We start from the raw sequence: 115343 nt of genomic DNA on the forward strand, positions 1-115343 counted from the left end.
TGGTTTAAACCATAAGATTGAGTCTAAAAAGACTCAATCTTATCCGCCAACAATAATAAGGATGTCCATAATTAGCGCGAAAATAAGAGATTTACTTATTTTTCCCATGGTGTTTCCCCTTTCTGATTTAATAGTTTATACTAATATTATATAATAGTCCTATTAATTTTTATTTTTTGTTGTGAAAGTGGGAAAAATGGAAACTGAACTTGGAAAAACATTACGAGAATTGCGAAAGGGAAGGCAGATTAGCATTAGTGCTTTGGCTGATGAGCACTTATCCAAATCTCAAATTTCTAGATTTGAGCGAGGGGAATCTGAGATTTCCTGTAATCGACTCTTAAATTTGTTAGACAAGCTTAATATTACCATAGATGAATTTCTATCCATACGTTCGGCCAAGCATACGCATTTCTTTACGCTATTAAATCAGCTCCGAAAATATTATGCTGAGCAGAATCTAGAAGAATTATTTAACTTGTTGGAAGACTATGGTCAAAAGCCCTATGAGGCGACCATGATTAAAGCGGTTATTTTTTCGATTGATCAGTATACCAAACCAAGTGAATCGGAAATTAATCAATTAACCGATTATTTATTTAGAGTAGAACATTGGGGATGTTATGAGATTATATTATTAGGGAATTGTTCTCGTTTAATCAATTATAATACTCTTTTTTTGTTGACAAAAGAAATGGTAAATTCTTTTGCTTACTCGGAACAAAACAAAACCAATAAAATATTGGTAACGCAACTGTATATTAATTGTTTAATCATTAGTATTGACCATGATTTTTTTGAAAACAGTCGCTATTTAATCACTAAGATACAAGCGCTTTTGAATGATGAAATTCATTTTTATGAAAAAACCATCTTTTTATATGTTCACGGTTACTATAAGTTGAAACAAGGTGATTTGGTTGGAAGAAAAGAAATGCAAGATGCGCTAACCATCTTTAAATTGCTAAAAGAAGATGCTTTTTACTATGCTTATCAAGAACATTATCAAGCACAAGTTCCTGATGAGACAAAAGAAGAGTAGGTTTTGGCTTTTAAAGTTGTCTTCTTCTTAGATTATTCGTAAAATAGATAAGAAAGATGTGCTGGCTGTCTGATTCAGCTTTGACAAGACAAATAGAGAGAAAAAGTTTCTTTCTTAACAAAACATTAAGAGTGGGGGGAATAAAACTCATATGCCTGAATTACCTGAAGTGGAAACGGTCCGATCCGGTTTAGAACAATTAGTCTTACATAAGGTCATCAGCAGCATGACCATAAAGGTTCCAAAGATGGTAAAGACAGATTTGGAAGCCTTTTGTCTCACGATACCGGGACAAAAAATTCAAGCTATTGGGAGACGTGGCAAATATTTGCTTTTTGATTTTGGTCAGTGGGTTATGATTTCTCATTTACGAATGGAAGGCAAGTATCTGCTTTTTGAGGATCAAGTGCCTGACAACAAGCATTTTCATGTTTTTTTGCACCTAAATGATGGGAGCACATTGGTTTATCAAGATGTGCGTAAGTTTGGTACCTTTGACTTAATCGCAAAAGAAGAGCTGGATTATTTTTTTAAGCACCGCAGTATTGGGCCAGAGCCAACTGCTGAAGCCTTTGATCAATCCCTTTTTGAAAAAAGACTCTTAAGCTCTCGAAAACCGATCAAACCCTATTTGCTTGATCAGAGTTTGGTTGCGGGCTTGGGGAATATCTATGTTGATGAAGTCTTGTGGGCAGCTCAAATTCATCCGGAACGTCGTTCGGATAGTTTAGAAGTTTCCGAAATAAAAAGGCTTCACCGTGAGATTATCCGAATCTTACAATTAGCAGTACAAAAGGGAGGCTCTACCATCAGGACCTATCGCAATGCCTTAGGAATGGATGGAACGATGCAAAATTACCTGATGGTTTATGGCCAAAAAGACAACCCCTGTCCACGTTGTGGACATCCTATTACTAAAATCAAAGTCGGAGGGAGAGGAACCCATTTATGTCCAAATTGTCAAAGGAAGTAGCCACAGTTATCGGGATTACAGGAGGCATTGCCTCAGGAAAATCAACGGCTGTAGCCATCATTAGAAAGGCAGGCTATCAGGTCATTGATGCTGATGCGCTAGTTCATAAGCTCCAAAAAAAGGGAGGGAAGCTATATGAGGTTTTGCTGTCTGCCTTTGGAGAGAGTATACTTGGAGCTAATGGAGAGTTAGATAGACAAAAACTATCTCAGCTTATCTTTTCTAACCCTGACAAAAGAGTAGAGTCTGCAAATATCCAAAATGAGATGATTAGAGCAGCCTTAGCAGAAAAAAGAGATCAATTAGCTAAAAGCGAATCTCTCTTCTTCATGGATATTCCTTTACTTTTTGAACTAGGTTATCAAGATTGGTTTGACGCCATTTGGCTTGTGGATATTGATGAAGAAACCCAGCTCAATCGCTTGATGGCACGTAATCAGTTGACTCTGGAGCAAGTTAAAGAGCGAACGGCTTCTCAGATGTCTTTATCTCAAAAAAGAGCTATGGCAGACCTCATCATTGATAATCGAGGAGACTTGAAAGACCTTGAACAAGAAGTTGCTAGAGCACTAAAAACATTAGAAAAGTAAACAAAATTAAAGCATCACAACAGTTAGAGTTTGACTCTAGCTGTTTTTTTAATTAGTTGAGGGAAAATTTTTATCATTTTTAATTCAGATTATCTTGAGATTAAAAGAAGAATAAGCTACAATGATGTCAAGATAAGACAAAAGGAGCAGAGATGGAACTAGTCATTGAAGGAATTGCAAAAACATTTCAGGAAAAAGAAGTCCTAAAAGGAGCCAGTGCTCACTTTAAAAAGGGAGAAATTACGGGTCTCTTGGGGCGAAAAGGTTATCTTATTGGATGAGCCACTTACTGCGGTAGATTTGGTATAAAGCATAGCCATTAAGCGTTTCTTATTAAGCTTGAGAGATGATCATATTCTGATTTTATCCACTCATATAATGTCTTTGGCAGAAGACCTTTGTGACCGCGTCCTTATCCTGGATAAGGGAGAGCTACAAGAAATGGACAGTTCAGCCAAGGGGCAAGATTTTGAAGCTAACCTTCTAGAAATATAGCAAGGAGAAGGCCATGAGCATTGCTAAGTTAATAACACTCTTGTGGAAAATTGAAGGTGTAACCTTTTACAATCAACGGATTTATCGTTTGCAAAAGCTGCCTTTAATTGGTAAAAGGATTCCTAACCGTTTTTATCACGCTGCTACTGTCAAAGGGCTGTTATTACTGATTCATATCTTTTCAAGCCCCTTGAAAATACTGACCTTGAGGCTTTGCTATGTTGTCCTGTGTTTAGGCTTGGGACAATTGACCACAGTCATACTTGCAGAATATCGTTGGTATCAGAAACCAGACAGCTTGTCTCAAACGCTAACTTACTTTATTATTTTTTCCCTACTGTTATCACCAGCTCTTTCAATTAAGCTCTTTTCGGTGGATGATGTGAAGCAAATAAAAGCTATTCGCCAGTTTCATATTCTACCGAGAGACTATTTTCAAGCTAATCAATTGCTAAGTTTTGGGCAAGCGTTTCTCTTTCATAGTTTTACCTTAGGTCTTTTTTTAGCCTATTTCGGTTTTGCTTTTTGGCATGGCATAAGCTTTACACTATTAGTTTTGGGCTTGAACTTAGGCCTTAAATGTCTTTTCTTACCGCTTTATCAAGTCAAAAAAAGTAAGAAAGAAGACCTCCTAAACAAAGCTATACTTGTTACCCATGGTGCTAGTTAATTTCAAAATATCTCAAATTGTAAGCTAGTATGATTTGTTCAATCCTCAATTGCAGCCCTGTCATGCCCCTAGCCAGTGTTCGTTCCATATCAAAAAGGGAACAAAGTTCTGAAAATCTAGTCTCAATGGTTCGTCTCATAGCCATTAGTTTCCAATGATTATGCTGTTTAGCCCCTTCCATATTTTGACGCAAGGGAGTCCAGAGGTGATAGCCATTTTGCTTCAACTCATCTTTCAGCTCACGGTTAAGGTAACCTAAATCTGCTAAAATGACGGATTGTTCACACCTTTCTAGCAACTCGTAAACTGCCTTAATATCATGAACAGAGGCTGGGCTGACAACATAATTCAGAATGTAGCCTGATAAGGTCACTAGCATGTGAACCTTAAAACCGTAAAACCACATATGTTTAGAGGCGGTGTAACCAATATTAGCTATCCCATTGAAAAGTCTGACCCTGTGGTTACGAATAGATTGACAAAGTGGCAAAGGAAAGCTGTCTATAATAACAATGGTATTGGGAGAAATTTGAGTGTTCATTGCCTGACGAATCACTTGAACCAGCCAAATCAACTGTCTTGCACGCCTATTAAAGCGACTTCTTTCTAGTAATGTACCGCAGGGAAATAGCTGACAAATCCTATAAAAGTGACGTTGTGATTTAATACCTAGTTCAGCTTGTAATAGCAGTAAAACTAGAAGAGATTGGTCTGAAACTTTGGACAGACAGACGTTACGACGGTGTTTGAAGTCTTCCGGACAATAATCTTGATAAAACTGAGAACAAATTTTTGATAATTGACGCATATTCATTGTAAGTGATGGGATTTAGCTGTATACTGTAAGTGGCTCATTTGGACTAACCTCCTGTTTGTGTAGGCACTTACAGTATAGTCCTTTTGGGCTTTTTATTGTATTTTGAGATTAACTAGCACCACGGGTACTTGTTATCTTTTCAGCCGTCTTTTTGTTAAGTTTCTATCTGGTCTATTTAGGTAGTCGCTTTAATCCTTATCCTTTCTTTTCATTCTATGCTGGGCTTATTGGTTTTGTCTTATGGGGAGTAGCTTTTCAAACAATAAAAACCTATCCCAACTTGAATCAATTAGCTCGTAACGTTTTAAGACACGAGACCATGAAAGAAAGAACAGCTAATGTTGAAGACATCAATATCACAGCAGTCAGGGTCGATGATAAGGAAATAGCGTTAGCAAAAGAGCTTCCCTTAACCTACCAATCGTTAAAAGGAATTGCATACTTGAACGCTATTTTCTTTTATCGAATGGGAAAACAGCTAAGAAAACATATTCGAAGACGTCTAGCAATCATTGCACTCATAACAGTTATCCTATGGTTTATCTGGCATTGGGATGGACAGGTTGATAAAGTCAATCACTCCTATTATGTGCCTGTTCTTTATGCCTGCCTAATTTCAGGCTATCTCTTTTATGTGGGTGAGCCCTTTATTAAATTTACTTTTTACCATTTAGACCGACCGTTACTGAAATACAAAGAGTACCGAGAGAGGCAACTTATCCTTGAAAGTTTGAAAAAACGCTTTTGGTCTTTGATTAAGTATAATCTGCCTATTTTTTTAGTGCTGACCTTTTTTAGTTGTTCTCTTTATTACAATCTTTTTGAGTGGGTTTGGTATGAAGTCCTCATTTTAGTATTAGTGCAATTGGTTTCTTTAGCTTTTTTCACACTCTATTTTTTGTATTTATATTATCTTTTGTAACCTTTTACAGAAGGGTTAGCTTCTAAGAGTTGGCTCTACAATCTCTTGACAGGGGTTATGACTATTTTTGGTTACCAACTTTTTAGATTTACAGAACATATGACGCTCCCTTATTTTGCTTTGCTCATTTCAGGGATGTTGGCCTTTTTGATTTTTGGTTTTGTTTTGGTTTATTGTTTGGCTTCAAAGACTTTCCGATTAAAATAAAGCTTCTCTTTATGATATAATGACAGTAAGTAATAGCATTGAAGTCTAAGAAATGATAGACTTTTACAATCTTTTTTGACAATGACGTCTCATAGAAAAGAGGGAAGACATGGCAACCATAACAATCGCTAAAGGTAATGAGCCTATTGAGATGCAACTCGCAATGCTTAACCGTCATGGGCTAATTGCAGGAGCTACCGGAACAGGAAAAACGGTGACCTTGAAAGTTTTGACCGAACAGCTCAGTCTAGCTGGAGTGCCTGTCTTTTTAGCCGACATTAAAGGAGATCTTTCTAATTTAGCTAAAGAAGGACAAGTGACTGAAAAATTATCAGCTCGCTTGCAAAAAATGGCTATCACAGATTATAAACCACAAGCTTTTCCCGTCAGATTATGGGATATTTTTGCCAAAGAAGGTCAACCATTAAGAACGACTATCTCTGAGTTAGGACCGATGATTTTATCGCGCTTGTTGGGCTTAAATGATACGCAAACAGGTGTTTTGACCATTGTCTTTAAGATTGCGGATGAAAAAGGATGGCTGTTGATAGACTTAAAAGATTTACAAGCCATCTTGAAAGAAGTTTCCCAACATGCATCAGACTATTCTGAACAATATGGGAACATTGCGAAACAATCAATAGGTGCTATCCAAAGAAGTCTTCTTACCTTAGAACAAGAGGGAGCTGAACAATTTTTTGGAGAACCAGCTCTTGATATAGCTGATTTTATTAGTCTTGACCCTGCTAGTGGTCAAGGGGTAGTTAATATCTTATCAGCGACTCAGCTTTTCCAATCTCCAACCCTATATACGACCTTTCTTTTATGGCTTTTATCAGAATTATATGAATACTTGCCTGAAGTAGGTGATCTGGATAAACCCAAGTTAGTTTTCTTTTTTGATGAAGCTCACTTGCTATTTAAGGATGCTCCAAAAGTGTTTGTGGAAAAAGTGGAGCAAATGGTTCGTTTGATTCGTTCAAAAGGTGTGGGAATCTTCTTTGTAACACAAAATCCTCTGGACTTACCAGAAAGCATCTTAGCGCAATTAGGGAACCGTATCCAGCATGCTTTACGGGCTTATACACCTAAAGAACAAAAAGCTGTTCGTGTAGCTGCGGATACTTTCCGTCAAAATCCAGGTTTGGATGTAGCCACACTTATTACAGAATTAGAAGTTGGAGAGGCTTTAATTTCAGTCCTTAATGATAAAGGTCAGCCAAGTGTGGTTGAGCGCGCTATGATTATGCCTCCAAAGAGTACTTTTAGCCTATTATCAGAAGAAGAGGTGCAAGGGCTTGTTCAGCAGTCTCCTTTAGCGGCAAAATATGGTTATAGCATAGACAGCGAATCTGCTTATGAATTATTAGCCTTAAAAGTTTTGGAAGAAAATAAAGCGAAAGAAGAAGCTCTCTTAGCTGATCAGCAAGAAAAAGCTGCTAAGGAATTGGCCAAACAATCAGCTCAAGCACAAAAAGCTTCAAGAAGGCCTGTGGGAAGGCCACGTAAAACAGTCGTCGAAAAGGCTACCGATGCCTTTATCAGCACAACAGTCAGAACCATTGGACGAGAATTGGTAAGGGGATTACTGGGAAGTCTCAAAAAACGTTAGTCAAACCCCTTTTGCAATAAGTGTCTACTCACTCTTTCTCTAAAGTATGGTATAATAATCTAAGGTATTCTGTGGAAAAGTCAATGACTTTTACCAAATCAGATAGCAAGGTTAAAAGGTCAACTGAAAACAAGATTTGAAAGTAGCTTGGCTCGGTAATTTCGTCACTGAGGCAAGCTTTTCACTTCCTCTACCTATTAGACGGTGAGATGAAAGGGATGTTTTTCCTTCCATTTGTCTGGATGAGCAGTTCGTGTCCTTGGGTCATGTCATTTGGGGCTAGAGCCTTTTTGAAAAATTGTAATATTAAGGAAATGGTGTGAGAGTAAAAATTAATTTAGAATGCAGTGAGTGTGGCAGTAAAAATTACTTAACAAGTAAGAATAAAAGCACTCATCCTGAAAAAATCAAAGTTCCCAAATACTGCCCTAAAGAGAGAAAAGTAACCCTACATGTTGAATCTTAATAAGATTTATGTTAGAATAATCAAGACTATAATGGAGGAAACAACATGTACAACTTACTACTTATCATGTTGCTAGTGTTATCAGTATTACTTGTGATTGCGATTTTCTTACAACCACAAAAAAATCCTAGCAGCAATGTTTTTGATAGCAGCGGTTCAGAAGCCTTGTTTGAACGTACTAAAGCTCGTGGTTTCGAAGCTTTTATGCAACGTTTTACAGCAATTCTAGTATTTTTCTGGCTAGCGATTGCGCTTGTGCTTGCCATTTTATCAAGTAAATAAGGAGTGAGCTTGACGGAGTTAGTCTAGCTCATTTTTTTATCAATGAGTCGCTAATAGAGAAACAGAAATAGAAATCAGGTTTTATGAAAGAAAATATTATGACTTATTTAAAGGAGCATGGCAAATCAAATGTTAATGATTTGGCAGCTGCTTTAGATATGGCTGGGGCAAAAAAATTCCCAAGTTTAATTAAAGAAATTTCTAAAATGGAGAGTCAAAGGCTCTTGCGTTTTTCAAATGATGGGAGTTTGTCGCTAAGAAAGCCAAAAGAAAGTAAAAAAGAAATCACCATACAAGGGACATTTCGTGCTAATAAGGCAGGTTTTGGATTCTTACATGTGGATGATAACGAAGACGATATGTTTATTGGTCGCAATGATGTGGGCTATGCCATTGATGGAGACCTAGTAGAAGTCGTTGTGAAAAAACCAGCTGACCGCCTTAAAGGAAGTGCAGCTGAGGCTCGCGTGACAGGGATTGTAGAGCGTTCCTTGAAGACTGTTGTCGGAAAATTTGTCTTAGATGACGAAAAACCTAAATATGCTGGCTATATTAAGTCAAAAAATCAAAAAGTTCAGCAAAAAATTTACATCAAAAAAGAGCCAGTTGTCTTGGATGGTACCGAAATCATTAAGGTAACTATCGATAAATACCCTACTCGTGGGCATGATTATTTTGTGGCCCATGTTCGTGATATTGTAGGGCACCAAGGTGATGTTGGTATTGATGTCTTGGAAGTTTTAGAATCCATGGATATTCATTCAGCTTTTCCAGATGAGGTGATAGCAGAAGCTGAAGCAATCGCTGATGCACCCAGTGCTAAGGACTTGATTGGACGCGTGGATCTTCGTCAAGAGACCACCTTTACCATTGATGGCGCTGATGCTAAAGACTTAGATGATGCCATTCACATTAAGAGATTAGACAATGGGCATTTTGAGTTAGGTGTTCATATCGCAGATGTTTCTTATTATGTGAAAGAAGGGTCAGCTCTGGATCGTGAAGCAGTGGCGAGAGGAACCTCTGTTTATGTGACGGATCGGGTTGTGCCTATGTTACCAGAACGTTTATCGAATGGCATTTGTTCGCTTAATCCTAACGTGGACCGTTTGACCCAATCTGCGATTATGGAAATCGATGGCAAGGGACATGTGGTGGCCTATCAGATTTGTCAATCTGTGATCAAGACCCGTTTTAGGATGACATATAGTGCTGTCAATGACATGATTGCTGGCGATGAGGAAGCTTTAGAAAGCTATGCTCCCATTTTAGAATCCGTTCAACTAATGACAGCCCTTCATAAGATTTTAGAGAAAATGCGTCTTAGACGTGGTGCCCTTAACTTTGAGACCCAAGAAGCTAAAATTATCGTCAACGATAAAGGCATGCCAGTTGATATTGTTCTTCGTCAGCGAGGGATCGCTGAGCGAATGATTGAATCCTTTATGTTGGCAGCCAATGAATGTGTTGCTGAGCATTTTGCTAAGGCTAAATTACCCTTTATTTATCGTATTCATGAAGAGCCTAAGGCTGAAAAAGTTCAAAAGTTTATAGATTATGCTAGTATCTTTGGGATTAAAATCCAAGGAACAGCTAATAAGGTCTCTCAAGAAGCCTTACAAGAAGTTATGGCAAAAATAGCAGACCAGCCAGGTTCTGAGGTTTTAAGCATGATGCTTTTACGCTCCATGCAGCAAGCTAGATATTCAGAGCATAATCATGGCCATTATGGATTGGCTGCTGATTATTATACGCACTTTACCAGTCCGATTCGTCGTTACCCTGATTTATTGGTGCATCGTATGATTCGTGATTATCAGCAAGTGACCCAAGAAAAAATGGATCACTATGCCAGTCGTATTCCTGAATTAGCGTCATCTTCTTCTCAATTAGAACGCCGAGCTATTGATGCTGAGCGTATGGTCGAAGCCATGAAGAAAGCTGAATATATGGAAGAATATGTTGGTGACGAATTTGAAGGCATTGTCTCTAGTGTGGTGAAATTTGGTCTCTTTGTCGAGTTACCAAATACCATTGAGGGATTGGTTCACGTGACCAGTCTACCAGAATATTTCCATTACAATGAGCGCACCATGACTTTACAAGGCGAAAAATCAGGGATAGTCTTTAAGGTCGGTCAGGCCATTCGAGTCAAATTGATTAAGTCGGATAAAGAAACTGGGGCAATTGATTTTGAATTTTTACCAAGTGATCTTGACAGAAAAGAAAAACTTGCTAAATCAGAAAAACCAAGTCGCAGATCAAATCGTTCGTCTGGAGTAGATAACAGCAAATCATCAGGAGATAAAAAAGCAAGCTCTAAGGGTAAGGATAAGGCAAAACGGAAAGGGAAAAAACCTTTTTATAAAGAAGCTGCTAAAAAGAAAAGTCGTAAAAGGAGTTAAGTATGGCGAAAGGTGAAGGGAATTTACTAGCCCAAAACAAAAAAGCAAGACATGATTATCATATTGTTGATACTGTTGAAGCGGGTATTGTCTTGACCGGGACTGAAATCAAAAGTGTTAGAGCTGCACGCATTCAGCTCAAAGACGGCTTTGCTCAAATCAAAAATAATGAAGCTTGGTTAGTCAATGTCCATATTGCTCCTTTTGAACAAGGCAATATTTGGAATCAAGACCCTGAGCGTACTCGTAAATTATTACTAAAAAAACGAGAGATTCAACATCTGGCAAATGAGCTAAAGGGCAGTGGGATGACGCTTGTTCCTCTAAAGGTTTATTTAAAAGATGGTTTTGCTAAAGTTTTAATCGGTTTAGCTAAAGGGAAACATGATTATGACAAGCGTGAAACGATTAAACGTCGAGAGCAAGAGCGCGACCTTAAAAAACAAATCAAACAATATAATGCGAGGTGAGTTGGCACAATGATCAAAAAAGGTCAGGTGAGTCTAGTACGAACCTATGCCTATGATAGAGACTTATATACCCAGGGCTTAGAAGTATTCAGTCCAAATGAGGTCTTAATTAGCGCGGGACGTTATGGTGCTTCCAAGCTAGGTCTTTATCAACTCGATGAGGAAAGATTCGACATCAAAAAGCAGTTTCCAGAAACCATCTTTGCAGAAGGCTTGACTTTGGTGACAGATTTTTTCTGGCTACTTACCTATAAAGAGGGTCTAGCCTACGATAACAATGAGAATTGTTTGTGGATGACTAGTTGCAATGCTTATCTGCAAAAACGTGATCCACAAGACTTCAGCCTTTTAGAGACGGTTTTAGTAGCTATTGATGGAGTCCCCATCTCTATGCTTAATGAGTTAGAGTATGTGGATGGTTATCTCTATGCTAATATTTGGCAGACGACTACCATTGTCAAGCTTTTACCTGCTAGTGGTCAAGTTGTGGCCACTTATGATCTGGGCTTCTTACTAGACCAATTGAAGCTCAATAAGGAAAACTATCCCGATTTAGATGTCTTGAATGGGATTACACACCTTTCAGACAATCGCTTTTTAGTCTCGGGGAAATTATACCCATTGATGTTAGAAGTTGTTTTGGAAGACTAAAAGGACTAAATCATTACTAAGGACAGCAAAAAAACCAATAGACTGCAAAACAGTCTATTGGTTTTTTATGTTTAGTGAGTTTCGCCACCGATTGCTTTTAGGTCTGAGCGGTCATTGTAATCAACGATAGCTCCGATTGCAGCTTCGATACCTCGTGTAATGTCATCCAGATTCATTGCAGCAGTATTAGGTTTGTCAACCACTTGTGCCATCATAAATGGGATATGCATGAAGCCAGCTTTGGCATTTGGCAAATGTTTATCAACCAAGTAAAGGGCTTGATACATCAAATGGTTACAGACAAAAGTGCCGGCAGTATTTGAAACAGAGGCTGGTAAGCCCGCTTTTTGAATAGCTGCTACCATAGCTTTGATTGGCAATGTGGAGAAGTAGGCAGCTTTGCCATCTTCACGAATTGGGGTATCAATGGGTTGATTCCCTTCATTATCTGGAATGCGCGCATCATCTTGATTGATGGCAACACGTTCTGGAGTCAGTCCTGTTCGGCCACCCGCTTGTCCAATACAAAGAACGACGTCAGGTTTGAAATCTAGTAGTTGTTTTTCAAGCACATCAGCAGACTTTTGAAAGACAGTGGGAACTTCTACCCATTTTACTTGAGCGCCATGGATAGTAGCTGGTAATTGTTTAATGGATTCTAAGGCAGGATTGATGGCTTCGCCTCCAAATGGGTCAAAACCAGTAACTAAAATTTTCATAGTTCTTATCCTTTCCATAGTTTTATAAGAACTAAGTCTATTGTTTTAACTTATCAAAAAACTTAATTGAAGGCAAGTAAATACATTAAAGCAATGTGAATGATGATTAAGACAAAGGCAACAGGAGCTTGTTTTTTAATGACAGCATTTTGGTCTTGAATTTCCATCAAAGCAACTGGCAAAGCATTGAAGTTAGCTGCCATTGGAGTCAGAAGAGTTCCACAAAATCCAGCAGTCATGGCAAGGGCACTGGCTACAATAGGATCAGCTCCCAAGGCAAAGACGAAAGGCACCCCGATACCAGAAGTGATAACGGTGAAGGCTGCAAAGGCATTTCCCATAATCATTGTAAAGATAACCATACCAAGCACGTAAGCGACAACACCAAAGAACCGACTATCAGCAGGAACAATGCTACCAATCATAGAAGCGATGACATCGCCGACACCAGCTGTAGTAAAGATAGCACCTAAGGCACCTAAAAGCTGAGGTAAAATACCGCTAGTGGAGACTTGTTGGTTCATGCGATTATTTTCAGCCAGTAATGCAGAAGCTTTTTGTCTTGTGATTACTAAACAAACAAGAGTAGCTATGATGGCAGCAATTCCGATAGCACTCTTGCTGAAGTCTGGGAAGTAGAAGGCTAATAGTAAGGCAATTGTTGCCATTAACATAACAGGAAAGAAAATCCAGCTTCCAATACGACGGGCACTTTCTTCAGCTTTTTGCTCATCAAAAGTCGGTAGCTTACCAATACGAACTTGTTTAAATAGGGTGAGCATAGCCACAACCATCACAATAAGTCCTGTGACGATATTAGGAAGAAAAGCACCACCAACAAAGGTAACCCCAAGCAGTCCCCAAAAAAGAGCTGTTCCAAGGTAGACAGGATTACTTTTGTCTTTAAAAGCACAATAAGCCGTGTGGAAGAGTTGTAATCCGATAATAACAAAAATAATTTCTAAAACAATTGATGCCAGATTAGTCATTACTTGTCTCCTTTCTTATGCTGACGTTCCATTTTCTTCTCAAAGAGATGATTGTAGATGGCTACTACAAAAATCGTGATAATAGCAATAGCAAGAGAAGCAAAGGCGATAGCCCCTGGATTACTTTTATAGCCAAGTTGATCTAAGGTTCCGGCAATCAGCAAGACGCCACCCGCACCAACAAAGGTATTTTGAGCAAAGAAGTTACCAAAGTTTTCATTAGCAGCTGCCATGGCTTTGATATCATCTTTTTCTTTATCAGATAAATCATCACCAACTTTGGCTTTAGCTGCAGCTTCACCCATAGGTTGAATGAGGGGGCGCACAAATTGAGGGTGCCCTCCAAGTCTGATGGAGAAAAGTCCTGCAATTTCACGAATAATAAGGTAGAGGGTGAATAAGCGTCCAACTGTAAGAGCTTGTACTCGCTGAATCAATTGGGTAGCTCGGTGTTTAAGGCCGTAAGTTTCTGACAAGCCGATAAGAGGTAAGGTGATAAAGAAAATAGTCAGCAAACGCTGATTCGTAAATTCTCTTCCTAAAATTTCTAGAAAGTCAATAAATGAGATTCCTGAAACTAATGCAGTCACAAGTCCTGCAATGACGACGGTAGCGATTGCGTCAAATTTAAAAATAAAGCCTAAGACAATAATCACAATACCGATTAATTTAATCCATTCCATGATAAACTCCTTTTTTAATAATAAGAAAATTATAACATTCGAAGCTAACAATTGAAAGCTGCTTAAAAAGTAAAAAGACTAGCTATACTAATCTCTTTCTTTGATAATATAGACAGGTCTTTTTTTGGTTTCTAAGAAAATTTTGGAAAGGTACTTGCCAATGATACCAAGACAAAGGAGCTGTAGTCCCCCCATAAATAAAATGATCGAGACGGTACTGGCCCAGCCAGAAACGGGATCTCCAAATAGTAATTTACGAATCACAATAAAGCTAATGGCTAATATTGCTAGTAAAAAACTAATGGTTCCTGTCCAGGTTGCTAGTGTTAGAGGGACTTCGGAAAAATTGATAAAAGCATCTAAAGAATAGTTAAAAAGGTCCCAAAAGCGCCAGCTGCTTTTCCCATGTTGGCGTTCTCTATTTTCAAAGCTAATATAGGTAACCTTATAGCCTACCCAAGAAAAAATCCCTTTTGAAAAACGATTGACCTCTCCCAACTCTAAAATGCTATCAAGGACTTGGCGGGTCATTAGACGATAATCACGGACACCATCAACAATGTCAGTGTCTGATAACTTATTGACCAAACGGTAGAAGGACTTGGAGAAAAAAGAACGAAGGCGAGGTTCTCCTTGACGATTTTGCCTTCTTGTTCCGACCACATCATAACCTTCTTTTAAAGTAGAAAACATGAGGGGTAAGAGTTCAGGAGGATCTTGTAGATCCACATCCATAACGGTAATGTAGTTTCCTTTAGCTTCTTCTAAACCTGCTAAAATACCGGCCTCTTTTCCGAAATGGCGTGATAAGGCTAGATAATGAATATTTGAACGCTGTTTTGATAATTGTCGCAGCAGATCGAGGGTTTGATCAGTTGAGCCATCATCAATAAAAAGGTATTCAAAGGACAACTCTTTAGCCATTGCCTCTTCAATTTGTTGCATTTCCTCGAGAAAAGGAAGGATAGTCTCTTCCTCGTTAAAACAAGGAACAATCACAGAAAGTAAGGTCATAGGCGTCCCTTTCTAGTCTTTTGACAAATTGTAACACAAAAGTTGAGATATTTCAAAAAGCTAACAAAAAGAGCGTTTAAGTACTATAAGTAAAAAACTGCTTGGGATAATCCCAAGCAGTTTTTGTATTAGTTGATTGGCTCTGAACTAGAATGTTTTTTACCTCTGTTTAAAGCTTCTTGTTCAGTCATTTCCATGACTCTATCTAAATTTGCTGATGATGGCATATTTTCCTTTTTGTACCAGTAGACATCAGAACGCCCATTGCTTGCTACGTAAACAGTTGTTTGAGAAGCTGCATCACTTGCTGTTTCAGCAGTTGCTTCTTCAGTCGTGTCAGCAGCATTTGTGTCTTCAGTTTCGATAAGTTCTTCAGCGTTATCTTGGATACTTTCATTATCAGTTTCTACTGGAGCAGTTGCTTCAGCAGCGTCTACAAGAGTTGCTTCAGATAATAAGCCACCAGCTTGGTAATTGATGTTAAAGCCATTGGCAGTATTGAAAACGCGAACAGTTTCGTCAATCACGCCATCAGATGATAAGGCAGAAACAAGAACATGACGAGGGATTAATTCAGTTCCTACATAGACAGGCACTGCTTTATAGTAAACATGAACAGTAGGGTTTTTCTTGATATGGTCCATGACTTTATTTTCAATATATTGCATGCCACCTTTACGGTCGTTGTTGCCAACATTTTGAGTTCGTGTGCCAGTCACAAGATTGTTTCGGTATGGGCGACCACCTATGCTATCAGCGATTAGGTGGCTGCGGTCAAAGAGGTAACCATTACGAATTTTCCCATTACTTAAAGCGATGCTTACCATTTGGTTGTTTGGTAGACGTTTTACTTTTCTTGGGCTGTGTTTATAGTCAGCTTCTGTTGCAGCAAGACCAGTCTCTTTAAATTGGTAAGAGTACCAGCCGCTTGGGTTGTAGTCTTTTTCCCATTTCTCACGATAGCCAGCTGACATGTCAATCATATCTTTGGTAATAATCCCGTAGGCGGTTCCAGAACGTCCATACCCATCTAAATCAGAATAATGAATTTCAGAAACTTTTACAGGTCTTGTGCTAGTTCCGCTTTTTCGATAGACTTTTTCGGTAGTTTTTTGCAACTCAGGAAAAGTTTCTTTTTGAAGATTAGCTTTTCCTTCAATGACGTAGTAATCGGGATGCTGAGCCAAACTCCAATTTTGAGAGAGCTGAGCTTCTTGAGCATAAGTAATCCTGTCGCTAGTTCCATTAATAGGAATAAATCCTAAAGATGGAACGGGAAAAGAACTTCCCTCTTTGTTTAGACATTCTGAGTCCTCCTTTTTTTGTTTACTAGTTAAGTATATCACGGTTGATGATAAAAACTATAAATTTAATAAAAATAATTTTTATACAATTTAATTTTAACTAATAGGTCTGAATCAGTGACAAAAAAACAAAAACAAGATAAATAATAAGATAATAAATGAAAACTCATTTTTGAAAAACCTGTAATAATAGTGTTTCAAAGAAAATTAATAATTTTATAGTTATTTTAATTTAATAAAAATAAGAAGTCGAAAAAATGTTGAAAAAACTTTTTTCTTTTAAGTCTGAGACAGTTTAGTTACTGATAGCATATAAAAAAACAGAAGCTTGAGCTTCTGTTCTCATGATTATTTGTTTAAATCAATCACTTCAATCTTGTAACCATCTGGATCTTGAACGAAGTAGTAGCGCGCTGATTGATCAGTTAAGCCTTTAATATCAGTGACTGGAAAGCCTGCTTGACGATGTTTTTCATGGTCTGCTTCAAATTGGTCAGAACCAAGAGCGATATGCCCATAGCCATCTCCTAAATCGTAATCACCGTGCCCATAGTTATAAGTTAATTCTAACTCATAGCTTTCTCCCTCTAATGCCAAATACACCAAAGTAAATTGACTGTCTGGGAAATCTCTGCGACGCGTTTCTTTGAATGGAAAAGCGCTTGTGTAAAATGCTACGGATTTTTCAAGGTCTTTAACGCGAATACAAGTGTGCAATGCTTTCATAATAGCCTCCTTATTTAGCTACCGAAATCACCTCTTCTCGAGGTTTACGGACTTGAGCATGTTTAGGGTCTCTTAGGCGATAACCTAAAGATAACATGCTAGCAATACCTTCTTTGTCTTTATTAATGATACCATGATTTGCCAAAATAGTGTCAACTTTTGCATAGTCAAAGCCTTCAATTGGGCAAGAATCAATGCCGATAAGAGCAGCAGTCATCATCATATTGCCAAGGGCAATATAGGTTTGCTTAGCAGTCCAATCAAATAAAGCTCGGGGACTATCAGCCATTTCCATATCATTTTTTTGGAAGGATTCATAAAGCTTGATACGGCTATCTAGCCCTTTACCTTCTTCAATACCACGTCTTAATAAGCTATTTTTAATAGATAGACCATCATAACGTGCATTTTTTTCAGCAACTAGGAGAATAAAGTGGCTAGCAGTCTCAAGTTGATATTGGGCACCCCAGGCAACCTCTTTAATTTCATTTTTGACAGCTTCATTTTCTAATACGATGAAACGCCATGCTTCAAGGCCGACAGATGAAGGGCTTAGCCAGGCAGCATCTAAAATTAGCTGCAAGTCTTCTTCAGGGATTTTGTGGTCATTGTAGACGCGAACAGCTGTGCGAAATTTGAAAGCATCTTGAAGTTTTTGTGTCATGGATTCTTTTGTCATGTGAAATTCCTATATTTCTATTTATTACTAAAGTGAGTGATGATAAGTTTTTGAATGAATGTTTGAAAAAGTTTTACAATAATAACAAATCTAATTAACCTTCAAAATAAAGCAGTTCTTTAGGAGTATGAGTAAAGACTTCAAAGCCATTTTTAGTCACGTGACCGCAATCTTCAATACGAACGCCTACTTTTTCTGGTATGTAAATGCCAGGTTCAACAGAGAAGCACATGCCTTCTTCAAGAACTAAATCATTTCCTGCCATAATTGATGGGAATTCATGTACATCCATGCCAATACCGTGTCCTAAACGGTGATTAAAGAAATCACCATAACCAGCTTTTTCAATGACCTGTCTTGCGGTCGCATCAACTTCTGCAGCTGTAACACCTGGTTTGATAAAGTCAAGGGCCGTTAATTGAGCTTCTAAGCACAGCTTATAAATGTCTTGCTTGAATTGATCGGGTTTACCAATAGCCACGGTACGGGTCATGTCACTGGTATAGCCTAGGGTTTCGATCCCTAAATCAAAAAGTAAAAGAGCGTTGTTTTCGATGGTGTTGGTTCCTGGAATGCCATGAGGGTTGGCAGCGTTATTGCCAGTTAAAACCATGGTTTCAAAGCTCATTTTAGAAATGCCTTGCTTTTTCATCTCAAATTCAATTTGAGCAATGATATCTGTTTCTGTTGCTTTCAAGGAAATGGCATCAACCCCTACTCGAACAGCCTTATCAGCAAACTCCCCAGCAATGATCATTTTTTTGATTTCATCTTCTGATTTCATCAAGCGCATGCGTTGCACATAGGGAGTGAGGTTTTCAAAGTGTCCTGAAAAAATGCTTTGCAAGCCTTGGAATTTTGACACATTGAGATGATCAAACTCAGCAAAGATTCTTGAAGCATGGGTGTTTGGAAGTACAGAGCGAATCTTTTCCCAAGGATTTTCAGAATCCATATAGCCAAAAACAGGAAAAGAGACTGTTTGGCTAGCTCTAGTAACTTCCAATGCGGGAACAAAGAGGACAGGTGCTAAATCTTGGTAGACGAAAAGAAATAATTGCCTTTCATGAGGGTCACAGAAAAAGCCTGTTAAATAATTGATAGTGACAGGGTCAGAAAAGATAGCTAATTGTGCTTCTTCTTGAGTAAGGTATGAGCGGATTTGATCTAATTTTGTCATAGAGAAACCTTCTTTCTGACTACTATTTTTTCAAATTCTTTTTAAAAAATCAAGCTTATGGGCAATATTTCCTATAATTGATGAAAACCTTTTCTAAAGTGACAAAAAAGCGCATTTTAGAAGTCAAAAAGAAAGTAGTATAGGCTTATTTAGTCATTTGCTTTACTTTTATCTTAGTTTGTGTTAATTTTATAATCATAAATTTATAAGGTAAAACTTTTCACTTTATAGACCATTAGTAAGTTTTCAAAGAACAGGAGAAAAAGATGCAACACATTATTAAAGAAACCCCTCTCAAAGTCACTCGAGTTATAGTTGCCTTATTACTGGCAATTCTAGCCTTGTTAAGCCTAATTCAAAGTGATGCTCCAATAGCTTTTTTAAGTCACTTTTTTGGAAGCTATGAATCTTTGGATCACTTGTTGGTGCTTTGCTATTTGGACTTATGCATTATCAAGCCTTTGAGGGGAATCTCTATCAATGTTTGGTGGTGACAGGTATTGGACGCTTGCCTTTTACCTATCTATGGTTTAAAACAGCTAGTTTAAGAGGAGGCATTTATGCTCATATCTGCTATGATTATTTTTTATTTATAGCAGTCTTGCTTTTTCATTTTGGGCATTAAATGATATCGGTTCAAAGTCAAGATTTATTCTTGGCTTTTTTAATGGAAATCATGATGAGGCTGTATAAAGTTTCACATTTTATCAAAAGATTCTTAATTTTCATATTTTTTGACAAGAAAATGCTTTGTCATTGTTATGAATTTGACTTGTTAGACAAAGCTTTGAAAACTTTTTCAAAAATTAACTTTTAATACTTGAAAGTGTTTACAATTCATGCTAAAATAATTTTTGAAAGCGTCATTTTCAATTAGAAAGGAAGACAACTAATGAATACAGATGATACAATCACGATTTATGATGTCGCCCGTGAAGCAGGGGTTTCCATGGCAACCGTCAGTCGTGTTGTGAACGGTAATAAAAACGTTAAAGAAAACACGCGTAAGAAAGTCTTAGAAGTTATTGATCGATTAGATTATAGACCAAATGCGGTTGCACGTGGCTTAGCCAGCAAAAAAACAACAACAGTTGGTGTTGTGATCCCAAACATTGCTAACAGCTATTTCTCTATTCTTGCTAAAGGGATTGATGATATTGCAGCCATGTATAAATATAATATCGTTCTTGCTTCAAGTGATGAAGATGATGACAAGGAGGTTAATGTTGTTAACACCCTATTTGCCAAGCAAGTAGATGGTATCATTTTCATGGGACACCATTTGACTGAAAAAATCCGTGCGGAATTTTCACGTTCACGTACACCGATTGTTTTGGCAGGAACCGTTGACTTAGATCATCAGCTACCAAGTGTTAACATCGATTACAAGGCAGCTGTTTCAAATGTCATTGATATTTTAGCTGAAAATCATAAGAGCATTGCCTTTGTCTCTGGTCCATTAATCGATGACATTAATGGGAAAGTACGTTTGATTGGTTACAAAGAGGGACTTAAAAACAATAAGCTTGATTTTAAAGAAGGTCTGGTTTTTGAAGCCAACTATTCTTACAAAGATGGGTTTGAATTGGCACAGCGCATGATTAACTCAGGAGCAACTGCCGCTTATGTGGCTGAAGATGAGTTAGCAGCAGGTCTTTTGAATGGCTTGTTTGAAGCTGGAAAATCAGTTCCAGAAGACTTTGAAATTATCACTAGCAATGATTCGCCAGTTGTTCAATACACACGTCCAAACTTGAGTTCTATCAGCCAACCTGTATATGACTTGGGAGCTGTCAGCATGCGCATGTTGACGAAAATCATGAACAAAGAAGAGTTGGAAGAAAAAGAAATTCTATTGAATCACGGCATCAAAAAGCGTGGGACTACCAAGTAAAATCTGCCCTACAGGCAGATTTTTTTAGGAGAAAAAGATGAGCAATCCTCTATTAATGCAAGCTTTTGAATGGTACTTACCAGCTGATAGCAATCACTGGAATTACCTCAAAGAACAAATTCCTGAGTGGCAAGCTTTAGGGGTGGACCAAATGTGGCTACCACCAGCTTTTAAAGCAACAGGTGTAAATGATGTTGGCTATGGCGTTTATGATTTGTTTGATCTTGGTGAGTTTGATCAAAATGGTACTGTACCAACTAAATATGGGAATAAAGATCAATATCTTGATTTGATTGCATCCTTAAAAGAAGCTGGTATTAAGCCAATTGCAGACATTGTCCTTAACCACAAAGCCAACGGGGATCATAAAGAAGTTTTTTCGGTCATTAAAATGAACCTTCTCAATCGTCAAGAAGCTTTATCGGAGCTCTATGAGATTGAAGGTTGGACAGGCTTTGATTTCCCAGGCAGGCAGGATCGTTATAATGATTTTAAGTGGCATTGGTATCACTTCACAGGTCTTGATTATGATGCTAGAACAAATGAAACAGGCATCTACATGATTACCGGAGATAATAAAGGTTGGGCTGCTAATGAGCTCATTGATGATGAAAACGGTAATTTTGATTACTTGATGTATAATGATATCGATTTTAAGCATCCCGAAGTGATTAAAAACCTTCAAGATTGGGCTAAGTGGTTCATTGAAACAAGTGGCATAGAAGGTTTTAGATTAGATGCTATCAAACATATTGATTCTTTCTTTATTCAAACTTTTATTAATGATATCAGAAGTCAAATCAAACCTGATTTAGCGGTTTTTGGGGAATATTGGAAATCTGATAAGAGTTCAGTGGAAGACTATCTTTTAGCTACCAATGCTCAATTTTCGTTGGTGGATGTGGCTCTTCACTTGACCTTTTTTAGGGCTAGCCAAAGTGGTCGTGATTTTGATTTGACCACTATTTTTCAAGGAAGTTTGGTGGCTAGTAGACCAGATTTAGCAGTAACTTTTGTGGATAACCATGATACTCAAAGAGGGCAAGCGCTTGAATCAACAGTAGAGGAGTGGTTTAAGCCTCTAGCTTATGGCTTGATTTTATTGAGACAAGAAGGGTTGCCATGCCTTTTTTATGGTGATTATTTTGGGATTTCAGGGGATTTTGCTCAGGATAGCTTCAAAGACGTCATTAGCAAAATGGCTCTTCTTCGTCAAAAGCTAGTTTATGGTCAACAGGTCGATTACTTTGACCATGCTAATTGTATTGCTTGGACTTGTCTTGGAGACGAGGAGCATCCAAATGCCTTAGCTGTTATTCTATCTAATGGAGATGAGGGATGGAAACGCCTAGAAATCGGGCAAGATTATAGTGGTCAACTTTTTGTTGATTACTTGGGAAATTGTTCTGAGGAGATTCAAATTTCAGAAGATGGATGGGCTGACTTTAAAGTAGAAGCAGGCTCTATATCGGCTTGGATTCCTAAAAGTCTTACTCTTTAAAAAACAAAATCAGTCTAAGGGCTGATTTTTTGTTGCTAGAGTGAAAAATCCTTTAAAATAGGCTATAATAGACAGTATGAAAGTCTTATTGTATCTAGAAGCAGAAAATTACTTAAAAAAATCTGGTATTGGTCGTGCTATCAAGCACCAGGCAAAAGCCTTGTCCCTTCTTGGGCAAGACTACACCACAAATCCTGATGACGATTATGATCTTGTTCATTTAAATACCTATGGTTTAAAAAGCTGGTTATTGATGAATAAGGCGCAAAAAGCAGGGAAAAAAGTTATTATGCACGGGCATTCTACAGAAGAGGATTTTAGAAATTCATTTATCTTCTCAAATGCGATTGCTCCTTTGTTTAAAAAATATCTCTGCCGTTTTTATGAAAAGGCAGATGCTATTATCACGCCAACGCCTTATTCCAAATTTCTAATTGAGCAGTATGGGATTAAAACGCCCATTTTTGCTGTGTCAAATGGGATTGATTTGGCGCAATATGGGTCTAACCCTGAAAAAGAAGCTAGCTTTAGACGCTATTTTGATATCAAAGAGGGTCAAAAAGTTGTCATGGGGGCTGGTCTCTTCTTTTTAAGAAAAGGCATTGATGATTTTGTAAAAGTTGCGCAAAGCATGCCAGATGTGCGATTTATTTGGTTTGGAGAAACCAATAAATGGGCTATTCCTTCAAAGGTTCGTCAGATTGTGAATGGTAATCACCCTGAAAATGTTATCTTCCCAGGCTATATCAAAGGCGATGTTTACGAGGGCGCTATGACAGGTGCAGATGCCTTTTTCTTTCCAAGTCGTGAAGAGACAGAAGGAATTGTTGTTTTAGAAGCCTTGGCTAGTCACCAACATGTGGTTTTACGTGATATACCAGTTTATCAGGGATGGATAGATGACGAGTCAGCGGAGCTAGCTAGTGATATTCCAAGTTTTAAAGTGGCTCTAGAGAAAGTTCTGGCTGGTGACAGCCAAAAAACAGATGCTGGGTATGAGGTGGCTAAAAGTCGACGGATTGAGTCGGTTGCCCATCAGCTAGTAGCTGTTTATCAAAAAGTAATGGAGTTATAAGATGCGTATAGGGTTATTTACCGATACCTATTTTCCGCAAGTATCAGGTGTTGCGACTAGTATTCGCACCCTGAAAGAAGAGTTGGAAAAGGAAGGTCATGAAGTCTATATTTTCACCACGACAGATCGCAATGTCAAGCGCTTTGAAGATCCGACCATTATTCGACTTCCTAGCGTTCCGTTTGTGTCCTTTACAGATCGACGTGTGGTTTATCGTGGCTTGATTTCATCTTACAAGATTGCTAAACAGTATGATTTGGACATTATCCACACTCAAACAGAATTTAGTTTGGGATTACTTGGAAAGATGATTGGAAAAGCCCTGCGTATTCCGGTTGTTCACACCTATCATACCCAATATGAAGACTATGTTAGCTATATTGCGAATGGTAAGATTATTCGTCCAAGTATGGTAAAGCCTTTACTAAGGGGATATCTGAAAGATTTAGATGGTGTCATTTGCCCAAGCCGTATTGTTCTTAATCTGCTTGAGGGTTATGAAGTCATGATTCCTAAGCGTGTCATTCCAACTGGGATTGCTTTAGATAACTATTGCCGAAAAGATATTCTTTTAGAAGATGTTGAAGCCTTAAAAGACGACTTAGGCATTAAGGCTAATGAAACGATGTTGCTTAGTCTCTCGCGTATTTCCTATGAAAAAAATATTCAAGCGATTATCAATCAGTTTCCACAAGTATTAGCAGAAAATCCCTACATCAAATTAGTTATTGTAGGGGATGGTCCTTACCTTCAAGACTTAAAAGATTTGGCTTCTAGTTTAGGTGTCAATGATCAGATTATATTTACTGGAATGGTTCCACATGATAAAGTAGCTTATTATTATAAAGCTTGTGACTTTTTTATTTCAGCTTCTACTAGTGAAACCCAAGGCTTGACCTATATTGAAAGTATCGCGAGTGGCAAGCCTATCATCGCACATGGCAATCCTTACTTAGATGATCTAATTACTGATAAAATGTTTGGAACTCTCTATTATTCTGAAAAAGAATTAACCGATGCCATTATTGATGCGACGTTAGAGACACCGACCATGAGTAATGACTTGTTGGAAGAAAAACGCTATGAAATCTCTGCCCAGCATTTTGGAAAGTCAGTCTATACCTTTTATCTTGATACTCTTATTGCTCGAAATAGCAAAGGCAATCAAAAGTTGAGTCTCTATCTTAATGGCAATGAAAAAAGTGGTTCAATGAAATTAGTTCAAGGAGCTATTCACTTGCCAAAACGCGCAGTCAAAGCTACTGCCTTAACATCAGTCAAAGTTGTTAAAGCGCCTATAAAGTTGGTTAATGCCATTCGTGATTTTTTAGAAGACTAAGGCACTGTCTTGAGTCAGAGTCAGGCTTTCTAGCTTAACTCTTGGAAATACTTTTTTCGACCGCTTTAAAAGCTGTTTTATAATACTCTAGCTAAGGTTTCTAAAAAGCTCTTACTTTTTGCATCAGGTTTTCTCTTAAACCTTTCTGAAAAAATGGCTTGAATTATTTTCAATTATTGCTATAATAATCTTGAAGACATGTTAGATTAGACTTATCTGTTAAGCGAGTGCTTGTTGGTGGAAAGAGCACACTGATGACTAATGTAATACTCCTTCCTCGGTTTTTATGTAAACATAAAAGGGTGGCTCCCTTATCGCCACTAGAGGTGCATGGCAGTTTTTTTGTCTTGCATAAATTAAGGTGGAACCACGTAGTCTTTACGTCCTTTAGGACGTAAAGACTCTTTTTTTACACAAAAGGAGGCTGTCCTTGAAAAATACAGACGATATTGCTATTCACATCGGTTTTGGGCTTGTAGGAGATTAGTGTAATACTAACAGTTATTAAGAAAAGGAGAGACATATGATTAAGATTTCATTCCCAGATGGCGCTATTCGCGAATTTGAATCTGGCACAACAACTTTTGACATAGCGCAGTCTATTTCAAATTCTTTAGCTAAAAAAGCTTTAGCTGGTAAATTTAACGGACAACTCATTGATACCACACGTCCAATTACAGAAGATGGGGCTATTGAGATCGTGACACCTGACCATGAGGATGCCTTTGAGGTATTACGTCATTCAGCTGCCCACTTATTTGCTCAAGCGGCTAAACGTCTCTTTCCAAATCTCCGTTTAGGGGTTGGACCAGCTATTGCTGAGGGATTCTATTACGATACAGATAATGAAGACGGGCAAATTTCAAATGAAGACCTTCCACGTATCGAAGAAGAGATGAAAAAAATTGTTAAGGAAAACTTCCCATGTATTCGTGAAGAATTAACAAAAGAAGAAGCCTTAGAACTCTTTAAAGACGACCCTTATAAGATTGAATTAATCAATGAACATTCAGGTGATGATAATGGCTTAACAGCCTACCGTCAAGGAGAATTTATCGACTTATGCCGTGGTCCTCACGTGCCTTCGACTGGTCGTATTCAAGTCTTCCACCTTCTAAACGTGGCTGGTGCCTACTGGCGTGGTAATAGTGACAATAACATGATGCAACGTGTTTATGGGACTGCTTGGTTTGATAAAAAAGACCTCAAAGCTTATTTAACACGTCTAGAAGAAGCTAAAGAACGTGATCACCGTAAGCTTGGTAAGGAACTTGACCTCTTTATGATTTCTCAAGAAGTCGGACAAGGCCTACCTTTCTGGCTACCAGACGGTGCAACAATTCGTCGTACCTTAGAGCGTTATATCACTGATAAAGAGCTAGCTTCTGGTTACCAACATGTTTACACACCACCATTAGCTTCTGTAGAACTCTACAAAACGTCAGGTCACTGGGAGCATTACCAAGAAGATATGTTCCCAACAATGGACATGGGTGATGGCGAAGAGTTTGTACTTCGTCCAATGAACTGCCCTCACCATATTCAGGTTTATAAAAACCATGTGCATTCTTACCGTGAATTGCCAATTCGTATTGCTGAACTTGGCATGATGCACCGTTATGAGAAATCAGGTGCACTATCAGGACTTCAACGTGTGCGTGAGATGACACTTAATGACGGTCACCTCTTTGTTACACCAGAGCAAATTCAGGAAGAATTCCAACGCGCCCTTCAGTTGATTATTGATGTTTATGCTGACTTCAACTTGACTGATTACCGTTTCCGTTTGTCATACCGTGACCCTAATGATACTCATAAATATTATGACAATGATGAAATGTGGGAAAATGCGCAAGGTATGCTTAAAGCTGCCCTTGATGAAATGGGTGTGGACTACTTTGAAGCAGAAGGAGAAGCAGCCTTCTACGGTCCTAAACTTGATATCCAGGTGAAAACAGCTCTTGGTAACGAAGAAACTTTATCTACTATCCAGTTAGACTTCTTATTACCGGAACGTTTTGACCTTAAGTATATTGGAGCTGATGGAGAAGAGCATCGTCCGGTTATGATTCACCGTGGTGTTATCTCAACCATGGAACGTTTCACTGCTATCCTTATTGAAACTTATAAGGGTGCCTTCCCAACTTGGTTAGCACCTCATCAAGTAACCGTTATTCCAATTTCTAACGAAGCTCATATCGACTATGCTTGGGAAGTGGCTAAAGCCCTACGTGACCGTGGGGTTCGTGCAGATGTGGATGACCGTAATGAAAAAATGCAGTATAAGATTCGTGCGTCACAAACAAGCAAAATTCCTTATCAATTAATTGTTGGTGACAAGGAGATGCAAGAAGGTGCGGTTAACGTTCGTCGTTACGGCAGCAAGGCAACTCACACTGAAAGCCTGTCAGAATTTATCGAAACCATCTTAGCAGATATTGCTCGTAAATCTCGTCCAGATGTGGATGCTAATTAATATTTTTTTAGAACAGGAAACGACTTAGTCTCTTTTGAGACTAGGTTTTTTAGATGTCTAAAAAGGATTAAAAAAGTTTGAGCAAGCGATTGCATCCTTCTTTTTAGCGTGTTATAATGGCCTAACAATAGCGTAAAATGCAAAAATGAAAAGAGAAAGCAAGAGGAAAAGACATGACCATGATAGAAGTTTCTCATTTGCACAAGAACTTTATTAAGACCGTTAAAGAGCCTGGCTTAAAAGGGGCATTGCGTTCTTTTGTCAAACCTCAGACGGAAAGTTTTGAAGCTGTTAAGGATTTGTCTTTTGATGTGCCTAGGGGGCAGATATTAGGTTTTATTGGGGCGAATGGGGCAGGTAAGTCAACCACCATTAAAATGTTAACGGGTATCTTAAAGCCTAGCTCTGGCTTTTGTCGCATTAATGGGAAAATTCCTCAAGAAAATAGGCAAGATTATGTTAAAGACATTGGAGTGGTTTTTGGGCAGCGCACTCAACTCTGGTGGGATTTAGCTTTACAAGAGACCTATACGGTTTTAAAAGAAATCTATGATGTGCCAGAACAAGATTTTCGTAAGAGTATGGCTTTTTTGAATGAGGTCTTGGAATTAAATGACTTTATTAAAGATCTGGTTAGAACCCTTTCTTTAGGCCAGCGTATGCGAGCTGATATTGCAGCTTCATTACTTCATAATCCAAAGGTGCTTTTTTTAGATGAACCAACCATTGGTTTAGATGTCTCTGTCAAAGATAATATTCGTAAAGCCATCAAACAAATCAATCAGGAAGAAGAAACAACGATTTTATTAACTACTCACGATTTAGGTGACATTGAGCAGCTCTGTCATCGTATTGTGATGATTGATAAAGGCGAAGGGATTTTTGATGGGACTGTTGGTCGATTGAAGGCCGATTTTGGAAAAATCAAGCAATTGCGTTTTGATTTAGCGCCTCATCAAGACTATAAAAACTCGCGCTTTGAAGGAAGTGAAGGCATTAGTCTTCTTCGACAAGATAACTTGCTGGAATTGCAATACGATAGTAGTCTTTATCAAACGGCTGATTTGATTCAAGCAACCATGAGTGATTTTACGGTGAGGGATCTCAAAACAGTTGACGTGGATATTGAAGATATCATTCGTCGCTTTTACAGAAAGGAGCTTTAAATGATCACTTTTTGGAGACGTTACAAACCCTTTGTTAGTGCTGGCATCCAAGAGTTGATGACTTATCGGGTCAATTTTATTTTATACCGTGTGGGTGATTTAATTGGTGCTTTTGTGGCTTTTTACCTCTGGAAAGCTGTCTTTGATACCTCTCATCAGGCCTTGATTGAAGGTTTCTCCTTGTCGGATATGACCCTTTACATTATCATGAGTTTTACGACCACCTTCCTCACCAAATCAGATAGTTCCTTTATGATTGGCGAGGAAGTTAGAGAAGGTAGTATTATTATGCGCTTGCTGCGACCGGTTCACTTTGCAGCTTCCTACTTATTTGTGGAAATTGGTAGTAAACTATTGATTTTCTTATCTCTTGGCTTACCTTTTCTCATCATTTTACTTAGCTTAAAAATCCTTTCTGGAGTCCCGGTTTTAATGGCTATAGCTTCTGTTTTTGCTTATGTCATTAGTCTATTATTGGCTTTTTTGATTAATTTTTATTTTAATATTTGTTTTGGATTTTCGGCTTTTGTCTTTAAAAATCTATGGGGATCCAATCTCTTGAAAAATACTCTAGTTTCATTCATGTCAGGTAGCTTGATTCCTTTGGTCTTTTTTCCAAAGATTCTTGCTTCTATTTTAGGGTTCTTACCTTTTTCATCCCTTATCTACATTCCTATTATGATTGTGATTGGTAAGTTTGATAGGACACAAATTTTAGAATCTTTAGGTCTACAAGTTTTTTGGTTAATAGTGATGTTTGCCTTATCTCAGTTTATTTGGAAGAAGGTTCAATCTCATTTAACCATTCAAGGAGGATAAGATGTCAAAATTAATGAGAATGCACGCTATTTTTATTAAACAGTACCTGAAACAAATCATGGAATATAAGGTTGATTTCTTTGTGGGAGTTCTAGGTGTTTTCTTAACGCAGGGCTTAAACCTTCTTTTTTTGAAAGTTCTTTTTCAACACATTCCTAGTTTAGAAGGATGGACTTTTGAGCAGATTGCTTTTATTTATGGTTTTTCTCTGATTCCTAAAGGAATTGACCACCTCTTTTTTGATAATCTCTGGGCCATTGGACAACGTTTGGTTAGGCGTGGTGACTTTGATAAGTATCTAACACGTCCCTTAAATCCTCTCTTTCATGTACTGGTTGAAACCTTTCAAGTAGACGCTCTAGGAGAGTTATTGGTAGCTGTTTTGCTTCTAGTATCCACTTATTCTAGCGTAGAGTGGACCTATCTTAAAGTTTTTCTCTTTCTGGTCACGATTCCCTTTGCCACCTTGATTTATACCTCTTTGAAAATTGCAACGGCAAGTATTGCTTTTTGGACTAAGCAATCTGGAGCAGTAACTTATATTTTTTACATGTTTAATGATTTTGCCAAGTACCCCATGTCCATTTACCATCCGATTTTACGTTGGGTGATTAGTTTTATGATTCCATTTGCATTTACAGCCTATTATCCAGCGGCCTACTTTTTAAAGGGTCAAGGCCTTCTCTTTAATATTGGTGGACTAGTTTTAGTTTCACTATTGTTCTTAGGACTTTCTCTAAAAATTTGGCACTTAGGTATTGATGCTTACGAAAGTGCTGGTTCATAAAAAAGAAGTTGGGGTTTTCCCAACTTCTTTTTGACTCGTTTAACTTACCAAGCAAAGGCATTGGTAGGAGCTTGCAAATAATCTAACCATTTTCTGTTTTTGAGACAGCATAGGGTCACAGAGATACCAGTCATATCAAGGCTGGTAATGAACTTACCATTTTTGATAAAAGGAAGGTGGAGCCCCTCTAATTCTAAGAGTTGACGGATATCGTTTAGGAAAATACCTTGCTCTAAATCTGTGGTAGTGCCTAAATTATTGACTAAGAGGATGAAATGTTCATCTTCTTGCCAGTGAAATTTGATCTGCAGTTTATTGATAATTTCAACGGCTAGATGCTCAGAAGAAAGAAAAGGAACTGTACGATAGCCCTCTTCCCCATATATACCAATACCATAGGAAATGTGATTGTCATCTAAGTTAAAGAGAGCTTTTTGGGTATTAGGCAAGCTGGCTGATTTTGTTGCAAAACCAATGGTAGCAATTTCTGTAGTCAATTCAAAAGCCATCGCTTCTAGTTGGTCTAAGTTGGCTCCTTCTTGGGCGGCAGCACCAAGGATTTTGTGTAATAAGATGGTGCCAGCTAAGCCGCGGTGTCGCATGCGAAATTGCTTTTTAGGTTCGACAGAAATATCATCGTGCGAGACAATGTAGCGTATATCAAGTCCTTCCTTTCGGGCTTCATGGATCGCTTCTTGAAATTCCTTCAAATCAGCTTCAAAATTTTTGACAATAACAAAGACACCTTTGCCCTTGTCTAAAAAACGGAGCGCTTCTAAAATGTCAGGGGCTTTTGGTGGGGTAAAAAGGGCTCCGTAGATAGCTGCTGACAGCATGCCGTCGCCGACAAAGCCTAAATGAGCAGGCTCGTGACCTGAGCCGCCTCCAGAAAGAATTGGGATAAGATTGGCATCTTGATGGCGATTGTAGATGAGAGGTAGATGAGGAACAGTTGCTAGGTGTGGGTGAGCAGCTAAACTACCTGAAATATATTGTGAAATACTATTACTATCTTGATTTAAAATGGTGACCAAAAAAGTGACCTCCTTACTGAATACTTGTCATAATAATCTGCTTGATATGGTCTAAAGAGGGCGGCTGATTCCCTTGAGCGATGTAGTTTTTGATGATATCAGCTAGGGCTCTAGCATGGTATCGGGTGAGAAAATCAAGGTAGTCAGGCTTCATTTGTAAGAGTCCTTGACCTTGGTATTCGGAAATAATTTTGTTAATGAGCACTTGACAGTAGTCACAAAAGTAAGAATAAAAGTCATTTTGTCCTTTAATATCAAAGAGTTGGGCATAAAAAGGCTTATTACGCTCAAAATAAAAGAGCAATTCTTCTAATAGTTGAAAACCACTGATATAATTGAGGTTATTGGTAACTTGTTCTTGCAGTTCGGTTTCAAAAATCCAGTCTAAAAGCTCGTACTTATCCACAAAATGATTGTAGAAGGTTTGTCTTCTAATCTGAGCTTGATCCATAATATCCACAACTGAAATTTTGTCAAAGCTCTTTATCTCCATTTGCTTTTTAAAGGCTTTAGCAATTGTTTTTTTGGTGATGAGAGAAGTTGCCATCTATTATCCTTTCTTTTAATGATCTTCTGCCATTATACCTTATCAAAGCTTTTTGACAAAGAAAAGGGACATATTTGAAGTTTTGTCCCTTAACTTTCAAGCAAAAGTTTTCTATAATGAAAGCGTAAACAAAAATTGGAGGTAACAGAGATGAAAAAAATTATGAACGATGCCACACAGATTGTTGATGATATGTTAAAAGGATTAGCCTTTATGCATGATGATTTGGTGGAACGCTTAGATGGCTTTGATGTCATTGTGCGTAAAGCTGATAAATCAGGAAAAGTGAGTATTATTTCAGGTGGTGGCTCTGGCCATGAACCTTCTCATGCTGGTTTTGTCGGCGAAGGCATGTTGTCAGCAGCTATTTGTGGAGCTGTCTTCACATCTCCAACACCTGACCAGATTTTAGAAGCGATTAAAGCAGCAGATGAAGGTGCTGGCGTCTTTATGGTTATTAAAAACTACTCTGGTGATATCATGAACTTTGAAATGGCTCAAGAATTAGCTGAGATGGAAGGGATTGATGTCGCTAGCGTTGTGGTAGATGATGATATTGCTGTTGAAAATAGCCTTTATACTCAAGGTCGCCGAGGAGTTGCTGGAACCATTCTTGTGCATAAGATTCTAGGGCATGCAGCGCGTGAAGGAAAATCTTTATCAGATATCAAAGCCTTAGCAGATGCTTTGGTTCCAAATATTAAAACCATTGGACTAGCTTTATCAGGGGCAACCGTTCCTGAAGTGGGTAAACCAGGCTTTGTCTTGGAAGATGACGAGTTTGAATACGGTGTGGGTATCCATGGCGAGCCAGGCTATAAAAAAGAAAAATTACAATCTTCAGCTGTCCTCGCAAAAGAATTGGTTGAAAATGAAAAGGCAACACTTTTCTGTACAACATTTATAAAGTGCTTTTTTCTTTAAGCAATTAATCTCCATGTCATGGGTGTCTGGTAGTTGAGACTGCCATGAATGCGATGGTAATTCCACCAGTGCACATAATCTTTCGTTTTAAGGATTAATTCTTCCAGTGACTGAAAGGTTTCTTGATGAATAAATTCAATTTTGAAAGCGCGATAGGTGCTCTCAGCTACCGCATTGTCATAGGGACAGCCTGCTTGGCTTAGAGAACGATTGATTCCAAAAGCTTCCAACATGTCATCAATCAGCTGATTATCAAACTCCTTCCCACGATCAGAATGGAAGATCTTGACCTTGGTCAGAGCGTAAGGGATGCTCTGAATCGCTTGTTTAACCAATTCGGCGGTCTTATGCCAACCAACTGACAAACCGATGATTTCACGATTGAAGAGATCAATAATCAAGCAAACATAAGCCCAGCTATTACCGACACGAACGTAGGTTAAGTCTGTTACTAAAGCATTTAGAGGCTTTTCTTGATGAAATTGTCTGGCTAAGTGATTAGGAATAGCTGCCACATTCTTCCCTTTTGAATGTGGCTTGAAGGCTGCTTTCTGATAAACGGATACTAAGTTGAGTTTGTGCATGATGCGACGAATCCGACGACGAGACAGCTGGATGCCTTCATTTTCCAAACATTTCTTGATTTTCCTAGCCCCGTATCTGGCCTTACTTTCGAGAAAAATAGCTTTGATATTTTCTTCAAGTTCCGCTTCAGAGACTGGTTTAACAGCCTTGTAGTAATAGCTAGAACGAGGAATGTTCAACCAACGACACATGGCTGAAATGCTATATTTGTCTTTATTAGCAGTGATTACTTCTCTTTTCGTGCCATAATCACCGCCGCTTGCTTTAGGATATCTAACTGCATTTCGAGTTCTTTATTACGCTTTCGGAGTTCAATCAGTTCACGCTGCTCATCTGTAAGATTATCAATAGTTTTAAAGGAACCAGTTGTTTTAGCCTGACGTACCCACTTATCGAAGGTTGATGGGGTTAACTCATATTCTTTGATAAGCTCACTTCGTTTCATCCCTGCATTGTGAAGGTCAACGATTTGTTGCTTAAAGTCATCGGTGAAGTGGCGACGTATTTTTCTAGACATAATATTCTCCTATTTTCTTTAGTGTAGAACACTTTATAAATTCTGTCTAGTTTAGTGTAACCTATTCAAAAAATTAGCTAATAGTTTTGAATTAACAGAAGGTCAAAACTATGGTGTCTTGATTAATGGCTTAGGGGCAACTCCTTTGATGGAACAGTATGTTTTTGCTAATGATGTGGCTAACTTACTGGCTGAAAAAGGTGTTAAAGTAAGCTTCAAGAAAATTGGTGATTACATGACATCAATTGACATGGCAGGTTTGTCATTAACTTTAATTAAACTAGAAGATGAGATGTGGGTAGAAGCGCTTCAATCAGCAGTTACTATCCCAGCATGGTAAGGAGGAGAAGATGCAAGCGCAAAAAGCAATCCAATGGATGACACTTTTTAATGAAAAGATTCAAGTGAATAAAGATTATTTGAGTCAATTGGACACTCCTATTGGGGATGGAGACCATGGTGGTAACATGGCTCGTGGTATGGCTGCTGTGATGGAAAATCTTGAAGGGAAAACATTCGAGAATGCCTCAGATGTCTTTAAAGTAGTAGCTATGCAACTCTTAGGAAAAGTAGGTGGTGCTTCTGGACCTCTTTATGTCTCTGCCTTCATGGGACTGTCTAAGTCTATTGATCAGATGTCTTTAGCAGACGCCTTGCAAGCGGGGATTGATATGGTTCAAAAACGCGGTAAGGCAGAAGTGGGCGAAAAGACCATGGTGGACGTATGGACTCCAGTCATCAAATCCTTGAAAGAAGAAACACTCATAAAAGATGCTGTGGAAGAAATGGTTCTAGCAACCAAAGCAATCCAAGCAACTAAGGGACGCGCTTCTTATGTTGGTGAACGTTCTGTAGGTCATATTGATCCAGGCTCATTCTCTTCAGGTCTCTTATTTGAAGCTATGATAGAAGCAGAGGTGATTTAATGTCAGATTTAGGAATTATTATTGTATCGCATTCTAAGAATATTGCTCAAGGTGTGGTCGATCTTATCTCAGAAGTCGCTACAGATGTAGCCATTACTTATGTTGGTGGCACAGAAGATGGCGGTATCGGTACTAGCTTTGATCAGGTTCAAGCTATCGTTGAGGAAAATCCAAAAGATGAGCTCTTAGCCTTTTTCGACCTTGGTTCAGCTCGCATGAACATTGAGATGGTTTCTGACTTTTCTGATAAAGAGATCATTCTGAATGTTGTTCCAATCGTTGAAGGTGCCTACACAGCAGCAGCTCTAATTCAGGCTGGTGCTGATAAAGAAGCCATCTTAAGTCAATTGCAAGAATTAGCTATTAATAAATAGCAAGGAGATTATTATGAACTTTATTGGAGAATTGTTAGGGACATTTATTCTTGTATTGTTAGGTGATGGGATAGTATCAGCTTGTATCCTAAACAAAACCAAGGCACAAAACAGTGGATGGATTACCATCGTTTTGGGATGGGGTGTTGCAGTAACCATAGCAATATACGTCAGTGGTTTCATGAGTGGTGCTCATTTGAACCCAGCTGTGACTCTTGCCATGGCAGCTACAGGCGCACTAGCTTGGTCACAAGTAGGGGTATATCTACTAGCTCAATTCTTAGGAGCTATGCTAGCGGCATTAGCTGTTTACTTACATTACTTCCCACACTGGAAAGAAACCAAAGATGCAGGGACTATCTTAGCTTGTTTCTCAACTGGTCCAGCCATTCGCCACACTTGGTCAAACTTATTAGGTGAAGCTATGGGGACCGCTGTCTTGGTAATTACGGTTATGGCTATCGGTCCAAGTAAGGTATCTGCTGGTTTAGGTCCGATTATCGTTGGCTTGGTAGTAGTAGCTGTAGGTTTCTCTCTTGGAGCAACTACTGGCTATGCCATTAACCCAGCTCGTGACCTTGGTCCTCGTATCATGCACGCTATTTTACCAATTCCTAATAAAGGGGATTCTGATTGGTCTTACGCTTGGATTCCAGTTCTTGGTCCAATCCTTGGCGGAGTGGTAGGTGCTTTGATTTACCAAATGGTTTTAAACATGATGTAGCAGTCAAAAAAGAGTTGATATCAACTCTTTTTTTGTTTTTAAAAGGTGTTTTTTAGGATTGCTCTGTTTGAAGCTCTATTTTTTAGTATAATATACCCATGGTGCTAGTTAATTTCAAAATATCTCAAATTGTAAGCTAGTATGATTTGTTCAATCCTCAATTGCAGCCCTGTCATGCCCCTAGCCAGTGTTCGTTCCATATCAAAAAGGGACAAAGTTCTGAAAATCTAGTCTCAATGGTTCGTCTCATAGCCATTAGTTTCCAATGATTATGCTGTTTAGCCCCTTCCATATTTTGACGCAAGGGAGTCCAGAGGTGATAGCCATTTTGCTTCAACTCATCTTTCAGCTCACGGTTAAGGTAACCTAAGTCTGCTAAAATGACGGATTGTTCACACCTTTCTAGCAACTCGTAAACTGCCTTAATATCATGAACAGAGGCTGGGCTGACAACATAATTCAGAATGTAGCCTGATAAGGTCACTAGCATGTGAACCTTAAAACCGTAAAACCACATATGTTTAGAGGCGGTGTAACCAATATTAGCTATCCCATTGAAAAGTCTGACCCTGTGGTTACGAATAGATTGACAAAGTGGCAAAGGAAAGCTGTCTATAATAACAATGGTATTGGGAGAAATTTGAGTGTTCATTGCCTGACGAATCACTTGAACCAGCCAAATCAACTGTCTTGCACGCCTATTAAAGCGACTTCTTTCTAGTAATGTACCGCAGGGAAATAGCTGACAAATCCTATAAAAGTGACGTTGTGATTTAATACCTAGTTCAGCTTGTAATAGCAGTAAAACTAGAAGAGATTGGTCTGAAACTTTGGACAGACAGACGTTACGACGGTGTTTGAAGTCTTCCGGACAATAATCTTGATAAAACTGAGAACAAATTTTTGATAATTGATGCATATTCCATTGTAAGTGATGGGATTTAGCTGTATACTGTAAGTGGCTCATTTGGACTAACCTCCTGTTTGTGTAGGCACTTACAGTATAGTCCTTTTGGGCTTTTTATTGTATTTTGAGATTAACTAGCACCACGGGTATAATATAGTTAACTACATAAAACAAAAAGGGTGACAACTTTGTATTTCTTCGTTTTATAAGGTTGAAAAACTTTTCATTTTATAATTACATGGCTAAAAGGAGAACAGATATATTGTCTCAAGTCTATATTCAAGCTGGCTTAAGAAGCCCCATTGGTATTGAAGGCAAACAATTTGCCAAGCCCAGACCAGAACATTTAGGGGCGGAGCTCATTAACCAATTATTAAGGCAAGCACTAGGAGCTATTGATGAGCTTATCTGTGGTAATGCGCTAGGAACTGGCGGGAATATAGGTCGTTTAATGACCTTATACTCTGACTTAGCTCAAACAGTCCCTGCGGTAACGCTTGATATGCAGTGTGCTTCAGCTGGAGCAGCCATTCAGACAGGTTACGCTAACATAAAAGCTGGCTTGGCGGAGCGCGTGCTGGTCGGAGGAATCGAAAGCTCTTCTTTACAACCTGAGAGACGCTATGCACTAGGTGATGATCGTCAAGGGGCTTACCGTGTGGCTCAATTTTCACCAGATTTTTGGGATTCCCTCGTCATGTTTCGAGGTGCACAAGAAGTTGCAAAGCGTTATCAATTCACTAAAGAGGACTTAGATAGCAAGGCTTTTATTAGTCATCAAAAAGCCATTAAGGCTCAAGAAGAAGGTGTCTTAGATAGTTTAATCATGTCACTTGTTAATAAGAAAGACCAGGGCATTCGAGCTAAAATAAGCCAGAAGATGCTAAGGAAAATTCCTCCTATTTTAGGACCGAAAACAGTCATTAGTGCTGGAAATGCCTGCTTGACCCATGATGCTGCAGCTTTTCTCATTCTAGGAAAAGAGAAGTCAGCTTTTCGTATTTGTGATATGGTGACCCTGGCTGGAGATCCTCAAAAGAGTCCACTAATGATTTTGAAAGCCAGCCAAGAAGTGTTGAAGCGACAAAAGCTAAGCATGTCTGATATAGCAGCGATTGAGTGGAATGAGGCTTTTGCTGTCATGGATAGTCTTTTTGAACACCACTTTCCAGAATCTCTTGACAACTACAACATTTTTGGCGGCGCTTTAGCTTATGGCCATCCTTTTGGAGCGTCTGCAGCTATAAATGTTTTGCATCTTATGAAAGCTCTAGAATACAAAAAAGGACGCTTTGGATTAGCAGCAATTGCTGCCGCGGGTGGACAGGGATTTGCTATTTTGATTGAATACATGAAAGGAAGTGCCAATAATTGCTAAATTAGCTTATTGGGCAAGACAGCAACCTGATCAGGTCGCTATTAGTTATGGGCAGACGAGTTTGACTTACAAAGAACTCTTTGAACAGTTAAGCAGTGGCAGTGATCAGGAAATCACGAATCAAATTCAGCCTATTCATGATAGTTGTCCTCTTAGGCAATTGTTGTCTTTTTTAGCCTGTCTCAAGCAAGGCACCAAGCCACTTATCTTACACCCAAGTATCCCTAGAACCTCCTATACTAATATTTTACCTACTAAGCTTAGTGAAATCCCTGAAAAGGCTGATTTTGGTGTCTTGAGTTCCGGTACTGAAGGAGTGGCTAAAGTATTTTGGCGAGCTTGGTCCTCTTGGTCTCAAGCTTTTTGTGAAGTAGAGAGAGTCTTTAAGCTTAGTCGAGATAGTCGCCTTTTTTGCTATGGTAGCCTTAGTTTCACAGGTAATTTAAATCTAGCTTTGACTCAATTATGGTTGGGTGGTACTTTGATTTTGTGTCAGCAACCATCTTTTTTAGCCTGGACTCAAATTTGGCAAGAACGTAAGGTCACGCATCTCTATCTTTTGCCTAGTTTTTTAAAGCGACTTTTGCCTTACGTGACAAAAATAAGTATGACAGGGCGTTACCTCATTACTTCTTCCCAGCATATGCCACAAGAAATTTTAAAAACTTACTACCACAAATGCCTTAGTTTAAGTATTTTCATTTTTTATGGAGCTAGCGAGTTGTCTTATGTGACTTGGTGCGATGGAAAAGAGGTTTTAGCGACAAAAGGATTAGTGGGACAGCCTTTTTCGGACGTTAACCTTACCCTCCGCGATGGCAAGATTTATGTGGATAGCCCCTATATGGTGGAAGGTCTTTCTTTACCTTATAGTGTAGGGGATTTTGGAGAGTGGACTGAAAAAGATTTGATTCTAAAAGGACGTGACCAAGATTGGGTTAATCAATATGGTCTCAAATCTTATTTACCGTCACTTGTGGAAAAAGTATCGCAATTACCTCAGATAGTAGATCTAGCAGCTATGGTAGTTGGTAAAGATAGTGTGGAAGAACACTTGGTCTTATGTCTTGTCTTAAGGAAAAATGTCAGTCTAGCAAGTGTTAAAGAACTTCTGAAGACTATTTTGAGTCCAGCAGAACGTCCAAGACGCTACCTTTTATTAGAAAGATTACCTCTGAATGATAGTGGAAAGGTCGATTATAAGTATTTGACTCAATTGCTTTGAGTAAGGTTTTAACTCATGAATATGATATAATAAGGGCAAAAAAATGGAGGTAAGCTATGGGTCAAGATATTATGAGTCGTTATAAGGCTCTTAAAGGCTTTGAAAAAGCAGGTTTTTCAGTTGCTAGCTTAAAGACTTTATCAAAGACTCCCTTGATTGATGTGCGCCTTGGCTCCCCATCTTTTTTTCATATCTGGAGACGTGAGCTAGAACTCAAAAATCCCAAAGAAGCTCTAAGATTAGTGCTCAATTTAGCTCGCATGCCCATAGAACTATCTGGAGATTTGGAACAAACACAAGAGTTGCTCACACATTTTCATCCTGATTTAGCTCCAGATCACCCTTTTTGGTCTGAATTTTCAAGCTTGGTTGATCGTGCCTTTCCTGAAAGGACTTTAGGAAGACCTGGTCAACTGGAAAGACGCTTGCATCAGTTTCGTTATGTGATTTCTAGTCAGCAAGCTCAGTATATTCGTCATCGTTTCAAAACAGAACAGATGACAGATGCCCAAGCCTTGGCTCAGTTTTTAAGCCCTAAAAAGGGTCCCGCCTTTTGGAGGTCTAAGCCGGATTATAGTTTGATGGATTCGGCTAGATTACATAATAAGCTAAAAATTGATAAGGATAGCATTGTATTTCCAGATCATGAGATTTCTTATAACATTAAAGTTTTAGTTGATTTTCACACGGAGTTTATTTTAGATAGTCAAGGAAACTTCCTAAATGAAGTCGATGGTGAGAGAGTAACAGAAAAAGGAGTGGTCAATGGTGCCTCCTTTAACTTTGGAACAGATGGCCCAAGGCATTGGGATTTAGATGTGGATCCTATTAGACGACACGACCCGGAATTTAGACGTCAACTATCAAAGGGCTATCGCTCTCCTAGTCGTGTTTTTAAACAGTGGTTTAGGCGTCATCTGACTGACTATGACTTGTCCTATTTTAACAAAAAAAGCCCTTATGCTAGAGGTAATCGCAGTAGCTTTAGCTTAGTCAAAAAAGAAGTTAAAAAGTTTAAAAAGCAAATCAAGGCATGTCGACAGTCCTCTTTCTGGTTATAAAAGAAAAGCCCACAAGTTATCAATCCTTTGACGTAAGGCAGATAGCTTGTGGGTTTGATTTTAAATGATATGAGACTCTCTCAGAAAAGGCACACTAGTTGGCTTGAGCCCATTTACGCGCCAAGCGTCTTGAAAAGAGTGAAATCATAAAGTTGATAACAAAATAAATAGCTGTAATCAGGAGATAGAGAGCAAAAACCTCTTTGGCTTCAAAGTAACGTCCCATAAGAATTTGACTTTTTCCAAATAGTTCTTGAATAGCGATAACGGAGTAAAGAAGAGAGGTGTCTTTGATGACCGTTACGAATTGAGAAATAATGGCTGGTAACATCTTACGAAAAGCTTGTGGAAAAACGATATGGACAAAAACTTGAAGATGAGTCATTCCCTGTGACAGCCCGGCTTCAGTTTGCCCATGAGCCACGCCATTTAGGCCACCACGGATAATTTCAGCTAAAGCCGCAGAAGTAAAGACAGTGAATGAGGTAATACCAGCAGGAGTTGATTTCATTTGAAAAACAAGGAAAATGATAAATATCCACAAGAGGTTGGGAACATTTCTAACAAATTCAATGTAAATGCTAGCTAAGATTCTAAGAAATTTTTGCTTGCCGTTTCGCATAACAGCCAATAAGGTACCAAACAAGGTTGATAAGAGAATGGAAACAAAGGAAATGTAAAGGGTCAAGCCTAATCCTTCTAAGATAAAAGAAAGATTTGTAGTTGTGAATAAGTGTGACATGCGTCTTTCTCCTTCCTATAAAGAGTAGGTTTTTTTATTACTTTCTTCCTTGTGTCTTGCCCAAGTAGCTAGCGGGAAGCACATGGTGAAGTAAAGTAGGGCAGCGCCAGCAAAAGCAGGGACGTAATGAGTCGTATCATAAGCCCAGGCTTTAGCTGTAAACATAATATCTGCCCCTGAAATAATAGCGACAATAGAGGTGTTTTTAATCAAGTTAACGACTTGGTTGGTCATTGGAGGTAAAATGGTGCGTAAGGCTTGTGGAAGCACAATCATGGACATGGTCTGATAATAGGTTAATCCTTGACTTAAAGCCGCTTCGGTTTGTCCTTTTGGAACAGCTTCAATACCAGAACGGATAACCTCAGCGATATAGGCTCCGTGATAGATTCCCACACAAAGAACAGCTGTCATAAAGGTTGATATCATAATATAGCTATCTGAGATAATAGCCAATCCATAATAAATAAAGACAAATTGAACCAGTAAGGGGGTATTTTGATAGGCTTCAACATAAATACGAGCTAAAAAGCGTAAGCTTTTGTGTTTACTTGAAGACATAGCACCAAAAATCGTACCTAATAGAAGTGCTAATAAGAGTGCACAGGCAGAAATAGCTAAGGTGTAGCCAAAGGCTTTAACAAATAAGCTAGAGTGCTCAAAGAAGGCTATCCATCTTGACAAGGCAAATGGACTTGTTGTCAGTGTCATCGTCATAAGTGCTCCTTTCTTAATGTTTTGCTTTAGCTGGCTTGAGATGGTGGGTGCGATAAATTTTATCTAAAGTCCCATCTTTGGACCATTGGTTAATTAGGCTATTGATGTAACGTGTCAAGTCATGCTTGTCTTTTTTACTGGCGATCCCATAGGCTTGCTGATTAAAGCCATCTGTTAGAATTTTGGTTTTCTTGCTGGTATAACCTGTCAAAATCGATTTATCAACTGAAAAGGCAGCGATACGTTTTGAATATAGGGAAATAGCCAGTTCTGGGTAGGAACCTAGTTGCGTAAAGGAAAAATTAAGGCCATGCTCTTTTCCATAGGCTTCGATAGCTGTTTTGGTAGTGGAACCTTGAGCTACCCCGATGACTTTACCATCCAAGTCTTTGATGGATGTGATATGACTGTCTTTATTAACTAAAAAACCGACCTCATCTAAATAATAAGGCTTTGAAAAGGAATAGTTTTTCTGACGTTCTGGTGTAATGGTATAGGTAGCGATAATCATATCTAATTGCCCGTTATCCAAGAGAGCTTCACGGGTTTGAGCAGTAACAGCCGTAAATTCTGGTTTGACTTTCAAAGAAGCTGCAATTTTTCTGGCGATATCAACTTCCATACCTTCATAACTTTTACTATCAGCACTGTAATAGCCGAAATTAGGAACATCTTGTTTGACACCAACGCGAAGGACGCCTGATTTTTTAACATCTTTGATAGCTTTAGTATTTGACAGGTGGCTTAAATCGGCATGGACTTTAGCCTGAGAAAAAGTCAAGACGAAAAAAGCCATCAAAAAGGCTAAAATGGTTTTTTTTCTCATCATATCTTAGCCTCCATTGCTTGTTTACGCTCTTTCTTTTTAGCTTGAACGCGGTCGCTAGTATGATTGATAATTTTGCTTAAAAATTGTTGAGCTCTAGGTTCTTTAGGATGATCAAAGAAGCCAGCTACATCTGTAGTATCTTCTAAAATCTCACCATCAGCCATGAAGATGATACGATCTGCCACCTCACGCGCAAAGCCCATTTCGTGCGTCACTACCACCATGTTCATCCCATCAGCAGCAAGGTTTTGCATAACGGCAAGAACATCACCGATGGTTTCTGGATCAAGAGCAGAAGTCGGCTCATCAAAGAGTAAGAGTTCTGGGGTCATAGCTAATCCGCGTGCAATAGCAATACGCTGTTTCTGACCACCAGATAGCATAGAAGGGAAAGAATCTTTTCGATCCCACATGTTAACGAAGGTTAAGTATTTTTCTGCTCTTTCAATAGCTTCTGCCTTTGATAGACCAAGAACCTTGATAGGGGCTAACGTTACATTTTCTAACACAGTTTTATGCGGGTAAAGATTGAAGTGTTGGAAAACCATTCCTACTTCTTTACGTAGCTGCACCAAATCTTTTGATGAAGCGTTGACCAACTCAATACCGTCTACTTTCAAGCCTCCTGTTTCAATCGTTTCAAGAGCATTGATAGTGCGAATTAAGGTTGATTTTCCTGATCCAGAAGGCCCTAATAGAACAACAACTTGTCCTTTTTCGATACTGAGATTGATATTTTTTAGTGCGTGAAAATCACCATAGTACTTTTCAACATTTTTAAATTCAATAAGTGGCATAAGAGTCTCCTTTGTGAATTATGTTATATTTTCTGACATAATAATGAGTGTCTTATTTTATCATAGGTAACTATTCTTGTCAATATTGTCTGAAAATTTAGATTTCATAGAGCTTTACCTGTCCCATATAGCAGTAAATTGTCAATTAAATAAAATTTTTGGTATAATCATTAAGACATTAAATGATAGAAAGCAACCTACTTTAAATCTTATCATGATTAAGGGATAAGACACCAAAATAAAGCTTATAGAAAAACTTTCTGAGGTATAACAAATGAAAAAGATACTTATTGTCGATGATGAAAAACCAATTTCTGACATTATTAAGTTTAATTTAACAAAAGAAGGCTATGACATTATTACTGCCTTTGATGGTCGTGAAGCAGTCACTGCTTTTGAAGAAGAAAAACCTGATTTAATTATATTGGACCTCATGTTGCCAGAGTTGGATGGCTTGGAAGTAGCTAAAGAGATTCGCAAGACAAGTCATATTCCAATTATCATGTTATCTGCCAAAGATAGTGAATTTGATAAGGTCATCGGCCTTGAAATTGGAGCTGATGACTATGTCACAAAACCCTTTTCAAATCGTGAGCTCTTAGCGCGTGTCAAAGCTCATTTACGTCGTACAGAAACCATAGAAACTGCAGTAGCAGAAGAAAATGCTTCTTCTGGGTCACAAGAGCTGACTATCGGCAACTTACAAATCTTGCCAGGTGCTTTTGTGGCTAAAAAACACGGTCAAGAGGTTGAATTAACTCATCGTGAGTTTGAATTGCTTCACCATTTGGCTAATCATATGGGGCAGGTAATGACTCGTGAGCACCTTCTTGAGACCGTCTGGGGCTACGACTATTTTGGAGATGTCAGAACTGTTGATGTGACTGTTCGTCGTCTTCGTGAAAAAATTGAAGACACGCCTAGTCGTCCAGAGTATATCTTGACCAGACGTGGTGTGGGCTATTACATGAAATCATATGACTAAAGATATCATTGGAAATTTATCAGCTTTTGAACTGGCTATTCTTTTGCTGCTGGTCTTTGTCGCTTTTTACTTTATTCATCTAGCTGTTAGAGACTATCGGAATGCCCGTATTATTCGTATGATGAGTCATAAGATTCGTAATTTGATTAATGGGCGCTACACGGACATGATTAACGAGAAGGCTGACATTGAGCTAATGGAGTTAGCCGATCAATTAAATGATCTTTCAGATGTCTTTCGTTTGACTCATGAAAATCTCGCTCAAGAAAAAAACCGTCTGGCTAGCATTTTGGCCTATATGTCAGACGGTGTTTTAGCGACTGACCGCTCAGGTAAGATTATCATGATTAATGAAACGGCTCAAAAGCAACTTAACTTGACGCGAGAACACGCGCTTGAGAAAAATATTACGGACTTGTTAGATAGCGACTCACCTTATAGTTACCGTGATTTGGTCTCCAAAACGCCTGTGGTGACGCTTAATGGGCGTAACGAGATGGGAGAATTTGTTTCACTTCGCTTACGGTTTGCTTTAAACCGTCGAGAGAGTGGTTTTATTTCAGGTCTTGTTGTGGTACTACATGATACAACCGAACAAGAAAAAGAAGAACGGGAACGTCGACTTTTTGTTTCCAATGTAAGTCACGAGTTACGTACCCCACTAACTTCTGTTAAATCTTATTTAGAAGCTTTGGATGAGGGAGCTTTAAAAGAGGACATCGCGCCTAGCTTTATCAAAGTATCTCTGGATGAGACTAATCGTATGATGCGTATGATTTCAGATCTTTTGAATTTGTCTCGGATTGATAATAAAGTCACCCAGTTGTCCGTAGAGATGACTAACTTTACTGCTTTTATGACCTCAATTTTGAATCGATTTGATTTGGTCAAAAGTCAGCACACCCTTTCTGATAAAGCTTATGAGATTGTTAGGGATTATCCGATCACTTCAGTCTGGTTAGAAATCGATAACGATAAAATGACGCAAGTGATTGAAAATATCTTAAACAATGCGATTAAATATTCACCAGACGGTGGTAAGATTACAGTTAGAATGAAAGCGACTGATACCCAGCTGATTATATCCATTTCAGATCAAGGACTTGGGATTCCAAAGAAAGATTTGCCTCTTATTTTTGACCGATTTTATCGGGTTGATAAAGCCAGAAGTCGCGCACAAGGTGGTACTGGGCTAGGTCTAGCTATCGCTAAAGAAATTATTAAGCAGCATCACGGCTTTATATGGGCTAAAAGTGATTATGGCAAAGGGTCAACCTTTACCATTGTGCTTCCTTATGAAAAAGATGCTGCCATTTATGATGAATGGGAGGACGATATAGATTAATTGATGACTGAAAAAGGCTTTAAATATAGCGTGCTTGCTTCTGGGTCGACAGGAAACTGTTTTTATCTAGAAACACCGAAAAAGCGTCTCTTGATTGATGCTGGTTTGACGGGGAAGAAAATCACCAGCTTACTAGCAGAAATCGATCGTAAACCAGAGGATTTAGACGCTATCCTCATCACGCATGAGCATTCGGATCATATCAAGGGTATTGGAGTATTGGCAAGAAAGTACCATTTGGATGTTTATGCTAATGAAAAAACCTGGCAGATGATTGAAAGTCGCCAGATGATTGGTAAAATCGATAGCTCTCAAAAACATGTCTTTCAACGTGATAAGGTCATGACCTTTGGTGATATTGATATCGAAAGTTTTGGTGTGAGCCATGACGCTGCTGATCCCCAATTTTACCGCATGATGAAGGATAACAAGTCTTTTGTCATGTTGACAGATACGGGTTATGTTAGTGATCGCATGACAGGTATTATCGAAAATGCAGATGGTTATTTAATTGAATCTAACCATGATATCGAAATTTTACGGTCGGGCTCCTATCCATGGAGCTTAAAACAGAGAATCTTATCTGACATGGGACACTTGTCTAATGAAGATGGAGCGGGAGCTATGATTATAAGTCTTGGTAATAAAACCAAGAAAATTTATTTAGGTCACTTGAGTAAAGAAAACAATATCAAAGAATTGGCTCACATGACCATGGTTAATCAACTAGCGCAGGCAGACTTAGCTGTCGGTACTGACTTTACAGTGCACGATACATCACCAGATACAGCTTGTCCTTTGTCTGATATTTGATAAGAGATACTAAAAATATAAGAGAATAAGTAAAATGCTCAAGATGGAAAAATCTTGAGTTTTTTGCATTTATAATAGTCAACATCACTCATCACTATTAATCTCTTTTCTATTGGAAGTTTTAGGTGTCAATAGCTGTTGAAAAGAAGAGTTCTTTCTATGCTCTTAGTCATTGCCTTGAATTTATGAGAAAATCCCCCTTGGACTAAGTCTTCTAGGGGATTTTTTGATATAATAGAATGGTCTATTGACCAAAAGAAAAGGAGTTTTTTTATGAAAAAGCTTAAAGAGTTGCTTAAAGAGTCTTTTGCCATTTCCTTTACTGATAAGAGTTTACTGGAAACGGCGTTTACCCACACTTCTTATGCCAATGAACATCGCCTCCTAAACATTTCACATAATGAACGTTTGGAATTTTTAGGAGACGCCGTTCTTCAATTGATTATTTCAGAGTATTTGTTTGATAAATACCCTAAAAAAAACGAAGGTGACATGTCAAAACTGCGTTCTATGATTGTTCGTGAAGAAAGTTTGGCAGGTTTTTCGCGTTTTTGTTCTTTTGATACCCATATCAAGCTTGGAAAGGGTGAGGAAAAATCGGGTGGCCGTAATCGTGATATGATTCTAGGCGATCTCTTTGAGGCCTTTTTAGGTGCTCTGCTTTTGGATAAAGGGGTAGATGAAGTGCGACGCTTTTTGAATCAGGTTATGATTCCTCAAGTTGAGCAGGGAAACTTTGAGAAAGTAAAAGATTATAAAACGTCCCTTCAAGAATTACTTCAGTCTAATGGCGATATTACGATTGATTATCAAGTGATTAGCGAGAGTGGTCCAGCTCATGCCAAACAGTTTGAAGTTGCTATTTTTGTCAATGATAGCATCATTAGCAAGGGCTTGGGCAAGTCAAAGAAAATGGCAGAGCAAAATGCTGCTAAAAAAGCGCTGGCTCAACTTAGTGAGGTCTAAATGTTTTTAAAAGAAATTGAAATGCAAGGCTTTAAGTCTTTTGCTGACAAAACTAAAATTGAGTTTGACAAAGGTGTCACTGCCGTTGTAGGACCAAATGGCTCTGGAAAAAGTAACATCACAGAAAGTTTGAGATGGGCACTGGGAGAATCCAGTGCCAAAAGTCTTCGTGGCGGTAAAATGCCAGACGTAATTTTCGCGGGAACCCAGAGCAGAAGTCCTCTTAATTATGCTCAAGTGGCTGTCGTTCTAGATAACTCAGATGCTTTTATCAAAGAAGCCAAAGACGAAATTAGGGTAGAAAGACATATCTATCGTAATGGCGATAGTGATTACTTGATTGATGGTCGTAAAGTTCGCTTGCGTGATGTTCATGATTTGTTTATGGATACAGGACTTGGACGTGATTCTTTTTCAATTATCTCACAGGGGCGTGTTGAGGAGATTTTTAACAGTAAGCCTGAAGAAAGACGAGCTATCTTTGAAGAAGCGGCTGGCGTTTTAAAATACAAAACACGCAAAAAAGAAACGCAAAGTAAATTAAACCAAACACAGGATAACTTGGATCGTCTGGATGACATCATTTATGAACTAGAAAATCAAGTTGGTCCTTTAAAGAAGCAAGCAGAAGTGGCAAAGACCTTTCTGTCTTTGGATGCTCACCGTAAGCAATTACAACTCGATATTTTGGTAACAGATATTGCTTTAGATCATCAACAGCAAGAAGAAACTAATCGTGATTTAGAGTCTCTCAAAAATGATTTAAAGGACTATTATGCTAAGCGTGAAGCTATGGAAGCTGAGCACCAAAGGCTTAAAAGAAAACGTCAGGATTTGTCTCATGAGTCTAATCGTAAGCAAGAACAGCTTTTAGAATTGACTACACTTTTGTCAGAACTTGAAAAACAGATTCAAAAGCTTACCTTTGATAGTCATCAAAAAGAAGAGAAAAAAGAAGAGGCTAATCAACGCCTTCAAGAACTGCAAGGCCAAGAATCTAAAGTACAAGCCCAACTAAAAGAGCTAGAAGCTAAGGCTAGTCAAGTCAGTCAAGAACTAGCATCAGTAACCTTACAAATAGAAGATTTGTCTGCACAGTTGGCTAAGTTCTCTAACGATCCTGATCAATTGATTGAATCCCTGCGTGAAGATTTTGTCTCCTTAATGCAACAAGAAGCGGATTATTCCAATCGCCTAACAGCTTTACAAGCTCAGCTGGATAAAGAAAATCAAGACCGAAAAAGTCATGCTCAAGAAGAACATAGCCTTCTTGAAAAAGTAACCTTGCTTGAAGAAGAAGCAAAAATCAGTCAAAAAGCTTTGCAAGAAAGTCAAGCTCAAGTTAGTACTCTTTTACAGGATTATAAAGCTTTAGATGAGAGCATCAAAGGAGAAGAAGCTGTCTATGAGAAAAAGCAAGAGAAGTACTTTGCCATTTTGGATCGTAAAAAGGCTAAAGAAGCGAGACAACATAGTCTAAAGTCCATTCAAAAAAGCCATAGCCAATTTTTTGCAGGGGTCAGATCCGTTCTCCAATCAGCAGACCAACTAGGTGGTATTTTAGGGGCAGTTAGTGAGCACTTGAGTTTTAACAAAGCTTATCAGACAGCTCTTGAAGTGGCCTTGGGAGCTAGTAGCCAGCATATTATCGTTCAAGATGAAGCAGCTGCTAAAGGCGCTATTGCCTTTCTTAAGCAAAATCGTCAAGGGCGTGCCACTTTCTTGCCATTAACAACGATTAAGGGACGTTTTTTAGCTTCCCAGCAACTTAGTCAACTAGCCAACTATCCCGGATTTCTAGGAACGGCAGAGTCTTTAGTGACTTATAACTCAGAGCTTACAGCGATTTTTCAAAATTTATTAGGAAATACTCTTATTTTTGATACCATTGATCAGGCCAATCAAGCTGCCAAAGCCTTACAATACAAGGTGCGTATTGTAACCCTAGACGGGACAGAGCTTCGTCCTGGTGGGTCGTTCTCTGGAGGGGCTAATCGCCAAAATAATAGTACCTTTATCAAGCCTGAGTTGGACATGCTAAAAAAAGAGCTCGACCAATTAGACTTGGATTTAAAAGAGGCTGAAAAAGAAGTGGCAGATTGCCAGCGTCACCTGCATGCTCAAAAAGCAGAGCAGGCTCAGCTGACCTTAGCTGGTGAAGAAGCGAGATTACTAGAACAAAAACAAGTCTTAGCTTATCAACAAATTGAGGAGCGCTTGAAAGATTCTAAGGCTTTGTTAGTATTGATGACCGATCAAGATAAAGGGGATCAAAGAGAAAATCTCCTTCTTGAGCAAAAAGAGTTAGAAAATGCTTTGCAAGAATTGGTAGGACAAAAAGAAAAGCTTAGTCTTGAGATTGCTCACATTAAGGAAAATAAAGATCTGATTAATCAAAAGAAAGAGATCTTAAGTAAAGACTTATCGCAAGCGTGGTTGAGAGAGCGAGAACTTTTAAGCGAAGGGAAATTTGAAAAGGCCAATCAGGAACGCTTACTTGAAACGCTAGAGCAGATTCAAGATGAGATGGCTGACTTAGAAGGCTTAGTCCATTATCAAATTAATCAGGAAAGAAGAGAGCAACTTCCTGATTTGCAAAAGCAATTAGCGGATGCCAAGAGTCGCAAGCAAGCAGAACAAGAAAGCCTGGTGCAGATTCGTTTTGAAGCAGAAGATTATGATGCGCAGTTGGAAGAACTTGAAGTCAAAATGGCTAAAGAAAGTCAAAAAAATGATAGTTTTATCCGTCAACAAACCAATTTGGAGACACAGCTAGAGCAGCTTGCTAATCGTTTGCGTCTCCATGCTAGAAGCCTCTCAGAAGATTTTCAAATGAGTTTAGACCAAGCTAAGGATAAAAGCAATGCCCTTGACAATTTGGAAGTGGCTCGTCAAAATTTACAAGATTTACTCAAACAGATTCGTCTTCTTGGCCCAATTAATAGTGAAGCTATTGCTCAATTTGAAGAAGTGAGTCAACGCCTTGATTTCTTAAATGGTCAAAAAACTGATTTAACCAAAGCTAAAAACATGTTGCTAGATACTATTGGTAGTATGGATAGCGAGGTTAAGGCACGCTTCAAGGTAACTTATGAAGCTATTCGAGACAGTTTTAAAGAAACCTTTAAGCAGATGTTTGGTGGAGGAAGTGCTGATTTGATGTTGACAGACGGGGATCTATTATCAGCTGGTATTGAAATCTCCGTTCAACCACCAGGTAAGAAAATTCAATCCTTAAACCTTATGTCAGGGGGAGAGAAAGCCTTGTCGGCTTTGGCTTTACTCTTTGCCATTATTCGTGTGAAGACCATTCCTTTTGTTATTTTGGATGAGGTGGAAGCAGCTCTTGATGAAGCCAATGTCAAACGTTTTGGTGATTACCTCAATCGTTTTGATAAAAACAGTCAATTTATTGTGGTTACTCACCGTAAGGGAACAATGGCAGCGGCAGATAGCATTTATGGAATTACCATGCAGGAATCAGGTGTTTCTAAAGTCGTATCTGTCAAATTGAAAGACTCTAAGGAGTTAGACTATTTATCATAGTCAAGTCTTTGACGTTATGAAAAGGAAGTAGACAATATGAAAACGAGATTAATCGCAACAGATATGGACGGTACCTTTTTAGCTGAGGATGGTAGCTATCAAAAGGAAAGATTAGCTAAGTTATTGCCTAAGCTAGCTGAAAAAGGGGTTATTTTTACCGTATCTAGTGGGCGATCATCCTTAGCTATCGACCAGTTATTCGAACCCTTTTTAGATCAAATTGCTGTGGTTGGTGAAAATGGTTCTTTAGTCCACTACCAAAATGACATCCTTTTTGCCGACTGTATGACAGCAGCTCAGTATCATGAGGTCGCTGAAACCATTCGTGAAAATCCCTACTATAATGGTGATGGAATGCTTTTTTCAGGGCAAAAGGCTGCTTATATTATCAAAGGAGCTAGTCCAGAATACATTGAAAATATGTCTTATTATTATCAAAATGTCACAGTGGTTAATAGCTTAGATGATATTGTAGATGATACTATCTTTAAAGTAACTACCACTTTTACAGGAGAGACAGTCCTAGATGGATGCGACTGGCTTAATCAATCCTTAAGTTACGCTTCAGCTGTGACAACAGGGTTTGATTCCATTGATATTATCCTAAAAGAGGTGAATAAGGGCTTTGGAATGGCTCATCTTTGTCAAAAATTGGGTATTTTACCAGAAGAAACCATTGCCTTTGGGGATAATTTCAATGATTTACAAATGCTGGGCTATGCTGGACGGGCTATTGCGACTGCAAATGCCAGGCCAGAAGTCAAAGCTGTGTGTGACCAAGTGATTGGTCATTGTAATGATGGCGCTGTATTAAGTTATTTAGAAGGATTGGTAGAATGACAAGAATAAAATTATTGGCACTTGAAATAGGAATAAAGTGGATAATACAATAAAAGTTCTAAATAGCTTGAAACAAAGGGACTAGGAGTTTGAGTGGGAGTTTTAATACTCTAGGGTAATTTTATGTAGAGTATTTGAAAATAATAACGTTAAAAAGTTAGTAATCGTTAAAGAATTTAAAATAAATTGCAATAGTTTATCGCTTGTTTTATCGCTTTAAGAACGAGCGATAAATTTATTTTTATGGTATAATAAGAAAAAAGATTGTAAGGAGAAAATGATGAAACCACCTTTTACAGTTACGAATACCATGTTAAATAAGGTAGTAGAGATTTCTAAAATTATTGGTAATTTAGAATTACAAGTACAGAAAGATTTAAAATTAAGAAAAGAAAATCGTATTCAGTCTATTCACTCATCACTCGCTATTGAACAAAATTCTTTAACAGTAGAACAAATAACAGCCATTATTGATGGGAAAAGAGTGTTAGGGAACCCCCGTGAGATAAGAGAAGTAAAAAACGCTTATGAAGCTTATGAAGAAATTTTAACGCTAACTCCCTATGATGAATCACATTTTTTAAAGGCTCATGGATTACTTACTGCTGGAATTGTAAATGCAACAGGCAAGTATAGAAGTAAAGACGTAGGAGTTTATGATGAAGCGGGAAATGTTGTGCATATGGGAGCAAGACCACAATTTATAGCAGAACTAATGAGAGAGTTATTTAATTGGGGAAAGACAGATGATACGCCAGAAATTATTAAAAGTTGTGTATTTCACTATGAAATAGAGATGATACACCCATTTGAAGATGGAAATGGACGAATGGGAAGACTATGGCAAACGGTTATTTTGGCAAATTGGCATCCAATTTTTGCATGGATACCGATTGAAACGCTTATTTATGAGAATCAAAAAGCATACTATGATGCGTTAGGTAAGGCAGATAAAGAAAATTCTTCTAATACATTTATAGAGTTTATGTTAGATATTATTTTAGAAACTCTTAATTTATATAAAATGACTACTCTATCGGATGTTGTAGATTTACCAGAGAATTTAACACAGACAGAGGAAAAAGTTTATCTTTTGATTCATAAATATATGAAAAATCACACGAGTATTACGGCTGCTGTACTTAGTAAGCTGATAGGGAAATCAGCTCCAACAGCTAGAAAATATTTATCGAACGTTGTACTATTAGGTCTGATGGAGGCACAGGGTAGCAATAAAAATAGAACGTATACTTTAACAAAATCATAACTTTGGCACTTGTAAATGCAAATGTCTTTTTTATTTAATGTGTAATTTCTTAGTGAGAATGTAAAATGTAGTGAAATAATGGTAGGTACATTTTTCAAGTGATTGATGTACATTTGTCAATGATGTGAGACAAAAAGGGCAAAGAAAAGAACAAAGCTCTTATTCTACAGTTCAATTTATCGAAATGGCTATTGCTTATTTTGGATATAAACCAAAAGTAATTCAAACTGACAATGGTTTTGAATTTACAAACTTTAAAGAAACGAAAAGAATACATCCTTTTGATGTCCTGTTTGTCTTACATCTATTGTAACGTAACAATACCACTGTACAGAATTATATAATAATACCCATGGTGCTAGTTAATTTCAAAATATCTCAAATTGTAAGCTAGTATGATTTGTTCAATCCTCAATTGCAGTCCTGTCATGCCCCTAGCCAGTGTTCGTTCCATATCAAAAAGGGAACAAAGTTCTGAAAATCTAGTCTCAATGGTTCGTCTCATAGCCATTAGTTTCCAATGATTATGCTGTTTAGCCCCTTCCATATTTTGACGCAAGGGAGTCCAGAGGTGATAGCCATTTTGCTTCAACTCATCTTTCAGCTCACGGTTAAGGTAACCTAAGTCTGCTAAAATGACGGATTGTTCACACCTTTCTAGCAACTCGTAAACTGCCTTAATATCATGAACAGAGGCTGGGCTGACAACATAATTCAGAATGTAACCTGATAAGGTCACTAGCATGTGAACCTTAAAACCGTAAAACCACATATGTTTAGAGGCGGTGTAACCAATATTAGCTATCCCATTGAAAAGTCTGACCCTGTGGTTACGAATAGATTGACAAAGTGGCAAAGGAAAGCTGTCTATAATAACAATGGTATTGGGAGAAATTTGAGTGTTCATTGCCTGACGAATCACTTGAACCAGCCAAATCAACTGTCTTGCACGCCTATTAAAGCGACTTCTTTCTAGTAATGTACCGCAGGGAAATAGCTGACAAATCCTATAAAAGTGACGTTGTGATTTAATACCTAGTTCAGCTTGTAATAGCAGTAAAACTAGAAGAGATTGGTCTGAAACTTTGGACAGACAGACGTTACGACGGTGTTTGAAGTCTTCCGGACAATAATCTTGATAAAACTGAGAACAAATTTTTGATAATTGACGCATATTCCATTGTAAGTGATGGGATTTAGCTGTATACTGTAAGTGGCTCATTTGGACTAACCTCCTGTTTGTGTAGGCACTTACAGTATAGTCCTTTTGGGCTTTTTATTGTATTTTGAGATTAACTAGCACCACGGGTAAAAAATAATTTTTAAGCCTTGTTGGATTATTCCGCAGGGCTTTTCTTATACCCAAATGGAGGTGAGAGAATGCCGACTAAACCAAAGCGACCATGTTCTCATCCAAACTGTCCAAAGTTAACCGTTGGACGTTACTGTGAGGAGCACCAACGTGAAGAAAACAAACGCTACGAGAAGTACGACAGAAATCCTGCTGTACGCCGTAGATATGGACGAGTATGGAAACGAGTACGAGATAGTTATGTAAAGGAACATCCTTTTTGTGAGCTGTGTTTTAAGAATGGAATCATGAAAGAAGTAGAAGAAGTTCATCATAAACAACCACTGGCTGAAGGTGGTACGCATGATAGAAATAATTTGATTTCTTTATGTAAAAGCTGTCACGCACGAATTCATGCCACAAATGGTAGCAGATGGAATAAAAAGAAAGACGGGTAGGGGGCTAAAAATCTCTAAAATGGATCCCACAGGATAACGGGCGCCTCCCTTCACGCACAAAAAGTTCAATTCAAACAGGGTATTAAAAAAATGAAAGGAGAAATACATGGCAAAAGATGGAACGCACCGTGGTGGGAGACGTGTGAAAGCAGGTACAAAACCACAATCAGCCGTGGATAAAATCCAAAAAGGAAGAGAAGTTCGAGTGATGTTAAACAATCTTCCAGAATTGGAAATTACAGATATGACGGCAGTAGATTTACCAGAAGGTGTCTTACTAGAAGGGGCAGACATGCCAAGACATGGCGAGTATTTGTCAACGAAGCAAAAAGATGGGAAACCACTCGGTGCTGATGATATATACAAAGAAACATGGCTGTGGCTAAAAGAACGTAAGTGTGAGAAGTTAGTGAATAAACGGCTAATCGAATCCTACTCACAGGCTTTTGCACGTTATATTCAGTGCGAAGAAGCTATTTCAACTTATGGGCTACTGGGAAAACACCCCACAACTGGTGGTGTGATTACCTCACCGTTCGTTCAAATGGCTAGTCAGTTTCAAAAGAGCGCCAATTTAATTTGGTATGAAATTTACGACATCGTTAAGCAAAATTGCACAGATGTCTATGTTGATACAAGTGACGATTTGATGGAGAGACTACTCCAATCAAGGAAAGGAAGATAAGACATGATTGAAAAAGTAAACCCCTCGCATCCAGATAAGGTCGCCGATCGTATTGCTGGAGCAATTGTTGATTTAGCATATAAGAAAAATAAAGAACCAAAGGTGGCAGTTGAAGTACTGATTGGGCATGGGACGTGCCACGTCATTATTGAAACCACAGTAAAATTCACTAAAAAATCTATTGAAAATATCATTACACGTATCGCAGGAGAAATAAAAACGGATATTACCATTGTTCCACAAGACGTTCATTTAGCTGATAATCAATCAGGAAAAGTACGCTGTGGGGACAATGGTATTTTTAAAGGTGTACCACTTACAGAAGAACAACTAGAACTATCAAAAATTGCTCGTGGGATTTATGGGCAATATCCAACGGATGGGAAATATATCCTTACAAAAGATAGACTGATTATTTGTCAGAGTCATGCACCAAAAGATGAACTGTTGATGTTTTATCAATCCAGTTATTATCGACCGTGAATACAATATTATCGCAGGACACGGAAGAATCATGGCTGCAAAAGAAGAAGGAATCGAAAAAGTCCCTTGTGTTTTTGTGGAGCATTTGACCGAAGCGCAAAAGAAAGCCTACATTTTAGCGGATAATCGAATGGCATTAGATGCCGGCTGGGATGAAGAGTTACTTGCGATTGAGTTATCAGAGTTAGAAGACTTTGGTTTTGATTTAGGTCTAACTGGATTTGATGAAAAAGAATTATCTAGTATTTTTGATAGTGATAAAGACATTGAAGATGATGACTTTGATGTGGAAGAAGAATTGAAGAAACCAGCATTATCAAAACAAGGTGACTTATGGCTGTTAGGTAAACACCGATTATACTGTGGAGATTCCACTAAGTCAGAAAGCTACGAGGTTGTGATGAATGGTGTGAAAGCCAATCTAGTCGTAACGGATCCACCGTATAACGTCAACTACGAAGGAAGTGCAGGAAAAATCAAAAATGATAACATGGATAACAACTCATTTTATGAATTTCTATTATCTACTTTTTCTAACCTAGCACAAAATATGGCAGATGATTCTAGTATTTATGTGTTTCATTCCGATACAGAAGGCTTAAACTTTAGAAAAGCATTTAGTGAAGCAGGATTTTATTTATCAGGTACATGTATTTGGAAGAAACAATCGATTGTGTTAGGACGTAGTCCTTATCAATGGCAACATGAACCTGTCTTGTTTGGTTGGAAGAAAAAGGGAAAACATCAATGGTACACAGGGCGTAAGGAGTCTATAATTTGGGAGTTTGATAAACCGAAGAAAAATGGAGAGCATCCAACAATGAAACCCATCCCTTTATTAGCTTATCCAATTAAAAATTCAAGCATGACGAATTCTGTCGTACTCGACCCATTTGGTGGCAGTGATTCAACTTTAATCGCTTGTCAGCAGTTAGACAGTGTGTGTAACATGATTGAACTTGATGAGAAGTTTTGCGATGTGATTGTGAAACGCTATATCGAACAAGTCGATTCTGATGAAGAGGTAACACTTATCCGTGACGGTAAGGAATACGCTTATAAGGATGTGGTGTCTGATGAGTAGATTGACACTCGGTAGTTTATTTGATGGTTCTGGGGGCTTTCCACTGGCTGGCTTACAAGTTGGGATTGAACCTTTGTGGGCAAGTGAAGTGGAGCCTTATACTATTCTTATCACTCGAAAAAATATCCCATCCATGAAACATCTAGGAGATATTACTAAACTTAGTGGTTACGAAATAGAGCCAGTTGATATCATTACCTTTGGCTCACCGTGTCAAGATATGTCAATAGCTGGGAAGCGTGACGGATTGAATGGAAAGTCATCTAGTTTATTTTATGAGGCTATCCGAATTATAAAAGAAATGAGGTGTAAAACAAATGGACAATATCCACGATTTATTATCTGGGAAAATGTACTCGGCGCATTCTCAAGCAATAAAGGAGAAGACTTCAGATGTGTCCTTGAAGAAATCGCAAAAGTCACAAATGAAAACCTATTTATTCCTAAACCTAACAAATGGCAACCAGCAGGAAGTGTTGTGGGAGAGTCACTCTCCATTTGTTGGCGAGTCTTGGACGCACAATATTTCGGAGTACCCCAACGAAGAAAAAGAATCTTCCTTGTCGCAGATTTTAATTCAAACCGTGGAGGAAAAATACTATTTGAGTCCAAAGGCATGTCGTGGGATATTACAACGTGCCAAGATGAAAAACAAAGTATTACCAGAAGTACTACGTCTAGCATTGGAGAACAGAGCGAATGCTTAATGTTTGAAAACCATGGGCAAGACACACGTTATAAAGGACCACTTGAGGTGAGTAATACCGTGTCTTCTACCTATGGGACTGGTGGCAATAATCAACCGTTTGTAGTAGAAAACTTTGACGTCAGATTAACATCGGAGAATACAAAAAACGCAAGGGCCAACATTTATAAAACTGAAACGTCACGTACGATTGATACAGGTGGCAATAACCCTGACCGTAATCAAGGTGGTGTGGCGATTGTGACCAAGTCTTATGGAATTAGTCGCACGACTTATAATCAAAGTCAAAAGGGGAATATGAGTTTTAACATTGAGGAAGAACAAAGTGCCACGATGTTATCGACTGGCCCCAATGCAGTAGCTCAGCCAACATACTCAACGAGTAAGAACTCACACCACACAATAGCGGTCAAAGAACAAGCAAGTACCTTAGTCGCAAGTGATTATAAAGATCCACCGATTGTCAATACTGTGTCTTATGTGGTGAGGCGACTTACACCACTTGAGTGTGGTAGGCTACAAGGATTCCCTGACTATTGGTGTCAAAATTTAGCTATTTCAGAACCAACGGCTGAAGATATCGAGTTCTTCCGTGAGGTGTTTGAAATGCACAGAGTTATCAATGGCAAGAAAAAATCAAAAACCGACAAACAAATTATCAAATGGCTACAAAATCCATATTCTGATACTGCTGAATATAAAATGTGGGGTAATGGTGTGGCACTACCTTGTGTCGTTTACGTTATGCAAAGTATTTTAAAATTTATCGAGAAATAATGCAGAAAAGACTTGATATCACTCTCGTTTAGAGTGATATATAGTGTAACGAAACAAGCAAAGGGGTACAAACAGATGAATACGAAAGAAAATGCAAAAGAGTTATTACAAGTTGAAATGAACTGGGTAAACAAGTTCTCACAAAAGGTGAAAGAGCATGTCGATGCCAAAGAAAACCGTCTAGCCACTTCATATGTTGAACGCTTATGCATGGCAAGAGAATGTTTAAGCCAAGCCCACACAGAGTTGTGGGAAGTAAGTGAAGGAAAGCTAACGGATGAAGAATTTGAACTCTTATCAGACGCAGAAATCGCCTTACACGAATCAATGAAAGTTTTAGCATACTTTAAGGAGAATGTATCATGCAACAGAAAATAAAAGAACAACAGCTCACACGATACCCAGTTGAGACAAGGGTAATCTTAGTTCAGATGGATGATATTCAAGCACCACCCATTGGTACAAAAGGAACGGTACACGGAGTAGATGACATTGGATCACTCCTTATTCATTGGGATAACGGTAGTCGATTGAATGTACTCTATGGATTAGATAAAGTTAAGAAAGTGGAAGAAGAGAGCTGAGTCTCTTTTTCTCGTACAGTCGCTATAGGCGGCTTATTTTTATGCTTAAAAACAGGAGGTGAGAGGCATGAAGAAATACAAACCAACCAAGTTTAAACGAAAAACATCTGTCTACAACGAAGAACTAGCAGACTATGCCGTGAACTTTATTGAATGTCTCTCACATACTAAAGGAACGTGGGCAGGTAAGCCATTTAAGTTACTTGACTGGCAAGAACAAATTATTCGTGACTTATTTGGAGTCGTAAAGCCAGATGGTTATCGTCAGTTCAATACAGCCTATATTGAGATTCCTAAGAAGATGGGCAAGAGTGAACTAGCCGCTGCCGTAGCACTCCTGCTTTGTTGTGGGGATGGTGAAGAACGAGCGGAAGTGTACGGCTGTGCTGCAGACCGAGGGCAAGCGACGATCATATTTGATGTTGCGGCTGACATGGTAAGGATGTGTCCAGCACTCAATAAACGAGTAAAAATTCTAGCGTCACAAAAACGGATTATCTATTTACCAACCAATAGTTTCTATCAAGTTCTATCAGCTGAGGCCTATTCGAAACATGGCTTTAATATTCATGGGGTAGTATTTGATGAACTGCATACCCAACCGAACAGAAAGCTCTTTGATGTCATGACTAAAGGGAGTGGGGATGCACGAACTCAACCACTTTATTTTCTCATTACAACAGCAGGGACGGATACCAACTCTATTTGTTATGAAACCCATCAAAAGGCTAAAGATATTATGAGTGGTCGAAAAATAGATCCAACTTTTTATCCTGTTATTTATGGAGCTGATGAAGAAGACGACTGGACAGATCCAAAGGTTTGGAAGAAAGCTAATCCATCTCTTGGAGTAACAGTTGCATTAGAAAAAGTACAAGTAGCGTGTGAGTCAGCAAAACAAAATCCAGCTGAGGAAAACTCGTTTAGACAATTACGTTTAAACCAATGGGTGAAACAATCCGTCCGTTGGATGCCGATGGAAAAATGGGATAACTGTTCCTTTAGTGTAAATGTGGAAGAACTAAAAGGTAGAGTATGTTATGGAGGCTTGGACTTATCTTCTACAACCTATATGACAGCCTTTGTGTTGGTTTTTCCACCGATTGATGAAGAAGATAAGTTTATCGTACTTCCTTACTTTTGGATACCAGAAGATACCTTAGAACTTCGTGTAAGGCGTGACCATGTACCGTATGATTTATGGGAGAAACAAGGGCATCTTATGACAACGGAAGGAAATGTTGTTCACTACGGTTTTATTGAACAATTCATTGAGAAGTTGGGAGAAGAGTTTAATATTCGTGAGATTGCCTTTGATAGATGGGGAGCCGTTCAAATGGTTCAAAACTTGGAAAATATGGGTTTTACGGTTGTACCATTTGGACAAGGATTTAAGGATATGAGTCCACCAACAAAAGAATTGATGAAACTCACACTTGAAGAAAAATTAGCACACGGCGGACATCCAGTTCTTCGGTGGAATATGGACAATATTTTTATCAGAACTGACCCAGCAGGAAACATCAAAGCGGATAAAGAAAAATCAACAGAGAAGATTGATGGAGCTATTGCGACTATTATGGCGCTGGACCGTGCGATTAGATGTGGCAATATCAGCGAAGAAAGTGTCTACGACTCTCGTGGACTGTTATTTCTATAAGAAAGGAGAAATCAAATGGGACTATTATCAGGACTATTCCGTTCAAGAGATAAACCACAAAACAGACTACAAGGTAGTCAATATCGTTTTTTAGGTGGCATGACAACTAGTGGTAGTCGAGTAAACGAAAAGACGGCTATGCAGATGACTGCTGTGTACTCATGTGTGCGCATCTTGTCTGAAACATTAGCGAGTTTGCCACTCCATGTATTTGAACATACAGAGAATGGAACGGCTAAGGCAGTGAACCATTCGCTGTACACGGTGCTCCATGATGAACCGAACAAAGAAATGACCAGTTTTATCTTTCGAGAAACCTTAATGACTCATTTGTTGTTATGGGGGAATGCTTATGCACAGATTATTCGAAATGGTAAGGGAGAAGTCATTGCACTCTATCCACTCATGCCAGACAGAATGAAAGTAGACCGAGATGAACAAGGTCAGCTTTACTATGATTATACGGTGAATGACACAGATGCTAGTATTACTGGTGGTGGAATTGTTCGCTTACAACCAAGTGATGTGCTCCATATACCAGGACTAGGGTTTGATGGTTTAGTGGGATACAGTCCCATTGCGATGGCAAAAAATGCGATTGGGATGGCGATTGCGACTGAAGAATACGGTGCGAAGTTCTTTCAAAATGGAGCTACACCAAGTGGTATTTTGGAATATCCCGGTACCATTAAGAACCCTGAACAAGTCCGTGAAAGTTGGACTAGGGGATTTTCTGGTGGGAATAGCCATAAGATTGCGGTGCTTGAAGAAGGAATGAAGTACACACCGATTTCTATATCGCCAAACGAAGCACAGTTTTTAGAAACACGTAAATTTCAATTGAATGAGATAGCTCGAATTTTCAGAGTACCACCACACATGGTAGGTGACCTTGAAAAATAGAGCTTTTCTAATATTGAACAACAATCACTCGAGTTCGTGAAGTACACACTCGACCCATGGGTAAGTCGCTGGGAACAAGCTATCACAAGACGGTTACTCCGAGAAGATGAGAAGAAGAAATACTACGTGAAGTTTAACGTAGATGGGTTACTTCGTGGGGACTATCAAAGCCGTATGAGTGGGTATGCGACTGCACGTCAAAATGGATGGATGAGTGCCAATGATATTCGAGCACTTGAAAATTTAGACCTTATCTCTAAAGAAGATGGGGGAGATTTATATTTAATCAATGGCAATATGCTCCCACTAAAAGACGCTGGAGCATTCGCAAAGAAAGGAGAACACAATGAAGAAGTTTTGGAACTGGAAGACGATACAAAACAATAAAGACGAACCTGAACAGGTATTGTTTTTAAATGGCATGATTGCTGAAGAATCATGGTTTGATGATGACGTGACACCTAAGCAGTTCAAAAAAGAACTGGATAAGGTAGAGGGCAACATCACAGTTTGGATTAACTCACCTGGTGGAGATTGTATTGCGGCTGCACAAATCTACAATATGTTGATGGACCGTAAAGGAGATGTCATGATTCAAATTGATGGGATAGTAGCCAGTGCTGCGACAGTGATTGGGATGGCAGGTACAAGTGTCAAGATGAGTCCAGTCGCTATGTTTATGATTCATGATCCGATGATGAGTATTTTTGGCAACTCTAAAGAAATGGAACAAGCTATCTCTATTTTAAAAGAAGTAAAAGAATCCATTATTAATGCCTATGAAATTAAGACTGGGTTATCAAGGGCGAAAATTTCTAAATTGATGGAGTCAGAAACATGGATGAACGCACGAACTGCCATCAACTTAGGTTTCGCAGATGAGGTAATGAAACGAGATGATTTGTTAGATATGGAACAATCAGAAATGGTAGCACTGTATTCAACGCTCACACTTCAAAACACACTGTGTGATAAGATTCTAGCGAAGTGTCACATTCAACAACAAACATCTACAAGTCAAGGTGTAAAAGCAAATGACTTAATAGACAGACTAAATTTAATGAAAAACTGGAGGGACTAGCAATGTCAAAACTATTAGAAATGATTGAAAAACATAACGAGGCATGGAAAGGCGCAAAAGCCTTTGTGGATAGTAAGAAAGATAAAGACGACTTATTGTCTGAAGAAGATGCCAAAATTTATGATGAAATGGAGAAAAAGGTGAAACAATACTCTGCAGAAATTGAACGTCTGCAACGAGTAGAGGCAATGGAACAAGAACTTGCAAAACCAGTCAATACACCAATTGTCGCAAAACCAATGAAGATGGAAGCAACTCAAGAAGTAACACCAACTAAACAAGGCCGTGCCAAAGACGAGTATAAAACGGCTATGTTAAAAGCCATGCGTACACGCTTTAAACAAGTAGAAAATATTCTACAAGAAGGTGTCGATACGGATGTGGGTTATTTAGTACCAGAAGAATATGATAGTCGTTTAATTCAAACGCTTGAGAGTGAAAATATCATGCGTAGCTTGGCGACTGTCATTTCAACTTCTGGGGACCATAAAATTAACGTTGCCTCAACAAGCCCAGCAGCTGCTTGGATTGATGAAGGCGCACAGTTAACCTTTGGAGATGCAACGTTTAAACAAATCTTACTAGATGCACATAAATTACATGTAGCCATCAAAGTGACTGAAGAACTCTTGAATGACAGCGCCTTTAACTTAGAAAGCTATATTTTAGAACGCTTTGGTAAAGCATTGGCAAACGCAGAAGAAGATGCCTTCTTAAATGGTGACGGTACGAATAAACCACTTGGTATTTTTGCAAAAACTGGAGGAGGTACCTATTTACCAGAAACTGCGACCTTAAAATCAGACGATATGAATGATTTGGTCTACAAATTAGCACGTCCATATCGTAAGAATGCAGCGTTCATTATGAACGATAAGTTGATTGCCTCTATCCGTAAACTAAAAGATAACAATGGTGCGTACATTTGGCAACCAAGCTATCAAGACGGAGAGCCTGATCGCTTATTAGGGTATCCAACCTATACTTCGGCATTTGCACCAGAAGATAAGATTACTTTTGGCGATTTTAGTTACTACAACATCGGTGATCGTGGCACTCGTTCATTTAAAGAGTTAACAGAGTTGTTTGCAGGTAACGGTATGATTGGTTATGTCGCAAAAGAACGTGTGGACGGCAAGTTAATCTTACCAGAAGCTGTTCAAATCTTACCGATTAAGAAAGCTTAGTAGAAAGGAGTAAAGAGTATGCTTGTCAGACTAGATGAAATGAAACAATACTTACGAGTGGATTCGAGCGATGATGACATACTCTTACTCACTTTGTTAGAGAGTGCTGAAAAATTGTGTGTCCATGTTGCAAGGTTAGAGGAGAATGAGGTAGAAGTTTATCAAGAGGAATTAAAAACTGCTGTGTTATATACGGTTGCTTACTGGTATGAGAACCGTGAAGAGGCAGACCATCATACACTAACACTAACGTTACGTTCTTTACTGTTTGGGATTCGTAAGGAGGAGTTCTGATGAAGATTAGTTTATTCAATGAGCGGATTACGATATTACAATCTGAAACTAAAACAGATAAAATCGGCAATCATCTAAATGAATGGACGGAGTTTTATAGCTGTTTTGCGACTATCAGTAATGAAAACCCACAAGAGGTGACAGAGCATGGTGTTCGTTATGATAACAGTAAACTAGATTTTACGATTCGCTATTCTTCTGAAGTAGCGAACATTTCTTCTATAGGTTATCAAATTCAATTCAAGGAGGAGCTGTATGATATTTTAGGAATCGACCACTTGAATTATAAAAAGAAAGCTTTAAAACTCCATTGTCAGAGGGTGGAGAGATGAAGAAAATCGGAATAGATGGATTGAGTCAAGCTGTTATGGAAGAACTCACACAATATGCTAAGCACAGTACCAGAGATATTAAGACTATTGTGTCAGAAGTCGCTAAAGCGACTCGAGATGAAATTAGTGGTAACGCCCCAAGTAAGAGTGGAAAATACGCTAAGAGCTGGGCAGTTAAGAAAATGAGTGAGAATTCGACAAGTCTAAACGTTACGGTTCATTCTAAGAACCGATATCAACTGACACATTTACTAGAGTTTGGGCATGCGAAACGAAATGGTGGGCGAGTGGATGCAAGACCACATATCGCTAGTGCAGAAGAACATGCCGTTCAAATGATGGAAGAGAGAATTAAGGAGGTACTTAGTGATAGATAAGATTTTACAACTCATTCAAGAGATTGGTTTTCCTTTTGCTTATGACCATTTTGCAGAAGGAGAAAGTCCTAGTCCTCCTTTTTTGATTTATTTATTACCACAAAGCCATCACTTTGGTGCAGATGGCAAAGTCTATCATAAAATTGAAGAAGTCAGATTAGAACTCTACAGTGACAGAAAATCACTTGAATTAGAACAACAGGTAGAAACCGTGCTGGATACACATGGTATTTTTTATGCCAAATCAGAAGTTTGGATTGAGAGTGAAAAGCTCTACGAAGTGTTATATACATTTGAAATGGAGGTAAAAAATAATGGGAAATAAAGTCAAATATAATTTAAAAAATGTTCATGCAGCAAAATTAACACGAAACCAAGATGGAACATTTACCTATGCGGCACCTAAGGCAATACCAGGTGCAGTGAGTATTAGTTTAGATGCAGAAGGCGATTCTAGTCCGTTTTATGCGGATGGGATTGTGTATTTCCGTACGACAGCCAATAATGGATATAGTGGGGATTTAGAAATTGCCTTAATACCAGAATGGTTCAGAACCGAAATCTTAAAAGAAAAACTCGACCGAAACAATGTCCTAGTCGAAAAATCAGACACAACAGGTGCAGAGAAATTTGCCTTACTGTTTGAGTTTGACGGAGATGAAAAAGCAATCCGTCATGTTTTGTATAACTGTTCAACGTCACGTCCGTCACTTGAATCAGAAATAAAAGAAGATACGATTGAACCTGGTACAGAAAAATTATCTCTTACAGCCGATCCACGTCCAGATGGTTTGGTTAAGAGTCGTACAGGGGATACCACAACTGATACGGTTTATCAAAACTGGTATAAAAATGTTTATATTCCACAAGAACAAACCGCGAGTACACCGTCACGATAGGAGGATAGACAATGATTGAAAAAACAGTAATCGTCAATAACAAAGAAGTGAAGTTTAAATCCTCTGCGACCATTCCACGTTTGTATCGAATTAAGTTCAAACGTGATATTTTTAAAGACTTAGCCAAACTAGAAAAGTCCTTTAAGCAAGACTCGAACACGCTTGAGATTGAAGATTTAGAAATCTTTGAGAACGTTGCTTATATTATGGCGTGGCATGCGGATAAAAGTATTCCACCGACAATTGACGAATGGTTAGATGAGTTTGAAATGTTTAGCATTTATGAAATCCTACCAGAGATTTTAGAACTATGGGGTAGCAACTTACAAACGGATATTCAGTCTAAAAAAAACTTGAAAAAACAAGTCGTGAAATGACAACAGCCTTATTCTTATTAAGAAGTGTTGAAATTGGAATCTCGATTGGAGATTTGGATTTACTCACGATTGGTATGGTGTTAGATATGTGGACAGAAAAAGCCAATGATGATGTGAAATACCAAAAGGTAGCTGGTCAGAAGGAGTTTGATAGGTTTTAGTTCTTGTATATGTTAAAATAGTAGTTAGGTTTTTTAGTAAGAGGTAATACAATGAGCGATAAGAAACCAGAAGACTATCTTGTTGATAGTATCTTTGCAGCAAGAGAAATACCAAACGAGCTTGATAAACGAGGATATATGAATTATCAATATATAGAGCAGGAAGGGATTTATAAAATTTCTTGCGATTTTGAACAAGACTATCAGTCTATGAAAGAAATTGACTATATATTTGATCCTACCAAGACTTTGCGGCAAGTGAGGCTCTCAAAAAGTCCTACTAATAGATTTTACAATGATATTATTTTAAATAGAAACTGGAACACACAATACCCATATGGCCATAATAATGCTGTGCATAGAGGACATTATATTGCTAATAAGTTTAAAGAATATTTAGTTCAAAGTAAGCATTTAGACGAGCAGAAAGTGATAAATTTTTTTGGAAGAGGAAATGTAATTAATGTATATCCACAATCCGCTAATTCGAATTGTAATAGTGAAATGACTGGTCAATTAGTCTTTGAACAGAAAGTGTGGGAGTTTTTAGATAAGTCTGAATTGCATGAGGTATTTTATGAAATTGAGAATTTTATCGTAGAAGATAAAAAGTCTTTAGGGAGAAGAATTAAAGGACTTTTCATTAAAAATGGTAAACTCGATGGAGATATGGAGCATTTCCATGTATTCATTCCGAACATCTATGATGAAACGTCTAATATTCCAGAACCAGAAGTTGAAGATGAAACAATGAAATCTTAGCCATCAGAAAACTGATGGTTATTTTTATATCTATTTTTAAAGAAAGGAGGAATGGCTATGGCAAATAGAATCAAAGGAATTACAGTTGAGATTGGTGGCGATACGACTGGTTTAGATAAAGCCTTAAAAGGTGTAAACAACAATATCCGAAACACGCAGTCTGCTTTAAAAGATGTGAACCGTTTATTAAAATTGGATCCAACCAATGCTGAGTTACTGGCTCAAAAACAAAAGCTACTTCAAAGTGCTGTTAATGACACAAGTGACAAGTTGACTGCTTTAAAAGAGGCGGATAAACAAGCCAAAGTTCAACTTGAAAATGAAACGCTTGGACAAGATAAATATGATGCCTTACAACGAGAAATCATAGAAACTGAACAAGAACTTGAAAAGTTAAAAGAACAAGCTAAAAAAGTACCGAGTGCTTTGTCTGCGTCTATACAAGAAGTAGGCGACAAGATAAAAGGTGTTGGAGAGAAAACATCTGAAGTTGGCACAAAGATGACCACTCATCTGACAGCGCCCATTACGGCTCTTGGTGCTGCAAGTCTTGCGGCATTTAATGATGTCGATAAAGGTATGGACACGATTGTCACTAAAACTGGCTCAAGTGGTGCAGCTTTAGAAGATATGCAAAAGCGGATGGAAAACTTAGCTACATCCATTCCGACTGACTTTGAAACGGCAGGGGCTGCGATTGGGGAAGTAAATACTCGTTTTGGTTTAACGGGTGATGCTCTCGAAGATTTATCAGGGAAGTTCATCAAGTTTGCTCAGTTAAACAATGTAGATGTTTCGACTGCCATCGATAACACGCAAAAAGTCATCGCAGCCTTTGGACTAAAGGCAGAAGATGCGGGAGCGTTGCTGGATACGATGAATGCTGTTGGGCAACGCACTGGTATTAGTATGGATACCCTTGCTGCAAGTATGGTCACCAATTCTGGAGCACTTCAACAATTAGGATTTTCTGCAAGTGACGCGGCAAACTTTCTAGGAAATGTCGAGATGTCTGGGGCAGATACTTCGCAAGTCATGAGTGGATTAACGAAAGCCTTGGCAAATGCCACCGCAAAAGGGAAACCCATGAATGAGGCGCTAAAAGAAATTCAAGACAGTATGGTCAATGCCAAAAGTGACACGGAAGGCTTAAAAGCAGCCTACGAACTCTTTGGTAAAAAGGCTGGTGCAACCATTTACCAAGCCTGTAAAAACGGTTCTTTATCCTTTGCAGAACTAGGGACCTCTCTGAATGATAATTTAGGAAATGTCGAGAATACCTTTAATGAAACCTTAGACCTTATTGATAGTTTTCAAACGACACTAAACAGTTTAAAACTAGTTGGAGCAGATTTAGGAAATAGCCTCATGACGGTCTTATAACCTGTCTTAAAACAAGTGGCGAATGTATTACGTGACTTAAAAGATAAGTGGAATAGTTTGTCGCCAGGCATGCAACAAGCCATCGTAAAATTTGGACTGATTGCGGCAGCAGTTGGTCCTGTTTTAATCTTTGTCGGAAAACTTATCTCAGCAGTGGGAACAATTACGTCAGCTCTTGGTGGATTGATTGGGTTATTAGGTGGAACGGCTACTGGTACAACGGCTGTTGGGGTAGCTGGTGCTGGTAGTGCTGCTGGAACTACTGTAGCTGGAGTAGCCGCTGGTGGTGCAGCGACTGGTTTTGGAGCCTTGAACTTATCACTTCTTCCAATTATTGGCATTATCGCAGCCATTGTTGCGGCCATTGCTTTAATTGTTCTTGCCGTTAAAAACTGGGGAACGATTACGGAATGGTTTAAGGGGTTATGGGAAGGTATTTCTAGTTTCCTACAGACAACATGGCAAACCATTTCAGATTTCTTTCTGACTATTTGGAACGGTTTATCGACTGCATTTAGTACGATTTGGGAAACCATTAAAAATATTCTAACAGTAGCCTTGATGTTTATTGTTGAACTCATCACAGGCTATTTTAATTTGATTACCTTGCCATTTCGTTTTATTTGGGAGAACTGTCAAGAAGTTATTATGACGGTATGGAATACGATTAGTAACACCGTTAGTTCCGTACTAGGTACAATCGGTAACTTTATCAAGTCCGTTCTGACCGTTATTCAATGTATTTTTACGACTGTGTGGAATGCTATCAGCAATACCGTATCTACCGTTCTAGGTGTTTTATCTAATATTATCTCGACTGTTTTCAATACCATTAAGCAGGTCATCTCAACAATTTGGAATGCCATTGCTAGCACTATCGGTAATGTGATTAACTGCATTAAAAACACGGTTTCAAATGTATTTAATGCAGTGGCAAGTACGGTGAGTGGTATCTTTAATGGGATTAAAAATACAGCAACCACCATCTGGAATGGTATCAAACAAGCCATTGTAACACCAATCGAGGCTGCAAAAAATAAAGTGAAATCAGTGGTTGATGCCATTACTGGATTCTTCGGTAGCATTAGACTACAACTTCCACATATCAAGTTGCCACACTTTAGTATTCAAGGGAGTTTCTCGCTCCACCAAGTGTGCCACATTTAGCAATCGATTGGTATAAAGACGGTGGGATTATGACACGTCCGACACTCTTTGGCATGAATGGTAGTTCCTTAATGGCTGGTGGCGAGGCTGGAGCTGAAGCGATATTACCACTACGTGGTTTTTACAATCAGTTAAACAAGATGCTGGATGAAAAACTTAGCATGAACAATTTAGAACCTTACTTACAAATTATCGCAGATAACAGTAGTAAAGGGATTTATTTAGAAGACGGCACATTGGTAGGGAAACTACTTCCTGCCATTGATAATGGCTTGTCTCATTTAGCGATTAGGAGGGAGCGAGGACGATTGAATTAAGTATAGATGATGTGAGCTTATACCAACGTCATCAAATTGTACTGGAAGAATTTCATATTGGCATACCAGAACCACAACTAACACTAGTTGAAGTACCTGGTCGAAATGGAAAACTAGATATGAGTGAGGCGCTGACTGGATACACTACCTATCACAATCGTTCGATTGAACTGGTTCTTGGAATTGTGGGAGATGACGCTACATTAGAACAAAAGCGTCAGACACTAGGTTATCGTTTCTTTAACCGTGAAGTCAGACTCCATTTTTCTCATCTCAATGGCTACTTTAAAGGGCGATGTGTGATAACTGATGTAACACGAGAACATGGGCACTATGCCGTTAAAGTGCAGTGTGATTGTTATCCTTATCGTTTTTTAGATAAAGAGTTTCATCAAGAACGCACCCTATCCAGTACGTCTCAGTCCATGCTTTGCCTTTGTATGATGATGCCGTCTGTTCCAAAAATTGAAACGACAGGAAATGCAACGATTCAATTTAAAGGTTCTACTTATACCGTTCAAAAAGGGGTTCATACACTGCCTATTTTATTTAAAACTGGAAACAATGAACTGAAAGTCAGTGGCAGTGGTGTGATTAAAGTAACATTCAAACAGGGGGTGATTTAATGTACACAATCTATGTCGATGATGAAATGTTGTACCATCCACACTTTAGTGAGTATGCTGTGCTAGATGCCACACTTAAACTAGCTGTGAATGAGTCAGGAACACTGAAGTTTACCATTCCAAAAAGCAATCCAAGTTATGGTCGAACGAAACTCATGAAGTCCATCGTGACAGTTTATGATGAAGGTAAGCTTTTATTTCGTGGGAGACCTTATGCTCCAACACTTGATTTGTTTCAAAATGATACGATTGAATGCGAAGGAGAACTAGCCTTTTTTAATGATTCAATGCAAGAGCCCTTTAACTATTCTGTGGGAGATGTGGCGACTCTCTTTCGTACGATTATTGAAAAACACAATCAACAAGTTGAACCCACTAAGCAATTTCGAGTTGGGAATATTACCGTCAAAAATGATACGGAACAAGGCAATATCGTCCGTTCCAGTGACCAGCATTTATCCACTTGGAAAGTGCTAAAAGAGAAGTTCTTAGATTTACTTGGAGGCTTTTTATGGATTCGTCACGATGGGAATGTTGCTTATATTGATTATCTAGCAGAGTTAAACTTTATCAGTGACCAGTCAGTTGAACAGTGTGTGAATTTGATGGACGCCAAAAAAGAAATGACGAGTCATGAACTAGCGACTGTCATCTTACCAGTAGGGGCTAAAGTAAAAGACGCAGAAGGTAGAGATACGGATGAACGGTTAACACTTCAGAAAACCTACGGTTATAAAGAACTAAGAGATGAAGAAGGGATTAAACGTTATGGAATTATCAAAAAGATTGTGGTACATGATCATATCACCACCTCAGAACGTTTACTTCAAGCAGGTAAAAAAGACTTAGCACACGCCATGGGACTTGCGACAAAATATACTTTAACAGCAGCTGACCTCTCAAAAGCAGGGGTGGCTGTTTCTTCATTTTTACTAGGTACGATGATTCCTATTAAGATTCCTAATTTCAACTTGGAACAGAAAATGCTTGTACGTAGTTTGTCCCTAGACTTACTACACCCTGAAAAGAATATCCTCTCCATCGGGACTGAGTTCAAGTCTTATGTGGAGGATAACCTACGGAGTAAACAAACCCTTGAGACAACGTATCGTCATTTAGAAAAAGAAGTAAGAAGTGAAAGTGATCTTGCAGTTGTACGAGCTGTGCGAGAGGCGAACTCGAATATCAACCAATCGGCAAGTGAAATCAGACTGGAAGTATCGGACAGTTATTACAACAAAGAAAAATCCAATGAACTGTTAGAACAAGTTCGCTCCTTGATTACACAAACCGCTAATAGTATTGACTTTACTTTTAATCAATATAAAAAGGAACAAAATCAAATCAACGGAACAAACGCAGCACGCTTTGCGGAGATTACTAAGTATATTCGCTTTGTGGATGGAGATATTTTACTTGGTGAAACAGGAAATCCCATCACACTTCGCATTGAAAATGACCGCATGGTCTTTATGGAAAGTGGGGTAGACTCAGCTTACTGGCAAAACCGTAAGTTCTATGCGGTTGATGGTGAGTTTATTCATAGCTTGAAACTTGGGAAGTTTGCCTTTATCCCAAGGGAGTCAGGCAATTTAAGTTTTACAAAGGTGGTGAATTAAGATGTCAAACAGTGGATCGTTTAACACGAATGCCTATGAAAGTAGATATCTAACATTTGAATGGAATGTCGCTAGTCAGTCGATTGACCGTAACCAAACAACCATCAACTGGAGTTTAAAAGGAGCAGGGAGCAATCCAGGTATTTGGTATATGTCGGGAAACTTTAAAGTCGTCATTTATGGGTCAACAGTTTATAGCTCTGCGACACGTATCCAATTACAAACAGGCACAAGAGTCGCCAGTGGCACGTACACCTTTACTCACAGTAATGATGGTAGTCGGAGTTTTAGTGCGAGTGCTGAAGCAGGGATTTATTACTTTGCGGTCAATAGTCGAGGAAGTAGTTCATGGAGTTTACCGACTATCGCAAGAGCGACACAACCAACTACTAATAAAACGACGATGGCTTTTGGAGATAGTATTACGATCAATTTGCCAAGAGCAAGTTCAAACTTTACCCATACCATTCAAGCAGGAGCTGATGATAATGGGATTGCCTTTCAAAATATCGCAACTGGAGTAGGCACAAGTTATACCTGGACACTGCCTAAAAGTTGGGCAAATTATCTGCATAGTTCTAGTCAGAAACTACGCATACGAGCCTATACCTATTCTGGCGGGACACAGATTGGAGTAAAAGAAGTGAGTCCGTCTATCACAGTTACAGCAACTAGTGATATGAAACCAGTGGTGAGTTTGATGCTAACGGATGAAAACCGTTTTAAAGATACTTACGGTGGATTTGTCAAAGGGCAATCCAAAATCAAAGCGGTGGTAAGTGAACGATTATATGAGAAAACAAGAGTAGCCTCAAGGTCGCTTGTGTTAAATGGCGTGACCTATCAAACCAACTCGGCTGTATCAGAAGTTATTGGAAATACATCTCAAGTCATCACGGCATCTGTCACCGATACACGTGGGCAAACAGGAACCGTTAGTGAACGACCTACGGTGTTTGATTGGTATACCCCTAGAATTCCTACTCTTAAGATTTATAGGTGTACTCCAAGTGGCACAACAAGTGAAACAGGTACATCCGTAAAAGTTGAGTACACCTTGGACATTGCCAGTGTGAATAATAAAAATAAAAAGCAGTTTAGGATAGGCTACCGTAAACAAACAGAAACACAGTGGCATTATAAAGATATTTCAGTTACGTCTTATCACCAAAGTGGACATACCATATTGCCAACTGATGGGGAGAATACGTGGGATATTCGCTTAGAAGTGACAGACGCATTTACCACTTACACGTTAGAACAAAAAGTTGGCACGGTGTATGTTTTGATGGACTTTCATAAGTCTGGAAAAGGCATCGCATTAGGAAAGGTGGCGGAATATGAGAATTGCTTAGATATCAGTCCTAAGTGGAGTGTCAAAATCCAAGGCAAAACAATCGAGCAGATCGTCAAACAAGTCTTACTGTCTGCTTATCCAGTAGGTGCTCTTTATATTTCAACCAATCCAACGAATCCAGCTAGTTTACTTGGTGGTATTTGGGCACGGTTTGGACAAGGAAGAACACTTGTGGGGCTAGATGAACATCAAGGAGAGTTTAATGTAGCTGAAAAGCAAGGTGGGAGTAAAGATTTACCCTTACCACAAGTTGGAGGATTTGGGATAGGGAACCATCATGCCTACTTAGATCAAGGAAAATTAACGAATTACGGGTCTACTGGTCGTGGATGGGATAAGTTTGCAGGAAATGAAATCAAACCTGCGGTTAAGAAACCAAATGGTTATGACAAACTACAGCCGTACATAACAGTGTACATGTGGAAACGAACAGGATAAAGGAGGAAAAACAATGAAAGAATTATGGTCAATTAGCCAAGCGGTTATCACTGGACTCGGTGGATGGCTTGGTTTTTATTTAGGAGGAGTGGATGGTGTGTTAACAGCCTTAGTGTTATTTGTAGTGTCTGATTACCTAACAGGCATTATGTGTGCCGTTGTAGATAGACAGCTATCTAGCTCAGTAGGATTTAAAGGTATCTTTCGTAAGGTGCTGATTTTTGTGATGGTGGGTGTGGCCAATATTCTAGACACACAAATCATTGGAAACGGTAGTGTCATTCGTACAGCTGTCATTTTCTTTTATCTATCCAACGAAGGAATTAGTTTATTAGAAAACGCAGCGTATTTAGGCTTACCAATTCCAGAACAATTAAAACTAATTTTACAACAGCTACATGATCGTAGCGATAAAGGAGGAAATTAAGATGGTAGAAAAAATCAATGTAAACTTAATGAATGTTGGACGTTTAGCAAGTATCGACTTTGTGGTCATTCATAATGATGCAGGGAGTATGACACCTGAACAGTACATCAACTGGCTACGCAATCGAAATAAAGAACTAGGGATTGCCCATTATTACATTAATCGTCATACGATTGCGCGAGTAATTGATACCTATAATATTGGTTACCATACCGGTGAGTGGCATAGTAATACCCACTCTATTGGTTATGAAGTGTGCGAGGGTTTGAAAGTTGGAGATAAAGAATTTCTAGAAAATGAAGATATGACTTTGATGCAAGCAACAGAAGATTTACTGTTTTATGGCTTACCAATTAACCATCAAACCGTACGTTTGCATCATGAATTTACCCCAACGACCTGTCCACACCGTTCACTTGCACTTCACGGTGGCACGACACAGAGTGTAAAAGACTATTTTGTTTCTCGCATGAAGTACTTTGCGACATTAGGAAAAACAGTAGATGAGATGTTAGCGAAAAAAGGTGCTCCAACATCAACACCTAAACCGACAATTCAACCATCATCAAGCAAGAAGTCGATTGATGAAGTCGCACGAGAAGTGTTAAATGGTAAATGGGGAAATGGAGCCGAGCGCAAATCTGCGCTGGAGTCTGCAGGGTATTCTTACAGTCAAGTACAACAAAGAGTAAACGACCTTATTTATGGAACAATCCCGCAAACAAAATCGGTAGATGAAGTAGCAAAAGAGGTCATCAATGGTCAATGGGGGAATGGACAAGACCGTAGAAACAGACTCATGGGTGCAGGCTACAACTATGATGAAATTCAAAGACGAGTGAATGAGTTGTTGGGATAGTCTATAAAAAGTGATAAACAGGCTATAGTTTGTATCTTTCTTATTTAAGCACTGAGTTATATACTTTGAGTATAGATTAGAGGAAATCAGTCTATACTCATATTTTTATTTTTAATACACGAAAGACCTATCGTAGATGTAAAAATCTATGGTAGGTCTTTTTTTGTTTTAGGGGGTTCATTTTGAATAAAATTCTTTGCCTATAGATTTAGGAAGTTGGAGAAACTTTTAAAAAGTGGTACTCAAAACCAGTCCAAATGTCCTATCTCTACTAGGAGGTTAAAATTATGAACCATAATCAAAAAGAAGAAATTATAAAACTTAGAAAAAACGGTTTAGGGTATAAACGCATTTCAGTTATTACAGGAGTGTCACTTAATACCGTGAAATCTTATTGTAGACGCTGGAATGTAGAAAAAGAGACAAGTACAAATGATGAAGTCTGTTTATTGTGTCAAACTTCGTTGACTCAAACAAAAGGAAAGAAACCTAAAAAGTTTTGTAGTGATACGTGTCGTATGAAGTGGTGGAATACACATTTAAACAAAGTGAATAGAAAAGCCTACACAACGCATGAATGTCTAAATTGTAAAAAAGAGTTTCAGTCGTACGCTAATAAAAATAGAAAATACTGCAGTCACGAGTGTTACGTATCGCATCGCTTTGGAGGTGTGTATCATGACTAAAGAAGAGTTTATTCATGAGCTTATCTATCAAGTTACGATGATACAAGTGACAAAACTATTAAATGATGGCGTAATTACGAAGAAAGAATATGAAAAATTTCAACAAGAACTGATCGAAATGTATCAACCGATTTTAAGTAAATATATGGACGAAACACTTGATAAATAAAGCGTTTAGAGTGATATATAGTAGTACAAAAGGAGGAACATACAAATGAAACAAATAAGAAAAATCATTCAAATAAGACTACCAGAACAAAAGAAGTTAAAAGTTGCAGCCTATGCACGAGTATCGCATACTAGGTTACTACAATCTTTATCCAATCAAGTGAGTTATTACAATCAAATCATTGGAAAAAATCCTGAATGGGAATTTAAAGGAGTTTACGTAGATGAAGTCATTAGTGGCAGAAACGCAAGCAAGAGAAAAGAATATCAACGATTACTTAGTGATTGTCGAAAAGGCGAAGTTGATATAATTCTAACTAAATCCATCTCACGCTTTGGACGAAATACGGTAGAGTTACTTAAAACCATTCGTGAATTAAAGCAATTAAACATCAGCGTCCGATTCGAAAAAGAAAATATTGATACGCTTACGACTGATGGGGAGTTACTACTTACACTTTTATCGACGCTTGCTGAAGAAGAATCAAAGGCAATTAGCGAAAATATTAAGTGGAAAGTTAAAAAGCAGTTTGAACAAGGACTGCCCTACATTAAACAAGATATGTACGGATATCGATTCAAAGAAACAAAGTATGAAATAGAACCAAGAGAAGCAGAAGTTGTAAAACAAGTATACGCTTGGTACTTAGAAGGAGAACAACCAACATTTATCGCAAGAAAACTAAATGAACAAGGTATCAAAACAAGAAAAGGAAATCGATTTTCTAGAAGTATTATTCATAGAATTTTAGGACAAGAAGCCTATACTGGAACACTTGTCTTACAAAAAACGTATCATGTAGGGCACAAAGGACGTTCAGTTGAAAATAAAGGAGAGCGAACAAAGTACATTGTAGAAAATGCCCATGAGGCGATTATCTCAAGAGAAATGTTTGAAGAGGTGCAACAAGAGAAAGCAAGAAGAAGTTTACACAACAAGAAAAAGGAGGGGCGTCATGACTAAAAAGATTATTACGATAGAACCTGCAAAAATCTTACGATCATCAGAACTACCCAGTCTAAAGAAACGGAAAGTTGCAGGTTATGCAAGGGTATCAACCGACCGTGATGACCAAGCGTCTTCATACGAATCACAGATGAAATACTATACTGATTATATCGGTAGCCGTTCTGATTGGGAATTTGTCAAAATGTATTCTGATGAAGGGATTAGCGGAACGAATACTAAAAAACGTTTAGGATTTCAAGAAATGGTGGAAGATGCGTTAAATGGCAAAATTGATTTAATTCTAACAAAATCCGTCAGTCGATTTGCGAGAAATACGGTTGACTCCTTAACAACCGTTAGGAAACTAAAAGAAGTAGGTGTTGAGATTTACTTTGAAAAAGAAAATATATGGACACTCGATTCTAAAGGGGAATTACTTATAACCATCATGAGCTCCTTAGCACAAGAAGAAAGCCGTAGTATTTCAGAAAACATCAAATGGAGTAAACGAAAGATGGCGGCAGAAGGAGCAGTGAGTTTTGGCTATGCACATGTATTAGGTTTTAAAGTAGCTGAAAATGGCGGTTTTGATATTGACGAAGATGAGGCTAAAATAGTCAGATATATTTTTGGATTATTTCTTCAAGGAGAAAATCCGAATAGTATCGCAAGAATACTGACAGAAAAAGGAATACCCACACCAGCAGGTAAAAAATTATGGAGTTACTCAACTGTAAAAAGCATGTTGCAGAATGAAAAGTATAAAGGAGATGCCTTACTGCAGAAATCATTTACAGTAGACTACTTAACCAAGCAGAAAAAGAAGAATGAAGGAGAACTACCACAATACTATGTGGAAAACAACCATAGAGCTATTATTGATAAAGCAACCTTTGATTTAGTTCAACTAGAACTTCAAAAAACACATAATCGAAATAAAGTCAGTTTTTGTGGGAAAGTTATCTGTGGTTGTTGTGGCAATCCTTATGGCAGACATGTTTGGCATTCCAATAGTAAGCATAGACGACATATTTATAGATGTAATAAAAAATATAAAGGAGAACAAAAATGTGACAGTCCATCAGTAAGTGAAGAGGAAATACAAGGCTGGAGTGTTGAAGTGATAAACCAAGTTATCGGCAATAAAAATGATATCATTAACAACATGAAGTTACTGATAAAAATGCTTGAGAATACAGACAAGCTAACAGAAACTATCAAAAACTTAGAACGTGAGATGGCAGATATTGGGGAACAAGCAGAGAAGATGGTAGAGCGTAACGCTAAGGTTATCCAAAACCAAGAAATGTATCAAGCAGAGTATGATAGGTTAGTCACTAGGTACGAAGAATTACAAAGTCTACTTCTTGAGAAACAAAGTACCCTCCAACTCAAACGAAAGCAAAGTGCAGACGTGAAGCTGTTTGTCGATTTGTTAGCCAAACAAGAACACATGGTCACAGCATTTGATGAGAAACTGTTCAATACCTTAATTGAGAAGATGGTCATTTATAAAAATAAAAAAGTAGCAGTTCACTTCAAAAACGGTCAGGTTATCGAAATATAATCTGGCTGTTTTTTATGAATGGAATGAAAGCTGCTTTTTATGATATAATAAGAAGAATTGAACAGAATGTAGAAATGATGGGGCTTATTTAAATCGTTAAAAAGTGCACACCCTAAATGCCGTTTGCCCCCCCTAATGACAAAAAGGAGCTAATTGTATGATTAAACTAATTGCTACAGATTTGGATGGAACCTTGTATAATACGGAAAAAATTGTCAGTGATGACAATAAAAAAGCCTTGCTTGCTGCTAAGCAAAAAGGGGTGAAAGTGGTTATTACAACGGGTCGCCCACTTAAAGCTATTGGAAACTTATTAGAAGAATTGCAGTTGCATGATTCTGATGATTATAGCATCACCTTTAATGGTGGCTTGATTCAACGTAACACGGGTGAGATTCTTGATAAGCGTTTTCTAACCTTTGATGATGTCAAAACTATTTGGCAGGCCCTTGATGAGGTTGGTCTTCCAACAGATATTATTAGTGATGGTCAGGTTTATAGTATCCCAAGTAGTGATGGCAGGCATTCACAATACCGTTTGGCAAACCCAATGTTAGACTTTATAGAGGTCAGTTCCATTTCAGAATTACCAGTAGATGGGATTTATAATAAAATTGTTACTGTGACCGATCCAGACTATTTGGATCAACAGATTGAAAAGCTATCGCCACTGATTTTTGACAAATTTGAAGCCTTCAAATCAAGAGATATCATCTTTGAACTAATGCCAAAAGGCATTGATAAGGCATTTGGCTTGTCCTTATTGTGTCAACATCTAGGGTTTGAAGCTAAAGATGTGATGGCAATGGGAGATGAAGCCAATGATTTTAGCATGTTGGAATGGGCAGGCTTAGGTGTTGCCATGGCCAATGGGGTTGAGGGTGCTAAAGCGATAGCGGACGCTGTAACGACTCGTACCAATGATCAATCAGGAGTTGCTGAGGCTGTGAGACATTATATTTTAGAGGAGGATTGCTAATGGGTTTATTTGACCGTTTATTTGGAAAAAAAGACAAAGAAGAAAAGAAAGCAAAAGAAGTAGCGCCAGAAGAGCTTAATCAAGAAAGTCAATTAGAAGCATCTGATCAATCGCTTGAAGAAAAACCTAGTGAAATTCTAGAAAGTGAGCCACTTGAGGTTACTGAAGAGGGTGTACTTCACTCATGCGAACCGATGTCAATAGAGCCACTTGAGAGTCAAGAAATGGAGGACTCAAGCTCAGTATTTGATGACATGGATGCTTCTGAGATTGAAGCGAATTACCAAGTCATAGACTCAGCAGCTCAAGAAGCTCTTGATTCTCTTGAAAAAAGTCAAACGACAACTCAAGAGGCTCTAGAAAAGGAAGGACATTATGAGTCAGAAGTAGAAAAAAGTCTATCGGAACTTGAGCTCAAAGAAGCCTCTGTCTCACTTGATGCGGTAGATGAGCAAGAAGACTATACTAAGAATGCTTTGGATGAGCCAGAATTACTTTCTGAAAAAGAAAGTGATGATGACAAATACAATCGCAGTTTAAAGAAGACAAGAACTGGTTTTTCAGCTCGTTTAAATGCTTTCTTTGCTAATTTCCGGACAGTAGATGAAGACTTTTTTGAAGACTTGGAAGAAATGTTGATTCTATCAGATGTGGGTGTCCATGTTGCGACAACCTTGACGGAAGAGTTGCGTTATGAAGCGAGACTGGAAAATGCTAAGAAACCCGAGCTTTTAAAACGTCTTATTGTGGAAAAACTAGTTGAGATCTATGACAAAGATGGTCACTATCATGAGGCTATTAATTATCAAGACGGTCTCACTGTAATGCTCTTTGTCGGTGTCAATGGTGTTGGTAAAACAACGTCTATTGGGAAATTAGCTTACCGTTACAAACAAGAAGGCAAAAAAGTTTTACTTGTTGCTGCTGATACCTTCCGTGCAGGAGCGGTAGCTCAGCTAGTTGAGTGGGGAAGACGTGTGGATGTTCCTGTCATCACTGGACCAGAAAAAGCAGATCCCGCTTCAGTTGTTTTTGAAGGTATGGAACAAGCTCTGGCTCAAGATGCTGATATTCTCTTAATTGATACGGCTGGTCGCCTTCAAAATAAGGAAAACCTTATGGCCGAGCTTGAAAAGATGGGGCGTATTATTCAGCGCGTGGTTCCAGATGCACCGCATGAGACCCTTTTAGCACTTGATGCTTCAACAGGGCAGAACGCCTTAAGTCAGGCTAAAGAGTTTTCTAAAATTATGCCATTAACAGGTTTGATTTTAACTAAAATTGACGGGACTGCCAAAGGAGGCGTTGTTCTAGCCATTCGTCAAGAACTCGATATTTCTGTTAAGTTGATAGGTTTTGGAGAGAAAATTGATGATATTGGAGAGTTCCACTCGGAAGACTTTATGAAGGGGCTATTAGAAGGAATCTTATAATTACAAAACGGTTACAGTAAGTACAATTAGACTTATTGTGGCTTTTTTTATAAGTTTTCATTTTTAAAAATGGTTAGAGTGGTTTAAGCATGTTAAAAATAGTTAATCAGAATAATGTTTAAAATGTGTTTTTTCACCTCTTATAGAGGACTGAAGTAGAAGTAAATAATCATTACTATTAAGCTTAAGGTCACTAAAAAGAGAAGTATTAATTATAATTATGTTGAAGAATGGAGGTTAACCGATGAGGTTGTAACTTAAGTAAGAAGTAAAATTGGTAAAGTCAAAGAAGCTAAAGATTAACGAAGTGAGCAGAGTAGTGAATAGGTTACACTAAACTAGACAGAATTTATAAAGTGTTCTACACTAAAGAAAATAGGAGAATATTATGTCTAGAAAAATACGTCGCCACTTCACCGATGACTTTAAGCAACAAATCGTTGACCTTCACAATGCAGGGATGAAACGAAGTGAGCTTATCAAAGAATATGAGTTAACCCCATCAACCTTCGATAAGTGGGTACGTCAGGCTAAAACAACTGGTTCCTTTAAAACTATTGATAATCTTACAGATGAGCAGCGTGAACTGATTGAACTCCGAAAGCGTAATAAAGAACTCGAAATGCAGTTAGATATCCTAAAGCAAGCGGCGGTGATTATGGCACGAAAAGAGAAGTAATCACTGCTAATAAAGACAAATATAGCATTTCAGCCATGTGTCGTTGGTTGAACATTCCTCGTTCTAGCTATTACTACAAGGCTGTTAAACCAGTCTCTGAAGCGGAACTTGAAGAAAATATCAAAGCTATTTTTCTCGAAAGTAAGGCCAGATACGGGGCTAGGAAAATCAAGAAATGTTTGGAAAATGAAGGCATCCAGCTGTCTCGTCGTCGGATTCGTCGCATCATGCACAAACTCAACTTAGTATCCGTTTATCAGAAAGCAGCCTTCAAGCCACATTCAAAAGGGAAGAATGTGGCAGCTATTCCTAATCACTTAGCCAGACAATTTCATCAAGAAAAGCCTCTAAATGCTTTAGTAACAGACTTAACCTACGTTCGTGTCGGTAATAGCTGGGCTTATGTTTGCTTGATTATTGATCTCTTCAATCGTGAAATCATCGGTTTGTCAGTTGGTTGGCATAAGACCGCCGAATTGGTTAAACAAGCGATTCAGAGCATCCCTTACGCTCTGACCAAGGTCAAGATCTTCCATTCTGATCGTGGGAAGGAGTTTGATAATCAGCTGATTGATGACATGTTGGAAGCTTTTGGAATCAATCGTTCTCTAAGCCAAGCAGGCTGTCCCTATGACAATGCGGTAGCTGAGAGCACCTATCGCGCTTTCAAAATTGAATTTATTCATCAAGAAACCTTTCAGTCACTGGAAGAATTAATCCTTAAAACGAAAGATTATGTGCACTGGTGGAATTACCATCGCATTCATGGCAGTCTCAACTACCAGACACCCATGACATGGAGATTAATTGCTTAAAGAAAAAAGCACTTTATAAATGTTGTACAGAAAAGTGTTGCCTTTTCATAGAATAACGAGATTCGGTTAAGAGTTTTACTGAAACATCCAAGAAATGATAGTTTTAGAGTATAAATTTAAAATAGTTTATTAGAAAAATAGTCAATTTAAGAGTTAAATAGCACATTTAATTCTTTTTTATATATTATGTATTGCTAATTATTATGTTACGTGATAAAATAAATAAACTAAAAAAATTCTAAAGTAATGGGGTTATGAAAATGACTGATTGTAAGTACAAGTTACGTAAATTATCTGTTGGCCTTGTTTCTGTTGGAACACTGTTCACGGCAACAACAGTTATGGGGGAAGAAGTTCTCAACCAAGCATCTGTTGAAGCTACTACTCACCAAACAGCTGGAGAACTATCAAGTTCTGCCACTGTTCAAGTTGGTGTACCTCTTGTAACCCCAACTAATACTGAGAGTGAAGTAGTGGAAGTAACAGCAGTTCATCAGAAAACTTTGTTAAATCAAGAAAGCAGCGCTTCGGAGACAGCGATACAAGAACCACAACTAATGGAAGTGGAGGAGCTTATCGTTGACCAAGAAAAGACTGAGCTTGTGATCAAAGACGAAAAGGATGAAAAAGGCAAGTCTAGGCAACTGATCAAGAATCGCGATGGTATCCAACGCGATATTGTAGACATTTCTAGAGCAGTTAAAGTAAATGCGGAACAAAATGAATTAGAGGTAACTCTAACGGTTAGTCCAAAGGAAATTGATAAGGGAGCAGAAGTCATTGTTCTTTTAGATACTTCTCAAAAAATGACCGAAGATAGCTTTAAGCTTGCTAAAGACAATATCACAACATTAGTCAATACATTGACTTCCGATGCTACTAGTGATAAGCCAAACTTCAATAGTCGTAACTCTGTTCGCTTAATTGATTTTTATCGCAATATTAGTGAGCCGGTTCAACTAACGACTCAAAATGTTGAAGAGAAATTAAACGAAGCATGGTCTAAAGCCAAAAAGAATAGGGATTGGGGTGTAAATTTACAAGGAGCTATTCACAAAGCTCGAGAAACCTTCAACAAAGACCAAGAGAAGAATTCTGGTAAACGTCAACATATTGTGCTTTTTTCACAAGGTGAGTCAACGTTTAGTTATGATATTAATAGTGATAAAAGTAAGTTACCTAAAAAACTTGTAAAAGATCCAGTTACAGCTACTAATCCGCTTTTGCCTTGGCCTTTTTACTTTGATTCAACAACAAGCCGAGCTAATCTTGTAGAAGCCGGGCAAAAAATTCAAGATATTCTAAAAAAATTAGGAATTACACGATATGATGATCTCAGGGTCAGTTTAGCGAGTACTGGTAATTCCTGGTTGGGCTGGGGAAGTGATATTTTGGGCACTAATAATCCGTTAGATTATATTACATTAGCTGATTTAAGGACAGAAGTCCTGACCGAAGATAGCTTTAACTATAATCATCGTTTAGGAGAAGGTTATCATCATAGAAGTTATTATATTAGAGAAACAGAAAGTGTTCCGTTAGAGTCAACTATAAAAAATGCCATAAAAGAAAAAATTATCAAACTAAATCAACCGGTTAAAGAGACACCAAAATGGTGGGATCCTCTTGGTCTTACGTCATTATCAAGAAACTTTTTAAATCGCTTAGGTTTTAACAAGGTATCTGCTAGCCTAGAAGAACAACTGGCCAATAAAGTCATTGATTACATGTTTTATAAGCGCAATTATGTCTACTATAATCACAATCTCTCAGCTCAAGCAGAAGCAAAAATGGCTAGAGAGGAAGGAATTGTCTTCTATTCCTTTGATGTCACAGATCCTAAGTTTATGATAAAAGCTCTAACGGATGATAATTCTAGGAAAACAAAAGAAGAAATTAAAGAGATCGCAGATAAACAAAATGAGAAGTTTGACGACTATTTAAAAGCCATGTCTCAATTTCAGAAGTTTATTACAGATCTTACTAAAACAGATCAATTCCAAGATATTCTGACTAAATTAGATATTACAGAAAATATTACAGATAAGGTCAACGTCAAGGATAAGTCTTGGGAAATATTTTTAGGTGATAGTGCTGAAGAGAAGAGAGTAAATTATACTAAGGTATACAGAGGATGGTTATCACATCCAGAGAAACTCACATGGAATATTTCTAAGGAGCAATTGCAAAAAGCTTTTGAATCTGGCAACGCCTTGACACTAACTTATAAGCTTGATGTCAAGAAAGACGAGTTTAAAAAACTTATTGCTAAAGCTTCAACGAAAAGTGAAAATGCGGAGACACTACCTCAAGAAATCATTTCCAATACGATTTCTTACGCTATTAATGATAACAAAGTAGATCGTCAGAAACTTGCCGAAGTCAAGTTAAGCTATCGTAAATCAATGGTTCCAGTGCCAGAAATTAAAGAAGAGCTTGTTGACCCTAAAAACCCAAGTCAACCTGAAGTGATTATTGAGTCTGGACCAGTTCTTGATTATATTGAAGAAAATACAGTGGATGGTGTTATCATTGGAGGCGATTCTTCTAAAGAGATGACATTACATACAGAAGAAAATACTAAATCAGAAACAACCCATATCATAATGGGTGGTAGTGTTATTGACTACACAGAAGATAGCATTACAGGAAATCAGTTGACAGAATCTGGTCAAAATGCTAGCGATAGCAAGCAAGTAATCATCGAGGATACGATGGTGGATATGAAGGAACCAGAAATCATTATCGGTGGTCAAGCTAATATTATCGATATGACAGAGGATACAAGTTTTGGCATGCACGGATTCAATGAAGGCACTGTTATTGAAGAAGATACCCGTCCTAAACTTCAATTCCATTTTGATAATGAAGAGCCTACTTCTACAATTGATGTTGTGACGCCTCAAACGCCTCTTGCCAAAGCAGAAAACAAATTGCCGCAAATGCCTGTGGCTAAAGTCGAAAATAATCTACCTCAAACAGGTGAAAAAGACAAGTTGGAAGCCTTCTTTACCATTTCAGCATTAACTGTTATTGGAGGAGCAGGTCTACTGTCTAAAAAAAATCGTAAGGATCAGATTGATTAATCAATCGATATCATAAAAAGAACTAATCTAGATTAGATATAGGGTTATGACTTATGATCAATTGACACATCATAATATAGGGGAGAGAATCAGATTGATTCTCTCTTTTCTAATCTTTAACATGATGAGACTTATCATAGCAGCAGTGACATTTTGTTCTTTTTGCTACTAAGTCTGATAACCTTTTTTGAGACATCCAAAAAGCCCTATCATATTAGCAGTGGAGTTATCCACGACTGAAATGATAGGACTTTGGGTTAGGGCATTTAGATTTGATTTGTAGGCTAGTTAAAAGACGCGATAGACGTAGGGATTGTCTGGTTCTTGGCTTTTATTGACTTGGTCGATATGAAGAACAGGAAGTTGCTGTTCTAAATTTTTATCATATTCCATTTGAATCTTACCTTTAACGGTTAGCCATGTGTTGTTGTCAAACTGTTCTTGATTCCCCGTTGTTAAGAGGCCGTATACGCCTGAATCAGCGATACAGTGGATAATACCAAATCGAAAGACAAATTGATAATGGTCATGCCCTGGTTCGTTGTAAACAAAGCCGGTGTACTGAACCTCTTTACCAACAAATGCATCGGGATAAAGGTAAATCAATTCCATCACTTCCATATAATTTTCGGTACTAATGGTGATGGTCTCTTGTTGTTGATAAGCCTTTAATTCTTTTTGCATCTCTTTTTGATAGGAGCTCTTAGTAAAGTAAAGACTGGTATCTGGTTTTAAATATTGGATAGTAGTCCCATCATCGCTTACTCCTGTTTTAGAAGCGCCAGCAGCTAATGGGAAAGTATAGCCTTTAGCAGAAACAGTTCTAGAATCTAAGGTGACTGTTGGAACTAATAAGCCAACTAAAACAGGAAAGACTAAAATAAAAGGGCTGGTTAGTTTTGCTAGGCGACCGTGCAGGTGACTGTGAACATGATGATTTTTCATCCAGGTATAGAGCTGGACCAATGCTAAGATAAAGGACAAGACCATAGAAATATAAGCCAGGTAGGAATAACGCGTATTGATATACTGATTTAATTTTCCAGAAAGCTGTAGGTACATGGTCAGCTCAAAATAGCCGGCTAAGATTAAAAATCGTATCATTTAAATTACCCCCAGAATAAGACAGTAGATGGTTACAATAAGGACAGAAAGCCCAATAAATTGCACAATAAACTGTGTTTTGAAGGCTTTAAGCATCATCATCAGATTTTTGTTATCAACCATTGGACCAATCAAAAGAAAAGCTAAGACCGGAGCTACCCCAAAGGTTGATAGTAAAGAAGCGCCAATAAAGGCATCCGCTTCACTACACAAGGAGAGGATAAAGGCCATCAGCATCATGACTAAAATGGTAGTCAGAGGGCTGTGTCCAATACTTGTCAAAATTCGTGTTGGCACATAAATCTGCATAGCAGAAGCGATTAAAGTCCCAAAAACAAGATAGCGACCCGTATCGAAAAATTCATCGATGGCATGCACTAAAGCCAAGTAAATTCTTTTTGGAATGGTTTCGTGTGAATAGTCATAGAAGTGAACTGGGGCGGCGCTTTCTTTTAGAATATCATCATCTACCAAAAAGGCGAGCATCAGTCCAAGGCTAATAGCCACAACGATTGCTCCGATTAAGCGAAGCATGAGAAATCGCAGGGAATTCCCAAAAGCTGAGTAGGTAGCAAATAAAACGATGGGGTTAATAATAGGGGCAGTGGCTAAGAAAGGAACAGCTGTGTAGCTGGGAACCTTTTTTTCTAAAAAACGATTGATGATTGGGATAATCCCGCATTCACAAGAAGGAAAGACAAAGCCAACAAAGGTTCCAAAAAGAATGCGTGGCAATTTTCGCTTAGAAAGGTAACGTTGCACAATATCTGGCGTTACAAAAACTTCGATGCAACCAGATAAGATGGTTCCTAAGAGAACAAAAGGCAAGGCCTCGATAATGATAGATAAAAAGATAGCAAACCATTGTAGCATGCTAGGAGGTAAGTTTGAAAAAAGAGACATTTCTCATGTCCTTTCTATATTAATGAGAGATAAGAATTGCTAGTTGAAGTAGGAGATAAGAAAGAGAAGTGGACCATGCAATCCACTTCTAATCTTTTTTATCCTCTTCTTTGACAGCGGCGTCTGCTTTAATAACACCGTCACCTGTAACCTCTAAAGGTTTATCAAAGCTAGGAATAGCAGCAAAGCCTGCCATCATTTTTTCAAGTTCGTCATTTTTTTTATGTGTGATTGCCATAAATAGACCTTCTTTCTTTCGATTACTAGTTCTATTATACTATCATTTTCTCACATTGCAAAAGTTGACCTTTAAAAAAGGGGTGACAGCATTAGCTTTTTAGGAGAATTGCTACTTGGGCAGGAAGCGGACTTGTGTTAAAATGAAAGACAAATGGAGGAATAAAAATGTTTCAAACAAAAGAAGAATGGATTAGGCAGCTTGACTTAGAACCACATCTAGAGGGTGGTTATTTTAAACAGACAGAAGAATCGCAAGAGATGATTGGTGAGGCAGATAAGCAGCGCTCTCTTTATACCAGTATTTATTTTTTGTTGGATGAGGAGAATCCTTCTCATTTTCATCGCTTGACTGCCGATGAAATTTGGTATTTTCATGCAGGCCAACCTTTGACGGTTCATATGATAAAACCAGATGGTTCTTATGAAGCAGTGGATTTAGGCTTGGACCTTGAGAAGGGACAGGTACTCCATTATTGTGTGCCTAAAGGAACTGTTTTTGGCTCTAGCGTCGAAAGCGATTATGCTTTGGTATCTTGCATGGTGGCGCCAGGATTTGAGTTTACTGATTTTGAACTCTTTAAGCGCAAGGACTTGTTAGAGGACTATCCACAACATCAGGCTATTATTGAGAAATTGACTAGAGATTAACTAAAGTCTAGCCGAAGCTTTCGGACATTAAATGATTTGCTAGCTATGATATAATTAATGGCTGTGCTAGGAGCAGGAAATGAAAAAACAGGTTTTATTAGTCGATGATGAGCCCCATATTTTACGATTATTGGATTATCATTTGACTAAAGAGGGATTTGAAACAGAATTAGTGACTGATGGGCGAACTGCTTTAAAACTTGCTGAAAGTGAGACATATGATTTCATTTTGCTAGATATTATGTTGCCTCAATTGGATGGTATCGAAGTTTGCAAACGAATTAGGGCAAAAGGGATTCAGACCCCGATTATGATGGTCTCCGCAAAAAGCGATGAATTCGATAAAGTATTGGCTCTAGAGTTGGGAGCAGATGACTACCTGACAAAGCCTTTTAGTCCGAGAGAATTATTAGCCAGACTAAAAGCCATTCTCAGACGAAGTCAGGGAGCCCAAGAAGACAATGACAATCAAGAGCCAATGGAGCAACAGTGGCGGCTTCAGCACTTGAAGGTCTATCCAGATAGGCATGAGGTTTATAAGGACAATCATCTCTTAGCCTTGACGCCAAAAGAATTTGAGTTATTGATTTATTTAATTAAGCACCCTAATATGACTTTGACCAGAGAAAGGCTCTTAGAGCGTATCTGGGGCTATGATTTTGGTCAAGAAACCCGATTGGTAGATGTTCACATTGGCAAATTAAGAGAAAAAATCGAAGTGGACCCCAAAAATCCGCAACTTATCAAAACGATTCGTGGTTATGGCTATCAATTTAAGGAGAGGATTGATGAAGATTTATCTTAATTTATTAGCTATCTCTTTTTGTCTCTTTTTCCTTAGTTTTTTGGCTTTTCTAAATGCTTGGTGGTCTCTTTATGTAACCTTATTACTTTTCTTTTTGGCAAGTGTCACAAGCTTTTGGGCTTTACGACAATTATGGATTTGGCAAAAAGAGTTTCAATACCTAACAGAATCATTAATTGCTCGTAAGGCAGTCTTCATTGATTTGAAAAACAAAGACTTAAAAGACTGTGCTAGTCATCTGTTGCAGATAAAAGAGGTTTCTCAGCAGAAAGAAGCTGTTATTAAAGACCTGCAAGGGAATTTAGAGGCCCTCACACAGCATCTGACTATGGGGCTACTTTTGGTCTCAAGTGATAAACGCATACTCTTACAAAGCCATTCGTTACCGGACTATTTTCCAGGAAGTCTAGGTGTCTGGGAAAGTCTAGATGATATGACGCGGTTGGATCTTAGGGCTCTCATTTATCAAGCTTTTGATGACAAGGTAACCCTTAAAAAGGAATTATCAGGGCTACAAGATACTGATTTGATTCTTGAGGTGACAGCTGTCCCTATTTTGACAGCTCAAGGGTCTGTTCAAGCTGTCTTGGTTCTCCTTTATGATTTGACTCAAAGGAGACAATATGAACAGTTAAATTTGGATTTTCTTTCCAATGCTTCCCATGAATTACGAACTCCCGTCACTGCTATCAAGGGATTTGCTGAAACCATCCAAGAAATGCCACCAGAAGAAGTAGCCTTGAAAGAAGAGTTTTTGGCTATCATTTATAAAGAAAGTCTGCGATTGGAGCATATCGTTGAAGACCTCCTAACCCTATCCAAGCTCAAAAAACCAGAGTTACAAATAACAGAATTTGACTTAAGTGATTTTTTAAAAGACATTGCTCAGAGCTTAAAACCGCAACTAAAAGAAAAGAATTTACAGCTTCGTTTACTATTAGCAGATAACATCTTCCTTAATACAGATCACTATGTCTTATCGCAGCTTTTGTTGAACCTCTTGTCAAATGCCATTCGTTATACTGAAAACGGTGGTGAGATAAGCATCATCAGTCAAAGGAAAGAAAAGGGCATTGCGATCAGTGTACGAGATACCGGTATTGGGATTAGTCAAATGGAATTAGACCGTATTTTTGAGCGCTTTTATCGGGTTAATAAAGGTCGAAGTCGTCAAAGTGGTGGTACTGGCCTAGGACTTGCTATTGTGAAAGAATTGACGCAACTCCTTGATGGTCAAGTGCCGGTTAAGAGTCAGTTGGGCAAAGGCAGTCAGTTCACCGTAACATTACCAGAAAAAATCTAAACTTAGCAAAAACCATTTTAGGCTATTTCCTAAAAATGGTTTTTTTATTCTTTACCAAATCTTTACAATAAGCAGGGAGGAATCTTTACAAAGACTTGTTAGACTAAAAGTGTAGATAAACTACAAGAAAAAAACAAAGTTGAAGGTGATTCTTATGACAGTCAAAAAAATGCTAACACTTGCTCTTATCGGATTTTCTAGTTTAGGATTGGTTGCTTGTGGTAATAATAGCACGGGTTCTCAACAAGAAACTTCTGGAAAAATTGAAGTAATTTCACGAGAAGATGGCTCAGGCACAATAGGGGCTTTTACCGAAATCATAGGAATTCTTAAAAAAGATGGTGATAAAGAAGTAGACAAGACTACCAAAAGTGCCGTCATTCAAAATAGCACTGAAGGCGTTATTTCTGCTGTTCAAGGTAACGTCAATGCTATTGGCTACATCTCACTGGGTTCGCTAAATAGCTCTGTTAAAGCTTTAAAAGTCGATGGTGTTGAAGCAAGCGGACAGACTGTTTTAGATGGTGAGTATCCATTACAACGCCCATTTAATATTGTTTGGTCTTCTGATTTGTCAGAAGTAGGTCAAGACTTTATCCGTTATATTCACTCTAAAGAAGGTCAACAAGTCGTAACCAAAAATAAATTTATTGAAGCCAAAAGCGAAACAAGTCTTTACACCTCAAAAGCCTTATCTGGGAAATTGACCATTGTTGGTTCGACTTCGGTTTCTCCTTAAATGGAAAAATTGGCAGAAGCCTACCAAAAAGAAAATCCAAAAGTCACTATTGACATCATTTCAAATGGATCCTCCGCAGGAATTACAGCAGCTAAAGAAAAAACAGCTGATATAGGAATGGTTTCTCGTGAGTTAACACCTGAAGAAGGAAAATCCTTGACTCATGATGCTATCGCACTTGATGGGATTGCCCTTATTGTCAATAAAGGCAATAAGGCTAATCAGATTAGTATGGCAAAAATCGCTGAGATTTTTAGTGGTAAAGTAAACAGCTGGGAAGCTATTCAGTAAGTCATGATTAGTAAGCAAGGCAAACTTGTCTTGCTTACTAACTTTAGAAAGGACCAAATGTGAAACTGCAAGATGTTAAAGAACATTTTTTTAAATCCTTATTCTTTTTGAGTGCAGCAGTAGCCCTTGTTGCCATAGGTTTAATCTCTTTCTTTATCTTTAGAAATGGCTTACCTTTCATCAGTCGTTATGGTATAAGTGATTTTCTATTTGGTAAAGATTGGTCACCATCCAATCAACCCGCAAGTTATGGCATTTTCCCTATGATTGCTGGCTCTTTATTAATGACTTTTGGAGCGCTTGTCATTGGTGTGCCGACAGGTATTATGACCTCAGTCTTTATGGTTTATTATTGTCCTAAAAAACTCTATCCTTTTTTAAAATCAGCGATTAACCTTATGGCGGCCATTCCATCAATTGTCTACGGTTTTTTTGGACTACAATTATTGGTTCCTTGGATTAGAACTTTCTCTGGAAATGGGATGAGTGTCCTGACGGCCTCTATCTTATTAGGCATTATGATTCTTCCAACTATTATAAGTTTATCGGAAACAGCTATTCTAAGCGTTCCTCTTACTTATTATTCAGGAAGTTTGGCTCTTGGAGCGAGTCATGAAAGGAGTATTTTCACCGTGATACTTCCTGCAGCCAAATCAGGCATTTTGTCAGCGCTTATTTTAGGGATTGGGCCGTGCTATTGGTGAGACCATGGCTGTGATTTTAGTAGCAGGTAATCAGCCTCTTCTTCCTAGGGGGATGTTTGAAGGAGCAAGAACCATGACAACTAATATTGTCTTAGAGATGGCTTATGCTTCTGGACAACATCGTGAAGCACTGATTGCGACCTCAGCAGTTCTCTTCTTATTCATCCTCTTCATTAATGCTTGTTTTGCTTATTTGAAAGGAAAAACGTTTTATGAGTAAATACTTCCTAAAGACTTTGGTTTATTTATTTTCCATTTTGACCTTTGGCTCTTTGTTTCTCATTATTGCTTTCATTGTTGTCAAAGGATTTCCAAGTCTAAGTCCTACTTTATTTTCTTGGACCTACACTTCTGAGAATGTGTCGATGATGCCAGCTATCATCTCTACTCTTATCTTGGTGTTTGGAACTCTTTTGATTGCTTTGCCGATTGGTATTTTTGCCGGCTTTTACTTGGTTGAATATGCGAGAAAAGATTCTCTTTGGGTCAAGGTCATGCGACTTGCCTCTGACACTTTATCAGGTATTCCCTCTATTGTTTTTGGACTCTTTGGTATGCTCTTTTTTGTGGTATTTCTTAAGTTTCAATACTCACTATTATCAGGAATATTGACCTCGGTTATTATGGTGTTACCGATTATTATTCGATCAACTGAAGAAGCTTTACTTTCGGTCAGTGACAGTGTGCGTCAAGCTAGTTTTGGTCTAGGAGCCGGAAAGTTACGAACCATTGTCAGAGTTGTTTTGCCAGTTGCCATTCCAGGTATTTTAGCAGGACTTATCTTAGCTATTGGTCGTATTGTGGGTGAAACAGCTGCTCTAATGTATACTTTAGGCACTTCCTCAAATACGCCGACTAGTCTCTTATCTTCAGGTCGTTCTTTGGCTCTCCACATGTATATGTTGTCTAGTGAAGGCATGCACGTTAAAGAAGCCTATGCGACTGGACTTGTCTTAATCATAACTGTTTTGATTATTAACACACTTTCTAGTGTCTTATCACGTCGACTTGTGAAAGGAGGTTCCTAATTATGGGAACATTTTCCATTAAAGACTTGGACTTATTCTATGGGGATTTTCAAGCCTTGAAAAATATTTCCATTGACCTACCTGAAGGTCAAATCACTGCCCTAATTGGGCCATCCGGCTGTGGCAAATCAACGTTTTTAAAAACCTTGAATCGGATGAATGACTTGGTACCTTCATGTCGAATTGAAGGTCAGGTCTGTCTTGATCACGAAAATATCTATGCTAAACAGACTAATCTCAATCAACTCAGAAAAAAAGTCGGCATGGTATTTCAACAGCCAAATCCATTTGCCATGTCCATTTATGACAATGTGGCTTATGGTCAGCGAACACATGGTGTCAAAGACAAAAAAACCTTAGATGCTTTGGTTGAAAAATCCTTACGTGGTGCAGCTATTTGGGATGAAGTGAAAGATGATCTTAAAAAAAGTGCCCTATCCCTTTCAGGAGGTCAACAGCAGCGCCTTTGTATTGCTAGAGAATTAGCTGTTGAGCCGGATGTGCTGTTAATGGACGAGCCAACTTCAGCGCTAGATCCTATTTCTACCTTAAAAATAGAAGATTTAATTCAAGAGCTTAAGAAAGACTATACCATTATTATTGTTACTCACAATATGCAACAAGCTTCTCGCATCTCGGATAAAACAGCCTTCTTTTTAACTGGCGAAATTTGTGAGTTTGACGATACTGTGACTATCTTTACTAATCCAAAAGATAAGCGCACAGAAGACTATATTTCAGGTCGTTTTGGTTAAGGAAAGGAAGCTGTCATGAGAAATCAGTTTGAGTTAGAGTTGCACCAGTTAGAGCAGGCATTTTTAAGTATGGGGTATCTTGTTTTAGAGAGTTCTTCAAAAGCCTTGTTAGCCCTTGCTGCCAAAGACCATGAGATGGCAAAAGGTGTGATAGACAAGGATAAAAAGATTAACCAATCACAGAGTGATATTGAGCTAGCCTGTGCCCAGTTATTAGCTCTTCAACAGCCTCAAGTTAGTGATTTGCGATTTGTCATTACCATTATGACAGCTTGTTCAGATTTAGAGCGGATGGGCGACCATATGGCAGGAGTTTCTAAGTCAGTCTTAAAGTTAAAAGAAAAATATTTCTTACCAGAACTCGAAAACCAATTACATGACATGGGCCAAAAAGTATTGGCTTTACTATCTCAATTATTGGACAATTTTTCTAAGCATCAGTCTAAGGAAGCTATTGCAATCGCTAAAGAAGACGAATGGATTGATGAAACTTATTATCGACTATCCAAAGACTTGTTGGGTTTAATGAAAGATCAAGAAACATCTGTCACTAATGGAACAGAGTATCTGGCTATCTTGGGTCATCTTGAGCGTTTTGCAGATTATATTGCGAATATCTGTGAGCGTGTGGTTTACTTGGAGACTGGCCAAATTATTGAATTGAACTAAACTTGAATTAAATCAAATAACAAAAGGTCTAAGATGAAATAGCTTAGACTTTTTTAGCTAACACCTAAGGTATGACGACAGAGTAGAGTCTCAAATTTGCACTAAAATATGCTATAATGGGACTATTATGGAAAATATAAATGGTCAAACAATTGCAGACGCATTGGGTATCAAACCCAATCAAATCAATCAAGTTCTTTCCTTAACCGCTGAGGGTAACACCATCCCTTTTATCGCGCGTTATCGTAAAGAAGTGACGGGAAATCTTGATGAGGTAGCTATTAAAGCCATCATCGACATGGATAAGTCCTTAACTAATTTACGTGAACGAAAAGAAACCATACTGGCTAAAATTGAGGAACAAGGAAAACTCACCGATAGCTTAAAAGCTAGCATCCAAGCAGCCGATAAATTAGCTGATTTGGAGGAGATTTACCTTCCTTATAAGGAAAAGCGTCGGACTAAGGCAACCATCGCTCGTGAAGCAGGCCTTTTCCCATTAGCACGCTTAATCTTGCAAAATGCACCGCATCTTGAAAAAGAAGCGGAGTCTTTTATCACGGATGGTTTTAATAGCGCACAAGATGCCCTTTCAGGAGCAGTAGCGATTTTGGTGGAAGCCATGTCTGAAGATGCCAAGCTTCGCTCTTGGATTTACAATGACATCTGGCAATATAGTTTAATCACCTCAAGTGCTAAGGATGAGACATTAGATGAAAAGCATGTTTTTCAAATTTATTATGATTTCTCAGATAAAGTGTCTAAAATGCAAGGCTATCGCACTCTGGCTCTGAACCGTGGTGAAAAACTAGGTGTCTTAAAAGTCTCCTTTGAACACAATCTAGATAAGATGATCCGCTTTTTCAGTACCCGCTTTAAAGAAAAAAATCCTTATATTGAAGAAGTCATTCAGCAGACCGTTAAGAAAAAATTGGTTCCAGCAATGGAAAGACGGATTCGTACTGAGCTAACGGAAGCAGCAGAAGATGGCGCGATTAAGCTTTTTTCTGAGAACTTGCGTCACCTGCTTTTGGTCTCGCCACTTAAAGGTAAAATGGTTCTAGGATTTGACCCGGCCTTTCGTACGGGAGCCAAGCTTGCTGTCATTGACCAAACAGGAAAACTGATGGCGACGCATGTCATCTATCCGGTTGCGCCTGCTAGCCAAGCTAAGATTCAAGCTACTAAAAAAGAGTTAGCTGAACTCATTCAAAGCTATGGCATTGAAATCATTGCTATTGGAAATGGAACGGCTAGTCGCGAAAGCGAAGCCTTTGTGGCAGACTTACTAAAAGACTTCCCTCAAACCTCTTATGTTATTGTCAACGAGAGTGGCGCCTCTGTTTATTCAGCTTCTGAGATAGCTCGTCATGAGTTTCCAGACTTGACTGTTGAAAAACGCTCGGCCATTTCGATTGCTCGTCGCTTGCAAGATCCGCTAGCAGAGTTGGTTAAAATTGATCCGAAATCAATTGGCGTTGGGCAATACCAGCATGACGTCAGCCAAAAGAAATTAACGGAAAACCTTGATTTTGTGGTGAATACAGTGGTTAACAAGGTTGGGGTCAACGTCAATACAGCCAGTCCCTCTCTTTTAGCCCATGTATCAGGACTTAATAAGACTATTTCAGAAAATATCGTGAAATATCGAGAAGAAAATGGCGCTATCCAATCACGTGCCCAAATCAAGAAAGTCCCTCGTTTGGGAGCAAAAGCTTTTGAGCAGGCGGCTGGTTTCTTACGTATCCCTAATGCCAAAAATTTCCTTGACAATACCGGTGTTCACCCAGAGTCCTATCCTGCTGTTAAAGCACTTTTTGAAGCCTTAGCGATTACTGACTTAACAGAAGAAGCTAAAGCCAAACTAAAAGCTGTCAGTCTAAGTCAAATGGCAGACCAATTAGCCATTGGTCAAGAAACCCTAAAAGATATTATTGCTGACCTTTTAAAACCAGGTAGGGATTTACGAGATGAGTTTGATGCGCCTGTGTTACGTCAAGATATCTTAGATTTGAAAGATTTAGCTATCGGTCAAAAATTAGAAGGAACCGTCCGAAATGTCGTTGATTTTGGAGCTTTTGTTGACATTGGTGTTCACGAGGACGGTCTGATTCATATCTCTGAAATGAGTAAAACCTTTGTTAATCACCCTAGCCAGGTCTTATCAGTTGGTGATTTGGTGACCGTTTGGGTGTCTAAGATTGACATGGATCGCCATAAAGTTAATTTAAGCTTGTTGCCACCTCGTGAATCTCACTGATTATGTTAAAGAGGTCTCTCTGAATGACTTTGGTAAGCCATTCCTTCATCAAGCCATTTGGAATAAACGGCTAAGAAGCACGGGCGGTCGCTTCTTTCCCAAAACAGGTCATTTGGATTTCAACCCAAAGATAGCTAAGGAGTTTGGTCCTCATATTTTTCGACAGACTGTTCGTCATGAATTGTGTCATTATCACCTCTTTTTTGAAGGTCGTGGTTATCAACACAAAGATAAGGACTTTAAAACCTTGCTAGAAGCAGTGGACGGTTTACGTTATGCTCCTAAAAACAAAAGATAAAAACCGAAGTATCTTTACACTTGCACTCATTGTGGACAAGTTTATCATCGACAACGATCGATTGATTTATCTCGCTTGGCTTGTGGAAAATGTCGTGGAAAACTCATTGAAAAAAATCAGTCGTAAGGCTGATTTTATTTTGCTAAAAAAAGAATAAACTAGTATTATAGAATGAGGAGGTGAGGAAATATGGAAACGAAATTTTATAAGCAACGCAAAAATCGCTTGATTTCAGGAGTTGTTGCTGGTTTATCAGATAAGTACGGTTGGGATTTACCTTTAGCACGTGTCTTTGCTGCTTTACTGATGTATATGACTGGTTTTGGCCATGTTCTTTATATTCTTTTAGCCATCTTCCTGCCATATAAAGAAGATTTAATTGAAGAACGTTACGGTAAAGGACCACGACGCCGTAAAGAAGCTGATGTCGTCGGTGATGAAGACGAAGGCTGGTTCTGGTAAGTTTGAATAAACCATAAAGAGTAACAGGACTTTGTGGTATTATTACGATAATAAGTTTGAGATAACTCCTTTAGAATTCTTGGTCAAGAGATCAAGAATTTTTAGTTTACACGAATCATTACCTCTTTAGTAAAGCTTATTAACTGAAAAACAAGTGAAAGATCAATCATTTTTCAGAGGCAAAAAGAAATTTGTAAGGGCTTAACAAGTGATTTGTGTTATAATATGTAAAAGGAGAAATTATGACTGTTACGGTAAAAATGTTAGTCAAAAAAGTCAAGCTTGACGTGGTTTATGCGACAGATGACTTGTTAGAAAAAGAAATCAAGACATCAGATATTTCCCGTCCAGGACTTGAAATGACTGGGTATTTTGATTATTATGCTCCCGAGCGCTTGCAATTATTTGGCATGAAAGAGTGGTCTTATTTGACACAGATGACTGCTCATAATCGTTACTCTGTCTTAAAAGAAATGTTCAAAAAAGACACCCCTGCTGTTATTGTCTCAAGAGGATTAGCTATTCCAGAGGAGATGATTCAAGCTGCTCAAGAAGAAGGGATTGCCTTATTAGGGAGCCGTGTTTCCACTAGTCGTTTAGCGGGAGAGATGTCTTACTTTTTAGACGCTTCTTTAGCAGAGCGTACCAGTGTCCATGGTGTTTTGATGGATATTTACGGTATGGGGGTTCTCATTCAGGGAGACTCTGGTATTGGTAAGAGTGAGACAGGTCTTGAACTGGTGAAGCGTGGCCATCGTTTAGTAGCAGATGACAGGGTAGATGTTTACGCTAAAGATGAAGAGACTCTATGGGGTGAACCTGCAGAAATCCTTCGTCATTTGCTTGAGATTCGAGGTGTTGGGATTATTGATGTCATGTCTCTTTATGGAGCAAGTGCCGTCAAAGATTCATCACAGGTTCAGTTAGCCATTTACTTGGAGAACTTTGAAGCTGATAAAGTGTTTGATAGACTAGGAAATGGTAAGGAAGAAATTACTTTCTCAGGAGTTCATATCCCACGTATTCGTATTCCGGTTAAAACAGGTCGAAACGTTTCGGTCGTGATAGAAGCAGCAGCTATGAATCACCGTGCTAAAGTTATGGGATTTGATGCCACAAAGACCTTTGAAGAACGCTTAACCAAGCTGATTAGTAGAAACGAGGAGGCCAATGATTAATCCAGTTGCTCTTAAGCTTGGTCCCTTGACCGTTCATTGGTATGCCCTTTGTATCATGACTGGTTTGGTATTGGCTGTTTACTTAGCTATCAAAGAAGCACCTCGTAAAAAGATGACTAGTGATGATATTATTGATTTTATCTTAATTGCCTTTCCTTTAGCTATCTTGGGTGCTAGACTCTACTATGTTATCTTTGAATGGTCTTATTATTCACAGCATATTAATGAGATTTTTGCTGTTTGGAATGGTGGCATAGCTATCTATGGTGGTTTAATAACGGGTACGATTGTTCTTTTTGTTTACTGTTATTACAAAATTCTAAATCCCATTCATTTATTGGATATTGCAGCGCCAGGTGTTCTTATTGCACAAGCTATTGGAAGATGGGGAAATTTTATCAATCAAGAAGCTTATGGAAAAGCTGTTAGTCATTTGAATTATTTACCAGATTTTATCAGAAAGCAAATGTATATTGATGGCAGTTACCGTATACCGACATTCTTTTATGAGTCACTTTGGAATGTGCTTGGTTTTGTTATCATTATGATTTGGCGCCGAAAACCAAAGAGTCTTTTAGAAGGAGAAGTTGCCGCTTTTTATCTCATTTGGTATGGCCTTGGGCGCTTAGTTATCGAAGGTATGCGAACGGATAGTCTGATGTTTATGGGCATTAGAGTGTCACAATATCTTTCCGTTTTATTAATTATTTTTGGAATTATTTTTGTCATCATTAGAAGACAGAAAAAGCAAGTTCCTTATTATCAACAATAAGGATAGAAATAGGAGATGCTTATGGATTTAGTTGGAATAGCACTTATTATTATTGTCTTAGCCTTTGTGGCCTTGGTTGTCTTTTTGATTATCGTACTTAAAAAAGTTTCTGAGACAGTTGATGAGGCCAAAAAAACACTGGCTATTTTGACCAGTAATGTCAATGTGACTCTCTATCAAACCAATGAGATCTTAGCCAAAGCGAATGTCTTAGTGGAGGATGTTAATGGTAAAGTATCAACCATCGATCCACTCTTTGTTGCAATTGCAGACCTATCAGAAAGTGTTTCAGACTTGAATCTTCAAGCGAGACATCTCGGCCAAAAAGCAACTAGTGCGACAAGTAACGTTTCAAAAGCAAGTAAAGTGGCGCTTATGGGCAAGGTTGCCTCAAAAGTATTTAGTAAAAAAGGAGAAAAAGCATGAGTCATTTTTTAAAAACAGTTGTGATTAGTGCAGCCTCAGGTGCGGCAGCAGCTTACTTTTTATCAACCCAAAAAGGCAAAGAACTGAAGCAAAAAGCAGAACATGCCTTTGAAGCTTACAAAGAAAACCCTGAAGAATACCACCAATTTGCTAAGGAAAAAAGTAGCCAATATGGACAGTTAGCTCGTGAGACTTTTACGGATATTAAAGATAAGTTTGAGACCGGTGACATAAGTAGTGATCAAATTATTGAAATGGCCAAAGAAAAAGCCAGTCAATTTGTCCAAAAAACAAAAGAAGCTGTGGCAGAAGTCAAAGAGGAGTCAAAAGAAGAGGACCTCATCATTGATTTAAGCGAAGAAGATATTATTATTGATTATCCAGAATCAGAAGATATGGATTTGAAAGATAAACTATAAGAAAAGTAAAATCCCTCAAATGTGAGTTAAGTCATTTGGGGGATTTTTGAATTAAAAAAGAGTTAGATAGCACTAACTCTTACCTTATTGTAAAAATGATTTAAGTGTTTTGGCTAATAAACTAGTCGATGCCAAACCAATCAAACTAGCAAATAAGAAAGCCCAGACTGGAGTCAAATTCATGACGAGAAGGACAAATGCAAATAAAACCGTAATTAAGCTAAAGACAGCAATTCGAGCAAAAAAAATGAGCTCTTTTAATTTAGCATTGTGGCCATTGATGTCTTGAAAATCTTGAAATTTACTCTGTGAATTGTCTTGCAATTCCTGATCTTCAAACGCATTATGGTTCTTTAATGGTGCAGGCATAGTCCTCTCCTTTCCTTAAGATACTAAGACATTTTACCATAAAAATCAGTATTTGTCACCTTTTTTTAAAAGAAATGACTGATAAAACATATGAGACGCAAGTTGTCAAGTCAAGTGCAACCAGTTCATAGATAACTAGAGTTCCAGATGTTAAGCTGTTCGGGATAGCTCAAACAGGAATTTTGAGGATTGATATTGAAGAAGTCGTCTTGGGCGCTCATTGATGGCAGTAATATAATTGTCAAGTTCTTCAGAGGTTAGTGGATTAAGTGAGACTCCTTTAGGGACATATTCTCTGAGGAGGCCATTGAAGTTCTCGTTTTTTCCTCTCTCATGTGAAGAATAGGGATGTGCAAAGTAAACTTCAACAGCTTCTAAGTTTGAGAGTAAACTAAACTCAGAACCATTATCCGCTGTGATGGATGCAATAGGATACTGACTGATGAGATGCGTGACAGCACGGTTAATGGTTTGGGACTGCTTGTCTTCTAGCTTAACTCCTAGTGCATAGCGTGTCTGGCGCTCTACCAAAGTCAACATAACAGCTTCACCTTTGGTTTTCTTGCCGAGAACCAAATCAATCTCCCAATGCCCAAATTCAGAACGATCATTAATATATTCTGGACGTTCTTCGATAGATTTACCTAAAGTCTTCTTATTCGTCTTCATGACTTTCTTAGAACGTTTTCTGATACTAACCATCTTAGGCAAATCGATTGGTTTAATAGCTAATACCCCCTCTTTGATATAACGATAAATCGTTTTGGTAGAGGGGACGACTTCTTCAGGATGGTTCACTTTGTAAGTCTGAACAAAACTATCCACACTATGGAGACGAATGTTAGCCGTCAAGGCAGATTCTAATTGTTCAATGAACCTAGCGGAGCAGTCATTCAACTTGAGATAAGAACTCTTTTGACGATTGGTTTCATAGACACGTTGCCCACTATCAGCGAAATAGGCGTTGAAGAAGGTTTGTTTTCCATTCTTATCCTTTACCTGTTCTACTGAACCACGTTTTATTTCTCGGCAGATTGTAGAACGGTGACGACCCAAGAGTCGAGCAATCTCAGCGGGTTTCTTTCCCATTTTAAGATAAGCAGCAATTTCACCCCGTTCTGTGGCTGAAAGATGAGAATAGGATGATTTTCTGGTAGAATTAATGTTGGACATGTTCATCTGCTTTCCATACTGAATTGGGGAATTCTAGTATATCAGACGAACATGTCTTTTTTGTTGCACTTCATTTTACAACGCGGGAAAACATATGAGAAAAGAAAATGCAAGAATCTTGCTTGAAAAATTAAAAAATTTGGTATAATAAAACGTATATGAAAACTATAACTATTACAGCCACAGCAGAAAGTGTTGAGCAAGTCAAAGCCCTTTTAGCTGTAAGCGTTGATCGTATTTATGTCGGTGAAGCAAATTATGGGTTACGTCTGCCCCATAATTTTTCTTATGACCAATTAAGGGAAATTGCCACTCTTGTGCACGAAGCAGGTAAAGAGCTCACCGTAGCTTGTAACGCACTGATGCACCAAGGGATGATGGATAATGTCAAGCCTTTTTTAGACTTCATGAAAGAAATAGCGGTTGACTATTTGGTTGTTGGAGATGCAGGACTTTTCTATGTCAATAAGCGAGATGGTTACAACTTTAAGCTGATTTATGACACCTCAGTTTTTGTGACCTCTAGTCGTCAAGTTAACTTTTGGGGACAGCATGGGGCAGTAGAAAGTGTTTTGGCGAGAGAAATTCCATCTGCAGAACTGTTTCAATTAGCCAAAAATCTTGACTATCCAGCTGAAGTCTTAGTTTATGGCGCTTCGGTGATTCATCATTCTAAGCGACCGCTTTTAGAGAACTACTATCGCTTTACTAAAATTGAAGATGAGGTTAGCCGTGAGCGAGGTCTATTCTTAGCAGAACCAGGAGATTCTGAAAGTCATTACTCTATCTACGAAGACCAGCATGGGACACACATCTTTATCAACAATGATATTGATATGATGCCTAAAGTGGCTGAGCTTTATGAGCATGGCTTGAGGCATTGGAAATTAGACGGCATCTATTGCCCAGGTGAGTCGTTTGTTGCTATTGCCAAGCTTTTTGTTGAAGCTAAGTCTTTATTAGAAACGGGGCAAATGACAGAAGCTAAATCCCAAGCATTAGATGAACAGTTGCAAGTCTTACACCCTGCTGGACGTGGTCTTGATACTGGATTTTATGAGTTTGATCCTAAAACCGTTAAGTAAGTTTTACTTAAGGAAAACTTACTTTGGTTTGATTTATCTTGATTAAGTTTACTATTTCAAGGCTTGATGATTCAAACCCTCTTATTGATTTTTGAAACACTTGAATCGATCTATCTTGAAAATAGAAAGAAGAAATGATGTTACATAAGAAAAAACGTCCTGAGGTTTTATCTCCTGCAGGAACACTGGAAAAATTAAAAGTAGCGATTGACTACGGTGCTGATGCGGTATTTGTAGGTGGTCAAGCCTATGGCCTTCGTAGTCGAGCAGGTAACTTCTCGATGGAAGAGTTGCAAGAAGGCATTGACTATGCTCACGCTCGTGATGCCAAAGTCTACGTAGCGGCCAATATGGTTACCCACGAAGGGAATGAAGAAGGAGCCGGAGAATGGTTCCGTCAATTAAGAGATATGGGACTTGATGCTGTTATTGTTTCAGATCCAGCTTTGATTATGATCTGTTCGACAGAAGCCCCAGGTTTAGAAATTCACTTGTCAACTCAAGCTTCTTCCACCAACTATGAAACCTTTGAATTTTGGAAAGAAATAGGATTGACACGGGTGGTCTTAGCGCGTGAAGTCAATATGGCTGAGCTAGCAGAAATTCGAAAACGTACTAATGTTGAAATCGAAGCCTTTGTCCACGGTGCTATGTGTATTTCCTACTCGGGACGTTGTGTGCTGTCTAATCACATGAGTCATCGTGATGCCAATCGTGGTGGCTGTTCCCAATCATGTCGTTGGAAATATGACTTGTATGAAATGCCATTTGGTGGCGAACGACGTTCCTTAGAGGGGGAAATTCCAGAAGAATATTCCATGTCTTCAGTTGACATGTGTATGATTGAGCACATTCCTGATTTGGTAGAAAACGGTGTGGACAGTCTGAAAATTGAAGGCCGTATGAAGTCAATCCATTACGTGTCAACGGTAACCAATTGTTACAAAGCAGCCGTGGATGCTTATATGGAGAGCCCAGAAGCCTTTTATGCTATCAAAGATGACTTGATTGATGAATTATGGAAAGTGGCTCAGCGTGAGTTAGCTACAGGTTTTTATTATGGGACTCCAACTGAGAATGAACAATTATTTGGTGCCCGTCGTAAAATCCCACAATATAAATTTGTCGGAGAAGTGGTTGCGTTTGATGAAGAAAGCATGACAGCTACTGTAAGACAACGAAATGTTATGATGGAAGGCGATAGAATCGAATTTTACGGACCTGGATTCAGACATTTTGAAACTATCGTCAAAGACTTGCACGATGAAGACGGTCAAAAAATTGATCGTGCGCCAAATCCAATGGCTTTATTAACCATTAGCCTACCACAAGCGGTAAAACCAGGTGATATGATTAGAGCTTGCAAAGAGGGATTGGTTAATCTGTACAAGGAAGATGGTAGCGCCAAAACTGTTAGAGCCTAAAAATCCAAAAGAATAGTGAGTCATGACTTGCTATTCTTTTGGATTTACTAAGAGTAAGAAGAAGTCTGGCTTCAAAAATAATCTATAGATATATCTGCTGATGAACAGTAAGCTTGCTGTCATGCTTTAGTTGTGGTTCCTTATTACAAGTTTGATAAGTGAATTCATAGCTATTTTCCTCAGAAATTGATAAAATAAGGAGAGAATCTTAGAAAAGTTTTCAAAAGTACTATTTTTTCGATAGCATTTTCGAATAAATAAGTGAGGAGGAATAACAATGGCAGAATTTACATGTAAAATTGAAGAACATTTGCTGACACTGTCAGAAAATGATAAGGGTTGGACCAAAGAATTGAACAGAGTCAGCTTTAATGGTGCAGAAGCTAAATGGGATTTGCGCACATGGAGCCCTGATCACACTAAAATGGGGAAAGGTATTACCTTAACCAACGAAGAGTTTAAAACCATTCTAGATGCCTTTCGCAAATAAAAAAGCAAGGATGCTTTTCTTTCCTCAAAAGACTTAAAGAATCTTTAGAGCAAAGGACGCATTCCTGCTATTTTTTTGTTTTAAATGGTCAGACAAACCAATGAAGAGAAAAATAATCCCTAATCCGATAAAAATGGGCTTTACTGCAAACAGACCATAGATGAGAAAGATAGCGGCAGATAGGTATGCCAAGTATTCTTTTGCCATGTGAGAAATCCTACCCTTTCCTTATGATGCTTTTATTATATCATAAAAGGCTAGAAAAACTTAGCAGTCATAAGTCACATCGCAGCAGTCCAAATTATCTAGATACATCTGGTTAGCTTTAAAGAAGTCGATTTCCTCACTATCTAGAGTCCACTTGTCACGTTTAGCTATTTCCGCAATAATAGGTAAAAATCGTTGTCTGAATTTATAGATATAACAGAAAATGGTTTGGTCATGTCTAAGACTTGGTCCGATCAGGAAACAATTGGGACTAATGGTGGATTCGTCATCTTTAGTGACTTGTGGGATACCATCGTTATCGTAGTCAAAAACAGCTTGTCCACCGATTGCTTGACTGGCATTTCTAAAACCAGTGGCCAGAATTGGCTTGTGCTTGCTGTGAGCTTTTGTTCCATCTTGGAAGGTAACTTGATAACCTTTTTCATCTCTGTCAATTTGGCGAGCAATTTTACCCTCATTAATATGGACATGATATTGAGGATTTTCTTGAATGTGTTTTAGGCGTTCCTTTGTGATAGGTGATAAGGAAATGCTAGGATCTGGCGCACTTTCGCTTTTACCAAAACCATTGGTAAAGAGATGAATCTCATTTCCTAAATAAGCTAGGTTGGTTAAAGCATCACAGGCACTCTCATTTCCACCGATAACAATAAAGGGATTCTCGGATTGAACGTGAAAAGAATCTACTTGTCCGTAGTGCATTCCTAATTCTGCTCCCTTTATTCCTTGTGTGTTTGGAAGTTGAAATTCTCCGCAAGCCATAATCAAGTAGTCGCAGCTGACTTTACCATCACTCGTATCCAGTTCATAGATGTCCTTAGAGCGATGAATAGCTGTTACAGACGTTTGCGTTTTGATGGGTAACTCATAGGTTTTGGCTAATAAGGAAAGGTAATGGGCGTATTCAGGTCCAGAGAGATGTTCTTTTTCAAAGGTAAATGCCGGTGAAGTGTTAGGAACGACCGCATTAATATCAGGAAAGCCAAAGCCATTTGTGGTAAATGATGGGGTGATGAAGCGAGTGGTTTTGGGCCATTTCAGAAAGCTATCTCCGATTTCACCTTTTTCTAAGACTAAAAAGTCGTCTTGTTTAAGTCTTTTTAAGGCGCAAGCAAAGCCAATGCCAGCAGCGCCAGCTCCAATAATAATAAGTTCCCGCGTTGTAAAATGAAGTGCAACAAAAAAGACATGTTCGTCTGATATACTAGAATTCCCCAATTCAGTATGGAAAGCAGATGAACATGTCCAACATTAATTTTACCAGAAAATCATCCTATTCTCATCTTTCAGCCACAGAACGGGGTGAAATTGCTGCTTATCTTAAAATGGGAAAGAAACCCGCTGAGATTGCTCGACTCTTGGGTCGTCACCGTTCTACAATCTGCCGAGAAATAAAACGTGGTTCAGTAGAACAGGTAAAGGATAAGAATGGAAAACAAACCTTCTTCAACGCCTATTTCGCTGATAGTGGGCAACGTGTCTATGAAACCAATCGTCAAAAGAGTTCTTATCTCAAGTTGAATGACTGCTCCGCTAGGTTCATTGAACAATTAGAATCTGCCTTGACGGCTAACATTCGTCTCCATAGTGTGGATAGTTTTGTTCAGACTTACAAAGTGAACCATCCTGAAGAAGTCGTCCCCTCTACCAAAACGATTTATCGTTATATCAAAGAGGGGGTATTAGCTATTAAACCAATCGATTTGCCTAAGATGGTTAGTATCAGAAAACGTTCTAAGAAAGTCATGAAGACGAATAAGAAGACTTTAGGTAAATCTATCGAAGAACGTCCAGAATATATTAATGATCGTTCTGAATTTGGGCATTGGGAGATTGATTTGGTTCTCGGCAAGAAAACCAAAGGTGAAGCTGTTATGTTGACTTTGGTAGAGCGCCAGACACGCTATGCACTAGGAGTTAAGCTAGAAGACAAGCAGTCCCAAACCATTAACCGAGCTGTCACGCATCTCATCAGTCAGTATCCTATTGCATCCATCACAGCGGATAATGGTTCTGAGTTTAGTTTACTCTCAAACTTAGAAGCTGTTGAAGTTTACTTTGCACATCCCTATTCTTCACATGAGAGAGGAAAAAACGAGAACTTCAATGGCCTCCTCAGAGAATATGTCCCTAAAGGAGTCTCACTTAATCCACTAACCTCTGAAGAACTTGACAATTATATTACTGCTATCAATGAGCGCCCAAGACGACTTCTTCAATATCAATCCTCAAAATTCCTGTTTGAGCTATCCCGAACAGCTTAACATCTGGAACTCTAGTTATCTATGAACTGGTTGCACTTGACTTGACAACTTGCGATAATAATAAGTTTATGATGTGTCATGTAATTCTCCTTGACAAGTATAGTATTTTAAGATAGAATACTTAACCAGTTAACTTTTTAAGTTTAACAAATATCACCTTATTTGTAAAGAAAGGGAATTATGTTTCTTCTTATTTGTATTTTAATCATGTGGGCCATGATTTTTGGAATGGCTTTTTTCTATATTGGCAGTCTAAAAGAAGCTTTAGCCCCACGCATGCTTTATCAATTTACCTTAGCTATCATAGTCGCAACGGTAGCTTGGTTATTTGGGGCCTATTTTTTAGCATTTGAAGGCCACTGGTCTAGTGTTGTGACAGCAGGGCACTTGTCTTTATACCGTATCCTTGATATTCTTTTTCAACTCTGCTTTTGTTTGTATGCGGTGGTCATGTTTATTGGATCAATCATTGATCGGGTTAAGACCAGATCACTTTTATTAGCAGTCTTTGTTTGGGTCTTTTTGGTGTACAGTCCCTTGGCCTATCTTATCTGGAGGCCAGAAGGCTTTTTAGCTCAAATGGGTGTTGAGGATTTCTCGGGCGGAATAGTGGTTCACCTGTCAGCAGGCTTATCAACTTATGTTTTAGCTTACTATAAAGGACGGACAGATCATATTCATGATAAGTTAAGAGAGGAATGGCTTTATCTGGGAATGATTTTAGTGACTCTAGGTTGGTTCGGTTTTAATGTAGTACCTGTCGGTCAATTGAATGATGCAGCTGGACAAGTCTTACTAAACACCCTTCTAGCTATTATCAGTGGCGGCTTGGCATGGTCTTTAGCTTCTTATTTTTCGACTAAAGAGGAATCTAGTTTAGCTTTATTAAATGGCATGATTGTTGGTTTGGTTACCAGTACAGCTGGAGTAGGCTATCTGGATGCTCTACCAATAGTGATTGTCACCTTTTTAGCTAGTTTTTTGACCTACTTTTTAACAGATGCCATTAGTAAAAAGTTGTCTGTTGATGATGTGGTTGATCCATTTGGGATGAATGGTATCGGAGGTCTACTGGGCAGTCTAGGGGTCATTGTCTTTCATCCACATATCATAGGAGCTCAATTATTAGCTATTGCTATTGCAAGCTTGCTTTCGCTTCTTGTGACATGGGCCATTGCGCGGTTTATTATGGCTTCTTAAGAAATTTTGACAAAATAGAGAGCAATAAAAAACCCTTGCTTCATTTATGAAGCAAGGGTTTTAGTTAGAAGAATAAATGAGCCATTAGAATAATAATGGGTAATGAAATCAAGGTACGTTCAATAAAAATGATAAATAGCTCAATGATATTAACAGGAATCTTAGAGCCCAAAATAACCGAGCCTGTCTCAGACATATAAATCAGTTGCACAATGGAAACAGTAGCAATAATAAAGCGTGTCATCTCACTTTTAATCTCTGCCGCCATGATAGAAGGAACAACCATGTCTGAAAAGCCAACAATCATGGTCTGACTAGCCGCAGCTGCTTCAGGAATACCAAAGAGCTCTAGTAAAGGTAAGAAAGGCATACCCAAAATTTTAAAGACTGGCGTTGAAACAGAGATGATTAAGGCCAAGGTCCCGACGGTCATAATAGTTGGGATGACGCCAAACCATAAACTAAGCACTGTTTTTGAAGCACTATTGATAAAAGTTTTGACATCACCATTTGATTTGGACTTATCAATAGCTAATTGCAAGGCCCAAGTTAACTTGTTATGATGCTCAGGTATAGTCTCAGAAGCCTTGTCTTTAAGTGTGATAAAATGGCTATCAGGCTTGCGAGATAAGGGGGGGAGATGAGGGATAACAAGAGCACAGACAATGCTACTGGCAATAACCGTTAAGTAAAAATGGCCAAAATAATCAGTTAAGCCAACGTTTTGAAGCACCACCAAACAAAAAGTAATAGATACTGCCGAAAAAGTAGTGGCAATCGTGGCTGCTTCTCGTGCCGTGTAGTGTCCGGCAACATATTGCTTATCTGTTAAGGCAATCCCAATCGTACCATCACCCACAAAAGAAGCTACACAGTTAACAGCAGAGCGACCAGGTAAATGGAATAAAGGACGCATTATAGGGGTTAGGAAAACTCCCACAAATTCTAATAAACCAAATTCCGTTAAGAAAGGAAGGATAAAACCAGCTGCTAAAAAGATGGTGAACAGTCCTCCAATTAAGTCAAAAAGAATGAGACCTCCTGTATCCTTGCTCCAAATCACTTCTGGCCCTAATTGGAAGACCGTTATTAGCCCTAAAAGTAAGCCTGTTAGGCGAACTAGCAACCAAAAGAGAGGGATATCTGAAATTTCTCTTAGAAGGTCATTTTGGGAAATAAAGGCTGGGCGAAAGAAACGATAGAGTAGTGCTAAGAGATACGATATGGAAATAATCAGTAAGATAAGGTATGGAATAGGAATGAGGCTGTTAATCCATTGGTTAATGGATTTAGAAATAACAGAAACAGCCACGGTGGACATGCCTTTGTACTGAAAAGGGGTCATCAATAGTAGAATCCCAATAAGGGAAGGGATAAGAAAGGTTAAAATAGCTTTAACCGATCGGCGTTCTTGGGTCATAAAATCCTCCAGAGTAAGAGCTTATTAGCTCAAAAAACAGTATCAGCTTTTAGTTTCAGTGGTTCAGTAGAATAAGATAAGAAACAAGGTATGTCTTAAGAAATTGTCTACGTGATCAAGCCCACTGATAAATAAAGAAACCGAATATCTAAACGAGAAGTTTGGTTCTCTGTTACAGATCATTCGGTTTTCTTAGTGACTTCAATAGGTCTTTGAGTAAAGACTTTTGAAAGTCTTCAGCTAGAAGCCAATGTTAGCACATCCTTGGGTGCTATTATTTCATGGTTGGGAATAGTAGAACATCGCGAATAGTTGTTGTATTGGTTAACAACATACATAGACGATCGATTCCAATTCCTAGTCCACCTGTAGGAGGCATACCATATTCAAGTGCTTCAACGAACTCATAATCAATACCAGTTGCTTCATCGTCACCAAGTTCTTTAGCTTGAGCTTGCGCTTCGAAGCGAGAGAGTTGATCAATCGGATCATTTAACTCCGTGAAGGCATTAGCGTACTCTTTAGTCATGATAAATAACTCAAAACGGTCTGTAAAGCGACCATCCTCTGGGTTCTTCTTAGCTAAAGGAGATACTTCAACAGGATGACCAAAGACAAAGGTTGGTTGGATTAATGTTTCTTCAACAAACTCTTCGAAGAAAGCGTTGATAATATGACCAACACTTGTAAAGTGTTTTTCAAGTGGGACATGTTTTTCTTTGGCAAGCGCAATGGCGTCTTCAAGAGACATTTCAGGCCAAAAATCAATGCCAGTAACTTCTTTAATAGCATCAACCATATGGACACGTTTGAATGGTTGATTAATCAAGATTTCATTTCCTTGATAGTCAATTGGTCCATCCCCTTTAACAGCTTTAGCGGCATGCTGGATGATACCTTCAGTCAGATTCATGATGTCTTGATAGTCAGCGTAGGCTTGGTATACTTCAATTGAAGTAAACTCAGGATTATGTGTCGCATCCATCCCTTCGTTACGGAAGATACGACCAATTTCATAAACGCGTTCCATACCACCAACAATCAAGCGTTTTAAATGAAGCTCAGTTGCGATACGAAGTACCATCTCAATGTTTTGGGCATTGTGGTGAGTGATAAATGGACGAGCAGCAGCTCCACCAGCTTCATTGTGAAGCACAGGTGTTTCAACTTCTAAGAAGTCCATGCCATCTAAGTAACGACGGATTTCTGAAATCATTTTAGAACGTGTCACAAAACGATCAAAGCTTTCACGATTAGAAATCAAATCTAAGTGACGTTTACGGTAAATGGTTTCAATATCAGTTAAGCCGTGGAATTTCTCAGGTAATGGACGAAGTGATTTAGACAAGTGAGTTACTTTTGTAGCTTTAATAGACAATTCACCCATATCGGTACGCATAATCTCACCTTCGACACCGATGAAATCTCCCAAGTCAGCTTTTTTGAAGATGTCATAATTCTCATCACCGACAGAATCTTTACGAACATAGACTTGAATTTGTCCTTGGCGGTCTTGTAGGTGAGCAAAGCCAGCTTTACCTTTTCCGCGTTTAGTCATTAAGCGTCCAGCGACAATTGCTGTTTCTTTTAGTTCATGTAATTCTTCTTTAGTTTTATCAGCATATTTTTCTTTTAATTCAGCAGAATTGGCTGTGCGTTCAAAACGCTTACCGAAAGGATCAATTCCTTGTTCAGCCAGAGCCGTCATTTTTTCACGACGGACAATCTGTTGATCATTTAATTCTTCGATGTGTTGATTTGACATGTTTTCCTCCAATACGTTTTCCTTCCTATTGTACCATAAATAGGGTCAGAATACACCTATATTTCAATGGAAAAGATAAGTCCCTTTCTTAGACAATTTGAAAAGCTTATTCGAAAATAGTATAATGTTAGGGATATTATTAGAAAAGAAAAGAGATCCATGATTACAGCTATTGTTTTTGATGTTGACGACACTATTTATGATCAGCAAGCACCTTATCGTATTGCTATGGAAAAGTGCTTCCCTGACTTTAATATGTCCATGATGAACCAAGCCTATATTCGTTTTCGTCACTACTCTGATATTGGCTTTCCAAGAGTGATGGCAGGAGAATGGACAACAGAGTATTTTCGTTTCTGGCGCTGCAAAGAAACCCTTCTTGAATTTGGCTACCGAGAAATCGATCAAGAGACTGGTGTTCATTTTCAAGACATTTATGAGCATGAGCTTGAAAATATTACCATGCTAGATGAAATGCGCATGACTCTTGATTTTCTCAAGACCAAAAATGTTCCTATGGGAATTATCACTAATGGTCCAACAGAACATCAACTCAAAAAGGTTCGCAAATTAGGCTTATATGATTACGTTGATCCTAAACGTGTGATTGTTAGTCAGGCTACAGGTTTTCAAAAACCAGAAAAAGAAATTTTCAATTTAGCCGCAGAGCAATTTGATATGAACCCACAAACTACCCTCTATGTGGGAGATTCCTATGATAATGATATTATGGGGGCTTTTAATGGTGGTTGGCATTCTATGTGGTTTAATCACAGAGGGCGTAGCTTAAAAGCAGGTACTAAGCCTGTTTATGATGTGGCCATTGATAACTTTGAACAATTATTCGGTGCCGTCAAAGTGCTCTTTGACTTACCAGATAATAAGTTTATCTTTGATGTTAATGACAAAAAGAACCCTATCTTACAAATGGGCCTTAATAATGGCTTGATGATGGCCGCAGAGCGACTGTTAGAAAGCAATATGAGTATTGATAAAGTGGTTATTTTATTACGTCTCAATAAGCAACAAGAAAAAGTGCTGCGTCTTAAATATGCTAGATAAGAAATAGCAGACACTTTAAGTTCAAAAATGAGTTTTTTAATGTAAAGAATGTCAATAAACGACAAACACCTAAGAAAATGATTCATTTTCCAAGTAGCTTTTATCATTCCATCTGAGGCAGTGGAAGTGTTGGCAATCACTGGTTTCTAAAACTGTTAGACTAGCATTGGCTAAGCCACCTTTTGCGCGCAAAAGTGCAGGTTCAAATCCTAAGAGAGAACGAATAGAAGCTGTTAGGTTAGCCCCATGACCAACGATTAGGACATGCTCATATCCCTTGTCTTCAAAGGAGTGAACAAGCTGTCGAACGCGTTGCGTTGTTTCATAGATGGACTCAGCTTCAAATTGGCTGGCCTTAAATTTAGCTAGATTATGCTGAAAAGCAGCTATTTGACTAGGGTAAATGGCTGACATGGTTGCGATTTTTGCCCCTTCTAACTTTCCAAGTTGCCATTCTCTCAAAGCTTTAGTATAAGTTACTTCTTCACTAATATCAGCTTCTTCGATGAGAATCTTAGTAGTGTCAATTGCTCTTTTTAAATCACTAGAGTAAACAGCGTCAAAAGCAATAGAATCAATTTCATTGGCTAATGCTTTAAGTTCCTCTTTTGATTCTTCAAGTAGTGGTGAGTCGCCACTACTTGAAAACGTCCTTCAACATTCCAAAGGGTTTTGCCATGTCTTACAAAATATAATTTCATAACGGTATAACCTTTCCTAATTCAAAATGATTTTAGCGCCAAATGGAAAGAGACTGATTTTCGCTAATTTAAAAGATTGGATGGCAAAGGGAATGCCAATAATGCTAATACATAACAAGAAAGCAGAAGCGAGATGAATAGCAGCTAGCTGCCAGCCAAAAACGATAATCCAAATCATGTTTAACAAGACGCTAGATCCTGACTGACCAATTTGGATATCCTTGCCAAATGGAAATAGCCCAAAGTTGGCAATTTTAAAACATTGTAATCCGATAGGTAGTCCGATGATTGTTAATGATAATAAGAGACCTACCAAAGTCCAAGAGATCCAAGCCCAAAGACCAGAACAGATAAACCAAATCATGTTTCCAAGTGATTTCATTTTTACTCCTTAATATTGACAAAGTGGCCATCAACAAAATCAGCTAGCGCTTAGCTCTTAATCTGAATAGACCTGCCAACTTCTCCTGCTGAGACAACCATCTCCCCTTTTTCTAAAGCAGAGTCATCAATAAAAATGGGATAACGATGCTTTTGTCGGATGCCAACAGGATTATTGGCACCATGGACATAACCCGTTGTTTTTTGTAAGTCTTTTTGAGGAATCATGGAGACCTTTTTATTACCTGAAGCTTTTGCTAATTTTTTCTCACTAAGATGCTCTGTTAGAGGAATAATACCAATTAGTGGACCTGTTTTGTCACCATTAAGAGCTAAGGTTTTATAAATGTCAGATGGTTGGAGCGACTCAGGGATGTCCCCCTCAAGTGTGTTAATGTGTAGTCCTTGATGCTCAATATGTGCTTTATCTAATATTTGTTCGACCAAGGTTTTTTTAATTTTTCCTTTTTTAGCCATAAGTTCACCCTTATTTAACGAAATAAAAATAGTATAATAATCATATTATACCATTTTTGAACTATAAGGTTAAGGTCAACTTATCATTAATCTCTTGGAAGGAAGAATGAAGGTTGTGTTGGTAAAATGATAACTAAAGCCAGTGCTGTTACTAAAAAGGTTAGGAGCCCAGCAGTCCCATTAACTGTGAATGAATACCAAATAGCAGACATTCCTTTAGGAGCATAACTTCCCCAGAAAATAACCCCTGCAATGAAATGCCAGATGTAGCGAACACCAACCGCAAAGAAGGCTCCCATAAGCGCGATAGTGATACTAGAAGTCATCTTTTGAAATTTAAGGCTATTAGCTAAAGGTTTAGCAAAGAAACCAGCTAGTCCCATACAGATAAAGGCAATAATATATTCAATGATAGCTTGTGACAAGCTAAGGTAATAAATCTTACCAAGGACAAAATGGAGTAGTCCCCAGATGAGACCAGCCAAGAGGCCATATTTTAGGCCACGTCGTAGGGAAAATAGAACCAGTGGAATAGCTCCAAATGATGGGCTGAACCAGCTGACAAAGTCTGGTATAAAAGATAAAGCCATTGCCAGGGCAGCGAAAATAGCTGCTTCAATTAAAAGCTTAACATTAGTTTTT

116 protein-coding genes and 11 pseudogenes (1 of these 127 only partly in view) are annotated in these 115343 nt (G+C 38.4%); 96 read left to right on the forward strand and 31 right to left on the reverse strand.

Annotated elements, in window-relative coordinates; translation table 11 throughout:
• Positions 1 to 196 precede the first annotated feature (196 nt).
• From STRIC_RS04105 to STRIC_RS04125, 6 genes and pseudogenes are all read left to right on the forward strand, one after another.
• Positions 197 to 1042 carry a helix-turn-helix domain-containing protein gene (locus tag STRIC_RS04105; RefSeq protein WP_008088263.1) on the forward strand — a complete coding sequence of 282 codons (846 nt, stop codon included), beginning with the start codon at positions 197 to 199 and terminating at the stop codon, positions 1040 to 1042.
• A 151-nt stretch (positions 1043 to 1193) separates the two neighbouring features.
• Positions 1194 to 2015, forward strand: a complete 822-nt coding sequence (mutM, locus tag STRIC_RS04110; protein WP_008088397.1) for a DNA-formamidopyrimidine glycosylase — start codon at positions 1194 to 1196, stop codon at positions 2013 to 2015.
• Positions 1991 to 2605 (forward strand): dephospho-CoA kinase, encoded by a 615-nt coding sequence (coaE, locus tag STRIC_RS04115; protein WP_008088386.1) that lies wholly within the window; start codon positions 1991 to 1993, stop codon positions 2603 to 2605. The genes mutM and coaE overlap by 25 nt, the downstream gene beginning before the upstream one ends.
• A gap of 152 nt (positions 2606 to 2757) precedes the next feature.
• Positions 2758 to 2886, forward strand: a complete 129-nt coding sequence (locus STRIC_RS12865) for a hypothetical protein (RefSeq protein ID WP_008088266.1) — start codon at positions 2758 to 2760, stop codon at positions 2884 to 2886.
• Positions 2867 to 3100, forward strand: a pseudogene (locus STRIC_RS11760) (ABC transporter ATP-binding protein); the annotation flags it as partial. The gene STRIC_RS12865 and the pseudogene STRIC_RS11760, both read left to right, overlap by 20 nt.
• Before the next feature lie 13 nt (positions 3101 to 3113).
• Positions 3114 to 3770 carry a hypothetical protein gene (locus STRIC_RS04125; RefSeq protein WP_008088591.1) on the forward strand — a complete coding sequence of 219 codons (657 nt, stop codon included), beginning with the start codon at positions 3114 to 3116 and terminating at the stop codon, positions 3768 to 3770.
• Here the strand turns inward: STRIC_RS04125 and STRIC_RS04130 are convergent.
• Positions 3763 to 4625: pseudogene (locus STRIC_RS04130) on the reverse strand (IS982 family transposase). The gene STRIC_RS04125 and the pseudogene STRIC_RS04130 overlap by 8 nt on opposite strands.
• A 113-nt stretch (positions 4626 to 4738) precedes the next feature.
• On the opposite strand from STRIC_RS04130, the gene STRIC_RS04135 reads away from it, so the two are divergent.
• The 8 genes from STRIC_RS04135 to STRIC_RS04160 all read left to right on the forward strand — a co-directional run bounded on the left by STRIC_RS04135 (position 4739) and on the right by STRIC_RS04160 (position 11602).
• On the forward strand, positions 4739 to 5509 hold the full coding sequence (locus STRIC_RS04135) for a hypothetical protein (RefSeq protein ID WP_008088308.1): 771 nt from the start codon (positions 4739 to 4741) through the stop codon (positions 5507 to 5509).
• A gap of 57 nt (positions 5510 to 5566) precedes the next feature.
• On the forward strand, positions 5567 to 5716 hold the full coding sequence (locus tag STRIC_RS12625) for a hypothetical protein (RefSeq protein ID WP_008088103.1): 150 nt from the start codon (positions 5567 to 5569) through the stop codon (positions 5714 to 5716).
• Positions 5717 to 5825: 109 nt separating this feature from the next.
• Positions 5826 to 7328: a helicase HerA-like domain-containing protein gene (locus STRIC_RS04140; RefSeq protein WP_008088644.1), complete on the forward strand. Its 1503-nt coding sequence runs from the start codon at positions 5826 to 5828 to the stop codon at positions 7326 to 7328.
• A gap of 319 nt (positions 7329 to 7647) precedes the next feature.
• A complete protein-coding gene (rpmG, locus tag STRIC_RS11765; protein ID WP_083835418.1) occupies positions 7648 to 7794 on the forward strand; it encodes a 50S ribosomal protein L33 in 147 nt (48 codons plus the stop codon).
• A gap of 45 nt (positions 7795 to 7839) precedes the next feature.
• Positions 7840 to 8076 (forward strand): preprotein translocase subunit SecG, encoded by a 237-nt coding sequence (gene secG, locus STRIC_RS04145; protein WP_008088351.1) that lies wholly within the window; start codon positions 7840 to 7842, stop codon positions 8074 to 8076.
• Positions 8077 to 8159: 83 nt separating this feature from the next.
• On the forward strand, positions 8160 to 10481 hold the full coding sequence (rnr, locus tag STRIC_RS04150) for a ribonuclease R (protein WP_008088208.1): 2322 nt from the start codon (positions 8160 to 8162) through the stop codon (positions 10479 to 10481).
• Between the two features lie 2 nt (positions 10482 to 10483).
• Entirely contained in the window at positions 10484 to 10951 is a 468-nt protein-coding gene (smpB, locus tag STRIC_RS04155; protein ID WP_008088053.1) for an SsrA-binding protein SmpB, read from the forward strand.
• Between the two features lie 9 nt (positions 10952 to 10960).
• The gene (locus tag STRIC_RS04160) at positions 10961 to 11602 is read left to right on the forward strand and encodes a glutaminyl-peptide cyclotransferase (RefSeq protein ID WP_008088448.1); all 642 of its coding nucleotides are present in this window, start codon (positions 10961 to 10963) and stop codon (positions 11600 to 11602) included.
• 71 nt (positions 11603 to 11673) lie between these two features.
• On the opposite strand, the gene pcp is transcribed toward STRIC_RS04160, so the two are convergent.
• The 8 genes from pcp to STRIC_RS04200 form a co-directional block, all read right to left on the reverse strand.
• Positions 11674 to 12321: a pyroglutamyl-peptidase I gene (pcp, locus tag STRIC_RS04165; protein WP_008088639.1), complete on the reverse strand. Its 648-nt coding sequence runs from the start codon at positions 12319 to 12321 to the stop codon at positions 11674 to 11676.
• A 62-nt stretch (positions 12322 to 12383) separates the two neighbouring features.
• Complete coding sequence (locus STRIC_RS04170; RefSeq protein ID WP_008088354.1) at positions 12384 to 13310, reverse strand: DUF979 domain-containing protein; 927 nt, start codon at positions 13308 to 13310, stop codon at positions 12384 to 12386.
• On the reverse strand, positions 13310 to 13993 hold the full coding sequence (locus STRIC_RS04175) for a DUF969 domain-containing protein (RefSeq protein WP_008088319.1): 684 nt from the start codon (positions 13991 to 13993) through the stop codon (positions 13310 to 13312). Before STRIC_RS04175 ends, STRIC_RS04170 begins: the two co-directional genes overlap by 1 nt.
• 87 nt (positions 13994 to 14080) lie before the next feature.
• Positions 14081 to 15007: a glycosyltransferase family 2 protein gene (locus STRIC_RS04180; RefSeq protein WP_008088212.1), complete on the reverse strand. Its 927-nt coding sequence runs from the start codon at positions 15005 to 15007 to the stop codon at positions 14081 to 14083.
• A 128-nt stretch (positions 15008 to 15135) separates the two neighbouring features.
• Positions 15136 to 16353: a DNA/RNA non-specific endonuclease gene (locus STRIC_RS04185; RefSeq protein ID WP_008088425.1), complete on the reverse strand. Its 1218-nt coding sequence runs from the start codon at positions 16351 to 16353 to the stop codon at positions 15136 to 15138.
• A 306-nt stretch (positions 16354 to 16659) separates the two neighbouring features.
• The gene (gene gloA, locus STRIC_RS04190) at positions 16660 to 17037 is read right to left on the reverse strand and encodes a lactoylglutathione lyase (protein WP_008088586.1); all 378 of its coding nucleotides are present in this window, start codon (positions 17035 to 17037) and stop codon (positions 16660 to 16662) included.
• Between the two features lie 10 nt (positions 17038 to 17047).
• Positions 17048 to 17716, reverse strand: coding sequence for an NAD(P)H-dependent oxidoreductase (locus STRIC_RS04195; protein ID WP_008088251.1), 669 nt, complete (start codon positions 17714 to 17716; stop codon positions 17048 to 17050).
• Between the two features lie 94 nt (positions 17717 to 17810).
• Positions 17811 to 18896: a M24 family metallopeptidase gene (locus STRIC_RS04200; RefSeq protein ID WP_008088549.1), complete on the reverse strand. Its 1086-nt coding sequence runs from the start codon at positions 18894 to 18896 to the stop codon at positions 17811 to 17813.
• A 266-nt stretch (positions 18897 to 19162) separates the two neighbouring features.
• On the opposite strand from STRIC_RS04200, the gene STRIC_RS12275 reads away from it, so the two are divergent.
• The 10 genes from STRIC_RS12275 to STRIC_RS04250 all read left to right on the forward strand — a co-directional run bounded on the left by STRIC_RS12275 (position 19163) and on the right by STRIC_RS04250 (position 29953).
• Positions 19163 to 19390, forward strand: coding sequence for a hypothetical protein (locus STRIC_RS12275; protein WP_008088370.1), 228 nt, complete (start codon positions 19163 to 19165; stop codon positions 19388 to 19390).
• A complete protein-coding gene (locus STRIC_RS11770) occupies positions 19342 to 19521 on the forward strand; it encodes a hypothetical protein (protein WP_008088165.1) in 180 nt (59 codons plus the stop codon). Before STRIC_RS12275 ends, STRIC_RS11770 begins: the two co-directional genes overlap by 49 nt.
• Before the next feature lie 267 nt (positions 19522 to 19788).
• Entirely contained in the window at positions 19789 to 20790 is a 1002-nt protein-coding gene (gene ccpA / locus STRIC_RS04215) for a catabolite control protein A (RefSeq protein ID WP_008088335.1), read from the forward strand.
• A 37-nt stretch (positions 20791 to 20827) separates the two neighbouring features.
• Positions 20828 to 22291 (forward strand): alpha-amylase, encoded by a 1464-nt coding sequence (locus STRIC_RS04220; protein ID WP_008088290.1) that lies wholly within the window; start codon positions 20828 to 20830, stop codon positions 22289 to 22291.
• A gap of 76 nt (positions 22292 to 22367) precedes the next feature.
• Positions 22368 to 23366 carry a glycosyltransferase family 4 protein gene (locus STRIC_RS04225; RefSeq protein WP_008088136.1) on the forward strand — a complete coding sequence of 333 codons (999 nt, stop codon included), beginning with the start codon at positions 22368 to 22370 and terminating at the stop codon, positions 23364 to 23366.
• 1 nt (position 23367) lies between these two features.
• Entirely contained in the window at positions 23368 to 24705 is a 1338-nt protein-coding gene (locus tag STRIC_RS04230) for a glycosyltransferase family 4 protein (protein WP_008088631.1), read from the forward strand.
• Between the two features lie 523 nt (positions 24706 to 25228).
• The gene (gene thrS / locus STRIC_RS04235; RefSeq protein WP_008088144.1) at positions 25229 to 27181 is read left to right on the forward strand and encodes a threonine--tRNA ligase; all 1953 of its coding nucleotides are present in this window, start codon (positions 25229 to 25231) and stop codon (positions 27179 to 27181) included.
• Positions 27182 to 27354: 173 nt separating this feature from the next.
• Positions 27355 to 28347, forward strand: coding sequence for an ABC transporter ATP-binding protein (locus STRIC_RS04240; protein WP_008088316.1), 993 nt, complete (start codon positions 27355 to 27357; stop codon positions 28345 to 28347).
• Positions 28348 to 29166: an ABC transporter permease gene (locus tag STRIC_RS04245; protein ID WP_008088489.1), complete on the forward strand. Its 819-nt coding sequence runs from the start codon at positions 28348 to 28350 to the stop codon at positions 29164 to 29166.
• Position 29167: 1 nt separating this feature from the next.
• On the forward strand, positions 29168 to 29953 hold the full coding sequence (locus tag STRIC_RS04250; protein WP_008088329.1) for an ABC transporter permease: 786 nt from the start codon (positions 29168 to 29170) through the stop codon (positions 29951 to 29953).
• A gap of 44 nt (positions 29954 to 29997) precedes the next feature.
• Here the strand turns inward: STRIC_RS04250 and dhaQ are convergent, their stop codons facing one another.
• Entirely contained in the window at positions 29998 to 30987 is a 990-nt protein-coding gene (dhaQ, locus tag STRIC_RS04255) for a DhaKLM operon coactivator DhaQ (protein ID WP_008088232.1), read from the reverse strand.
• 13 nt (positions 30988 to 31000) lie between these two features.
• Positions 31001 to 31534: a dihydroxyacetone kinase transcriptional activator DhaS gene (gene dhaS / locus STRIC_RS04260; RefSeq protein WP_008088171.1), complete on the reverse strand. Its 534-nt coding sequence runs from the start codon at positions 31532 to 31534 to the stop codon at positions 31001 to 31003.
• Positions 31535 to 31684: 150 nt separating this feature from the next.
• Here dhaS and STRIC_RS04265 point away from each other — a divergent pair.
• Positions 31685 to 32404, forward strand: a pseudogene (locus STRIC_RS04265) (dihydroxyacetone kinase subunit DhaK); the annotation flags it as partial.
• Positions 32405 to 32454: 50 nt separating this feature from the next.
• Here the strand turns inward: STRIC_RS04265 and STRIC_RS04270 are convergent.
• A protein-coding gene (locus STRIC_RS04270) for an IS3 family transposase (RefSeq protein ID WP_156033570.1) occupies positions 32455 to 33560 on the reverse strand; the annotation gives its coding sequence in 2 pieces (ribosomal slippage) (positions 32455 to 33284 and positions 33284 to 33560; 1107 coding nt in all).
• Between the two features lie 61 nt (positions 33561 to 33621).
• Between STRIC_RS04270 and STRIC_RS04280 the strand changes: the two are divergent.
• The 4 genes and pseudogenes from STRIC_RS04280 to STRIC_RS04295 all read left to right on the forward strand — a co-directional run.
• Positions 33622 to 33900: pseudogene (locus STRIC_RS04280) on the forward strand (dihydroxyacetone kinase subunit DhaK); the annotation flags it as partial.
• A 10-nt stretch (positions 33901 to 33910) separates the two neighbouring features.
• Complete coding sequence (dhaL, locus tag STRIC_RS04285; protein WP_008088494.1) at positions 33911 to 34486, forward strand: dihydroxyacetone kinase subunit DhaL; 576 nt, start codon at positions 33911 to 33913, stop codon at positions 34484 to 34486.
• Complete coding sequence (gene dhaM / locus STRIC_RS04290) at positions 34486 to 34860, forward strand: dihydroxyacetone kinase phosphoryl donor subunit DhaM (RefSeq protein WP_008088620.1); 375 nt, start codon at positions 34486 to 34488, stop codon at positions 34858 to 34860. Before dhaL ends, dhaM begins: the two co-directional genes overlap by 1 nt.
• Positions 34861 to 34873: 13 nt before the next feature.
• Complete coding sequence (locus STRIC_RS04295) at positions 34874 to 35584, forward strand: MIP/aquaporin family protein (RefSeq protein WP_008088146.1); 711 nt, start codon at positions 34874 to 34876, stop codon at positions 35582 to 35584.
• Between the two features lie 104 nt (positions 35585 to 35688).
• Here the strand turns inward: STRIC_RS04295 and STRIC_RS04300 are convergent.
• Positions 35689 to 36551 (reverse strand): annotated as a pseudogene (locus STRIC_RS04300) (IS982 family transposase).
• 202 nt (positions 36552 to 36753) lie between these two features.
• On the opposite strand from STRIC_RS04300, the gene STRIC_RS04305 reads away from it, so the two are divergent.
• From STRIC_RS04305 to STRIC_RS04315, 3 genes are read left to right on the forward strand one after another with little or no spacing between them, the layout of a single operon-like run.
• Positions 36754 to 37869, forward strand: a complete 1116-nt coding sequence (locus STRIC_RS04305) for an acetyl-CoA C-acyltransferase (RefSeq protein ID WP_008088255.1) — start codon at positions 36754 to 36756, stop codon at positions 37867 to 37869.
• Positions 37853 to 39094: an AMP-binding protein gene (locus tag STRIC_RS04310; RefSeq protein WP_008088401.1), complete on the forward strand. Its 1242-nt coding sequence runs from the start codon at positions 37853 to 37855 to the stop codon at positions 39092 to 39094. The genes STRIC_RS04305 and STRIC_RS04310 overlap by 17 nt, the downstream gene beginning before the upstream one ends.
• A gap of 56 nt (positions 39095 to 39150) precedes the next feature.
• Positions 39151 to 40155, forward strand: coding sequence for a DUF3114 domain-containing protein (locus STRIC_RS04315; protein ID WP_008088111.1), 1005 nt, complete (start codon positions 39151 to 39153; stop codon positions 40153 to 40155).
• A 94-nt stretch (positions 40156 to 40249) separates the two neighbouring features.
• Here STRIC_RS04315 and STRIC_RS04320 read toward each other — a convergent pair whose 3' ends face one another.
• Genes STRIC_RS04320 through STRIC_RS04335 form a run of 4 tightly spaced genes read right to left on the reverse strand, consistent with a single transcriptional unit; the run spans position 40250 to position 43240 of the window.
• Positions 40250 to 40897, reverse strand: coding sequence for an amino acid ABC transporter permease (locus STRIC_RS04320; protein WP_008088583.1), 648 nt, complete (start codon positions 40895 to 40897; stop codon positions 40250 to 40252).
• A 15-nt stretch (positions 40898 to 40912) separates the two neighbouring features.
• The gene (locus tag STRIC_RS04325) at positions 40913 to 41614 is read right to left on the reverse strand and encodes an amino acid ABC transporter permease (protein ID WP_008088381.1); all 702 of its coding nucleotides are present in this window, start codon (positions 41612 to 41614) and stop codon (positions 40913 to 40915) included.
• 13 nt (positions 41615 to 41627) lie between these two features.
• On the reverse strand, positions 41628 to 42443 hold the full coding sequence (locus STRIC_RS04330) for a transporter substrate-binding domain-containing protein (RefSeq protein WP_008088175.1): 816 nt from the start codon (positions 42441 to 42443) through the stop codon (positions 41628 to 41630).
• Entirely contained in the window at positions 42440 to 43240 is an 801-nt protein-coding gene (locus STRIC_RS04335) for an amino acid ABC transporter ATP-binding protein (RefSeq protein WP_008088091.1), read from the reverse strand. The genes STRIC_RS04330 and STRIC_RS04335 overlap by 4 nt, the downstream gene beginning before the upstream one ends.
• Positions 43241 to 43514: 274 nt before the next feature.
• Between STRIC_RS04335 and yycF the strand changes: the two genes are divergently transcribed.
• The 8 genes and pseudogenes from yycF to STRIC_RS04375 all read left to right on the forward strand — a co-directional run.
• Positions 43515 to 44225: a response regulator YycF gene (gene yycF, locus STRIC_RS04340; RefSeq protein WP_008088052.1), complete on the forward strand. Its 711-nt coding sequence runs from the start codon at positions 43515 to 43517 to the stop codon at positions 44223 to 44225.
• On the forward strand, positions 44218 to 45570 hold the full coding sequence (vicK, locus tag STRIC_RS04345) for a cell wall metabolism sensor histidine kinase VicK (protein ID WP_008088421.1): 1353 nt from the start codon (positions 44218 to 44220) through the stop codon (positions 45568 to 45570). The genes yycF and vicK overlap by 8 nt, the downstream gene beginning before the upstream one ends.
• Before the next feature lie 3 nt (positions 45571 to 45573).
• The gene (locus tag STRIC_RS04350) at positions 45574 to 46383 is read left to right on the forward strand and encodes an MBL fold metallo-hydrolase (protein ID WP_008088080.1); all 810 of its coding nucleotides are present in this window, start codon (positions 45574 to 45576) and stop codon (positions 46381 to 46383) included.
• A 273-nt stretch (positions 46384 to 46656) separates the two neighbouring features.
• Complete coding sequence (rnc, locus tag STRIC_RS04355; RefSeq protein ID WP_008088605.1) at positions 46657 to 47349, forward strand: ribonuclease III; 693 nt, start codon at positions 46657 to 46659, stop codon at positions 47347 to 47349.
• On the forward strand, positions 47350 to 50895 hold the full coding sequence (gene smc, locus STRIC_RS04360) for a chromosome segregation protein SMC (protein WP_008088471.1): 3546 nt from the start codon (positions 47350 to 47352) through the stop codon (positions 50893 to 50895).
• Between the two features lie 36 nt (positions 50896 to 50931).
• Positions 50932 to 51735 carry a Cof-type HAD-IIB family hydrolase gene (locus tag STRIC_RS04365; protein ID WP_008088082.1) on the forward strand — a complete coding sequence of 268 codons (804 nt, stop codon included), beginning with the start codon at positions 50932 to 50934 and terminating at the stop codon, positions 51733 to 51735.
• Between the two features lie 280 nt (positions 51736 to 52015).
• A complete protein-coding gene (locus tag STRIC_RS04370; protein WP_008088279.1) occupies positions 52016 to 53002 on the forward strand; it encodes a Fic family protein in 987 nt (328 codons plus the stop codon).
• 145 nt (positions 53003 to 53147) lie between these two features.
• Positions 53148 to 53294: pseudogene (locus STRIC_RS04375) on the forward strand (integrase catalytic domain-containing protein); the annotation flags it as partial.
• A 66-nt stretch (positions 53295 to 53360) separates the two neighbouring features.
• Here STRIC_RS04375 and STRIC_RS04380 read toward each other — a convergent pair.
• Positions 53361 to 54224, reverse strand: coding sequence for an IS982 family transposase (locus tag STRIC_RS04380; RefSeq protein ID WP_008087066.1), 864 nt, complete (start codon positions 54222 to 54224; stop codon positions 53361 to 53363).
• A gap of 158 nt (positions 54225 to 54382) precedes the next feature.
• Here STRIC_RS04380 and STRIC_RS04385 point away from each other — a divergent pair, with 158 nt between their 5' ends.
• From STRIC_RS04385 to STRIC_RS04540, 35 genes and pseudogenes are all read left to right on the forward strand, one after another.
• Positions 54383 to 54751 (forward strand): HNH endonuclease, encoded by a 369-nt coding sequence (locus STRIC_RS04385; protein ID WP_040831956.1) that lies wholly within the window; start codon positions 54383 to 54385, stop codon positions 54749 to 54751.
• A gap of 106 nt (positions 54752 to 54857) precedes the next feature.
• Entirely contained in the window at positions 54858 to 55436 is a 579-nt protein-coding gene (locus STRIC_RS04390) for a P27 family phage terminase small subunit (RefSeq protein ID WP_008088525.1), read from the forward strand.
• Positions 55437 to 55439: 3 nt separating this feature from the next.
• Positions 55440 to 55919 (forward strand): methionine adenosyltransferase, N-terminal domain protein, encoded by a 480-nt coding sequence (locus STRIC_RS04395; protein ID WP_008088033.1) that lies wholly within the window; start codon positions 55440 to 55442, stop codon positions 55917 to 55919.
• Positions 55920 to 55950: 31 nt separating this feature from the next.
• Entirely contained in the window at positions 55951 to 57003 is a 1053-nt protein-coding gene (locus STRIC_RS04400; protein WP_008088186.1) for a DNA modification methylase, read from the forward strand.
• A complete protein-coding gene (gene dcm, locus STRIC_RS04405; RefSeq protein WP_008088331.1) occupies positions 56996 to 58486 on the forward strand; it encodes a DNA (cytosine-5-)-methyltransferase in 1491 nt (496 codons plus the stop codon). Before STRIC_RS04400 ends, dcm begins: the two co-directional genes overlap by 8 nt.
• Positions 58487 to 58561: 75 nt before the next feature.
• A complete protein-coding gene (locus STRIC_RS04410) occupies positions 58562 to 58864 on the forward strand; it encodes a hypothetical protein (protein WP_008088061.1) in 303 nt (100 codons plus the stop codon).
• Positions 58849 to 59070 carry a DUF4314 domain-containing protein gene (locus STRIC_RS04415; protein WP_008088227.1) on the forward strand — a complete coding sequence of 74 codons (222 nt, stop codon included), beginning with the start codon at positions 58849 to 58851 and terminating at the stop codon, positions 59068 to 59070. The genes STRIC_RS04410 and STRIC_RS04415 overlap by 16 nt, the downstream gene beginning before the upstream one ends.
• A gap of 67 nt (positions 59071 to 59137) precedes the next feature.
• Entirely contained in the window at positions 59138 to 60730 is a 1593-nt protein-coding gene (locus STRIC_RS04420; RefSeq protein WP_008088070.1) for a terminase large subunit, read from the forward strand.
• A 15-nt stretch (positions 60731 to 60745) separates the two neighbouring features.
• Positions 60746 to 62020: pseudogene (locus STRIC_RS04425) on the forward strand (phage portal protein).
• The gene (locus STRIC_RS04430) at positions 61980 to 62714 is read left to right on the forward strand and encodes a head maturation protease, ClpP-related (RefSeq protein WP_008088293.1); all 735 of its coding nucleotides are present in this window, start codon (positions 61980 to 61982) and stop codon (positions 62712 to 62714) included. Before STRIC_RS04425 ends, STRIC_RS04430 begins: the two are co-directional and overlap by 41 nt.
• A gap of 2 nt (positions 62715 to 62716) precedes the next feature.
• Positions 62717 to 63901: a phage major capsid protein gene (locus STRIC_RS04435; RefSeq protein WP_008088064.1), complete on the forward strand. Its 1185-nt coding sequence runs from the start codon at positions 62717 to 62719 to the stop codon at positions 63899 to 63901.
• A gap of 18 nt (positions 63902 to 63919) precedes the next feature.
• On the forward strand, positions 63920 to 64195 hold the full coding sequence (locus STRIC_RS04440; protein ID WP_008088552.1) for a head-tail connector protein: 276 nt from the start codon (positions 63920 to 63922) through the stop codon (positions 64193 to 64195).
• Complete coding sequence (locus STRIC_RS04445) at positions 64195 to 64527, forward strand: phage head closure protein (RefSeq protein WP_008088197.1); 333 nt, start codon at positions 64195 to 64197, stop codon at positions 64525 to 64527. Before STRIC_RS04440 ends, STRIC_RS04445 begins: the two co-directional genes overlap by 1 nt.
• On the forward strand, positions 64524 to 64904 hold the full coding sequence (locus STRIC_RS04450; protein ID WP_008088402.1) for an HK97 gp10 family phage protein: 381 nt from the start codon (positions 64524 to 64526) through the stop codon (positions 64902 to 64904). The genes STRIC_RS04445 and STRIC_RS04450 overlap by 4 nt, the downstream gene beginning before the upstream one ends.
• On the forward strand, positions 64894 to 65229 hold the full coding sequence (locus tag STRIC_RS04455) for a hypothetical protein (protein WP_008088500.1): 336 nt from the start codon (positions 64894 to 64896) through the stop codon (positions 65227 to 65229). Before STRIC_RS04450 ends, STRIC_RS04455 begins: the two co-directional genes overlap by 11 nt.
• Positions 65219 to 65803 carry a major tail protein gene (locus STRIC_RS04460; protein WP_008088037.1) on the forward strand — a complete coding sequence of 195 codons (585 nt, stop codon included), beginning with the start codon at positions 65219 to 65221 and terminating at the stop codon, positions 65801 to 65803. The genes STRIC_RS04455 and STRIC_RS04460 overlap by 11 nt, the downstream gene beginning before the upstream one ends.
• An 11-nt stretch (positions 65804 to 65814) precedes the next feature.
• Positions 65815 to 66180: a hypothetical protein gene (locus tag STRIC_RS04465; protein WP_008088557.1), complete on the forward strand. Its 366-nt coding sequence runs from the start codon at positions 65815 to 65817 to the stop codon at positions 66178 to 66180.
• Positions 66177 to 66341, forward strand: a complete 165-nt coding sequence (locus STRIC_RS12395) for a hypothetical protein (RefSeq protein ID WP_008088063.1) — start codon at positions 66177 to 66179, stop codon at positions 66339 to 66341. The genes STRIC_RS04465 and STRIC_RS12395 overlap by 4 nt, the downstream gene beginning before the upstream one ends.
• A gap of 51 nt (positions 66342 to 66392) precedes the next feature.
• Positions 66393 to 67103, forward strand: coding sequence for a hypothetical protein (locus STRIC_RS04470; protein ID WP_008088123.1), 711 nt, complete (start codon positions 66393 to 66395; stop codon positions 67101 to 67103).
• Positions 67104 to 67160: 57 nt separating this feature from the next.
• Positions 67161 to 68486 carry a phage tail tape measure protein gene (locus STRIC_RS12630; protein ID WP_008088416.1) on the forward strand — a complete coding sequence of 442 codons (1326 nt, stop codon included), beginning with the start codon at positions 67161 to 67163 and terminating at the stop codon, positions 68484 to 68486.
• 15 nt (positions 68487 to 68501) lie between these two features.
• Positions 68502 to 69653, forward strand: a complete 1152-nt coding sequence (locus STRIC_RS12635) for a phage tail protein (protein ID WP_008088624.1) — start codon at positions 68502 to 68504, stop codon at positions 69651 to 69653.
• Between the two features lie 29 nt (positions 69654 to 69682).
• Positions 69683 to 69970 (forward strand): hypothetical protein, encoded by a 288-nt coding sequence (locus tag STRIC_RS12640; RefSeq protein ID WP_008088032.1) that lies wholly within the window; start codon positions 69683 to 69685, stop codon positions 69968 to 69970.
• 11 nt (positions 69971 to 69981) lie between these two features.
• Positions 69982 to 70596, forward strand: coding sequence for a hypothetical protein (locus tag STRIC_RS04480; protein ID WP_040831959.1), 615 nt, complete (start codon positions 69982 to 69984; stop codon positions 70594 to 70596).
• Positions 70596 to 72215: a phage tail protein gene (locus STRIC_RS04485; RefSeq protein ID WP_008088547.1), complete on the forward strand. Its 1620-nt coding sequence runs from the start codon at positions 70596 to 70598 to the stop codon at positions 72213 to 72215. The genes STRIC_RS04480 and STRIC_RS04485 overlap by 1 nt, the downstream gene beginning before the upstream one ends.
• Position 72216: 1 nt before the next feature.
• Entirely contained in the window at positions 72217 to 74010 is a 1794-nt protein-coding gene (locus tag STRIC_RS04490) for a DUF859 family phage minor structural protein (protein ID WP_008088562.1), read from the forward strand.
• A 13-nt stretch (positions 74011 to 74023) separates the two neighbouring features.
• Complete coding sequence (locus STRIC_RS04495; RefSeq protein WP_008088057.1) at positions 74024 to 74437, forward strand: phage holin family protein; 414 nt, start codon at positions 74024 to 74026, stop codon at positions 74435 to 74437.
• A 28-nt stretch (positions 74438 to 74465) separates the two neighbouring features.
• Complete coding sequence (locus STRIC_RS11555; RefSeq protein ID WP_234944194.1) at positions 74466 to 75296, forward strand: N-acetylmuramoyl-L-alanine amidase; 831 nt, start codon at positions 74466 to 74468, stop codon at positions 75294 to 75296.
• A gap of 287 nt (positions 75297 to 75583) precedes the next feature.
• On the forward strand, positions 75584 to 75982 hold the full coding sequence (locus STRIC_RS04505; RefSeq protein WP_040831962.1) for a helix-turn-helix domain-containing protein: 399 nt from the start codon (positions 75584 to 75586) through the stop codon (positions 75980 to 75982).
• Entirely contained in the window at positions 75975 to 76151 is a 177-nt protein-coding gene (locus STRIC_RS12110) for an SHOCT domain-containing protein (protein ID WP_008088382.1), read from the forward strand. Before STRIC_RS04505 ends, STRIC_RS12110 begins: the two co-directional genes overlap by 8 nt.
• Before the next feature lie 45 nt (positions 76152 to 76196).
• On the forward strand, positions 76197 to 77114 hold the full coding sequence (locus tag STRIC_RS04510) for a recombinase family protein (protein WP_008088496.1): 918 nt from the start codon (positions 76197 to 76199) through the stop codon (positions 77112 to 77114).
• Positions 77107 to 78666: a recombinase family protein gene (locus tag STRIC_RS04515; RefSeq protein WP_008088049.1), complete on the forward strand. Its 1560-nt coding sequence runs from the start codon at positions 77107 to 77109 to the stop codon at positions 78664 to 78666. Before STRIC_RS04510 ends, STRIC_RS04515 begins: the two co-directional genes overlap by 8 nt.
• 157 nt (positions 78667 to 78823) lie before the next feature.
• A complete protein-coding gene (locus tag STRIC_RS04520; RefSeq protein ID WP_008088480.1) occupies positions 78824 to 79645 on the forward strand; it encodes a Cof-type HAD-IIB family hydrolase in 822 nt (273 codons plus the stop codon).
• Complete coding sequence (gene ftsY / locus STRIC_RS04525; RefSeq protein ID WP_008088632.1) at positions 79645 to 81078, forward strand: signal recognition particle-docking protein FtsY; 1434 nt, start codon at positions 79645 to 79647, stop codon at positions 81076 to 81078. Before STRIC_RS04520 ends, ftsY begins: the two co-directional genes overlap by 1 nt.
• 388 nt (positions 81079 to 81466) lie before the next feature.
• A protein-coding gene (locus tag STRIC_RS04535; RefSeq protein ID WP_156033570.1) for an IS3 family transposase occupies positions 81467 to 82572 on the forward strand; the annotation gives its coding sequence in 2 pieces (ribosomal slippage) (positions 81467 to 81743 and positions 81743 to 82572; 1107 coding nt in all).
• A gap of 260 nt (positions 82573 to 82832) precedes the next feature.
• The gene (locus STRIC_RS04540; protein WP_040831964.1) at positions 82833 to 85658 is read left to right on the forward strand and encodes a serum opacification factor; all 2826 of its coding nucleotides are present in this window, start codon (positions 82833 to 82835) and stop codon (positions 85656 to 85658) included.
• Between the two features lie 288 nt (positions 85659 to 85946).
• Here STRIC_RS04540 and STRIC_RS04545 read toward each other — a convergent pair whose 3' ends face one another.
• The 3 genes from STRIC_RS04545 to STRIC_RS12400 form a co-directional block, all read right to left on the reverse strand.
• Complete coding sequence (locus tag STRIC_RS04545; protein WP_008088066.1) at positions 85947 to 86762, reverse strand: TIGR03943 family putative permease subunit; 816 nt, start codon at positions 86760 to 86762, stop codon at positions 85947 to 85949.
• Positions 86763 to 87665, reverse strand: coding sequence for a permease (locus STRIC_RS04550; RefSeq protein ID WP_008088575.1), 903 nt, complete (start codon positions 87663 to 87665; stop codon positions 86763 to 86765).
• Between the two features lie 88 nt (positions 87666 to 87753).
• On the reverse strand, positions 87754 to 87903 hold the full coding sequence (locus tag STRIC_RS12400) for an SPJ_0845 family protein (RefSeq protein ID WP_008088095.1): 150 nt from the start codon (positions 87901 to 87903) through the stop codon (positions 87754 to 87756).
• A 167-nt stretch (positions 87904 to 88070) separates the two neighbouring features.
• Here STRIC_RS12400 and STRIC_RS04560 point away from each other — a divergent pair, with 167 nt between their 5' ends.
• From STRIC_RS04560 to STRIC_RS04630, 15 genes and pseudogenes are all read left to right on the forward strand, one after another.
• Entirely contained in the window at positions 88071 to 88553 is a 483-nt protein-coding gene (locus STRIC_RS04560) for a cupin domain-containing protein (RefSeq protein ID WP_008088181.1), read from the forward strand.
• A 79-nt stretch (positions 88554 to 88632) separates the two neighbouring features.
• A complete protein-coding gene (locus STRIC_RS04565) occupies positions 88633 to 89358 on the forward strand; it encodes a response regulator transcription factor (RefSeq protein WP_008088405.1) in 726 nt (241 codons plus the stop codon).
• Positions 89342 to 90661: a two-component system histidine kinase PnpS gene (pnpS, locus tag STRIC_RS04570; RefSeq protein ID WP_008088572.1), complete on the forward strand. Its 1320-nt coding sequence runs from the start codon at positions 89342 to 89344 to the stop codon at positions 90659 to 90661. The genes STRIC_RS04565 and pnpS overlap by 17 nt, the downstream gene beginning before the upstream one ends.
• A gap of 154 nt (positions 90662 to 90815) precedes the next feature.
• A pseudogene (locus STRIC_RS04575) lies at positions 90816 to 91691 on the forward strand (substrate-binding domain-containing protein).
• A gap of 59 nt (positions 91692 to 91750) precedes the next feature.
• Positions 91751 to 92615, forward strand: a pseudogene (gene pstC / locus STRIC_RS04580) (phosphate ABC transporter permease subunit PstC).
• On the forward strand, positions 92608 to 93423 hold the full coding sequence (pstA, locus tag STRIC_RS04585; RefSeq protein ID WP_008088327.1) for a phosphate ABC transporter permease PstA: 816 nt from the start codon (positions 92608 to 92610) through the stop codon (positions 93421 to 93423). The pseudogene pstC and the gene pstA overlap by 8 nt, the downstream one beginning before the upstream one ends.
• A 2-nt stretch (positions 93424 to 93425) precedes the next feature.
• On the forward strand, positions 93426 to 94178 hold the full coding sequence (gene pstB, locus STRIC_RS04590) for a phosphate ABC transporter ATP-binding protein PstB (protein ID WP_008088161.1): 753 nt from the start codon (positions 93426 to 93428) through the stop codon (positions 94176 to 94178).
• A gap of 15 nt (positions 94179 to 94193) precedes the next feature.
• A complete protein-coding gene (gene phoU, locus STRIC_RS04595; RefSeq protein ID WP_008088031.1) occupies positions 94194 to 94847 on the forward strand; it encodes a phosphate signaling complex protein PhoU in 654 nt (217 codons plus the stop codon).
• 127 nt (positions 94848 to 94974) lie between these two features.
• Positions 94975 to 97107: a Tex family protein gene (locus tag STRIC_RS04600; protein WP_008088112.1), complete on the forward strand. Its 2133-nt coding sequence runs from the start codon at positions 94975 to 94977 to the stop codon at positions 97105 to 97107.
• Positions 97094 to 97531 (forward strand): annotated as a pseudogene (locus tag STRIC_RS04605) (SprT family protein). The gene STRIC_RS04600 and the pseudogene STRIC_RS04605 overlap by 14 nt, the downstream one beginning before the upstream one ends.
• Before the next feature lie 63 nt (positions 97532 to 97594).
• Entirely contained in the window at positions 97595 to 97867 is a 273-nt protein-coding gene (locus tag STRIC_RS04610) for a PspC domain-containing protein (RefSeq protein WP_008088062.1), read from the forward strand.
• A 242-nt stretch (positions 97868 to 98109) separates the two neighbouring features.
• The gene (gene hprK / locus STRIC_RS04615) at positions 98110 to 99045 is read left to right on the forward strand and encodes an HPr(Ser) kinase/phosphatase (RefSeq protein ID WP_008088058.1); all 936 of its coding nucleotides are present in this window, start codon (positions 98110 to 98112) and stop codon (positions 99043 to 99045) included.
• Positions 99038 to 99817, forward strand: coding sequence for a prolipoprotein diacylglyceryl transferase (gene lgt / locus STRIC_RS04620; RefSeq protein ID WP_008088340.1), 780 nt, complete (start codon positions 99038 to 99040; stop codon positions 99815 to 99817). The genes hprK and lgt overlap by 8 nt, the downstream gene beginning before the upstream one ends.
• Positions 99818 to 99838: 21 nt before the next feature.
• The gene (locus tag STRIC_RS04625; protein ID WP_008088530.1) at positions 99839 to 100243 is read left to right on the forward strand and encodes a DUF948 domain-containing protein; all 405 of its coding nucleotides are present in this window, start codon (positions 99839 to 99841) and stop codon (positions 100241 to 100243) included.
• Complete coding sequence (locus STRIC_RS04630) at positions 100240 to 100662, forward strand: YtxH domain-containing protein (protein WP_008088040.1); 423 nt, start codon at positions 100240 to 100242, stop codon at positions 100660 to 100662. The genes STRIC_RS04625 and STRIC_RS04630 overlap by 4 nt, the downstream gene beginning before the upstream one ends.
• Before the next feature lie 84 nt (positions 100663 to 100746).
• Here the strand turns inward: STRIC_RS04630 and STRIC_RS04635 are convergent, their stop codons facing one another.
• The gene (locus tag STRIC_RS04635; protein ID WP_008088529.1) at positions 100747 to 101031 is read right to left on the reverse strand and encodes a DUF3270 domain-containing protein; all 285 of its coding nucleotides are present in this window, start codon (positions 101029 to 101031) and stop codon (positions 100747 to 100749) included.
• Positions 101032 to 101181: 150 nt separating this feature from the next.
• The gene (locus STRIC_RS04640) at positions 101182 to 102204 is read right to left on the reverse strand and encodes an IS30 family transposase (RefSeq protein ID WP_200857358.1); all 1023 of its coding nucleotides are present in this window, start codon (positions 102202 to 102204) and stop codon (positions 101182 to 101184) included.
• A 158-nt stretch (positions 102205 to 102362) separates the two neighbouring features.
• Between STRIC_RS04640 and STRIC_RS04645 the strand changes: the two genes are divergently transcribed.
• The 3 genes from STRIC_RS04645 to STRIC_RS04655 all read left to right on the forward strand — a co-directional run bounded on the left by STRIC_RS04645 (position 102363) and on the right by STRIC_RS04655 (position 105203).
• Positions 102363 to 103289, forward strand: coding sequence for a peptidase U32 family protein (locus STRIC_RS04645; RefSeq protein ID WP_008088276.1), 927 nt, complete (start codon positions 102363 to 102365; stop codon positions 103287 to 103289).
• Positions 103290 to 103426: 137 nt separating this feature from the next.
• Complete coding sequence (locus STRIC_RS04650) at positions 103427 to 104713, forward strand: peptidase U32 family protein (protein ID WP_008088636.1); 1287 nt, start codon at positions 103427 to 103429, stop codon at positions 104711 to 104713.
• 277 nt (positions 104714 to 104990) lie between these two features.
• Positions 104991 to 105203: a YdbC family protein gene (locus tag STRIC_RS04655; protein WP_008088442.1), complete on the forward strand. Its 213-nt coding sequence runs from the start codon at positions 104991 to 104993 to the stop codon at positions 105201 to 105203.
• Positions 105204 to 105236: 33 nt separating this feature from the next.
• On the opposite strand, the gene STRIC_RS12405 is transcribed toward STRIC_RS04655, so the two are convergent.
• Together STRIC_RS12405 and STRIC_RS04665 are read right to left on the reverse strand one after the other, a co-directional pair.
• Positions 105237 to 105410, reverse strand: a complete 174-nt coding sequence (locus STRIC_RS12405; RefSeq protein ID WP_008088627.1) for a hypothetical protein — start codon at positions 105408 to 105410, stop codon at positions 105237 to 105239.
• Between the two features lie 60 nt (positions 105411 to 105470).
• Positions 105471 to 106634, reverse strand: a complete 1164-nt coding sequence (locus tag STRIC_RS04665; protein ID WP_050897388.1) for an NAD(P)/FAD-dependent oxidoreductase — start codon at positions 106632 to 106634, stop codon at positions 105471 to 105473.
• A gap of 38 nt (positions 106635 to 106672) precedes the next feature.
• Here STRIC_RS04665 and STRIC_RS04670 point away from each other — a divergent pair, with 38 nt between their 5' ends.
• Both STRIC_RS04670 and STRIC_RS04675 read left to right on the forward strand, forming a co-directional pair.
• Positions 106673 to 107695, forward strand: coding sequence for an IS30 family transposase (locus STRIC_RS04670; protein ID WP_200857372.1), 1023 nt, complete (start codon positions 106673 to 106675; stop codon positions 107693 to 107695).
• 180 nt (positions 107696 to 107875) lie between these two features.
• Positions 107876 to 108895, forward strand: coding sequence for an ammonium transporter (locus STRIC_RS04675; protein WP_008088182.1), 1020 nt, complete (start codon positions 107876 to 107878; stop codon positions 108893 to 108895).
• A 64-nt stretch (positions 108896 to 108959) separates the two neighbouring features.
• Here STRIC_RS04675 and STRIC_RS04680 read toward each other — a convergent pair whose 3' ends face one another.
• Both STRIC_RS04680 and lysS read right to left on the reverse strand, forming a co-directional pair.
• Entirely contained in the window at positions 108960 to 110315 is a 1356-nt protein-coding gene (locus tag STRIC_RS04680; protein ID WP_008088603.1) for a YjiH family protein, read from the reverse strand.
• Positions 110316 to 110589: 274 nt separating this feature from the next.
• Entirely contained in the window at positions 110590 to 112080 is a 1491-nt protein-coding gene (gene lysS / locus STRIC_RS04685; protein WP_008088078.1) for a lysine--tRNA ligase, read from the reverse strand.
• 159 nt (positions 112081 to 112239) lie between these two features.
• Between lysS and STRIC_RS04690 the strand changes: the two genes are divergently transcribed.
• On the forward strand, positions 112240 to 113142 hold the full coding sequence (locus STRIC_RS04690) for an HAD family hydrolase (RefSeq protein WP_008088203.1): 903 nt from the start codon (positions 112240 to 112242) through the stop codon (positions 113140 to 113142).
• Positions 113143 to 113211: 69 nt separating this feature from the next.
• Here STRIC_RS04690 and STRIC_RS04695 read toward each other — a convergent pair.
• The 4 genes and pseudogenes from STRIC_RS04695 to thiT form a co-directional block, all read right to left on the reverse strand.
• Positions 113212 to 113843 (reverse strand): annotated as a pseudogene (locus tag STRIC_RS04695) (histidine phosphatase family protein).
• A gap of 16 nt (positions 113844 to 113859) precedes the next feature.
• Entirely contained in the window at positions 113860 to 114225 is a 366-nt protein-coding gene (locus tag STRIC_RS04700) for a YccF domain-containing protein (protein WP_008088642.1), read from the reverse strand.
• A 50-nt stretch (positions 114226 to 114275) separates the two neighbouring features.
• Positions 114276 to 114701, reverse strand: coding sequence for a YbaK/EbsC family protein (locus STRIC_RS04705; protein ID WP_008088465.1), 426 nt, complete (start codon positions 114699 to 114701; stop codon positions 114276 to 114278).
• Positions 114702 to 114787: 86 nt separating this feature from the next.
• On the reverse strand, positions 114788 to 115343 hold the 3' portion of the coding sequence (gene thiT, locus STRIC_RS04710; protein ID WP_008088234.1) for an energy-coupled thiamine transporter ThiT. 8 nt of this gene lie beyond the right edge of the window; the window shows 556 of its 564 coding nt (coding positions 9-564); the start codon falls outside the window, past its right edge — the gene reads right to left on this strand; the stop codon is at positions 114788 to 114790.

This window comes from Streptococcus ictaluri 707-05 (assembly GCF_000188015.2).
GTDB classification, from domain to species: domain Bacteria; phylum Bacillota; class Bacilli; order Lactobacillales; family Streptococcaceae; genus Streptococcus; species Streptococcus ictaluri.

Coding starts and splice junctions, on each gene's coding strand:
- STRIC_RS04105 (WP_008088263.1), top strand. CDS start 197: ATGGAAACTGAACTTGGAAAAACATTACGAGAATTGCGAAAGGGAAGG.
- mutM (WP_008088397.1), top strand. CDS start 1,194: ATGCCTGAATTACCTGAAGTGGAAACGGTCCGATCCGGTTTAGAACAA.
- coaE (WP_008088386.1), top strand. CDS start 1,991: ATGTCCAAATTGTCAAAGGAAGTAGCCACAGTTATCGGGATTACAGGA.
- STRIC_RS12865 (WP_008088266.1), top strand. CDS start 2,758: ATGGAACTAGTCATTGAAGGAATTGCAAAAACATTTCAGGAAAAAGAA.
- STRIC_RS04125 (WP_008088591.1), top strand. CDS start 3,114: ATGAGCATTGCTAAGTTAATAACACTCTTGTGGAAAATTGAAGGTGTA.
- STRIC_RS12625 (WP_008088103.1), top strand. CDS start 5,567: ATGACTATTTTTGGTTACCAACTTTTTAGATTTACAGAACATATGACG.
- STRIC_RS04140 (WP_008088644.1), top strand. CDS start 5,826: ATGGCAACCATAACAATCGCTAAAGGTAATGAGCCTATTGAGATGCAA.
- secG (WP_008088351.1), top strand. CDS start 7,840: ATGTACAACTTACTACTTATCATGTTGCTAGTGTTATCAGTATTACTT.
- rnr (WP_008088208.1), top strand. CDS start 8,160: ATGAAAGAAAATATTATGACTTATTTAAAGGAGCATGGCAAATCAAAT.
- smpB (WP_008088053.1), top strand. CDS start 10,484: ATGGCGAAAGGTGAAGGGAATTTACTAGCCCAAAACAAAAAAGCAAGA.
- STRIC_RS04160 (WP_008088448.1), top strand. CDS start 10,961: ATGATCAAAAAAGGTCAGGTGAGTCTAGTACGAACCTATGCCTATGAT.
- pcp (WP_008088639.1), bottom strand. CDS start 12,321: ATGAAAATTTTAGTTACTGGTTTTGACCCATTTGGAGGCGAAGCCATC.
- STRIC_RS04170 (WP_008088354.1), bottom strand. CDS start 13,310: ATGACTAATCTGGCATCAATTGTTTTAGAAATTATTTTTGTTATTATC.
- STRIC_RS04175 (WP_008088319.1), bottom strand. CDS start 13,993: ATGGAATGGATTAAATTAATCGGTATTGTGATTATTGTCTTAGGCTTT.
- STRIC_RS04180 (WP_008088212.1), bottom strand. CDS start 15,007: ATGACCTTACTTTCTGTGATTGTTCCTTGTTTTAACGAGGAAGAGACT.
- gloA (WP_008088586.1), bottom strand. CDS start 17,037: ATGAAAGCATTGCACACTTGTATTCGCGTTAAAGACCTTGAAAAATCC.
- STRIC_RS04195 (WP_008088251.1), bottom strand. CDS start 17,716: ATGACAAAAGAATCCATGACACAAAAACTTCAAGATGCTTTCAAATTT.
- STRIC_RS04200 (WP_008088549.1), bottom strand. CDS start 18,896: ATGACAAAATTAGATCAAATCCGCTCATACCTTACTCAAGAAGAAGCA.
- STRIC_RS12275 (WP_008088370.1), top strand. CDS start 19,163: ATGCAACACATTATTAAAGAAACCCCTCTCAAAGTCACTCGAGTTATA.
- STRIC_RS11770 (WP_008088165.1), top strand. CDS start 19,342: ATGCATTATCAAGCCTTTGAGGGGAATCTCTATCAATGTTTGGTGGTG.
- ccpA (WP_008088335.1), top strand. CDS start 19,789: ATGAATACAGATGATACAATCACGATTTATGATGTCGCCCGTGAAGCA.
- STRIC_RS04220 (WP_008088290.1), top strand. CDS start 20,828: ATGAGCAATCCTCTATTAATGCAAGCTTTTGAATGGTACTTACCAGCT.
- STRIC_RS04225 (WP_008088136.1), top strand. CDS start 22,368: ATGAAAGTCTTATTGTATCTAGAAGCAGAAAATTACTTAAAAAAATCT.
- STRIC_RS04230 (WP_008088631.1), top strand. CDS start 23,368: ATGCGTATAGGGTTATTTACCGATACCTATTTTCCGCAAGTATCAGGT.
- thrS (WP_008088144.1), top strand. CDS start 25,229: ATGATTAAGATTTCATTCCCAGATGGCGCTATTCGCGAATTTGAATCT.
- STRIC_RS04240 (WP_008088316.1), top strand. CDS start 27,355: ATGACCATGATAGAAGTTTCTCATTTGCACAAGAACTTTATTAAGACC.
- STRIC_RS04245 (WP_008088489.1), top strand. CDS start 28,348: ATGATCACTTTTTGGAGACGTTACAAACCCTTTGTTAGTGCTGGCATC.
- STRIC_RS04250 (WP_008088329.1), top strand. CDS start 29,168: ATGTCAAAATTAATGAGAATGCACGCTATTTTTATTAAACAGTACCTG.
- dhaS (WP_008088171.1), bottom strand. CDS start 31,534: ATGGCAACTTCTCTCATCACCAAAAAAACAATTGCTAAAGCCTTTAAA.
- dhaL (WP_008088494.1), top strand. CDS start 33,911: ATGCAAGCGCAAAAAGCAATCCAATGGATGACACTTTTTAATGAAAAG.
- dhaM (WP_008088620.1), top strand. CDS start 34,486: ATGTCAGATTTAGGAATTATTATTGTATCGCATTCTAAGAATATTGCT.
- STRIC_RS04295 (WP_008088146.1), top strand. CDS start 34,874: ATGAACTTTATTGGAGAATTGTTAGGGACATTTATTCTTGTATTGTTA.
- STRIC_RS04315 (WP_008088111.1), top strand. CDS start 39,151: ATGGGTCAAGATATTATGAGTCGTTATAAGGCTCTTAAAGGCTTTGAA.
- STRIC_RS04320 (WP_008088583.1), bottom strand. CDS start 40,897: ATGTCACACTTATTCACAACTACAAATCTTTCTTTTATCTTAGAAGGA.
- STRIC_RS04325 (WP_008088381.1), bottom strand. CDS start 41,614: ATGACGATGACACTGACAACAAGTCCATTTGCCTTGTCAAGATGGATA.
- STRIC_RS04330 (WP_008088175.1), bottom strand. CDS start 42,443: ATGATGAGAAAAAAAACCATTTTAGCCTTTTTGATGGCTTTTTTCGTC.
- STRIC_RS04335 (WP_008088091.1), bottom strand. CDS start 43,240: ATGCCACTTATTGAATTTAAAAATGTTGAAAAGTACTATGGTGATTTT.
- yycF (WP_008088052.1), top strand. CDS start 43,515: ATGAAAAAGATACTTATTGTCGATGATGAAAAACCAATTTCTGACATT.
- vicK (WP_008088421.1), top strand. CDS start 44,218: ATGACTAAAGATATCATTGGAAATTTATCAGCTTTTGAACTGGCTATT.
- STRIC_RS04350 (WP_008088080.1), top strand. CDS start 45,574: ATGACTGAAAAAGGCTTTAAATATAGCGTGCTTGCTTCTGGGTCGACA.
- rnc (WP_008088605.1), top strand. CDS start 46,657: ATGAAAAAGCTTAAAGAGTTGCTTAAAGAGTCTTTTGCCATTTCCTTT.
- smc (WP_008088471.1), top strand. CDS start 47,350: ATGTTTTTAAAAGAAATTGAAATGCAAGGCTTTAAGTCTTTTGCTGAC.
- STRIC_RS04365 (WP_008088082.1), top strand. CDS start 50,932: ATGAAAACGAGATTAATCGCAACAGATATGGACGGTACCTTTTTAGCT.
- STRIC_RS04370 (WP_008088279.1), top strand. CDS start 52,016: ATGAAACCACCTTTTACAGTTACGAATACCATGTTAAATAAGGTAGTA.
- STRIC_RS04380 (WP_008087066.1), bottom strand. CDS start 54,224: ATGAGCCACTTACAGTATACAGCTAAATCCCATCACTTACAATGGAAT.
- STRIC_RS04385 (WP_040831956.1), top strand. CDS start 54,383: ATGCCGACTAAACCAAAGCGACCATGTTCTCATCCAAACTGTCCAAAG.
- STRIC_RS04390 (WP_008088525.1), top strand. CDS start 54,858: ATGGCAAAAGATGGAACGCACCGTGGTGGGAGACGTGTGAAAGCAGGT.
- STRIC_RS04395 (WP_008088033.1), top strand. CDS start 55,440: ATGATTGAAAAAGTAAACCCCTCGCATCCAGATAAGGTCGCCGATCGT.
- STRIC_RS04400 (WP_008088186.1), top strand. CDS start 55,951: ATGGCTGCAAAAGAAGAAGGAATCGAAAAAGTCCCTTGTGTTTTTGTG.
- dcm (WP_008088331.1), top strand. CDS start 56,996: ATGAGTAGATTGACACTCGGTAGTTTATTTGATGGTTCTGGGGGCTTT.
- STRIC_RS04410 (WP_008088061.1), top strand. CDS start 58,562: ATGAATACGAAAGAAAATGCAAAAGAGTTATTACAAGTTGAAATGAAC.
- STRIC_RS04415 (WP_008088227.1), top strand. CDS start 58,849: ATGCAACAGAAAATAAAAGAACAACAGCTCACACGATACCCAGTTGAG.
- STRIC_RS04420 (WP_008088070.1), top strand. CDS start 59,138: ATGAAGAAATACAAACCAACCAAGTTTAAACGAAAAACATCTGTCTAC.
- STRIC_RS04430 (WP_008088293.1), top strand. CDS start 61,980: ATGAAGAAGTTTTGGAACTGGAAGACGATACAAAACAATAAAGACGAA.
- STRIC_RS04435 (WP_008088064.1), top strand. CDS start 62,717: ATGTCAAAACTATTAGAAATGATTGAAAAACATAACGAGGCATGGAAA.
- STRIC_RS04440 (WP_008088552.1), top strand. CDS start 63,920: ATGCTTGTCAGACTAGATGAAATGAAACAATACTTACGAGTGGATTCG.
- STRIC_RS04445 (WP_008088197.1), top strand. CDS start 64,195: ATGAAGATTAGTTTATTCAATGAGCGGATTACGATATTACAATCTGAA.
- STRIC_RS04450 (WP_008088402.1), top strand. CDS start 64,524: ATGAAGAAAATCGGAATAGATGGATTGAGTCAAGCTGTTATGGAAGAA.
- STRIC_RS04460 (WP_008088037.1), top strand. CDS start 65,219: ATGGGAAATAAAGTCAAATATAATTTAAAAAATGTTCATGCAGCAAAA.
- STRIC_RS04465 (WP_008088557.1), top strand. CDS start 65,815: ATGATTGAAAAAACAGTAATCGTCAATAACAAAGAAGTGAAGTTTAAA.
- STRIC_RS12395 (WP_008088063.1), top strand. CDS start 66,177: ATGACAACAGCCTTATTCTTATTAAGAAGTGTTGAAATTGGAATCTCG.
- STRIC_RS04470 (WP_008088123.1), top strand. CDS start 66,393: ATGAGCGATAAGAAACCAGAAGACTATCTTGTTGATAGTATCTTTGCA.
- STRIC_RS12630 (WP_008088416.1), top strand. CDS start 67,161: ATGGCAAATAGAATCAAAGGAATTACAGTTGAGATTGGTGGCGATACG.
- STRIC_RS12640 (WP_008088032.1), top strand. CDS start 69,683: ATGACACGTCCGACACTCTTTGGCATGAATGGTAGTTCCTTAATGGCT.
- STRIC_RS04485 (WP_008088547.1), top strand. CDS start 70,596: ATGTACACAATCTATGTCGATGATGAAATGTTGTACCATCCACACTTT.
- STRIC_RS04490 (WP_008088562.1), top strand. CDS start 72,217: ATGTCAAACAGTGGATCGTTTAACACGAATGCCTATGAAAGTAGATAT.
- STRIC_RS04495 (WP_008088057.1), top strand. CDS start 74,024: ATGAAAGAATTATGGTCAATTAGCCAAGCGGTTATCACTGGACTCGGT.
- STRIC_RS11555 (WP_234944194.1), top strand. CDS start 74,466: ATGAATGTTGGACGTTTAGCAAGTATCGACTTTGTGGTCATTCATAAT.
- STRIC_RS04505 (WP_040831962.1), top strand. CDS start 75,584: ATGAACCATAATCAAAAAGAAGAAATTATAAAACTTAGAAAAAACGGT.
- STRIC_RS12110 (WP_008088382.1), top strand. CDS start 75,975: ATGACTAAAGAAGAGTTTATTCATGAGCTTATCTATCAAGTTACGATG.
- STRIC_RS04510 (WP_008088496.1), top strand. CDS start 76,197: ATGAAACAAATAAGAAAAATCATTCAAATAAGACTACCAGAACAAAAG.
- STRIC_RS04515 (WP_008088049.1), top strand. CDS start 77,107: ATGACTAAAAAGATTATTACGATAGAACCTGCAAAAATCTTACGATCA.
- STRIC_RS04520 (WP_008088480.1), top strand. CDS start 78,824: ATGATTAAACTAATTGCTACAGATTTGGATGGAACCTTGTATAATACG.
- ftsY (WP_008088632.1), top strand. CDS start 79,645: ATGGGTTTATTTGACCGTTTATTTGGAAAAAAAGACAAAGAAGAAAAG.
- STRIC_RS04540 (WP_040831964.1), top strand. CDS start 82,833: ATGACTGATTGTAAGTACAAGTTACGTAAATTATCTGTTGGCCTTGTT.
- STRIC_RS04545 (WP_008088066.1), bottom strand. CDS start 86,762: ATGATACGATTTTTAATCTTAGCCGGCTATTTTGAGCTGACCATGTAC.
- STRIC_RS04550 (WP_008088575.1), bottom strand. CDS start 87,665: ATGTCTCTTTTTTCAAACTTACCTCCTAGCATGCTACAATGGTTTGCT.
- STRIC_RS12400 (WP_008088095.1), bottom strand. CDS start 87,903: ATGGCAATCACACATAAAAAAAATGACGAACTTGAAAAAATGATGGCA.
- STRIC_RS04560 (WP_008088181.1), top strand. CDS start 88,071: ATGTTTCAAACAAAAGAAGAATGGATTAGGCAGCTTGACTTAGAACCA.
- STRIC_RS04565 (WP_008088405.1), top strand. CDS start 88,633: ATGAAAAAACAGGTTTTATTAGTCGATGATGAGCCCCATATTTTACGA.
- pnpS (WP_008088572.1), top strand. CDS start 89,342: ATGAAGATTTATCTTAATTTATTAGCTATCTCTTTTTGTCTCTTTTTC.
- pstA (WP_008088327.1), top strand. CDS start 92,608: ATGAGTAAATACTTCCTAAAGACTTTGGTTTATTTATTTTCCATTTTG.
- pstB (WP_008088161.1), top strand. CDS start 93,426: ATGGGAACATTTTCCATTAAAGACTTGGACTTATTCTATGGGGATTTT.
- phoU (WP_008088031.1), top strand. CDS start 94,194: ATGAGAAATCAGTTTGAGTTAGAGTTGCACCAGTTAGAGCAGGCATTT.
- STRIC_RS04600 (WP_008088112.1), top strand. CDS start 94,975: ATGGAAAATATAAATGGTCAAACAATTGCAGACGCATTGGGTATCAAA.
- STRIC_RS04610 (WP_008088062.1), top strand. CDS start 97,595: ATGGAAACGAAATTTTATAAGCAACGCAAAAATCGCTTGATTTCAGGA.
- hprK (WP_008088058.1), top strand. CDS start 98,110: ATGACTGTTACGGTAAAAATGTTAGTCAAAAAAGTCAAGCTTGACGTG.
- lgt (WP_008088340.1), top strand. CDS start 99,038: ATGATTAATCCAGTTGCTCTTAAGCTTGGTCCCTTGACCGTTCATTGG.
- STRIC_RS04625 (WP_008088530.1), top strand. CDS start 99,839: ATGGATTTAGTTGGAATAGCACTTATTATTATTGTCTTAGCCTTTGTG.
- STRIC_RS04630 (WP_008088040.1), top strand. CDS start 100,240: ATGAGTCATTTTTTAAAAACAGTTGTGATTAGTGCAGCCTCAGGTGCG.
- STRIC_RS04635 (WP_008088529.1), bottom strand. CDS start 101,031: ATGCCTGCACCATTAAAGAACCATAATGCGTTTGAAGATCAGGAATTG.
- STRIC_RS04640 (WP_200857358.1), bottom strand. CDS start 102,204: ATGTCCAACATTAATTCTACCAGAAAATCATCCTATTCTCATCTTTCA.
- STRIC_RS04645 (WP_008088276.1), top strand. CDS start 102,363: ATGAAAACTATAACTATTACAGCCACAGCAGAAAGTGTTGAGCAAGTC.
- STRIC_RS04650 (WP_008088636.1), top strand. CDS start 103,427: ATGTTACATAAGAAAAAACGTCCTGAGGTTTTATCTCCTGCAGGAACA.
- STRIC_RS04655 (WP_008088442.1), top strand. CDS start 104,991: ATGGCAGAATTTACATGTAAAATTGAAGAACATTTGCTGACACTGTCA.
- STRIC_RS12405 (WP_008088627.1), bottom strand. CDS start 105,410: ATGGCAAAAGAATACTTGGCATACCTATCTGCCGCTATCTTTCTCATC.
- STRIC_RS04670 (WP_200857372.1), top strand. CDS start 106,673: ATGTCCAACATTAATTTTACCAGAAAATCATCCTATTCTCATCTTTCA.
- STRIC_RS04675 (WP_008088182.1), top strand. CDS start 107,876: ATGTTTCTTCTTATTTGTATTTTAATCATGTGGGCCATGATTTTTGGA.
- STRIC_RS04680 (WP_008088603.1), bottom strand. CDS start 110,315: ATGACCCAAGAACGCCGATCGGTTAAAGCTATTTTAACCTTTCTTATC.
- lysS (WP_008088078.1), bottom strand. CDS start 112,080: ATGTCAAATCAACACATCGAAGAATTAAATGATCAACAGATTGTCCGT.
- STRIC_RS04690 (WP_008088203.1), top strand. CDS start 112,240: ATGATTACAGCTATTGTTTTTGATGTTGACGACACTATTTATGATCAG.
- STRIC_RS04700 (WP_008088642.1), bottom strand. CDS start 114,225: ATGAAATCACTTGGAAACATGATTTGGTTTATCTGTTCTGGTCTTTGG.
- STRIC_RS04705 (WP_008088465.1), bottom strand. CDS start 114,701: ATGGCTAAAAAAGGAAAAATTAAAAAAACCTTGGTCGAACAAATATTA.